We start from the raw sequence: 113,936 nt of genomic DNA, 5'->3' as shown, positions 1-113,936 counted from the left end.
GATCACCGGCCTCGACCCCAACGTGGCCCTGTTCACCGCAGGCATCGGCACCCTGCTGTTCCAGCTGGTCACGGGCCGCCAGGTCCCGGTGTTCCTGGCCTCGAGTTTTGCCTTCATCACCCCGATCATCCTCGCCAAGGGCCAGTTCGGCCTGGCCGAGACCATGGGCGGCGTGATGGCGGCAGGCTTCGTGTACACCTTCATGGGCCTGATGGTGAAGATCAAGGGCACCGGTTTCATCGACCGCATGCTGCCGCCGGTGGTGATCGGCCCGGTGATCATCTCCATCGGCCTGGCCATGGCGCCGATCGCCGCCAACATGGCGATGGGCAAGGCCGGCGACGGCAGCGTACTGCTGCCGTACAAGACCGCCATGATGATCTCCATGCCGGCGCTGTTGACCACCCTGATCGTGGCCGTGTTCGGCAAGGGCATCTTCCGCCTGGTGCCGATCATCGCCGGCGTGCTGGTGGGCTTCGCCCTGTCGTTCGCCTTCGGCGTGGTCGACACCGCCAAGATCGCCGCGGCCCCCTGGCTGGAGCTGCCCAACTTCACCGCGCCGGCCTTCAACTGGCAGGCCATCCTGTTCATCGTGCCAGTGGCCCTGGCCCCAGCGATCGAACACATTGGCGGTGTGATCGCGGTAGGCAGCGTGACCGGCCGCGACTACCTGAAAAAGCCCGGCCTGCACCGCACGCTGCTGGGTGACGGCCTGGCCACCACCGCCGCCGGCCTGTTCGGCGGCCCGCCCAACACCACCTACGCCGAAGTGACCGGCGCGGTGATGCTGACCAAGAACTACAACCCGAAGATCATGACCTGGGCGGCGGTATTCGCTATCACCCTGGCCTTCATCGGCAAGTTCGGCGCGCTGCTGCAGAGCATTCCGGTACCGGTGATGGGCGGCATTCTCTGCCTGCTGTTCGGCTCGATCGCGGCGGTGGGCATGAACACCATGATCCGCCACAAGATCGACCTGGCCGAGGCGCGCAACCTTGTGATCGTTTCGGTGACCCTGGTGTTCGGCATCGGCGGCGTGCTGATCGGCAGCGGCGACGGCCCGGACGATTGGGGCCTGAAGGGCATCGCCTTGTGCGCCGTGGTGGCCATTGCCCTGAACCTGATCCTGCCGGGCAACGATGGCTGGAAGAACAAGAAACTGGATGACCAGTTGCCTTGAGTCTTCATTGAAATCCTGGGGCCGCCTTGCGGCCCCTCGTTTCAAAGCCAGGCGAGTTTCTCAGACCTTCTCGCACATCCCCGCCAACACCCTCACCCACTCCGGGTGATCATTCAGGCACGGCACCAGCACCAGCTCCTTCCCGCCCGCCTCGATGAACTGCTCCTTGCCCCGATCGCCAATCTCCTCCAGCGTCTCGATGCAATCGGCGACGAACGCCGGGCACATAACCAGCAGCTTCTTCACACCCGCCTTGCCCAGCTCATCCAGGCGCGTCTCGGTGTAGGGTTCGATCCACTTTGCCCGGCCCAGGCGCGACTGGAACGACACCGACCACTTGCCGTCCGGGATGCCCATCTTCTGCGCGAACGCCCTGGCCGTGGCCAGGCACTGGCCGCGATAGCACACCGCACGCATCTCGGCGCTGGCGTCCTTGCAGCAGTCGGCGGCCTGGAAGTCGTGGTTGCCGGTGGGATCGAGCTTCTTCAAGTGCCGCTCGGGCAAACCATGGAAGCTCAGCAGCAGGTGATCATAATCCTGTTCCAGATACGGGCGGGCGCTAGCCACCAGGGCATCGATGTAGTCTGGGTGGTCGTAGAACGGCCGCAGAATGCGGGTCTGCAAAGGCAGCTTGCGCTCGGCGATGGTCTGTTTCGCCAACTCCACGACCGTGGTCACGGTGCTGTCGGCGAACTGTGGATAGAGCGGCGCCAGCGTGACCTTGCGCACCCCTCGCGCGGCCAGGCGCTCCAAGACTTCCGGCAGCGCCGGTTGGCCGTAGCGCATGGCGATCTCCACCGGCCCATGGGGCCAATGGGCCATCATCGCCTGCTGCAGACGGCGGGTCAGCACCACCAGCGGCGAGCCCTCGTCCCACCAGATCGAGGCGTAGGCATGGGCCGACTGCTCGGGGCGCTTGATCAGGATCAGCGACACCAGCAATCGCCGCACCGGCCAGGGCAGGTCTATCACGTACGGGTCCATGAGGAACTGGTTGAGGTAACGGCGCACGTCGGCCACCGAGGTGGAGGCCGGCGAACCCAGGTTGACCAGCAGCAGGGCGTGATCAGTCATGCAGCGTCCTATGTCAGAGGCGGCTGGACAGGTTGTCCAGGGCCGATTGCAGATCGTTGAAACGGAACGTGAAGCCCGCCGCCAGCAGCCGCACCGGGCGCGCGCGCTGGCCACCGAGCAGCAGCGTCGACAGCTCGCCGAGCCCGGCCTTGAGCAGCAGCGCCGGCATCGGCATGAACGCCGGGCGATGCAAGGTGCGCCCCAGGCGCTTGGCGAACTCTCGATTGCGCACCGGCTCCGGCGCGCAGGCATTATAGGGACCGCTGGCTTCGTTGTGCTGCAAGAGAAAATCAATCAGGCCGATTTGGTCGTCGATATGCACCCAGGGCATCCACTGCCGACCATCGCCCAGCGGCCCCCCCAGGCCCAGCTTGTAAGGCAGACGCAGGCGCGACAAAAAGCCGCCATCGGCGGCCAGCACCAGGCCGGTACGCACCAGCACCACGCGGATTCCCAGGGCCTCGGCACGCTGGGCGGTTTCCTCCCAGGCGATGCACAGCTGGCTGGCGAAGTCCTCTTTCACTGGCGGCGAAGCCTCGGTCAGCTCACGCTCGCCACCGTCACCGTACCAGCCCACCGCCGAGCCGGAGATCAGCACCTGCGGCCGGCGCTCACGGCGCTCCAGCCAGGCCAGCAACTGCTCGGTGAGGGTCACCCGGCTGGTCCAGAGCAGATTGCGTCGCGCTGCGGTCCAGGGCCGGTCAGCGATCGGCGCACCGGCCAGGTTGACCACCGCGTCGACCTCGTCTTCATCGGCAATGTCCTCCAGCCGGGCGACGCCCCGCACGCCGGTGCCACAGATTTTCGCCACCTGTTCAGGGCGCCGGCTCCAGACCGTCAGGCGATGCCCTTGCTGGCGCCACACCTGGCACAGGTGTTGGCCGATCAGGCCGGTACCGCCGGTCAGCAATATATGCATGGCTGTGTCCTCACACTGGGCGGCCGTGGTCTATTTTTAAGATCAAGGCACTTTTTTGACCGAACGCTCTCGGATAAACATAGGCCAACCTGCCTATCGAGCGGAATAACCTTATACAAACATCGTGCATTGTACAGGTTTACCTGGCAGCGTAGGCTGCGTATAGCTAGGTTCGAAGAGGCCATCATGACAGTACCTATTGCCATCATCGGTGCCGGAATCGCCGGTTTGTCCGCCGCCCAGGCCCTGCAAAAGGCCGGACAGACCGTTCATTTGTTCGACAAGGGCCACGGCAGCGGCGGACGCATGGCCAGCAAGCGCAGCGATGCCGGCGCCCTGGACCTCGGTGCCCAATACTTCACCGCCCGCGACCGGCGCTTTGTCGAACAGGTCCAGCAATGGGTGGCCAATGGCTGGGCTGCGCAGTGGAAACCGCAGCTGTACAACTACCGCGATGGCGAACTGACCCCCTCCCCCGACGAACAAACCCGATGGGTCGGCGTGCCGCGCATGAGCGCCATCACTCGCGGCCTGCTCAAGGATGTCACGGTGAACTTCGGCTGCCGCATCGCCGAGGTGTTCCGCGGCAAGCAATACTGGCACTTGCAGGACACCGAAGGCTGCAGCCATGGGCCGTTCAGCCAGGTGGTGATCGCCGTGCCGGCGCCCCAGGCCACCCCGTTGCTGGCCGCCGCCCCCAAACTCGCGGCGGTTGCCGCCGGGGTGCAAATGGAGCCGACCTGGGCCGTTGCCCTGGGCTTCCAGACACCACTGGAAACCCCTATGCAGGGCTGCTTCGTGCAAGACAGCCCGCTCGACTGGCTGGCGCGCAACCGCAGTAAACCGGGCCGTGACGAGCACCTCGACACCTGGGTGCTGCATGCCACCTCCAACTGGAGCAAACAGCACATCGACCTGCCCAAGGAAGAAGTGATCGAGCAGTTGTGGGGAGAATTTGCCGAATTGGTCGGCTGCGTTGTCCCCGCACCGACCTTTGCGCTTGCCCACCGCTGGTTGTACGCACGCCCTGCCGTCAATCATGAGTGGGGCACGCTGGCCGATGCCGACCTGGGCCTGTATGCCTGTGGCGACTGGTGCCTGTCCGGTCGGGTCGAAGGGGCGTGGCTCAGCGGCCAGGAAGCCGCTCGACGCCTGCTGGAGCATCTGGAATAATCGAAAGCAAAATTATACAAAAAAATATTCTTGTATAAGTTTTCATCTGTGCTGGAATAGACTTGTACAAACTGTGCAGCCTGTACAAGTCATTCCGGAGACCGCGATGAACGCTTTCCCGCCCAGCGGCAAGCCACGTCTGGCCATCAGCGCCTGCCTGACTGGCCTGAACGTACGCTACAACGCCGGCCACAAAGCCTCCAGCCTCTGTCTCGAACTGCTCGACCAGCATTTCGACTGGGTCCCACTGTGCCCCGAGGTCGCCATTGGCCTGGGCACGCCCCGGGAACCCATTCGCCTGGTGGGCGATCCCGAGCACCCGGCTGTCACCGGTACGCGTAACAATGTCACCGATTTCGCCGGCCCGTTGCGTGCCTACGGCGCGCAGATGGCCGACGAACTCGACGATATCTGCGGCTACATCTTCATGCAAAAGTCACCGTCCTGTGGCCTTGAACGGGTCAAGGTCTACCAGGAGGACGGCCGCCCGGCCCACCAGAATGGCCGGGGCGCCTACGCTGCGGCATTCTGCGAGCGGCGCCCGGACCTGCCGGTCGAAGAGGAAGGCCGGCTGCACGATCCGGTGCTGCGGGAAAACTTCATCGCCCGCGTCTACGCCTACGCCGACTGGCGCCAACTGCTGCGCCAGGGCCTGAGTCGCGGCGCGCTGATCCGTTTCCATGCCCGCTACAAGTACCTGCTGATGGCGCACAATCCCCAGGCGTACCGCGGCCTTGGGCGCCTGCTCGGGAGCATGAGCCGCGACGATGATCCAGCGCAGCTCGGTCCGCGCTACTTCAGCCAGCTGATGCAGGCGCTACGCCGCTGCGCAAGCCGCGGCACCCACGGCAACGTGCTTCAGCACCTGAGCGGCTACCTGCGCAACGACCTCGGCCAGGCGGACAAGGCCGAGCTGCAACAGGTCATCGGCCAGTACCAGAAAGGCGTGGTGCCTTTGGTGGTGCCCTTGACCCTGCTCAAGCACCATCTGCGCCGTCATCCCGATCCCTACCTGCTGCAACAGGCCTACCTGCAACCCCATCCGGAAGACCTCGGACTGCGCAATGCCATCTGACCCCTTGCTGCCCATCGGCGAAGTGGCCCGCTTGACCGGCGTCAACCCAGTTACCCTGCGCGCCTGGGAACGCCGCTACGGCTTGATCACGCCGCAGCGCACGCCCAAGGGGCATCGTCTTTATCCCCAGGACCAGGTGCAGCGCGTCCAGGCCGTGCTGCGCTGGCTGGAGCGTGGCGCTGCGGTGAGCCAGGTGCGCGAACTGCTGGACAATGCCACGCACGCCACCGCGCCGATCCAGGGCGAATGGGGCGAGCGTATCGAACAGCTGATCAAGGCCATCGCCCGGCTTGCCCAGCGTCCCCTGGACCAGCTGATCAACCAGATGATCGCCCTCTACCCTGCTGTGACCGTCTGCGAGCGTCTGCTGCTACCGCTGCTTGAAGCCCTCGAACAGCGCTGGCAAACGCATTTCGACGCCCGGCTGGAACAAGTGTTCTTCCAAGGCTGGCTGCGCAGCAAGCTGGGGGCACGGGTCTATCACGACAGTCACTCGCTCGGTGGCCCCTGCGTACTGCTTGCCCGCACCGACGATGCACCTTTCGATCCGCAATTTTGGCTCTGCGCCTGGCTGCTGAGCAGCAACGGCTACGCTCTGGAGATCCTCGAGTGGTCAGTCGAGCCCCGCCAACTGCGCCAGGCCGTGGAGCAGTTGCGGCCGCAAGCGCTGCTGCTGCACCTCGGTCGCCGCCCCGACCTCGCCGTACTGGGCCGTGCGCTGCAGGACATCAACACGATGAAACTCCTGGGTGGCAACACAGTCACTCTCCATAAGGCGCAATTGCAGGCACTGTCGTTGACTGACCTGCACCTGTTCGACAGCCCGCAAACCGCCTTGCGCCGTCTTCAGCAATCCCGACCTTGAGCCTTCCCCCCATGCAACTGATCTGGCTGCGCAGCGACCTGCGCATCGACGACAACACTGCCCTCGCGGCCGCCTGTCAACGTGGCCCGACCGTGGCCCTCTGGATTGCCAGCCCCGGCCAGTGGCAGGCCCACGACGATGCGCCGTGCAAGGTCGATTTCTGGCTGCGCAACCTGCGACTGCTGCAACAGTCGCTGGCGGCACTGAACATTCCACTGCTGATTCGCACCACCGACACCTGGGCAGATGTCCCTGAATGCGTGCTCGGTGTCTGCCGTCAGCACCGCATAGAGGCCGTGCACTGGAACGACGAATACGGCATCAACGAGGCACGGCGGGACCAAGCGACATATGAAGCGCTGCAGCAAGCCGGGATCAGCGCCACCGGCCACCTCGACCAGCTGCTGTTCAGACCCGGCAGCGTGCTGACCCGCACCGGCCAGTACTTCCAGGTATTCAGCCAGTTCAAGCGAGTCTGCCTGGAGCACCTGCACCGCAGCCTCCCGCCGCTGGTTCAATCGGTACAGGCCCAGCAGTCCCTCGGTATTCATGGCGACGCCATCCCGCCGCAGATCGAAGGCTTCGAGCCCCCTTCCGACACCCTGCGCCAGCACTGGCCTGCAGGCGAGGATGAAGGCAGGCGGCGGCTACAGCGCTTCGTCGACGAAACCATCGACGACTACGCCCAACTGCGCGACCTGCCTGCCAAGGCAGGCACCAGCCAGTTGTCCCCCTATCTCGCCGCTGGCGTGCTCTCGCCGCGCCAGTGCCTACACGCGGCACTGGCGAGCAACAGGGGCGAATTCGACAGCGGCAGCGTCGGCGTGCAGACCTGGGTCAACGAGCTGCTGTGGCGCGAGTTCTACAAGCACACCCTGGTGGGCTACCCCCGAGTCTCCCGGCACCGCGCCTTCCGGCCGCAGACAGAAGCATTGCCCTGGCGCGACGCACCCGCCGACCTGCAGGCCTGGAAAGAGGGCCGAACCGGCTTCCCCCTCATCGATGCCGCCATGCGCCAGCTGCTGCACACTGGCTGGATGCACAACCGCTTGCGCATGATCGTCGCCATGTTCCTCAGCAAGAACCTGCTGATCGACTGGCGGCATGGCGAACGGCATTTCATGCGTCACCTGATAGACGGGGACCTGGCCGCCAACAACGGTGGCTGGCAGTGGAGCGCCTCGACGGGGACCGATGCGGTGCCCTATTTCCGAATCTTCAACCCCGTTACCCAATCGCAGCGTTTCGACCCCAAGGGAACCTTCATCCGTCATTGGTTGCCTGAGCTGGAAGAAAAAGATGATCGATCGATCCATCAACCGGTGAAATCTACGGATCTATTTGCTACTAATTATTACCTGAGTCCGATAGTCGATCTCGATAGCAGTCGCCAAAGAGCACTGGAGGCCTTCAAAGGCTTGTCCAACTGGCAGGATCAGAGGCATAACGCATGACACGTCGTTTCTGGGTCACAGGAGCCAGCCACGGAGTTGGGCTGGCGTTGGTGGGACAGTTGCTCGCATCGGGGCATCAGGTTGCCGCCAGTGGCAGGGATAGCCAGGAACTGGACACATTGGGCCAACAGCACGGCGCACGCCTGCTGCGCCTTCCCGCCCCCTTGCCGGAAGCGAGCCAACGGCTTCTGGCGAAATGGGGCGCACTCGACAGCCTGATCATCAACGCCGGCACCTGCGACTACCTGCCAGATGCTGTAGCGGATGGGGAGGTGTTCGAGCAGATCATCAGCAGCAACCTGCTGGCCACGCAGCAGTGCCTGGCCGGCGCCCTGTCACTGCTGGCCAAGGGCGAGAAACCACAGGTCATGGCCATCCTCAGTCGCTACTCGGCGTTGCAGCTGTTCGAGCCGAACCAGCCGCTCAGTGGCGGCAACAGCCTGCCGAAGTGGTTGAGCGAGCAACGCAACACCTTGCACGCGCTGGGCATCGACCTGACCGTGGTGGCGCCTCAATCGCTGAAAAACCCGGTGAGCTCGGTGCAGGCCATTCCGGAGCCCTGGACGGCGCAAAGCGCGGCGCAGGAGTTGCTGGCACGCCTGGATCAGCGCCAACCCGAGCTGGTACTGGAGGTGCTCAACCCAGGCGAACTGTGGCCACTGCCCAAGAGCAGCTGACTGCAGGCTTCAAGGCAGAAAGCGCTGCACGCTGCCGGATTGGTTCCACAACAGCGGCAGGACTTTCTGCAGGTTGCCTGGCTCGCCACTGCTCCAGAACGCCGTCGGCTGCGCCGGCCCGTCGCCGAGCAGCCCGCGAGCATCCAGCAGACGTTGCAGTTGGCGCGCCACGGCAGCGCCGGTGTCGATGATCGCCACATCCGCCGGCACCATCTCGGCCAGCATGGGCCGTAGGAACGGATAGTGGGTGCAACCCAGGATCAGGGTGTCGCAGCCGGCCGCCAGCAACGGTTTCACATAACCCGACAGCAACTGGCGCAGTTGCTCGCTGACCAGGTCCCCCGCCTCAATACGCTCGACCAGCCCAGGGCAAGGTTGGGTGATTACCCGCACGTCATTGGCGAAGCGGTCGAGCAAGGCAGCGAACTTGGCGCTTTGCAGGGTACCGGTGGTGGCCAGCACGCCGACCACGCCGGAACGGGTTGCCGCGGCCGCCGGCTTGACCGCCGGCTCCATCCCCACCAACGGCCAGTCCGGGTAAAGCTCGCGCAGGTCGGCCACCGCCGCCACCGTAGCCGTGTTGCAGGCCAGGACCAGCGCCTTGGCGCCCTGCTCATGGAAAAAACCGGCGATTAGTCGCAGGCGCTGGCGAATGTAGTCCGGCGACTTCTCGCCATAGGGCACATGGCCGCTGTCGGCCAGATAGAGCAACGACTCGTTGGGCAGCAGGCGCTGGATCTCGGCCAGCACCGACAAACCGCCAACGCCGGAGTCCATCACACCCACCGGCGCCGAACGCTCAGCCATGGCGATTGCCACACACGGCACAGGCGGGGTCGCGCTTGACCCGCAATTCGCGCATGCGGGTGCTCAGGGCGTCGATCAGCAGCAGGCGGCCGATCAGCGGCTCGCCGAAACCGGCCAGCAACTTCAGCGCTTCCAGTGCCTGCAGGCTGCCGACCAGCCCCACCAGCGGGCCGATTACCCCGGCCTCGCTGCAGGTCAGCTCGGCCTCGCTGCCATGGCCATACAGGCAGTGATAGCAGGGGCTGGTGTCGCGGCGGGTGTCGAACACCGACAACTGGCCCTCAAGGCGGATCGCCGCGCCGCTGACCAACGGTTTGCCCGCAACCACGCAGGCAGCATTGACCGCCTCGCGGGTGCCGAAGTTGTCGGAGCAGTCGAGCACCACATCGACCGCCGCCACTGCGGCGGCCAGCGAATCCTCATCCAGTGCCCGACGATGGGCGACCAGGCTGATCTCCGGGTTGATCGCCTGCAAACGCCTGATGGCCGAATCGACCTTGCTCATGCCGACGCTGTCGCTGTCGTGGATCACCTGGCGTTGCAGGTTGGTCAGGTCGACGGTGTCGAAATCGGCGAGATGCAGCCCGCCGACACCTGCCGCGGCAAGGTACAGCGCCACCGGCGAGCCCAGCCCGCCGAGGCCGATGACCAGCGCCTTGCCGTGTTTCAGGCGCAACTGCCCATCGATATCCACCTGCGACAGCAGGATCTGCCGGCTGTAGCGCAACAGCTCCTGGTCGCTCAGCATGACAGGCGCCCCAGACTGATACGTTCGTGGCCGCCCAGGTCGACACGGCTGGCGACATCGATGAAGCCCGCCGCTGCCAACAGGTCGCGTACAGCAGGCGCCTGGTCATAGCCGTGCTCGAGCAGCAGCCAACCACCGGGCTGCAGGTGTGCCGGGGCCTGGGCGACGATCACCCGCAGGTCGTCCAGCCCGTCTTCGCCGGCCACCAGGGCACTGCTGGGCTCGAAGCGCACGTCACCAGCCACCAGGTGCGGATCGGCGGCGCGGATATAGGGCGGGTTGCTGAGAATCATGTCGAAACGCTCACCCACAAGGGCGTCGAACCAGTGGCTGGCGCGCACCTGGACATTGCCCAGGCCCAGGCGCTCGCGGTTGCGCTCGGCCAAGGCCACGGCCTCGTCGATGCGGTCCACCGCCGTGACCTGCCACGCCGGGCACTCACTGGCCAGGGCCAGGGCGATGGCCCCGGTGCCGGTGCCCAGGTCGAGGACCCGGGCAGGCGTGGGCGGCACGAGTTCGAGGGCGGTTTCCACCAGCAGCTCGGTGTCCGGACGCGGAATCAACGTGTGTGGCGCGACTTCCAGGTCCAGTTTCCAGAACCCCTGCTGGCCGAGGATATAGGCCACCGGCTCACCGGCGCGACGCCGCTCGAGGTAGTCGGCGAACACCTGCGCCGCCTCGCTGCTGACGATGCGCTCGGGCCAGGTGTGCAGGAAGCTGCGCGACTTGCCCAGGGCCGCGGCCAGGAGCAACTCGGCGTCCAGCCGTTCGGTCGGCGAGTCCGGCAACTGCGCGTTGCGCAGCAGGCTGGCGATGATGGTCATTCAATCCCCCAGGGCGGCCAGCTGATCGGCCTGGTATTCGGCCAGCAACGGCTCGATCACGGCCTCCACGCCACCGGCGAGGATATCGTCCAGGGAGTAGAGCGTAAGGTTGATACGGTGGTCGGTGACCCGGCCCTGTGGATAGTTGTAGGTGCGGATGCGCTCGGAACGGTCACCCGAACCCACCAGCAGCTTGCGCTCGCTGGCGATGGCGTTCTGTGCGGCGCTGGTCTGCATGTCGTTCAGCTTGGCCGACAGCCAGGACATGGCGCGGGCACGGTTCTTGTGCTGCGAACGCTCTTCCTGGCACTCGACCACGATGCCGGTAGGCAAGTGGGTGATGCGGATCGCCGAGTCGGTCTTGTTGACGTGCTGGCCGCCGGCGCCGGAGGCGCGGTAGGTGTCCACGCGCAGGTCAGCCGGGTTGATCTCGATCGCCACCTGCTCATCTGGCTCGGGCAGCACCGCCACGGTGCAGGCGGAGGTGTGGATGCGGCCCTGCGATTCGGTTTCCGGGACTCGCTGCACACGGTGCGCGCCGGACTCGAACTTGAGCTTGCCGTAGACGCTGTCGCCTTCGACCCGGGCGATGATCTCCTTGTAGCCGCCGTGCTCGCCTTCGTTCTCGGAGAGGATCTCCAGGCGCCAGCCGCGTTTCTCGGCGTAGCGCGAGTACATGCGGAACAGGTCGCCGGAGAAGATCGCCGCCTCGTCGCCGCCGGTGCCGGCGCGGATCTCGAGGAACACGTTGCGCCCGTCGTTGGGGTCCTTGGGCAGCAGCATGCGCTGTAGTTGCGACTCCAGGGCCACTAGTTGCTCTTTCGCTTCCCGCACTTCTTCGACCGCCATCTCGCGCAGGTCGGGATCGGCGTCCTTGAGCAGCGCCTGGGCGCCTTCGAGGTCGTCCTGGACCTTGCGCCAGCCTTGATAGCAGGCGATCACCGGCTCGACTTCGGCGTACTCGCGGGAGTAGGCGCGAAAACGCATCTGGTCGGAAATGACTTCGGCGTCACCGAGCAGCGCGGTGAGTTCCTCGAAGCGATCCTGGAGCGTGTCCAGTTTGTTCAGCAGCGACGCTTTCATTGCGGGGATTTGTCCGTCGAGCCCTCGTGGAGGGCGAAGAGTTCCTGGGCCATGGCCAGCGCATCGAGGCGGCCTTCGGCGGAGAGCTTTTTCAGTTGCACGCTGGGGGCGTGCAGGAGCTTGTTGGTCAGGCCCCGGGCCAGCTGCATCAGCACGTCCTCGGGATTGCCGCCATTGGCCAACAGGCGCTGGGCTTTTTGCAGTTCTTCGTCGCGCAGGCGCTCGCTCTGCTGGCGGTAGGCCTTGAGCACATCCACCGCCGCCAGCTCGCGCAGGCGCACCATGAAGTCGTCGGCACCGGCCGAGACCAGCTCTTCGGCGGCCTGGGCCGCGCCCTGGCGGCTCTTGAGGTTTTCCGCGACCACTTCGTGCAGGTCGTCGACGGTATAGAGGTAGACGTCGTCCAACTCGCCCACCTGCGGCTCGATGTCACGCGGCACGGCGATGTCGACCATGAAGATCGGCTTGTGCCGGCGCTGCTTCAGCGCGCTTTCCACCGCACCCTTGCCGAGAATCGGCAACTGGCTGGCGGTGGAACTGATGACGATGTCGCTGTTGGCCAGTTCCTGCGGGATGTCCGATAGCAGCACGGCATGGGCGCCGAACTGCTCGGCGAGAATGCTGGCGCGCTCGAGGGTGCGGTTGGCCACGACGATGCGACGCACGCCCTGCTCGTGCAGGTGACGGGCGACCAGGGTGATGGTCTCACCGGCGCCGATCAGCAGCGCCTGGCTGCGGCCCAGGTCGGAGAAGATCTGCCTGGCCAGACTGACCGCGGCGAACGCCACCGAGACCGGGTTTTCGCCGATGGCGGTGTCGGTGCGCACCTGCTTGGCGGCGCTGAAGGTGGCCTGGAACAGGCGCCCCAGCAGCGGCCCGACGGTGCCGGCCTCGCGGGCCACGGCGTAGGCTGACTTCATCTGGCCGAGGATCTGCGGTTCGCCGAGTACCAGCGAATCGAGGCCGGAGGCCACGCGCATCATGTGCCGGACCGCATCGTGCTCTTCATGGACGTAGGCGCTGGCACGCAGTTCGTCGAGGCTCAGCTGGTGGTAGTCGGCCAGCCATTGCAGCACGGCGTCGGCGGCGAGGTGGTCCTGCTCTATATAGAGTTCGCTGCGGTTGCAGGTGGACAGGATCGCCGCCTCGCGGCTAGCGGTCAGTCGGCAGAGCTGCTGCAGGGCGTCGACCAGCTGCTCGGGCGTAAACGCCACGCGCTCGCGTACGTCTACCGAGGCAGTCTTATGGTTGATACCAAGTGCAAGAAAGGCCATGCAAGGTCGCTGGTTGGGACGTGAAGCCGATAATTGTCCTACTTCGCAGGTTTTAGAACAACCACCGTTCGCTATTGTGGCGATGCGGCGTGCCTATCGCTCCACACCGCCCCCCATCCCTGCCGTTGCCGTTGCCGTTGCCGTTGCCGTTGCCGTTGCCGTTGCCGTTGCCGATCTGGAGTCTAGCGCCATACCCAGCTAGCGACAGCTGCGCCAGTCCAGGCGCCGCCCGTACTTTCGCGACTTCAGGAGGCCGAACGCAGGCCTTGCGAAGGGAGGTGACGGGCATGGATGCCCATCAAGCGCTGCGCAAGAACTCCGCTCGGCCTCCTGAAGTCGCAATTGGCGTTGCCTGAACTACCGCGCGCTCAGAAGCAAAAACAAGGGCAAGGGCAAGGGCAAGGGCAGGATGCCTTGGGCTGGTTGCGAACCACCGCCCCGGCGCATTGTCCCTATACTCCGAAGCACCGCTTCACACCACGACCTTCGCAGGTGGGTTTGCCATCGCGCTTGTGTCATCATGCTCCGACCGCCGGTTTAGCCTCTTTAATAAGCCTCTATGAACAAATCCTACGCATTGCTGCTTGCCCTCGCCCTGCTTCAAGGCTGCCAGAGCCTGGCCCCGAAGACGGACGCCCAGTCGCCCGCCACCGATGCCGGCAAGAGCGCGGAAAAGCCCGTGGTGTATGGATCGTTCAAGCAAGACACCCTGTACAGCCTGCTGGTGGCTGAGCTGGCCGGCCAGCGCAACCGCTTCGACATCGCCCTGGCCAACTACGTCGACCAGGCCGAAAAGACCCAGGACCCGGCCGTCTCCGAGCGTGCCTATCGCATCGCCGAATACCTCGGCGCCGACGAACCGGCCCTGGACTCCGCGCTAATCTGGGCCCGCAACGATCCGCAGAATCTCGACGCCCAGCGCGCCGCGGCCATCCAGCTGGCCCGCGCCGGACGCTACGACGAATCCATGACCTACATGGAAAAGGTACTGCAGGGCCAGGGCGACACCCATTTCGACTTCCTCGCCCTGGCGGCGGCCGAGACCGACCAGAACACCCGTGATGGCCTGATGCAGAGCTTCGACCGCCTGCTGGTGAAATACCCCGACAACGGCCAGCTGGTGTTCGGCAAGGCCCTGCTGCTCAATCAGGACGACAAGCCGCAACAAGCCCTCGACCTGCTCGAAGCCCACCCGCCGCAGAACGGCGAGATCGCCCCGGTGCTGCTGCGCGCCCGCCTGCTGCAGGCCCTGGACCGTGGCCCAGAGGCCCTGCCGCTGCTGCGTGGGGCGATCCGCGACAACCCCGAGGACAAGCGCCTGCGCCTGACCTACGCCCGCACCCTGGTCGAGCAGGACCGCATCGACGACGCCAAGGCCGAGTTCGAGAGCCTGCTGCAGCAGTACCCCGAAGACGACGAGATCCGCTACTCGCTGGCCCTGGTATGCCTGGAGACCAAGCACTGGGACGAAGCCGAGGGTTACCTGCAGGAACTGGTCGAACGTGACGCCAACGTCGACGCCGCCCACCTCAACCTGGGCCGCATCCGCGAAGAACGCAGCCAGCCGGCAGCCGCCCTGCGCGAATACGCCCTGGTCGGCCCCGGCCCGGACTACCTGCCAGCGCAACTGCGCCAGGCCGATATCCTCATCGCCAACGGTCGCAGCGCCGAAGCCTCGCGGATACTCGCCGAAGCCCGCGAAGCCCAGCCGGACTACGCCATCCAGCTGTACCTGATCGAAGCCGAAAGCCTGGGCAACAACGGCAAGGAGGCCCAGGCCGGACAAGTGCTGGAGCAAGCGATCAAGCGCTACCCGGACGACCTCAACCTGCTCTACACCCGCGCCATGCTCGCCGAGAAGCGCAACGACCTGGCGCAGATGGAGAAAGACCTGCGCGCCATCCTGGCCCGCGAGCCGGAAAACGCCATGGCCCTCAACGCCCTGGGCTACACCCTGGCCGACCGCACCACCCGCTACAGCGAGGCCAAGGCGCTGATCGACAAGGCGCACCAGCTCACCCCAGACGACCCCGCGGTGCTCGACAGCCTGGGCTGGGTGGCCTATCGCATGGGCAACCTCGAGGAAGCCGAACGCCAGCTGCGCCTGGCCTTCGAGCGCTTCCCCGACCACGAAGTCGCCGCCCACCTGGGCGAAGTCCTCTGGGCCAACGGCAAGCGCCGCGAAGCCCGCCAAGTCTGGGCCAAGGGCTTCGAAGCCCAGGCCGACAGCCCCATCCTGCGCAAGACCTTGCTGCGCCTGACCGGATCCGAGAGCCTTTAAACCATGTTCCTGCGTCATTGCATCACCTTCACCCTTATCGCCCTGCTCGCCGGTTGCGCCGGCTTCGGCAGCAGGGAAGCCGTACAGGGCCAGGGCAACCCGCAGCTGTGGCGCGAGCACAAACAGCAGCTCGGCAGCCTCGACGGCTGGCAGATCAACGGCAAGGTCGGCATCCGCGCCCCGCGCGACTCCGGCAGCGGCACGCTGTTCTGGCTGCAACGCCAGGACTACTACGACATCCGCCTGGCCGGCCCCCTGGGCCGCGGCGCGGCGCGCCTGACCGGGCGCCCCGGAGGCGTGGTCCTGGAAGTGGCCAACCAGGGCCGCTACGAGGCCGCCAACCCCGAGGCGCTGCTGGAGGAACAACTGGGCTGGCGCCTGCCGGTATCGCACCTGGTCTGGTGGGTGCGAGGCCTGCCCGCCCCGGACAGCAAGAGCCAGCTGACCCTCGACGGCGACAGCCGCCTGGCCAGCCTTCACCAGGATGGCTGGCAGGTCGAGTACCTGAGCTATGTGGAGCAGAACGGCTACTGGTTGCCCGAACGGCTGAAGCTGCACGGCGAGAACATCGACGTGACCCTGGTGGTCAAGGACTGGCAGCCACGCCAGCTGGGGCATTGAACCTATGAACAAGCTGACCCTGCCCGCCCCGGCCAAGCTCAACCTCTGGCTGCACATCACCGGCCGCCGCGCCGACGGCTACCACGAGCTGGAAACCGTGTTCCAGTTCCTCGAGCACGGCGACGAGCTGAGCTTCGCCCTGCGCGAGGACGGCCAGATCCGCCTGCAGACTGAAATTGAAGGCGTGCCCCACGACAGCAACCTGATCGTCCGCGCCGCGCGCCTGCTGCAGGCACAGTCCGGCACGCCGCTCGGCGCTGACATCTGGCTACACAAGGTGTTGCCCATGGGCGGCGGCATCGGTGGCGGCAGCTCGGACGCTGCTACCACCCTGCTGGCGCTCGCGCACCTGTGGCAGCTGGACTGGGACGAAGACCGCCTGGCCAGCCTGGGCCTGTCGCTCGGCGCCGATGTGCCGGTGTTTGTCCGGGGCCATGCGGCCTTCGCCCAGGGTGTTGGCGAGCAACTGACCCCGGTCGACCCCGAGGAACCCTGGTATGTCGTGCTGGTGCCGCAAGTGTCTGTCAGCACAGCGGAAATTTTTTCGCATCCGGAGTTGACACGTGATTCCCTCCCCCTTAAGATGCGCCCCGTTCCCGAGGGAAACAGTCGAAATGACTGCCAACCGGTAGTAGAGCAACGGTATCCTGAAGTTCGCAATGCGCTGATTTCACTGGGTAAATTCACCGAAGCACGAATGACCGGCACTGGAAGTTGTGTGTTTGGGGCCTTCCCAAGCAAAGCCGAAGCTGATAAAGTTCTGGCCCTTCTTTCAGAGACCCAAACAGGGTTTGTGGCGAAAGGAAGCAATGTTTCGATGTTGCATCGCAAGCTGCAAGTTCTGATCAAGAAGTCGAGTTCATAAGAATTCGCAGCAACAGATACAGGGGCGTCGCCAAGCGGTAAGGCAGCAGGTTTTGATCCTGCCATGCGTTGGTTCGAATCCAGCCGCCCCTGCCATTTCTTATACTCATCCAGGTTACCCTCAGCCTTCAGGTACTGCGCGTGTCCAAGATGATGGTCTTCACGGGGAATGCCAACCCCGATCTGGCTCGGCGTGTTGTACGTCAGCTGCATATTCCACTGGGTGATGTTTCTGTCGGTAAATTCTCCGATGGCGAAATCAGTGCTGAAATCAATGAAAATGTCCGCGGTAAAGACGTCTTCATCATTCAGCCCACCTGTGCTCCAACCAACGACAATCTGATGGAACTGGTCGTGATGGCAGATGCCTTCCGCCGCTCCTCAGCGTCGCGAATCACCGCCGTGATTCCCTACTTCGGATACGCCCGCCAGGACCGCCGTCCGCGTTCGGCACGTGTAGCCATCAGCGCCAAAGTCGTCGCTGACATGCTCACTGTCGTGGGTATCGACCGTGTACTCACCGTCGACCTGCACGCTGACCAGATCCAGGGTTTCTTCGATATCCCCGTCGACAACATCTACGGCTCGCCCGTACTGGTCGACGACATCGAAGACCAGCGTTTCGAGAACCTGATGATCGTTTCCCCGGACATCGGTGGTGTGGTGCGTGCTCGCGCCGTCGCCAAGTCCCTGGGTGTCGATCTCGGGATCATCGACAAGCGCCGCGAAAAGGCTAACCACTCCGAGGTGATGCACATCATCGGCGACGTCGAAGGACGCACCTGCATCCTGGTAGACGACATGGTCGACACCGCCGGCACCCTGTGCCATGCGGCCAAGGCCCTGAAAGAACACGGTGCCGCCAAGGTCTACGCCTACTGCACGCACCCTGTCCTGTCGGGCCGCGCGATCGAGAACATCGAGAAGTCGGTACTGGACGAGCTGGTGGTGACCAACACCGTGCCGCTGTCCGCCGCTGCTCAAGCCTGTGACCGTATCCGCCAGCTGGATATCGCACCGGTTGTTGCTGAAGCGGTACGCCGCATCAGCAACGAAGAATCGATCAGCGCGATGTTCCGCTAAGCGGATCACTCGCTGACGAAAAGCGCCCCGCCCCAACACTGGTTGTTGGGGCGGGGCTTTTTTGCCATCCCCGTCTGGCGCTGGTCGCAAACGCCTTTCGGGAGGCTAATTTGGAGAAACAAAATGACTGACTTCATCCTGAACGCCCAAGCGCGTACTGACCTGGGGAAAGGTGCGAGCCGCCGCCTGCGTCACTCCGCCAGCATCCCTGCCGTTGTCTACGGTGGCAATAAAGAAGCCCAATCCCTGACCATCGTGGCCAAGGAAATTGCCAAGCTGTTCGAAAACGAAGCTGCCTTCAGCCACGTGATCGAACTGAACGTCGACGGCGCCAAGCAGAACGTCGTGGTCAAGGCCATGCAGCGTCACCCGGCCAAAGGCTTCATCATGCACGCCGACTTCGTTCGCGTCGTTGCTGGCCAGAAGCTGACCGCCAAGGTTCCAGTTCACTTCGTCGGTGAAGAAGCCCCGATCAAGAAAGGCGGCGAGATCTCGCACGTCGTTTCCGAGATCGAAGTGTCCTGCGAAGCCAAGGATCTGCCTGAGTTCATCGAAGTCGACCTGTCCAAGGCCGAAGTCGGCACCATCATCCACCTGTCGGACCTGAAAGCTCCGAAAGGCGTAGAGTTCGTTGCTCTGGCCCACGGTGATGACAAAGCTGTTGCCAACGTCCACGCCCCGCGCGTTGCCGCTGAAGCTGCTGAAGGCGCTGCCGAGTAATCCACTCGCACGCCGGCGTTGATCGGGTTACAGTGCCGCGCGCACCGTAACCCACCAACTCCAAGGAAGAGCCCCTGACGTGACCGCCATCCAGTTGATCGTCGGCCTGGGTAACCCCGGCCCCGAATACGAACAGACCCGGCATAACGCAGGGGCTCTTTTCGTTGAACGCCTCGCCAGCGCCCAGCGCGTTTCGCTGTCCGCTGACAAAAAGTATTTCGGCCTGACGGCTAAGTTCAGCCATCAGGGCAACGATGTTCGCCTGTTGATCCCCACCACCTACATGAACCGTAGCGGCCAGTCCGTGGCGGCTCTGGCCAATTTCTTCCGCATCAAGCCGGAAGCGATCCTGGTGGCCCACGACGAACTCGACCTGCCTCCCGGCGTCGCCAAGCTCAAGAGAGGCGGCGGCCACGGTGGGCACAACGGCCTGCGCGACATCATCGCGCAGCTCGGCAACCAGAACGACTTCCACCGCCTGCGGCTCGGCATCGGCCACCCGGGCGACGCCAAACTGGTCTCCAACTTCGTCCTGGGCCGGGCGCCACGCGCCGAGCAGGAGAAGCTCGACGCCAGCATCGATTTTGCCCTCGGCGTGATGCCCGACGTGCTGGCCGGCGACTTCGCCAAGGCCATGCGCGAACTGCACAGCCAGAAGGCCTGACACTTTACGAAAGGGGAATTCCCATGGGTTTCAATTGCGGCATCGTCGGCCTGCCCAACGTCGGCAAGTCCACCCTGTTCAACGCCCTGACCAAGTCCGGCATCGCGGCGGAGAACTTCCCCTTCTGCACCATCGAGCCGAACAGCGGCATCGTGCCGATGCCCGACGCGCGCCTCAACGCGCTGGCCGAGATCGTCAAGCCGAACCGCATCCTGCCGACCACCATGGAGTTCGTCGACATCGCCGGCCTGGTCGCCGGTGCCTCCAAGGGTGAAGGCCTGGGCAACAAGTTCCTCGCCAACATCCGCGAGACCGACGCTATCGCCCACGTGGTGCGCTGCTTCGAAGACGAGAACGTGATCCACGTCTCCAACAGCGTCGACCCCAAGCGCGACATCGAGATCATCGACCTCGAACTGATCTTCGCCGACCTCGACAGCTGCGAGAAGCAACTGCAGAAGGTCGCCCGCAACGCCAAGGGCGGCGACAAGGAAGCCCTGGCTCAGAAGGCCATCCTCGAGCAGCTCATCCCCCACTTCACCGAAGGCAAGCCTGCGCGCAGCCTGATGAAGAACATGAGCGCCGAAGACAAGGCGGTGATCCGCGGCTTCCACCTGCTGACCAGCAAGCCGGTCATGTACATCGCCAACGTCGCCGAAGACGGCTTCGACAACAACCCGCACCTGGATGTGGTCAAGGCCATTGCCGAGGAAGAAGGCGCGGTGGTGGTGCCGGTGTGCAACAAGATCGAAGCCGAGATCGCCGAGCTGGACGACGGTGAAGAGAAAGACATGTTCCTCGAGGCCCTGGGCCTGGAAGAGCCTGGCCTGAACCGCGTGATCCGCGCCGGTTACGAGTTGCTCAACCTGCAGACCTACTTCACCGCAGGCGTGCAGGAAGTGCGTGCCTGGACCGTACGCGTGGGCGCTACCGCCCCACAGGCGGCCGGCGTGATCCACACCGACTTCGAGAAAGGCTTCATCCGCGCCGAAGTGGTGGCCTACGACGACTTCATCCAGTTCAAGGGTGAGGGCGGCGCCAAGGAAGCCGGCAAATGGCGCCTTGAAGGCAAGGACTACATCGTCAAGGACGGTGACGTGATGCATTTCCGCTTCAACGTCTGATACCCCGCTCCTGAAAAAACCCGCTGCGGCGGGTTTTTTTTCGCCTGCTGGGCGGAAAAAGTTGAGTGTTCGCACGACTGACTGCCAGCAGACTTGGATTTAACCCACCGCGCAAGCAGCCCAGGCTGGACGCTTTTCCGTGAACAGGCCTACTCCATGACGCAGCAGACCCAACGCCCCAAGGCAGTCCCCACCGTGCAGGTGAATACCGACGAAGTGATCGTCACCGAATGGCGCTTCGCCCCCGGCGCCGAGACCGGCCAGCATCGCCACGGCCTCGATTACGTGGTGGTACCGATGACCGACGGCACCTTGTTGCTGGAAACCCCGGAGGGTGACAAACACGCCCCCCTGGTGGCAGGCCAGAGCTACTTCCGCAAAGCCGGCGTGGAACACAACGTGGTCAATGCCAGCGATCACGAGATCGTGTTCATCGAGACCGAGTTGAAATAACATGGCCTCACGCAGGCCGCTCCTACACCTGCGTGAACCGGGATAACCGAAGCACTGCCTCGAAACCCGATGGACCTGACCACTGCCGGTCAACCGTCGGGACAAATGGGTCCGGACCTTGGCCGGCCCGTTTATCGGAGGCAACACATGAGCCCGCGTATCTGGCTGCTGGCCCTGGCGACATTCGCCACGGGCATGGCGGAAAACATCACGGTCGGCATCCTGCCGGCCCTGGCCGATGGCCTGGACGTTCCGCTCGGCGTGGCCGGGCAACTGACCACCGTCTTCTCCCTGAGCTTCGCCCTCGTCGCGCCCTTCTCTCCCCTGCTCACCACACGCTTGCCGTTGCGTGGCCTGCTGTGCGCCACGTTGGCTTTGTTCGCCCTGTGCAACCTGCTCGCGGCCTGGGCGCCCGGTTACACCGCGCTGTTGATCGCCCGTATCGGCATGGCCACAACCAGCGCGATGACCTGCCTGACGTGCACACTGATGGCCACGCGCATGGCGCCCGAAGCCCTGCGCGGGCGCGCCATCGGGGTAATCTTCATGGGTATCTGCAGCTCGCTGATACTGGGTGTGCCGGCCGGCATGCTGCTGTGCGACGCCCTGGGCTGGCGCGGCGTGTTCCTCGGCCTTAGTGCCTTGACGGTAGCGGTGCTGCTGATGGCCTGGCGCGGGCTGCCGACGCTGCAGAGCACCGAACGCATCGCCCTGGCCAGCTACGTGCGCCACCTGCGCGATAGCCGCCTCACGGCCGCGCAGGGGGTATCGCTGTTGATGATCGCCGGGCACTTCACTGTATTCGCCTACCTCGCGCCTTACGCCCAGCAGGTCGCCCATGTACCGCCGCAATGGCTGGCAGCGGTGTTCGCGGCATTCGGCATTGCCGGTGTCTCGGGCGGCTATGTCGGTGGCTGGATGGCCGATCGGTTGGGTGTGGCCAAGGCCATCCTGCTGGCGCCTCTGTTGTACCTCGCCAGCCTGCTGATGCTACCGCTTAGCGCGGGCACGCCGTGGCTGTTCCTGCCGGCGATGATGCTCTGGGGCGGGCTGAGCTGGACCACCTCGCCAGTGGTGCAGAGCTACCTGGCCAGGCGCGGCGAGGATACCTTCCCGGCGGGCATGAGCCTGAACATGTCGGCCATGCACCTAGGCGTCGGATTGGGCTCGGCCATCGGTGGCGTGGTGATCACAGGCTCGGCACTGGAAGCCACGCCTTGGGCCGGGGCATTATTGACCGCTCTGGCAGCGGGGTTGGCGATCTGGTCCGCGACACCTGCGAATGGCATATTGAAACTGGCGCGGTAATCGCTCACCGCACCAGTGAAAGCGCTACTTGGCCAACTTGCTGTAGCTGGTCATCAGGTTGCGATAATCGGGGATGTGGTTGGAGAACAGCGTGCCCAGCCCCTCGATGTCATTGCGCCAGTCGCGGTGCAGCTCGCATGCCACGCCGAACCAGGTCATCAGTTGCGCGCCCGCGGCCTCCATGCGCCGCCAGGCCGAGTCGCGGGTCAACTCGTTGAAGGTGCCGGAGGCGTCGGTGACGACGAATACATCGAAACCCTCCTCCAGCGCCGACAGCGCCGGGAAGGCCACGCAAACCTCGGTGACCACCCCGGCGATGATCAGTTGCTTCTTGCCGGTGGCCTTCACCGCCTTGACGAAGTCTTCGTTGTCCCAGGCATTGATGTTGCCGGGGCGGGCAATGTAGGGCGCGTCGGGGAATTGCTCCTTGAGCTCGGGCACCAGAGGGCCGTTGGGGCCGGTTTCGAAGCTGGTGGTGAGGATGGTGGGCAGCTTGAAATACCTGGCGAGGTCGGAAAGCGCCAGCACGTTGTTCTTGAAGCGGTCGGGGTCGATATCGCGCACCAGCGACAGCAGGCCGGTCTGGTGGTCGACCAGCAGTACTGCGGCGTTGTTCTTGTCCAGGCGGTTGTAGTGGAAAGCCATGGCTGAACTCCTTGCTTCAAAGGTAGGGAGTTTCAGCGTAGGCAAACATGGCGTGCAGGGCCGACCGTCAGTCGCTTGAACTTCATTGAACCAAACGTGTTCCGTGGAGCTGGCTGTAGGAGCGGCTTCAGCCGCGATCATCCGCGAAACGGATGCCAGGCTCCGTGGTGTCCGCATCGCGGCTGAAGCCGCTCCTACGGAGGGTTCTCGCCAGCCATTGGTTCACGATTTCCTGAACTGATTATTTGCCCACAGCGATTTTTCCCACCGCCCACCGCCACCAGAATCGCTTCACCAACAATCACAATAAACCGTGAGGCCACTCCCGTGGACCAGACACTCCAGGTACGGCAGGCCGCCGCCGACCTCGTCGCCGCCTTCGCCAGCAACGATACCGCCCGCTACTTCGCCTGCTTCAGCGAAGATGCCACCTTTCTCTTCCACACCGTGCCGCAACCGCTGCTGTCACGCCGAGCCTACGAAGAACTCTGGGCCAGCTGGCAGGCGGACGGATTCGTCGTGCTCGGTTGCGAGTCGAGCAACGCGCAGGTGAGCCTGCAGGGCGACGTGGCGGTCTTCATGCACGATGTGGCCACGCGCCTGCGCGTCGCCGGCGAAACCTTAGACCTGAACGAGCGCGAGACCATCGTCTTTCGGCTGCACGGCGAACGCTGGCTGGCCTGTCACGAACACTTGTCGGTCATCTCGCCGGCCTGATTCCCTTTCAAGCGGCCCTGCCGCACTGCCATCGCACCCACAACAAGGCCGCCCGACGGCCGACAACATTCGCGCTGGAGCATCACCATGAGCCACTCGACCGGTATCGAGACCAATGGCGTCGAACAGATCCCCGACGATCAACGCGACGCCACCCCGCTGGACCTGTTCCGCCTGATCTTCGGCGGCGCCAACACCTTCGCCACCTCCGTGCTGGGCAGCTTCCCCGTGCTGTTCGGGCTGTCGTTCCAGGCCGGCGTCTGGGCGATTTTGCTCGGCGTCGGCGTGGGCGCGTTGATCCTTGCGCCGATGGGCCTGTTCGGCGCGCTCAACGGCACCAACAACGCGGTATCGTCCGGCGCCCACTTCGGCGTGCACGGGCGTATCGTCGGCTCGTTCCTGTCGCTGCTGACCGCCGTGGCGTTCTTCTCGCTGTCGGTGTGGAGCTCGGGCGATGCCCTGGTCGGCGGCGCCAAGCGCCTGGTCGGCCTGCCGGAAACCGACCTGACCCTGGGCCTGGCCTACGGCCTGTTCGCGGTGCTGGTGCTGGTGGTGTGCATCTTTGGTTTTCGTTTCATGCTTTGGGTCAACAAGATCGCGGTGTGGGCCTCGAGCCTGCTGTTCCTGCTGGGCATCTTCGCCTTCGCCGGGCCCTTCGACGCGGGCTACGCCGGCAGCGTCAACCTCGGCCAGGCCGGTTTCTGGGCGGCGTTCGTCGGCGCGGCGATCCTGGCCATGAGCAACCCGGTGTCGTTCGGCGCCTTCCTTGGCGACTGGTCGCGCTATATCCCGCGCGAGACCGCCAAGTCGCGCATCATGCTGGCAGTGATCCTCGCCCAGGCCGCCACGCTGATTCCGTTCCTGTTCGGCCTGTGCACCGCCACCCTGGTGGCCAGCCAGGCACCGGACTACATCGCCGCCAACAACTACGTCGGCGGCCTGCTGGCGATCTCGCCGGGCTGGTTCTTCCTGCCGGTGTGCCTGATCGCGGTGATCGGCGGCATGTCCACCGGCACCACGGCGCTGTACGGCACCGGCCTGGACATGTCCAGCGTGTTCCCGCGCCTGCTCAGCCGCGCCGCCGCCACCCTGCTGATCGGCGTGCTGGCCATCGGTTTCATCTTCGTCGGCCGCTTCACCTTCAACCTGGTGCAGAGCGTGTCGACCTTCGCCGTGCTGATCATCACCTGCACAAGCCCCTGGATGGTGATCATGATCCTCGGCCTGATCACCCGCCGCGGCTTCTACCACGCCGATGACCTGCAGGTGTTCACCCGCGGCCAGCAGGGCGGCCACTACTGGTTCGACCATGGCTGGAACTGGCGCGGCATGGGCGCGTGGATCCCCAGCGCTGTGGTCGGCCTGTGCTTCGTCAACCTGCCGGGGCAGTTCGTCGGCCCGCTGGGCGAGCTGGCCGGCGGCATCGACCTGAGCCTGCCGGTGACCCTCGGCATCGCCGCCGTGCTGTACCTGATCCTGCTCAACCTGTTCCCTGAACCCGCTGGCGTGTATGGCCCACAAGGCCCGCGCTGGGTGCGCTGCAAAAGCACACCCGTAAAGCCTGTGACCACCGCCGAAATGGCCTGACCGGAATCCGACCATGACCACACCTCACTACATCGACGGCCGCTGGGTCGAAGGCCTGGGCAGCGACTGCATCGTTGTCCACAACCCGTCCGACGGCCAGCCGTTCAGCGAACTGATGGCCGCCAGCAGCGCCCAGGTCGACCAGGCCGTGGCCGCCGCGCGTCGTGCCCTGGCGTCCTGGAAAACGGTCAGCGCCGCCGAGCGCGCCACCTACCTGCGCGGCTTCGCCGAACAGTTGGGCCAGCGCCGCGACGAGCTGATTGCCCTGCAGATGCGCAACAACGGCAAGCCGCGCCACGAGGCCGAGATCGACCTGGACGACGCCATCGCCACCTTCGCCTACTACGCAGACCTCGCCGAGCAACTGCCGGCGAAGAACCGTGACGTGCCCCTGGCCGCGCCCGGCTTCAGCGCCCGCACCCGCCTGGAGCCGGTGGGCGTGGTCGGCCTGATCGTGCCGTGGAACTTCCCGCTGGTGACCAGCGCCTGGAAGCTCGCCCCGGCCCTGGCGGCCGGCTGCACCGTGGTGCTCAAGCCTTCCGAAGTCACCCCGCTGATCGAGCAGGCCTACGGCCAGATCGCCGAGGTGCTGGGCCTGCCGGCCGGCGTGCTGAACATCGTGGGCGGCAAGGCCGAGACCGGCGCCGCCCTGAGCGGCCACAACGGCCTGGACAAGCTGTCGTTCACCGGCAGCAACGGCGTCGGCAGCCAGGTGATGCGCGCCGCCGCGGCCCAGTGTCGGCCGGTGACGCTGGAGCTGGGCGGCAAGTCGGCCATCGTGGTGTTCGACGATTGTGATGTCGACCAGGCGGTGGAGTGGATCGTCGCCGGCATCACCTGGAACGCCGGGCAGATGTGCTCGGCCACCTCGCGCCTGCTGGTGCAGGACGGCATCGCCGATGCCCTGCTGCCGCGCTTGCAGGCGGCGCTGGAGGCATTGCGCGTGGGCAACCCGCTGGCGGAAGAAGTGGACATGGGGCCGCTGACCAGCCAGGCGCAGTGGCTCAAGGTCGCCGGCTATTTCGCCACCGCCCGCGAAGAGGGCCTGACGTGCCTGGCCGGCGGCAAGGCGCTGGACCGTGACGGCTGGTTCGTCAGCCCGACGCTGTACGTGGACGTACCAGTGAGCAGCCGCCTGTGGAGCGAGGAGATCTTCGGCCCGGTGCTCTGCGCACGACGCTTCGGCACCGAGGCCGAGGCCATCGCCCAGGCCAACGACAGCCGCTTCGGGCTAGTGGCCACTGTCTGCTCCGCCGACCTGGAACGCGCCGAGCGCGTGGCCGATGCGCTGGAGGTCGGGCATGTGTGGATCAACTCGGTGCAGGCGGTGTTCGTCGAGACCTCGTGGGGCGGGACCAAGGGCAGTGGGATTGGGCGAGAGCTTGGGCCTTGGGGGCTTTCGGGGTATCAGTCGGTGAAGCATGTGACGCGGTGTTTGGGGTGAGTAGCTGAGCCCTTTCACAGGGCGCGTGAGGCTGGCAGGTGTTCGACGGCAGCCTTGCAGCGCCTGCGAGATCGAGCGCCGCCCGCGCGACGCAAGGCCGCTCCCACATTTGTTGCAACGTACCGAACCTGTCAGGCCATGGTTGCCCGCCTTGGTGCCTGTCTTGAGACAGGTGAGGCGCCAGTGGTGCCTACACTGAAACCGCGTCGTACCAGCAAGGCGGATCCGGTAATGGCACAGGTTTGACTGGCCCGAAACAGATGCAGGAGCGGCCTTGTGTCGCGAAAGGGCTGCGAAGCGGCCCCAGGGTCTGCGCCACAAGACAGATCGCCGGGGCCGCTTTGCGGCCCTTTCGCGGCACAAGGCCGATCCTACAAGAGCCGAGATAGCCTCACACCGGCTCGTCGGCCGGTCGCCCATTCTCCTGCACCAACACCATGCTCTGCGGCGACGACAGGGCGATGCCCTCGTCACGCAAGCGCCCGAGGATGGTGAACAGCAGGTCGCTGCGCGTGCTCGACACCTGCCGCGGCGAGGCCACGTAACCGCTCACACCGATCACCATGCCACTGCTGGTCAGGTCCTTGAAGGTCACCGACGTGGCCGGCGCATCGAGGATCGACTCATGCTCCTTGTACGCCGCCAGCAACACCTCGCGCACCTTCGCCGGGTCAGTCTCCAGCGGCAGCGTCAAGGTAATGCCAACCACGCCCAAGGCATTGGCCATGGTCACGTTGCGCACGTTCTGCGAGATGAACTGCGAGTTGGGCACGATCACCGTCGAGCGGTCGGACATCTGAATCTCGGTGGCGCGCACGTTGATCCGGCGAATGTCACCCTCGACACCGGCCAGGCTCACCCAGTCACCCACCTTCACCGGGCGCTCGGTAAGCAAAATCAGGCCGGAGATGAAGTTCTGCACGATCTGCTGAAGGCCGAAACCGATACCCACCGACAGCGCGCTGACCACCCAGGTCAGGCTGGTCAGGTTGATGTGCAGGGTGGACATCACCAGCATGGCCAGGAACAGGAAGCCCAGGTAGCCGACCAGGGTCACCAGCGAGGCGCGCATGCCGGCGTCCATGTCAGTCTCCGGCAGCAGGCGCTCGCTCAGCCAGCGCTTGACCACGCGGATGGCGAACCAGCCACCGATGAAGATCGCCACGGCCAGGAAGATGTCCTGGGGCACGATGTTCAGGTTGCCCAGCACCTTGCCGCCGGTGCCGTCCCAGTCCGCCAGGCTCAGCAGTAGCTCGCCTGGGCTCGTGCCCGAAGGCATGAACACCAGCAGCGCGGCGGCGAACAGCAACAGCGTGCGACCGATGCCCGCCAGCACCGTGCTGGCCTGGGCCTGGTGGCGTTGCTGCAGGCCAAGCGCCGAGGCCAGCGCCAGGCCACCGGGCTGACGGGGCGACAGCAGGGTTTCGCACAAGTCGCCGAACACCGTCACCAGCAGGTAGGCACAGACCACCACCACGCTGATCCACAGCAGCTTGGCGGTAAGGAAGTAGGCCAGCGTCAGGTAGCCGGCCAGCAAGGTCAGCAGGATCGCCAGCACCCACACCACGATCACGAACGGGATCAGCCCGGCCAGGCCCTTGGGCCGCTCCAGGTCATGCTGGCGACGGGCGCGGCGGTAGCGCAGCAGGGCCACGACAAACAGCAGTGACACCACCAGCGCGGTCAGGCCGTTGGTGGCCAGGGTCAGCGCCAGGCTGGTGCCGATCACGCTGTTGATGCGCTCCTGGGTGAGCAGCACCATCAGCGCCAGGGCCAGGACCTTTGGGAACCAGCCCAGGGCGCTGGCCACTTCGTCGGGGATCGGCGGCAGGCGCCAGGACGGGCGCTGCAACATCAGCATGGCGCGGCCCAGGCCCGAGATGAAGGCGCTGAAGATCACCAGGGCGAGGATATGGTTGGTCAGGCTGGCGAGGTCCGTGCCCAGCTCCGCGCTGCTCTCCAGGCCCCAGCGCAGCAGCGACACCGAGCCGGAAATGGTGCCCAAGGTCGCCAGGCTGACGCTCAGCGCCAGGGCGCTGCGGCGCAGGCGGCCTTCGGGCAGCCAACGGATCATGGCGTCGGCCAGCAGGCGCTCCAGTACCCGGCGCACCAGGGTCCAGACCAGCACCGCCGCGACCAGCGCGGTAATGAACAGCCAGCGGTGCTCGGCGCTGAAAGCGCTGGCCATGGCGTCCGACACCTCGCCCCGCAGGTCGCGCAGGCGCGCCACGTCGTCGTCGGTGGGGCGGATCAGGCTCGACCAGAACGCCGGGCTCAACGGGCTGGCGGCGCGGCTGGTGATCTGCGAGTTGAACAGGCTGCGGCGCAGGTTGACGATCTGTGTCGACAGGTCACGGGCCGACTGGGTCAGCGTGGTGGCGTCCTTCTGCTCGGCGACCAGCTTGTTCTTTTCGTCGTTAAGCTGCTTGCGCTGGCGGGTCAGGCTCTCGGCCTCCTCCTCCAGCGGCGGGCCAAGCACGTTGAGCTGGTCGTCCAGGCGCTGCACGTCGGCGGTGCGCTGGGTGGCCAGCACATCGGCCTGGCGTTGCACCTGCAGGGCCGACTGGCGCAGTTGCGCGAGCAGGTCGTCATTGGCATTGCTGGTGACGCCCTGGCGGATCTGGTCGAGCCGTTCGCTCAACGCCTCCAGGCTGGCGTTCTCGTCCAGCACCTGCTGTTCGGCCACGGCCAGGCGCGATACCGGCGTGGCCGGCTGGGCCCATGCCGGCATGGCCAGGCACAACAGCAGGGCGAAAATCCCCGCATAGAATCGGTCAAGGCTGACACGCCTCATCGAAGGTTCCTCTACACAACTCGACAGGGCGTGGATTCTACGCGGTCTGGAGGCTCAGGAGAGTGCCGTCTCTCGGTCCAGCAGCTGGCGCTTGCGTTCGATGCCCCAACGGTAGCCGCTGAGGTCGCCGTCGCGGCGTACCACCCGGTGGCAGGGAATGGCCACGGCGATCGCGTTGGCCGCGCAGGCCTGGGCGACGGCCCGCACGGCCTTGGGCGCGCCGATGCGCTCGGCGATGTCGGTGTAGCTGACCGTGGTCCCCGCCGGCACCTCGCGCAGCGCCTGCCAGACCCGCTCCTGGAACGCCGTGCCCTGCACATCCAGGGGCAGCGCCAAGCCCAGGGCCGGCGCCTCGACGAAGCCGATCACCTCGGCCACCAGCCGCTCGAAGGCGTCATCGCCGCCGATCAGCTGGGCCTTGGGAAATTTGTCCTGCAGGTCCTTGAGCAAGGGTTCGGGCTCGTCACCGAGCAGGATCGCGCAGATGCCCCGTTCGCTCTGGGCCACCAGGATCGCCCCAAGTGAGCATTGGGCCAGGGCGAAACGGATGGTCGCGCCCTGGCCGCCGGCACGGTATTCCCTGGGGCGCATGCCCAGGCGCTCGCCGGCGCTTTCGTAGAAGCGGCTGTTGGAGTTGTAGCCGGCGTCGAAGATGGCTTCGGTGACACTGCCGGCGGCGTCCAGATGCTGTCGCAGCCGCTGGGCGCGGAAGGCAGAGGCATAAGCCTTGGGGGTCAGGCCGGTCTCGGCCTTGAACAGGCGGTGCAGGTGGAACGGGCTGACGTTCAGCTCGCTGCCGAGCTGGTCGAGGTTGGGGGCGGTCTGGCTGGCCTCGATCAGGCGGCAGGCGCGGGCCACCAGCTCGGTACGGCGGCTGCCCTGCCCACCCTTGCAGCGCTTGCACGGGCGATAACCGGCGGCCTCGGCCTGGGCAGCGGCGCTGAAAAATTCGACGTTCTCGCGCTTGGCCAGGCGCGACTTGCAGGCGGGCTGGCAATACACGCCGGTGGTGCGCACGGCGTAGACAAAGTGGCCTGTGGCGGCCGTGTCGCGAGCCTGCACGGCGTGCCAGCGTTCGGCGTCGGTGGTGTAGGTGGTCGGGGCGGGCTTCATCAGGGGCCTCTCCTGGGATTCGATACCGTCAGCCTGGCAGGGTGGATGATGCGTGGAACTCCGATTCTTGCGGTGTTTTCACGGGCCCCGCGATAGGGCCATGCAGGAAAGCTTCAAGCCCGCCACAGGTACCAGGCCGCCACGGTGCGATGAGGACTCCACGCACCACCCAGCGCCCGCATCTGCGCAGGCGTCGGCGCCTTGTCCAAGCCTTTCATGCGCCGATACCCCTCGCGCACGCCAAAATCATCCACCGGCAGGATATCCGATCGCTCCAGGCTGTAGATCAGCAGCATCTCCACCGTCCAGCGCCCGACCCCACGCAGCGCCACCAGACGCTCGACCAGCGCGGCGTCCGGCAGGCTCAGCGCCTCTTCCCGGCTGGGCACCACACCCTCCAATCGCGCCTGGGCGATCCCATGAACCGTGGCAATCTTGCTCGCGGAGAACCCACAGGCGCGCATCGCCTCAGGCGTCACCGCCAGCAGCTGTTCGGGCGCGGGAAACGCCCCATCCGGGAACAGCGCCAGCAACCGCCCGAGGATCGCCTCGGCCGCCCGTGCATGCAATTGCTGATAAGCGATGGCCCGCACCAGCGCCTCGTACGGCTCGCGCCCGGGCGTGGCACGGTGCAGGCAAGGCCCCACGGCGGCAATATGCCGCGCCCAGTCCGGGTCCTGCCCGGCCAGCCAGGCAGCGGCATCGTCAAAGGCCTGCGGGGATAGGTCTGCAAGGATCATCAAAGGCGTTCGCACAAGTCACGATCCCCTAGCCTAGCCCAACCGTTCATCGGTGAAACGCTCAATCTTGCTCATCGAGTCGGAGGCCTACCATTGATCCGCCCGCATCGCCCCGCATAGAATTGAGAACTATTAACAATCACATTATCCAGGCAGGCTCTCCAGACGATGCAGATCGAAGACACGCTGAAACCGGCCGAGGTCGATCTGCTCTATCAGGCACACCACCGCTGGCTACGCGGCTGGCTCGGCGCCCGGGTCGGCTGCCGAGAGCACGCCGCGGACCTGGCCCAGGACACCTTCGTGCGCCTGCTCAAGGCGCGCCAGGTTTCACCGCTCAAGGAGCCACGGGCCTACCTGAGCAGCATCGCCCGCGGCCTGATGATCGACCAGTTCCGCCGCCGCGCCCTGGAAAAAGCCTACCTCGAGAGCCTGGCCAACCTGCCCGAGCAAGAAGCCCCCAGCGAGGAACAGCGCCTGCTGATCCTCGACACCCTCGAACGCCTCGACCGCGCCCTGCAACGCCTCAAGCCACGGGTGCGCCAGGCGTTCCTGCTGGCACAGCTCGACGGCCTCACCCTCACCCAGGTCGCGCAGCGCCTGGACGTTTCCCGGGCCACCGTCGAGCGCGACCTGGCCAAGGCCTTGGGTGTCTGCTACCGGATCCGCTACGCCGATGCCTGACCAGAACCCGAGCCAGGCCCAGGTCGACCAAGCCATCGAATGGCTGGTGAAACTGCGCTACGACAGCCCCGGCCCACACACCGAACAGCAGTTCCAGCGCTGGCTGGCCAGCCACCCGCAGCATGCCCAGGCCTGGCAGCGGGTCAGCAGCCTCGGCGACGAACTGGCCAGCCTGCCCGCCGAGCTGAGCCGCCAGACCCTGGCCGGCAGCGAACGCCGCCGCATGAGCCGGCGCGACCACCTCAAGCTACTGTCGCTGCTCGCGCTCGGCGCCAGTGTCGGCTGGGCCGCGCGCGAGCCCCTGAGCCTGCCGGCGCTGATGGCCGACAGCCGCACCGCCACCGGCGAGCGTCGTGAGCTGCTGGGCAGCGACGGCAGCCTTATCCGCCTGAACACCGCCAGCGCCATCGACCTGCGCTACAGCGACGAGCAGCGCCAACTGACCCTGTTGCGCGGCGAGGTCAGCCTGGACGGCAACACCAACGACAACCGCCCGTTCACCATCGACACCCGCGTCGGCGCCCTGAGCACTCAGGGCGGTCAACTGCTGCTGCGGGAGAATGCCCAGGGCCTGCTGCTGGCCGTGCGCCGCGGCGAGGTGACGCTGTTCCCCGCTTCTGCCGCCGCGCATCGGGTCAAGCCCGGCGAAGTGCTGCAGGTGTTCGCCCAGGGCGACTTCCAGCCCGCCACCCTGCACGGTGACCCCTGGGGCTGGACCGATGGCGTACTCAGCGTGCAGCAGATGCCCCTGGGCGAGTTCACCGACGAACTGTCGCGCTACCGCCCCGGCCTGCTGCGTTGCGCGCCGGAAGTTGCCGGGCTCAAGGTTTCCGGCACCTTCCAGCTGGCCGACACCGACCAGATCCTGCTGCTGGTCGCCCGCAGCCTGCCGGTGCGCGTCGACTACCGCACGCGCTTCTGGGTGAGCATCGGCGCCGCCTGAAAACATCAAAAAATAAATGAGGTGGAATCTCATTCTCGTCCGGCCTGAAGGAAACAAGCCCGAACAGTGGTCTGCCAACCTTCAGGAGCGCTTCATGATCCGCCCGTGTTCCCCCCGCAACGCCCCCCTGCGCCATGCCATCCGCGCCGCCGCCCTGGGCCTGGGCGTGGCCTGCGCCGGCCTGCCGCCGACCCTCGCCCTTGCCGCGCCCACCAGCCAGAGCCAGCCGCGCGACTGGAACATCGCGGCCGGCCCGCTGGCCGCCGCGCTGGACCAGCTGGCGCGCCAGGGCGGGCTGAACCTGTCGTTCGACGCCGGCAGCCTGCGGGGCAAGACCACCCAGGGCGTCCAAGGCCGGCATGACAGCGCCCAGGCCCTGCAGATCCTGCTGCGGGGCAGCGATGTGCAGGTCCAGCAGGAAAGCGACAAGAGCTTCCTGCTGCTCCCTGCCCTGGACGTCGGCGACGCCCTGCAACTGGGCGCCACCAGCATCTCCAGCAACCGCCTGGGCGAGACCACCGAGCACAGCGGCTCCTACACCACCGGTGCGGTGACCATCGGCAAGACCCCGCAAAGCATCCGCCACACCCCGCAGTCGGTGACCGTGGTCACCCGCCAGCGGATCGACGACCAGAACATCACCAACCTCACCAACCTGCTCGAACAGACCCCCGGCGTGGTGGTCAACCTCACCGACAGCGAGCGGGTGCAGTACTTCTCGCGCGGCTACCAGATCGATGCCATCCAGTACGACGGCGCCACCGTGGTACAGAGCAGCGGCGGCGGCTCGTTCATCCAGAGCGACTCGGCGATCCTCGACCGCGCCGAGGTCCTGCGCGGCGCCACCGGCATGCTGCGCGGCGCCGGCAACCCCTCGGGCACCGTCAACCTGGTGCGCAAGCGGCCCACCTATGAGTTCCAGGGCGAAGGCAGCGTCACCCTCGGCACCTGGGACGCCCAGCGCTACGTCGCCGACCTCTCCGGGCCGTTGACCGAGACAGGCAACGTGCGTGGCCGGGTGATCGCGGTACACGACGAGAAGGACCACTTCCAGCAATCGCGTCAGGAGCGCAAGGACGTGCTGTACGGGGTGATGGCCTTCGACCTCGACGACAGCACCACCCTCACCACCGGCCTCGAATGGACCCAGCTCGACGCCACCGGTGCCTGGGGCAACCTGCCGGCCGACTACGACGGCTCGCCGCTGCCGTTCGGCCGCAGCACCTACCTGGGCGCCGACTGGAACCGCTGGAACCGCAGCAACCTGCAGACTTTCGCCGAGCTCGAACACCGTTTCGACAACGACTGGACGCTCAAGCTGATGGCCCAGCGCACCCACTTCGAGTTGGACGACAACGGCTTCAAGCAGACCTACTTCAGCCGTGCCACCGGCACCGCCAACCCGACCCGCAACCCTTACCTGATGAGCTACCAGGTGACCGAAGGCGATGGCGGCGAGAGCCTGCAGAACAACCTCAGCGCCACCCTCAATGGCCCGTTCGATTTGCTCGGCCGCACCCACGAGCTGATGCTGGGTGTCGAGCGCATCCGCAACGACTCCTACGCCTCGGCCACCAACAACGTGCAATCGGGCGTGTTCGACATCCGCACCTGGGACCCGAAAACCAGCCTGTCCAACCCGCACATCAACATCACCGCCCACCCGGTGCGCACCCGCACCACCCAGGAAGGCGCCTACGCCACCTGGCGCATCTCCCTGGCCGACCCGCTGACCGCGATCATCGGCGCACGCGCCAACGGGTACGACTACGAGCAGGAGAACAACACCAAGGCCAGCGGCAAGTTCAGCGTCGACAACGAGATCGTGCCGTACGCCGCGCTGATCTACGACCTCAACGAGAACTTCAGCACCTACGCCAGCTACACCGAGATCTTCAACCCGCAGACCAACACCGATGCCGCCGGCTCCGTGCTCGAACCGGTCACCGGCGAAGCCTACGAGACGGGGATCAAGGGCGAGTTCTACGAGGGCCGGCTGAACACCTCGCTGGCGTTCTTCCGCATCTACCAGGTGGGCAACGCGCTGGACGACCTCAGCGGGCCGAACCCGTGCCTGCCCAACTACACCAGCGGCTATTGCAAGGTCGCCGCGGGCAAGAACCGCAGCCAGGGCTTCGAACTGGAGATCTCTGGCGAAGTGCTGCCGGGCTGGAACGTGACCGGTGGCTACACCTACAACACCACCGAATACCTCAAGGACACCACCGGCAACAACGGCAACCCGATCCGCACCACCGACCCCAAGCGCATGCTGCGCCTGTTCACCAGCTATCGCCTGCCGGGCGAGCTGCAGGCCTGGACCGTGGGCGGCGGCGTGCAGGCGCAGAGCGACATCTACAACCGCAGCGGCAGCGCCGAAGCCTCGCAGTCGGGGTATGCGGTGTACAACGCGATGGTGAACTACCGCTTCAACGACAACTACTCGCTGCAGCTGAACGCCAACAACCTGTTCGACAAGCAGTACTACCGCCAGGTGGCGCCGACGCCGACCGGCTACTACTGGGGCGACCCGCGCAACGTGTCGGTGACCTTGCGCGGAACGTTCTGACCTGCCGCGTGATGGCTGGGGGTCAGTCCGCCACCGCCTGAAGCTTGCCCGCCCGGCGATAGGCCTGGCGGGCGAAGCACACGAACAGTCCCGCCATCAGCGCCAGCGCCATGGGCAGGCCATGGGGCGCCACATCCATCGCCGCGCCGCTGACCAGCGGCCCGACCAGGCTGCCGACACCCCACAGCAGGCCAACACTGGCGTTGGCCGTCACCAGGTCCTGCCCCCTGAAGCGCTGCCCGATCAGCACCAGCGCCAGTGTGTAGATGCCGCCCGCCACCGCCCCGAGCACCACCAGCAACGGCCACAGCAGCCAGGTCATCTGCAGCAGCCAGGGCAAGGCAATGCCGATGCTCATCGCCACCAGCCCGCACACCAGGTGCAGCCCGGTGCGCTCGACCCGGTCGGCAAGCCAGCCCAGCGGCAGCTGGAAGATCATGTCGCCGGCGAACACCACGGTCACCATCAGCGCCGCCACGCCCACGGCAAAGCCGTGACTGCTGGCATACACCGGCAGCAGCGACAGCACCACGGCATCGAAGAACGAGAAGAACAGCACCGCCACGCACAGCGCCGGAGCGACGCGGAAGAAGCCGGCCAGGCCGAAGCTCTTCTCGCCTTCGTCGCCATGCTCGACATGGTCATTGGGCACGGTGAACAGGATGCACAGCAGCGCCAGGCCGTAACAGACGGTGACCACGCCGGTCAGCCACGGACTGTCGGCGCCGAGCAGCGCCAGCAACGCCGGGCCGAGCACCTGGAAGCCGGTGAAGCTGGTGGCGTACAGGGCCATGATCTTGCCGCGGTTGTGCTCCGGGCACAGCTCGTTGACCCACGACTCGCCGAGGATGATCGCGATGCCCATGCCGATGCCGAGCCCCAGGCGCAGCAGCGCCAGCCAGAGCATCGAGTCGAAGGCCCATTCCAGCAGGGCGATGCTCAGGGTGCACAGGCTGAAGCTGAGCAGGTAGATGACCCGGCGGGTCAGGTGCCGGCAGCAGGCGTCGACCATGAACGCCGAAAGCATCATGCCCGCCGCCGGGATCGCCGAAATGATGCCGATCTCCAGCGTCCCCGCACCCGCTTCGTGCAGGCGCAACGACACCAGCGGCAGGCTCGCCCCGAGGCTGAAACCGACCACCGACACGGCGAACAACAGGCCCGCCAGCAAACGCATGTTCATGTACCACTCCTTGCAAGCCGGCGCGCAGGGGCTCTGGCCCTGGCCGACTGGAAAATCCGCTGAAAGATGTTCGAACGCAGGCGCCCGCGATCACGCCGCAAAGGCGCGGGATGCAGGGGCGCGGATCAGTTCAGGGCAAGGTGTGGCGAGAAAGTGAAGGCGAACAGCACGCTGCGCCGACGCTTGAGCACCGTGTCGCTTGGCCACGCGCGGCGCGCTGTCGGGGCGACAGGCTGGCGGTGTGGGCGGAGACTACGGGTACGGCGCATTGCATCGACTACGCAGGTGGAGAGGAGGCGGCACTCTAGGCCAAGGAAAGACCGCCGTCAATTCACAGTTGGCCTGGTTTAAATATTTTACAAGCCGCCAATGCCGGGTTTTCCCAGCATAGTTTTTATTTGCCGGCAAATGATCCTGCCTGAACTCCATCACTTGCCGATATAATTAACGTGTGCTGACACGAGTTAAATTTGACATTTTATCTGGTCTCTCAACCTTTTTTCCCGGCTCCGGTCCTGTAAGCCATCTGAGCGCGCGCGGTGTCGGCAGAATCAAAGCATTAAAATCATCGCCATCCGAGGATCGGAGCGAGACCACTGTGTTTCTATACCCCGTTGTTTTCGCGCCAGTGATTTGGGTCCATTGTTTGATAAAGGAAGCACCTCCCCATTCCAAGGGAGCAGCTGAATAGCACGCGATAAAATGTGACTCTTGCCCTTCAACCGAAATATTATTTGATACTAATAAATTCGCGAACGCTTGAGGACTATAACTTCTCTCCTTTCCTTTGATTTCTCCTGGCGCGCCATGTGCAACAACATTCAATAGTTTCTTACCTTGCTGTACTGGGTGCTCAGAGTAGAATATCTTGACCCCATCGATTTTACTTCCTTTCCCATTGTAACTTTCGCCTACCGCCGAAAGTACCTTTGTCCAAGGGGAATGGCCGCCAGGATCAGAGCCATTTACTGGGTCTCCAGTCACGAAAGCATAACTATTAACCCCTCCCAACCCAAACGGGCTTTCACTGTCGGGAGAGCAGAAGCGCATTAGGACTGGGCTATAGAAGCGATATCCATTACCTAAGGGATACCGCTCTGTTACCGCGTCAAGATACTGCCCCTTGAACGCAATGCCTGACATACGCACTTGCCTTGTATATCCATGCGGGGTGTAGCTGACATGATGGTCTGAGTACCCGGCAACAGAGGCTGAGCTATCGATTGCCAATAGGATTGATTTCTGTCCATCTCTGATCGTGGTCATGATCACCGCCCCGCCTGAATACTGCAAAAAAAGTTTCACGAAAATACAGTACTTACTACTGACAAAAATCACAGGTGCACAGTAACAATCCATGTATGGACACGCTGCCCTCAGTCGGAAGACTTTGGCCTCATAGAGGGAATTGGGACTGACTGGACGCAGTACAGTCCCCGCTGAGCCTCAGCGCTTGCCAGTAGCCGGCAAAAACACCGCCAACAACCCAAACAACGGTAGGAACGAGCAAACCCCATACACATACTCGATCCCACGCAGATCCGCCACATACCCCAGCAGCGCCGCGCCAATCCCGCCGAAGCCGAACATCAGCCCGAAGAAGATCCCGGCGATCATCCCGACATTGCCTGGCACCAGTTCCTGGGCATACACCACGATGGCCGAGAACGCCGACGCCAGGACGAAACCGATCACCACGCTGAGCACGGTGGTCCAGAACAGGTCGGCATACGGCAGCGCCAGGGTGAACGGCGCCACCCCGAGGATCGAGAACCAGATCACCGCCTTGCGCCCGATGCGGTCACCGATCGGCCCGCCGAAGAAGGTGCCCGCCGCCACCGCGCCGAGGAACAGGAACAGGTGCAACTGCGAACTGGCTACCGACAGCTGGAACTTCTCGATCAGGTAGAAGGTGAAGTAGCTGGTGAAGCTGGACATATAGAAGTACTTGGAGAACACCAGCAGGCCCAGCACCACCAGCGCCAGGATCACCCGCTGGCGCGAGATGCCGTGGGTGGCCTGCACCGCCTTGCGCGCCTTGGCCTGGTTGAGGTGCTCCTTGTACCAGCGGCGCAGCATCAGGGTCACGGCGAAGAAGAACAGACCGGCCAGGCCGAACCAGGCGACATGGGTCTGGCCGAAGGGAATCACGATCGCCGCCGCCAGCAGCGGGCCGAGCGCGGAGCCGGCGTTGCCGCCGACCTGGAAGCTCGACTGGGCCAGGCCGAAGCGCCCGCCGGAGGCCAGCCGGGCGATGCGCGAGGTCTCGGGGTGGAAGGTCGACGAACCGATGCCCACCAGCGCCGAGGCCAGCAGGATCATCGGGAAGCTGCCGACGAAGGCCAGCATCACGATACCCACCAGGGTGCACAGGGTGCCTAGCGGCAACAGGTTCGGTGTAGGCCGCTTGTCGGTGAAAAAGCCCACCCACGGCTGCAATAACGAGGCAGTGATCTGGAAGGTCAGGGTGATCAGGCCGATCTGGGCGAAGCTCAGGTCGTAGTTGGCCTTGAGCATCGGGTAGATCGCCGGCAGCACCGACTGGATCAGGTCGTTGATCAGGTGCGCCAGGGCGCAGAAACCGATGATGCGCATCACCAGCGGCGAGGCCTGGTTGGCCGGGTTGCCGGCGCTGGAGGTCGTGGTACTGCTGATGGCCATGGGCTGGATGTCCGTCCGCGGATTGGGATCCGATTATCGTGAAACAAATAGATACGAAGCTACCTTTTTATTTCGGCGAGCCTTCCATCCGACACGTACTTGTAAATAATTCTCAATATATTTAGCATCCTTTCTCCTCTTCCCTGTAAATGCGGGGCGAAACCGCCCTCCCCCTGCGAGCAGACCGATCCCATGAGCCCGATGCCCGCCTTGCAGCCAACGCCCGACCCCGAGCGGGAAGCCCTGGACTGGTTCTCGCGCCTGCGCCAGCCCGGCTGCGACGAGCCCCTGCGCCAGGCATTCGCCAGTTGGTGCCAGGACCCGCTCAACGCAAGGGCTTATGCCCAGCTCGAAGCCTACTGGCAGCAATTGCAGGTGCCGGCGGCGCGCCCGCGCCCACGCATCGCCAAAGTCCGCCGCAGCCGGGCCGGGTTGTGCCTGGCGCTGCTGTTTCTGCTGCTGGTGGGCGCACTGGCCTGGCTCTACTGGCCCGTGATGCAGCGCCTGGGCAGCGAACTGCACACCGACAGCGGCGAGCGCCGTAGCGTGCGCCTGGCCGATGGCTCGACCCTGCATCTGGACAGCGCCAGCGCGATGAATGTCGACCTGCGTGGCCGCACCCGCCAGTTGCACCTGGTGCAGGGGCAGGTTTACCTGGAGGTGATGCTCGATGGCCGTGCCCTGGAGGTGCAGGTCGATGACACCCGGATCCAGGTGTTCGGCACCCGCCTGCAGATCGCCCGCCATGCCGACTACGACGAGTTGGTGGTGTTCGCCGGCAAGGCTGCGGTGTTGCAGGGTGGCGACCAGCGCCTGGTCAATGCCGGCGAGCGGGTGACGTTCAGCGCACGCCGCATCAATCCGGTCGAGAAGATCGACGCCAAATTGGCCGATGCCTGGCGCAACGGCCAGTTGAAGGCCAGGAACCTGCCGTTGAGCGAGGTGCTGGAACGCCTGGCCGATTACCAAGGCCAGCGTGTCTTGATGCTGAACGAGCAGGCCACCTACCAGCGGGTCAGCGGCGATTTCGACCTCGACCACCCGGCGCAGAGCCTCGAGCGCCTGGCTGCCGATCAGCAACTGCGCCTGCACAACCTGCTCGGCCACTGGCTGGTCGTGCGTTGAAGCGCCCTGCCCGGCTAAGTTTTTGAAAGGTTGGAAATTTTTTTTGAAAACGTTGTTGACAGGATCGCGATTCGAGCTAATAATGCGCGCCAAGTTGGCTACATAGCTCAGTTGGTTAGAGCATAGCATTCATAATGCTGGGGTCCGGGGTTCAAGTCCCTGTGTAGCCACCACCTTTTAAAAGGGCTTATCGAAAGATAAGCCCTTTTTCTTTGCCTGCGAAAAATCTACTTCACACCCGCCACCACCACGGCCAGCCCCAGCCCGATCAACGCCACGCCGATGACCCGATCGACCACCACCTGTCGCTCGATCATCGCCCGACGCAACAGGTGATTGGAGAAAAACACCGCCACCAGGCTGAACCACACCCAATGGGCGAACGACATGAACGCGCCATAGGCGAAGTCCAGTGCCAGTGGGCTGCCGGGCTGCACCACCTGGGTGTAGGCACTGACCACGAAGAGCATGGTCTTGGGGTTCAGCGCATTGGTCAGAAAGCCCGTGCGTAATGCACTGGCCACACTGGCCTCGCTGTGCGCCAGGCCTTCGAGGCTTATGCGCGTGGTGTTGGTCAGCGACTTGTAGCCCAGGTACACCAGGTAGCCCGCCCCCACCACCTTCATGGCCACAAACAGGGTTGGGCTCTGGCTGATGATCACGGCGAGGCCGAACACGGTGTACAGCACATGCACCTGCACGCCCAGGGCAATGCCTACCGCCGCGGCGAGGCCGGCCTTGCGGCCCTGTGCATAACTGCTGCGGGTGACCATGGCGAAGTCGGCGCCGGGGCTGATGACGGCCAGGAGGGTGAAGAGGGCGACGGCGATGAGTTCGTTCACGAACAGGTATCCTCGATGAAAATTCACGGAAGATGGGATTATCCTGTTGCTTTGAACGAGTAAAAATCGATTTATAGTGAGGCTAATCTGCTAGTTTTCCTGACATATCCTCATCACATCCAACGGTGCCCGCGATAGCGCCGGAACAGGCCAGCACATGAAACTGCCTCCCCTCACCGCCTTTCGCTACTTCGACATCGCTGCCCGAACCGAAAGCTTCGTACGCGCCGCCGAGCACCTGCATGTGACCCACGGCGCCGTCAGCCGCCAGGTGCGCCTGCTCGAGGAAAACCTCGGCGTGGAGCTGTTCGAACGGCGCAACCGGGCGATCTTCCTCACCCGCGCCGGGCGCGACCTGCAGGCCACCACCCAGGCGATCTTCGAGCAGTTGGAAGGCGCCGTGCAGCGCCTGCACCAGCAAGCCCACGATAACGTACTGGTGGTGTCCTGCGAGCCGACCATCGCCATGCGCTGGCTGATCCCTCGCCTGCCGCGCTTCCATGCCCGGCACCCGGACCTGCAACTGCATTTGGTGGCCGCCGGCGGCCCGGTGGACTTCGCCCGCAGCGGCATCGACCTGGCCCTGCGCCGCGATGACTTCCACTGGGACCGCCAACTGCACAGCCTGAAGATCTGCGATGAATGGATCGGCCCGGTCGCCACGCCGGATCCCAAGGGCCAACGCCTGCTGCACAGCGCCACCCGCCCCGATGCCTGGGCCACTTGGCTGCGCCTGAGCGGCCAGGCTATCCGGCACACGGCGCGCAGCGACTTCGAGCACTTCTACCTGTCGATCCAGGCCGCCAGCGCGGGCATGGGGCTGGCCATCGCCTCGGCGCTGATGGTCCGCGACGAACTGGACAATGGCCAGCTACAGGCGCCGTACGGCTTCCTGCGCGACGGCTCCGGCTACTACCTGCTCAGCCCGCAGCCACTGGATGACGGCAGCAAGCGCCAGCGCTTCGCGCAGTGGGTCGGCGACGAGTGCCGGGCCTGCCTGGCTCACCTGGGCTTGCTGCAGAACGACGAGCCGGCCCCACCGTCACCGCCCCAGGTGCGATAGCCGGCCGTATCGATATGGATGCGCCCCGATGGGTAACGGCCAAGGCCCATGCTCCAGGCCTGGCCGTGCTGCTGCCAGAAGCGGCACAGCGGGCTCGGGTCGACCCCGCGCGGTAGCAGCAAGTCGACGGCGAAGGCGCGCATGTGCGCACTGCTCGGCGCGCCGCCGGCACAGGCATTGAGCCGGGGATCGCGGTAGGCCGACACCACTTCGAACTGACGCAGGATGCCCTGGCGGTCCAGGGTCTGGATCAAGGCCAGCGTCGAGCGCACCGCCGGCCAGTGGCTCACCGGTGGCACCGCGAAGGGCGAGGCCTGGCACAGGCGCCAGTCCGAGGCCGAGCGCAGCAACTGATGGATCGGCACCACGCCATATAGCCGGGCCTCCACCAGCATTTCACGAAACTTGCGGTTCTCGTGATCCCCGGCCCATTGGGCGAACATCCACACATCGCGCTCATCGGCCTGGACCGCACCCAGCCCGATCAGCGCGCTAGCCAATAGCCATGTCCTGGCGCTTTTCATTGCCCCACCTCTTCATCCACCATGGGCGCGCCCGCCATCCCGGCGGCCACTGACAAGGAGTTAAGCATGCACAAGATTGCTGTATCGGGCCTGGCCGCCCTCACCTTCAGCGGCCTGGCCATGGCCGACGCGCAGATCGACCTGGGCGATGCCCAACGGGTCACCCGCTTGTTCGCCTACCCCAACAACTGCAACGTGATCTGCTACCGCGACTGGACACTCGAACAGACGGTCGAGCACTACCTCACCCAGAGCGTGCAACGCGATGGCTATGCCAACGCCAAGGTCACGGTGAACCGCGACAACGACAAGCTGCACGCCAGCATCACCGGCGTGCCGGCCAGCTACACCGCCCCCTTGCGCAAGCTGCTCGACAGCGGCGAGCTGGCCTACCAGGGCGCCACCCGCCTCAACCAGAAAGGCGGCTGGGACTACAGCTGGTACCTGTTCCTGCCCCTGGGCATGGCCCTGGAAAACCGCCGCAGCGTCGAGTTGCTGCACTTCCCGCCGGACTACTCGCTGACCCGCTACCAGGACTACCTGAAGTCCAACACCACCGACCGCTGGGCGCAGCTGCTGACCTTCAACGGCGTCGAGGCCACCCAGACCCCGGCCTACCAGACCATCGTCGACATCGCCCCGATCGCCGCGCCGGCCAGCGCGGGCAAGGATCTGGAAGGGGTCTACAGCTACTTCAACGACTACCAGGTGCGGATGGTCAAGGAAGTGGCCCTCACCCACGACGGCAAGGCCGCCTTGCCGATGGTCGCCTTCGGCGCGCCGGTGCGTGCGTGGATCCAGCAGCAGTACGGGCCAAAGGTCAACGTGCTGGGGCTGGTCAGCATCGCACCGGAGCCGGACAGCGCCAAGGTACCGGTGCTCGGCGCCAACCATCCGAGCGCGATCTGGTACGCGGCCGATCCGAAAAGCTACGACGGCGATCAGGACAAGGCCGACGCCGCCGGCTTGAAGATGATGGGCCAGGACCTCTCCGCCGCCTGCTGGCAGGCCGGCATGGGGCGCAACCCGCAGGCCGACGCCCAGCTCACCCTGCAGGCCTGCACCAGCAAGTGGCAGGTGACCCAGAAGAAGCAGACCTGCGAGCTGTTCTACCGCACCATCCGCGACATGACGCCGGAACAGGCGGCGGCCAAGTGCAATACCGGGACGGTGACGCGCAGCTTGCGAGATCTGCGCAAGCCGATCGAAGTGGAACCCCCGCAGATCTGAGCCGACTGCTCACGCGATCCCTGCAGGAGCGGCCCTTTCACGGCACAAGGCTGCTCCCACAGGGGATAGTTCCCTGCGCGACAGCGCATCCTGAAGGGCTGGTTTATCCCCTACAGGGCATAGCGCTCAGTCTTCGAGCAACGTACAGGCCATCACCAGTGCGTCTTCCCGCCCACCCGCCACCGGGTAGTAGTCACGGCGCCGGCCAATCTCGTTGAACCCATAGCGCTCATACAGGCGATAGGCCGACTGGTTGCTGGCGCGCACTTCGAGGAAACACTCGCGGCCATTGAGCTGGTAGGCCCGCGCCATCAGGTGCTCGAGCAGGCGCAAGCCCAGCCCGCAGCCCTGGTTTTCCGGCTTGACGGTGATGTTGAGCAGGTGCGCCTCATCGATGATCACGTTGATCACGCCATGGCCGACCTGCTGCTGGCCAACGAACATCAGCCACACTTCGTAGGACTTCAGCGCATCCTGGAAGATGCCGCGGGTCCAGGGGTGGCTGAAGGCGGCATATTCGATCTTAAGCAGGGCATCCAGATCCGCCTCGGTTGCCGGGCGGAAACTGATCGAGTCACTCATTCAACGCTCTTCCAGCGCGCCATCAGCTGGCGCATGGCTTTCCAGACGTCCGCCTTGCGTTGCGGTTCGTCCATCAACAGTTCAAGGCCGGGCAAGGCCCAGGCGCTGCCGAGCAGGTCGACCTCGAGTTCTTGGTAGTAGGCTTGGGCATCGGCCTGGCCGGCGAAGCGGATGGCCGGCAGGCCGAGCAGCCACAGGCAGGTGCAGGGTGCCTCTTCCAGGCGCGCGGCGATGAAACCCTGGACGAAGTCGCGAGCGGCGTCCGGGCCCTGGTCCATGTTGCCGCGCATCAGCAACGGCCAGCGCACCGGCTCGCCGATGATCTGGGGCGCATCCGGCAGGCCGGCGGCGCGCAGCATGTCCTTGAGCAGCAGGTACGACGGATCGCGGCTCTGGAACGGCTGGCCGGTGGCCAGCTCCACCAGCAGCAGGCAACTGCCGGCGCGCAGCAATTGCAGGGCAAAGCGTGGTGGCGGTACCGGCGCCGGGCGTGGCGCGGGGGCCTCCTGCTCGGCCTCGACCGGCTTGGCGGCCGGTTTCGGCACGCTGCCCGGGCGCGGGATTTCGATCTTCGGCCGCTCGGCGCGCGCCTGGGGAGCCGCCGGGGTGGCGCTCGGCGCAGGCGTGGGGGCGGCTGGACGCACCTCGAAGTCGACGTCCTCAACCGGCGCCACCGGCAACAGCAGCTCCGGCCGCGACGGGGCGGCGAACGGCAGTTCGGCGCGCGGCAGCCAGTGCACCACTTGCATGGCGGACAGGTAGGCGCGGCGGCGGGACTCGATCAGCAAGGCGCGGGTATCCGGTGGACGAAATCAGGCGGGCATTCTAACGCCGTTGCCCAGGATGCGCCGCAACAGATTGTCAGCCAGCGCGGGCCAAGCCCGCTCCGACGGGGTGAATCCCCCTTTGAGCATCAGGGTTATCCCCATAACAGACCAAGGGGTGAAATCCTCCCCCTTGGATGCAGTACAATCGCCCCTTTTATTTGGCAACGAGTCGACCCGCCAATGATCGAACCCAAGCGCGTCCTGCGCGCCCTAGCCGAACACTGGGCCCTGATCGAGCCGCTGTGCGAGCGCTTCGACCAGGGCACCCTGAGCCTGGTCGAGCTGCGCCAGCAGCTGGCCCGCCAGCAGGTGGAAAGCACCCCGCAGGACATCACCCAGCTGCTCGACGTGTGGATCCGCCTGGACATCCTGGTCCCGGTGGCCAAGAGCCCGAACCGATTCGAGCTCAACGCGCAGATCCACGACTTCCTCGCCTACCTGCGCCGCGAACACCGGCTGGGCCTGTGCCTGGAGATCGAGGCCTACCTGCGCCACCTGGAACGCCTGGCCGGGCATATCCAGGACGCCTTCGACAACCGCGACAGCGACGACCTGGCGCGCCAGTTGCGCCTGCTCGACATGCGCGTGCGCGACGTGCTGAAGAAGCTCGACAACGACGAGCAGGCGCTGGTGGCCGTGGCCGAGCGGGCCAAGACCAGCAACCGGCAGATCCCCCTGCGCCAGCGCTACGCCGAAGTACTGGCGACCTGGGACGAGTACGTCGAGCCGATGATCCAGCTGGTCAATGCCGACGGCGCCTTCGAGCAGGGCGTGCGCAAGGTCGAGACCGTGCTGCTGCGCCTTCTGGGCGAGCAGGCGCGCCTCGGCCACCTGGTCGACGACGACATGCTGCTGCGCACCCATGCGCGCATTCTCGAAATGCAGACCAGCGCCCAGCTGACCCTGCGTCACGCCCGCGAACTGCTGCTGCCGCTGCGTGAAGAAGCGCGCCGGCACAATGCCGTGACCCGTGGCGCTGCCCTGGCCTTGTCGGTGATCCGCAAGAAGGGTATCGACGCCGTGCCGCAGGCCGCCATGCCGCTGTTCACCCGTCCGCAGAGCACCTTCCTCGGCAGCGCCAGCCAGGTCGAGGCGTACGTCTACGCCCTGGCCCGCTTCGAGCCCAAGCCTGCGCGCTTCCCCAAGGCGCACAAGACGCAAAAGGGCCCGCTGCCCCGTGCCCCGCGCACGGTCAAAGAGATGCTCGAACGCTGCGAGGACGCCCTGCCGCTGCCGGACCTGATGGTCTGGCTGCTGGAGCAGGAGCCCGAGGGCGCCACCGACGAGTTGCTGTACTGGTTCTCGCGCCTGTCGCGCGAGAAGCGCTTCAGCCGCGAGCGCCTCGATCGCCAGCAATACCTTACCCGCGAACACTTGGTCAGCCTGCGCTCCTTCGCCCTGACCTCCAACCGCGACAACAAGCCGGCGACCCCGACCGAATCCACCGCGAGCCCCGTCCATGCATCTTGATCTTTCCGAACTGTCCCAGCTCGCGCCGATCTTCCGCGAGCTGTTCAAGGGCTTTCATATCAGCCGCCGCGATCCGGAGCTGTACGCCCAGCTGTCGAACTTCCAGGACCAGTACCGCACCCTGTTCAAGGCCCTGGGCTTCGAGCTGGTCTGCGACACCCGCGGCTTCTACTACTTCGTCCCCGAGCAGGCCGCCGCGCAGGTCAACAAGACCGCCCAGCGCCTGTCGCTGTTCACCTTCATCCTGGTCGAGCACCTGGCCGACCAGGGCCGCGACCCGATGGCCGTGCTCGACGGTGGCAGCATCGGCCGCGACGAACTGCCGTCGCTGCTCGACAAATACCGCGACCTGTTCCTGCAGGCCGAAGTGCAGACCGTCGACGAGCTCGAAGAAAAGATCATGCGCCGCATGACCCAATTGGGCTTCGCCTTCGAAGAGGGCGGCATCTACCGCTTCATGCCGCCGATGCACCGTTTCCTCGACGTGTGCCTGTCGGTCCAGCAGGACCGCGACCTGGCCGCCACCCTGCACAGCGACCTGCCGCTGCCGGTGCCCGTGCTGGTGGTGGAAGAAACCCCCGAGGAACTCAACCGCACCGACGACCCGCTCGACCTCACCCCGTTCGATGGCGAGGAAAGCGAAGAGGACGCCCTGGCCCGGGCGATCCGCGAAGAGCAACAGGAGATTGACGCATGAGCCAGGAACGCTACGGCATCCGCCGCTTCGCACTGCTCAACACCGCCGGCTACAGTCTCGGCCTGTTCCCCCTGGAACACCCGCTGTCGGTCTATGGCGCCAACAACCTGGGTAAATCGGCGTCGATCAACGCCCTGCAGTTCCCGATCCTGGCGCGCATGTCCGACATGAGCTTCGGCAAGTACAGCCTGGAACAGTCGCGCCGCTTCTACTTCGCCAGCGACACCAGCTACATCCTCACCGAGCTGAACCTGCCCCACGGCCCGCATGTGATCGGCGTGGTTGGCCGCGGCCCGGGCGGCGGCTTCGGCCACCAGTTCTTCGCCTACCAGGGCGAGCTGGACCTGGCCCACTACCAGAAAGACGACACCTGCCTGCGCCAGAAAGAGCTGTTCACCAACCTCGAGCGCCATGGCCTGAAAGCCTACGAGCTCAAGCCGGATGAACTGCGCCGGCTGCTGGTCGGCGGCCACACCTCGGTGCCGCTGGACCTGACCCTGATCCCGCTGCGCTCGACCAGCGAGCAGAGCCTTAAGACCTTCCGCGCACTGTTCATCAACCTGCTGCACATGCGCGAGATCACCGCCGCCAAGCTCAAGCAGCTGTTCCTCGATGCCTTCGAGCACAGCTTGCGCTCGGGCAGCGTCGACTACATCGCCGCCTGCGAAGAGGCCTTCCGCGACGTGCGCCGCATGGAGGGCGACTACAACGCCCTGGTGGCCGCAGGCCCCCTGGTCGAGGCCCTGGCCGGCGGCGTGGCCCAGCGCGACATCCTGCGCGGCAAGCTGCACCGCATCTCGCCCTTGCTCGACAACCTGCTGGGCACCTGGCAGGAATACGCCATGGCGCGCAAGGAAGAGCTGACCATCCAGGCCGAGCACTACCGTGGCGAACAGGACCGCCTGCAGAACGACCAGCGCGGCGGCACCCAGGAGCTGATGCGCCTGGAACGGGAGATCACCGGTATCCAGCGCTGGCTGGGTGAGCTGTCGGTGCTCAAGCACCGCTTCGCCCTGGTCACCGACGTCAAGGTGCTGGAACAGCAGCTGCTGGCCGCCAAGGACGCCCACGACGAACTGGCCGGTGCCCTGGCCCAGTCGCGTCAGTTCTCCGCCGAAGACCTCGACGAGCGCGTGCGCGACCTGGAAAAACGCGTCAAGGCGGTCAAGCAGCAACTCGACCACGCCGACAACAACAGCTATGCCCGCCTGCGCGAAGAGTTCTCGCAGCAGGACGTCGACCGCCTGATGCGCCTGTTCAACGGCGCGCTGTTCAGCCTGCCGCTGGGCGACCGTGGCATCGAGCTGGACGACAGCGATGTGTGGGTGAAGACCCTCGAAGGCGTGCTCGACCGCTTCAAGGGCGAACGCTTCGAAGTGCCGGGCCTGTCCATCGACATCTCGCACATCGACCCACCCGCGCTGCAGGCCCTGGCCGACCGCGCCGCCCTGCGCGACCAGAAGGAGCGCCTGGAAAAAGAGCTCAAGCAGCTCAAGACCCAGCAGGCCGTGGCCCTCGACCGCGCCGCCAGCAAGGCGCAGACCGAGGCCCTGTACCAGCAGGTGCTGGATGCGCAGAAGGCCCTGGAAGACTTCCGCCGTACCGAGACCCTGGCCGCCGAAGAGCCGGAGAAGATGGAGCAACTGGGCCAGCTGGAAGCCGCCCAGGATGAGCTCAAGCGCTCCAGCGACGCCTTCACCGAGCGCGTCCAGCAGCTGTCGGCCAAGCTGCAGCTGGTGGGTCGGCAGATCGCCGACCTCGAAGCCAAGCAGCGCACCCTCGAAGACGCCCTGCGCCGCCGCCAACTGCTGCCGGCCGACCTGCCGTTCGGCACGCCGTTCATGGAAGCCATAGACGACTCCATGGACAACCTGCTACCGCTGCTCAACGACTACCAGGACAGCTGGCAGGCGCTGCAGCGCGTGGACAACCAGATCGAGGCGCTGTACGCCCAGGTGCGCCTCAAAGGCGTGGCCAAGTTCGACAGCGAGGACGACATGGAGCGCCGCCTGCAGCTGTTGATCAACGCCTACTCGCACCGCACCGAGGAAGCGCTGACCCTGGCCAAGGCCCGCCGCGCCGCGGTCACCGACATCGCCCGGACCCTGCGCAACATCCGCAGCGACTACGACAGCCTCGAGCACCAGCTGGCGCTGTTCAACCGCGAGATCAACAAGCGCCAGGTGTCCAACCTGGAGAGCTTCCGCGTGGTGCTGGCACCGAACAAGGAAGCGCTCCGGCACATCGACCAGATCATCCACAGCGCCGGCCAGTACGAAGAAGGCGAAACGCTGTCGGTGTTCGACCTGACGCAAAGCGCCGAACAGGATCACAAGAACGAAGAGGCCAAGGAGTACCTGGCGCGGCTGGTGGCGGCCAACCACAACCAGCTGGGTCTGAAGGACCTGTTCGAACTGGCCTTCGAGATCACCAAGATCAACAGCCAGCCGGTGATCCACGCCGACATCGACGGCGCCGCGTCCAACGGCACCACCATGACCATCAAGGCGCTGACCAACATGTACCTGTTGCTGCACCTGATGGACCGCGACCTGGCCGGGCGCATTCGCCTGCCGTACTACCTCGACGAGGCGGCGGACATCGACGAACGCAACCAGGCAGCATTGCTGGAGACCAGCCAGCAGCTGGGCTTCGTGCCGATCCTGGCGAGCGTGAAGCCGCAGGTGTCGGCACGGGTGGCGATCGACCTGGAAGGCGGCAGCGGGCCGAATGGCATCTACATCGACGAAGCGGACTGGAAGTACATCAGCCGTCGCGACGAGGTGAAGGCGATCGTGCGTGAGGATGAGGCCGAGGAATTGGCCTGACATCTGTGCACTGGGGCCGCGTTGCGGCCCTTGTGTCGCGAAAGGAGGCCGAAGGCCTCCCTGCTATCTATCGGGTTATTGCTGTGCCCAAGGCACGATCGGAATCGCCGTCACCGCATTTTGCGGGCTGCCTTCGATCAGGCGATCGCTATACACCAGGTACACCAGCGTATTGCGCTTCTTGTCGAGAAAACGCACCACCTGCATGGTCTTGAACACCAGCGAGGTGCGCTCCTTGAACACTTCCTCGCCATCCTTCAAGTCACCCTTGAAGTGGATCGGCCCGACCTGACGGCAGGCGATCGATGCCTCGGCACGGTCCTCGGCCAACCCCAAGCCCCCCTTGATACCCCCAGTCTTGGCCCGCGACAGGTAGCAGGTCACGCCGTCGACCTTCGGATCATCGAACGCCTCGACCACGATACGGTCGTTGGGCCCGACGAACTTGAACACGGTGGACACCTGGCCGATCTCCTCGGCCCCGGCCAGCATCGGCAGCAGCAGCGCCGCCACGGCAAACATCCTTTTCAGCACGGTGATCTCCTTCAGACCAGGACCAGGTTGTCGCGGTGCACCAGCTCAGGCTCGGCGCTGTAGCCCAGCAGGCTCTCGATGGCGTCGGACGGCTGGCCGATGATCTTCTGCGCCTCCAGGGCGCTGTAGTTGGCCAGGCCACGGGCCACTTCCAGGCCGTCGGGACCGACGCAGACCACCATCTCGCCGCGACGGAAGCTGCCCTGCACGGTCTTCACGCCCACCGGCAGCAGGCTCTTGTTCGATTCGCGCAAGGCCTTCACGGCGCCGTCGTCGAGCACCAGTGTGCCACGGGTCTGCAGGTGGCCGGCCAGCCACTGCTTGCGCGCGGCGAGCATGCCGCGCTCGGGCGACAGCAGGGTGCCCAAGCGCTCGCCGGCCTTGAGGCGATCCAGCACGCGCTCGATACGGCCACCGATGATGATCGTATGGGCACCGGAACGGGCGGCCAGGCGCGCGGCGCGCAGCTTGGTCTGCATGCCGCCGCGGCCCAGGGCGCCGCCGGTGCCGCCGGCCACGGCATCCAGCGAGGGGTCGTCGGCACGGGCTTCGTAGATCAGCTGGGCTTCGGGGTTGTTGCGCGGGTCGGCGTCGAACATGCCGTCGCGGTCGGTGAGGATCACCAGCAGGTCGGCTTCCACCAGGTTGGCCACCAGCGCGGCCAGGGTGTCGTTGTCGCCGAAGCGGATCTCGTCGGTGACCACGGTGTCGTTCTCGTTGATCACCGGCACCACGCCCAAGTCGACCAGGGTGCGCAGGGTGCTGCGGGCGTTGAGGTAACGCTTGCGGTCGGAAAGGTCGTCGTGGGTCAGCAAGATCTGCGCGGTGTGCTTGCCGTGCTCGCCGAAGCTCGACTCCCAGGCCTGCACCAGGCGCATCTGGCCGATCGAGGCGGCGGCCTGCAGCTCGTTCATCGCGCTCGGTCGCGAGGTCCAGCCCAGCTGGCTCATGCCGGCGGCCACGGCTCCGGAGGAGACCAGCACCAGTTCCACGCCCGCTTCGCGCAGGGCCACCATCTGCTCGACCCATACCGCCATGGCGCCGCGGTCGAGGCCCTTGCCATCGGCGGTCAGCAGCGCGCTACCGATCTTCACGACCCAGCGCCTGGCGCCAGTCACCTTGCTTCGCATCTTCTCTTCCAACCTATGTCGAATCTGTAGATACCGTGGATACAAAAACGCCGCTCCAGAGAGCGGCGTTTAGTGTACTGCAACCGATCAGTCGCGCACGTAAATGATTTCCGGGCCGTCTTCGTCGTCCTCGAAATCATCCCAGTCGTCATCGTCGCCGATGTCGTGCACGCTCTTGACACCGGTGCGGCGCAGGGTGCGGGCATCGTCCAGGGCCTGCAGCTGGGCGCGGGCCTCGTCCTCAATGCGCTGGTCGAGCTCGGCCAGTTCCTCGGCGTAGGCCGGGTCGTTGGCCAGGCGGTCGGCGCGGTCCTCGAGGTAGCGCATCAGGTCGTGGCTGAGCTTCTCGGTGCCCTGCTTGGCGATGGCCGAGATCACATAGACCGGCCCCTCCCAGTTCAGGCGCTCGACCACTTCCTTGACGCGCTCGTCACGCTCGTCGTCCATGATCATGTCGGCCTTGTTCAGCACCAGCCAGCGCTCACGGTCAACCAGTGCAGGGCTGAACTGCGCCAGCTCGTTGATGATGATCTCGGCGGCATCGGCCGGGCTGCTGCCGTCCAGCGGCGCCAGGTCGACCAGGTGCAGCAGCACGCGGGTACGCGCCAGGTGCTTGAGGAAGCGGATACCCAGGCCGGCGCCTTCGGAGGCGCCTTCGATCAGGCCGGGGATGTCGGCGATGACGAAGCTCTTCCAGCGGTCGACGCTGACCACGCCCAGGTTCGGCACCAGGGTGGTGAACGGGTAGTCGGCGACTTTCGGCTTGGCGGCCGAGACCGAACGGATGAAGGTGCTCTTGCCGGCGTTCGGCAGGCCCAGCAGGCCGACGTCGGCCAGGACCTTCATTTCCATCTTCAGGTCGCGCTGATCGCCGGGCTTGCCCGGGGTGGTCTGGCGCGGCGCACGGTTGGTGCTGGACTTGAAGCGGGTGTTGCCCAGGCCGTGCCAGCCGCCCTGGGCGACCATCAGCTTCTGGCCCGGGGTGACCAGGTCACCGATGACTTCCTGGGTGGCTGCGTCGATCACGGTGGTGCCCACCGGCACGCGCAGGAACAGGTCGTCACCCTTCTTGCCGGTGCAGTCTGTGCTGCCGCCGTTGGAGCCGCGCTGGGCTTCGTGGTGACGGGTGTAGCGGTAGTCGACAAGGGTATTGAGGTTCTCGTCGGCCACCATATACACCGAGCCGCCATCGCCGCCGTCACCGCCGTTGGGACCGCCGTTCTCGATGAATTTCTCGCGGCGGAAGCTCATGCAACCGTTGCCGCCGTCACCGGCCTTAACCCGGATCGATACTTCGTCTACAAACTTCATTCAAAACCGCCTCTCGTCGGATGACGAGTCGAAAACCAGAAAACCATGAGGCTCTTGCGAAGATGAGCGCGGCGGCCCCGTACGAACCAGAAACCAACGCCGGCAGCCCATTCAAACAGCTTTGCAAGAGGCTCACCACAAACGAAAAAGCCCCGTCGCATGACGGGGCTTCTGGAGCGACGTCGCGATTAAGCGGCGACGATGCTCACGTAACGGCGCATGAACTCGCCTTTCTTCTCGAACTTGATCACGCCTTCGATCTTGGCGAACAGGGTGTGATCCTTGCCCATGCCAACGCCGTAGCCAGCGTGGAATTCGGTGCCGCGCTGACGGACGATGATGTTGCCCGGCTTGATCACCTGGCCGCCATACATCTTCACGCCAAGGCGTTTAGATTCTGAGTCGCGACCGTTACGAGTACTACCACCAGCCTTCTTGTGAGCCATGGTTCAATTCTCCAATAAATTCAGGGGATCGGGGCGATTAAGCCTGGATACCGGTGATTTTGATTTCGGTGAACCACTGGCGGTGGCCCATGCGCTTCATGTGGTGCTTACGACGACGGAACTTGATGATGCGAACCTTGTCGTGGCGGCCTTGCGAAACGACTTCGGCCACTACTTTAGCGCCAGCAACAACTGGAGCGCCGATGGTGACTTCTTCACCGTTGGCGACCAGCAGAACGCGATCGAAGGTCACGGATTCGCCAGTGGCGACTTCCAGTTTTTCGATCTTGAGGAATTCACCTTCAGCGACTTTGTACTGCTTGCCGCCGGTAACGATTACTGCGTAAGACATGGTATTTCTCCGATAATCCTGCTCACCCAGCGCTTTATATGATGAGTATTGGCTGGCATGGCTGCACAGGGCTGGAACGGCCCGGTGCAATTGCGTAAGGCAGGTGCTGCCCAGGAAAGTTAGGGTGCGCGATTGTACGCAACCCTATAAATGCTTGCAAGTGCCGGCCCGGGGCCACGGGCAGCGCGCCTTGACACACCGGTACCTGCGACCTAGCATGCCGCGCAACCTCAATGGAGCAGCCGATGCAACCCCAATCCTTCTACCGCGCGGTAGCTGACGATTTCAGCGCCGTCGACGAGATCATCAAGAAGCAGCTGACCTCGCGCGTCCCGCTGGTATCGAAGATCGGTGACTATATCACGTCCGCCGGCGGCAAGCGCCTGCGTCCCCTGCTGGTGCTGCTGTGCGGCAAGGCCCTGGGCCGCGAGGGCGACGACCTGCGTCTGCTGGCGGCGACCATCGAGTTCCTGCACACCGCCACCCTGCTGCACGACGACGTGGTCGACATGTCCGGCATGCGCCGTGGCCGCTCCACCGCCAACGCCCTGTGGGGCAACGCGCCGAGCGTGCTGGTGGGCGACTTCCTCTATTCGCGTTCGTTCGAGATGATGGTCGAGCTGGGCTCGATGCCGGTCATGCAGATCCTGTCCAAGGCCACCCGGGTGATCGCCGAGGGCGAGGTACTGCAGCTGTCGCGGGTGCGCGACGCCAGCACCACCGAAGAGGTGTACATGGACGTCATCCGCGGCAAGACCGCCATGCTGTTCGAGGCCTCGACCCACAGCGCCGCCGCGCTGGCCGGCGCCACCGACGAGCAGCGCGAAGCCCTGCGCACCTTTGGCGACCACTTGGGCGTGGCTTTCCAGCTGGTCGACGACCTGCTGGACTACAAGGGCGACTCCGAGACCCTGGGCAAGAACGTCGGTGACGACCTGGCCGAAGGCAAGCCGACCCTGCCGCTGATCTACACCATGCGCGAAGGCACCCAAGAGCAGGCCGCGCTGGTGCGCCAGGCGATCCAGAAAGGCGGCCTGGAAGACCTGGAGCAGATCCGCATCGCCGTCGAGGCGTCCGGTGCCCTGGACTACACCGCGCAGATGGCCCGCGACTACGTCGCCCGCGCCATCGCCTGCCTGGAAGTGCTGCCGGCCAGCGAGTACCGGGATGCCCTGGTCGAGTTGAGCGAGTTCGCGGTCGCGCGCACCCACTGATTCATCGCAACACCCTCATCGCGGGGCAAGCCCGCTCCCACGCCAGCACACATCATGGCGTGGGAGCGGGCTTGCCCCGCGATGCGTTTGTGCAGGAAATCACTAAACCCTATACAATGTGCGCCTTTACTCGCCTGTACTTGAAAGGAAAAGCCGTGAGCACTCTGCCACCCTGCCCCCAATGCAACTCCGAATACACCTATGAGGATGGCACTCAACTGATCTGCCCCGAATGCGCCCACGAGTGGTCGGCCAGCGGCGAAGCCGAAGCCGCCAGCGACGACGTGGTGAAGAAGGATTCGGTCGGCAACGTCCTGCAGGACGGCGACACTGTCACCGTGATCAAGGACCTCAAGGTCAAGGGGTCGTCCCTGGTGGTCAAGGTCGGCACCAAGGTCAAGAACATCCGCCTGTGCGACGGCGACCACGACATCGACTGCAAGATCGACGGCATCGGCGCGATGAAGCTCAAGTCCGAGTTCGTGCGCAAGGTCTGATCGCCTGCCCCTCGGGGCTGCCCAACGGGCGGCCCTGACAGATCCTGCAACAGGATCGCCTTCACCATTCGGAAGAATTCTTCCAATAGTCACTTGCTATTTTGATAATAAGAATTATTCTCATTGGAAACGCTATCCAAGGAGAATAGCCATGACCTATCTGATCGACGCCTGGCTCGACCGCCCCCACCCCTACCTGCGCATCCTGCATCGCGAGACCGGCGAAGTGTGCGCCGTGCTCGAGGAAGACGCGCTCGACGAACTGCGTGACCAGGGTGACCTGGACCTCACGGGGCTGAATTCGAGTGAACCCGGGGTGCTCAAGGAGCTGGTAAGAAATCTGTTTCTGTTCTGCTATGCGCGGGCGTTGCGCCCGGGGGGAACGGATTGGAACTGAAAGGCATCGCGGGGCAAGCCCGCTCCCACGAGGTAGCAGAGCACCAGTGGGAGCGGGCTTGCCCCGCGATCAGGCATTACAGAACGTCGAGCAGCTCGACGTCGAACACCAGGGTGCTGTGCGGCGGGATGCTGCCGACGCCCTGGGCGCCATAGGCCAGCTCGCTCGGCACGTACAGGCGCCATTTGCTGCCGGCGTTCATCAGTTGCAGGGCCTCGGTCCAGCCGGCGATCACGCCACCGACCGGGAATTCGGCCGGCTGGCCGCGATCGTAGGAGCTGTCGAACACGGTGCCGTCGATCAGGGTGCCGTGGTAGTGGGTGCGCACGTTGTCTTCGCGGGACGGCTTGGCGCCCTCACCTGCGGTCAGCACTTCGTACTGCAGGCCCGAGGCCAGGGTCACGATGCCTTCACGCTTGGCGTTTTCAGCCAGGAATTCCTTGCCGGCGGCAGCGGCGGCTTCGGCCTTGGCAGCGGCTTCGGCCTGCATCACTTCGCGGATGACCTTGAAAGCGGCCGACAGGTCTTGTTCGCTGACGCGGCTGTCGGCGCCGTTGAAGGCGTCGGTCAGGCCGGCAACGATGGCGTTCAGGTTGACGCCTGGTGGCGGGTTGTCACGCAGCTGGCCGCCCAGCTGGCGGCCGATGCCGTAGCTGACGCGGGATTCGTCGGTGGACAGGTTGAGTTCGGACATTGGCTTGCTCCGCTTAAGGGCGCACTGCATCCGCGCCCTAATGAAAAGGGCGAGCAGCCTAGCACACTGGTGCCGCGCGAAGCAGCTACCAGGCCGAACGCTGGGAAATCGGGACCTTGAGGTCTTCTTCCGGGTGCAGGCCCAGGCCACACATCTCATCCTGCACGGACCAGTGCACCAGGTTCATCGACAACAGGGGAATCGATTGCAGGAGCAAGCGGGCGTCCTCGACCGAGTGCACGCGCAAGCGCTTGCCACGCGTATCGTCCAGCGGATGGGCACGGCCCTTGACCCGGGCCTCGAGCAGGTAATCACCGCCTTCGATGGCGATCAGGTTGAGTTCGTCGACATGGCCAGCCCTGGCCTCGGTATTGAGCTGATGCAGGTTCATGGGCGCACCTCGCTGCGGGAACCAGGCATGAGTGCTCATTTTTTGTACGGCAACGGCGAAAGCACAAGCTGCCGCTGGTCAGAAAGATCGCGGGGCAAGCCCGCTCCCACGCAACCTTAAGGCCTGCGTGGGAGCGGGCTTGCCCCGCGATAGCGCCCAAACGAATCAGTGTTTGGTAATGCGATCCAGGTAACCCATGACGAATGCCGAGATGACGAAGGTCATGTGGATGATCACGTACCACATCAGGTAGTCGGTGGAGATGTTCTGCGCATCCATGAACACCCGCAGCAAGTGAATCGAGGAGATGGCGACGATGGACGCGGCGACCTTCATCTTCAGCGACGAGGAATCCATCTTGCCCAGCCAGTTGAGCTTTTCCTTGCTCTCGTCGATATCCAGTTGCGAGACGAAGTTCTCGTAGCCGGAGATCATCACCATCACCAGCAGGCCGCCGACCAGCGACATGTCGATCAGCGACAGGATCACCAGGATCAGGTCGGCCTCGGCGAGGGTGAAGACGTTGGGCAGGACATGGATGATTTCCTGGAAGAACTTCAGGGCCAGTGCCAGCAGGCCCAGCGAGAGGCCGAAGTAGATTGGGGCGAGCAGCCAGCGCGAGGCATACATCGCGTTTTCGAGGATACGTTCCATGGACAGTAGGGGGACTCGTGAAGTGACTGGAAAAGCGATCGCGAGTATAGCCAGCCACCTGTGACAGCAAAAGCCTGCGGCTGGTTGCCGCAGTGCATCGTGCGAGCAGACTTTGTGGAGGCGACTTCGTGGGAGCGGGCTTGCCCCGCGATGGCGCCAGCCGCCCTGTCACAATGGCCAGGCCGGGCCTTTATCGCGGGGCAAGCCCGCTCCCACGGGAACCTGGTTCCACAGGAAAAACGCTCAGGTTTCCGGATGGAACTGATAGTCCCCAAGATTGCGGCACCGCTCACCGTTGATTCGGCGCAACTGCGCCTGCAGGTGCAGGCACCAGATCTGCGGGTCTTCCGCGACCTGATAGCCATGAAGGGTGAGGCTGTCGACGATGGCGTTCATCACCGACTCGGCCACCATCGGCCCGTGGAACGGGCCCTGGGCCTTGATCGCCGAGGGTTGTTCACCGGCCATGCCGGCGGCGAACAGCAAGGTCCACATGCCGTTGTCCCCGGCCAGCGGACGGATGCTGCATTCGATGCGGGTCACCAGGCCCAGGCACTGGCGGGTGAGGCTGAGGTTGCGCATGGCGGCGTCCCCTCTGTAAAGCCCTGTTCAGCCTGAAACCCTCAGGCTGTTTCCATCCTGAACCCTGACAACGTCCTTAAGTTCCACTTTAGCCGACCTGAGGAAAAGGTTGGAAAACCGGCGCTGAACGGTAGCACATGGCCGCCAGCGCCGATTTTTTGACTCAGGCAGGCTTGGCCTGGGCGATAACCTCCTCCATACGCTCCTTCTCGGCCTCCTTGATCTCTTCCTCGCTGATCATCTCGGCGATCACCCGCAGGCGCTCGACCACCCGGGCGTTGACGCTGCCCTCGGCAAACTCGCCCTTGTCGTCGACCGCGCCGGCTTCCTCGCCGACCAGCAGGCTCAGCGCCTCGTCGGCCTGGCTGACGGCGTAGACATGGAAGCGCCCGGCCTCGACCGCCTGCACTACCCGCTCGTCGAGCATCAACGTGGCGACGTTGGCCCGCGGGATGATCACGCCCTGCTCGCCGGTCAGGCCACGGGCCTCGCAGAGGCGGAAGAAGCCTTCGATCTTCTCGTTGACCCCGCCGACCGCCTGCACCTCGCCGAACTGGTTGATCGAGCCGGTGATGGCGAAGCACTGCTTGAGCGGGGTGCGCGACAGCGCCGAGATCAACGTGCAGGCCTCGCCCAGCGAGGCGCTGTCGCCGTCGACGTAGCCGTAGGACTGCTCCAGGGCGATGCTCGCCGAAATCGCCAGGGGGAACTCCTGGGCATAGCGGCTGCCCAGGTAGCCGGTGAGGATCATCACCCCCTTGGAGTGGATCGGCTGCCCGAGGTTGACCTCGCGCTCGATGTCGACGATGCCGCTGCCACCCGGATAGACCGTGGCGGAAATCCGCGCGGGCATGCCGAACGCCGAATCACCGACCTCGAGCACGGTCAGGCCGTTGCACTTGCCGATTGCCGCGCCTTCGGTATCGATCAGGATGATCCCGGCGAGCATGTCGTCGAGCACCCGCTGCGAGACCCGCCCGGTGCGCTGGGCCTTGGCCTTGAGCGCCCGCTCGATATGGCCGGCGTCGGTCATGGCCTCGTTGGCCAGCTGGCGGATGAAGTCCGCCTCGCTGACCAGCTGGAACAGGTCGCCGATCCGCGCCGACAGCCGCGACTGGTTCTCGGCCAGGCGCGCACTGTAGGTGGCCAGGCGCGCCACCGCGTCGCTGGTCAGCGGCGCCATGCCCTCTTCGTTGGTGCGGGTGCGCAACAGCTGGGCAAACTGCTCCAGGTTCTCGTCGACCATTGGCATGTCTTCGTCGAAGTCCACCAGCACCCGGAACATCTCCTGGAAGTCCGGGTCGTGGTCCTGCAGCGCGTAGTACAGCTGGCGCGAGCCGATGATCACCAGCTTGACGCTGAGCGGGATCACCTGCGGCGTCAGGCTGACGGTGGCGACGCGGCCCAGTTCGCCCAGCGGCGACTCCATCTTCAGCTTGCGTGATTGCAGGGCGCGCTTGAGGGCGTCCCAGACGAACGGCTCGCCGAGCATCTTCTCCGCTTCCAGGATCAGGAAACCGCCGTTGGCGCGGTGCAGCGCGCCCGCGCGCAGCTGGCGGTAGGAGGTGTACAGCGCGCCCTGGTCGGTGCTGTATTCGATGCGGCCGAACAGGTTGTCGTAGGTCGGATGCGGCTCGAACACCACCGGCGCCCCGCCCTTGCCGGGATGGCCAACCACCAGGTTGGGCGCGTACTGCTCTTCGAGCATCTTGCGCGCCACGGCGTCGGTCTTGCTGTCGTCGACCAGCTGTTCGACCACGGTGCGCAGCAGGTTCAACTGCATCGATTGCAAGTAGGCGCACACCGCGGCGTTTTCCGCGTATTTCTCCGACAGCGGCGCCAGCAGCGGCTGCAGGGCGAGGGTGATGGTCTCTTCATTGAGCTGGCGCAACTGGTTGCTCGACTCGCGCTTCCACTGCGGCAGGCTGGACAGTTCCTCGTTCAGCCGGTCCTCGAGCGCGGCGATGTCTTCATGGAAGCGCTCGCGCACCTCCTCCGGCAGTTGGGCAAACTCGGCCTCGTCCAGCGCCTTGCCGTCGGCCATGGGGGTGAAGGCGACGTTGCTGCTGTCGCGGTACAGCGCCACGTCCTTTTCCAGCGAAGCCCGCTCGATCACGTCCAGCGCCCGGTCGTAGCGCTGGTTGAAGGCGCGGTCGATGGCGCTCTTCTTCTGCTGGTACGACGGGTGTTCGAACACTGCCGGGAAGGTAGCCAGCAGGTTGTCGATCAGCCCGTTCATGTCGTTGATGAACTCATGGGCGCTGCCGGACGGCAGCTCGAGGGCGCGCGGCTCGCGGGAGTCCTCGAAGTTGTTGACGTACAGCCAGTCGGCCGGGGTGTGCTGGCGCTTGCCTTCGGCCTTGAGGTAACGCTTGACGAACGAGAAGCGGCCCGTGCCGGGCTCGCCCATCACATACACGTTGTAACCGGGGCGCGGCATGGCCACGCCGAACTGCAGGGCCTCGACGGCACGCTCCTGGCCCAGGACGCCACGAAACGGCTCCAGGTCGTCGGTGTTGGAGAAAGCGAACTGTTCAGCGGAGAAACGCCGGGTCAGGGCTTCGGGCGCGAGACGCAGGCGCGAGGCGACAGGATCGGGCATTGGGTTTCCTTACTTCGGCGGGGCGGATGAAAGGCATTCTGGCGCTGCCAGCGCGCAGCGGCAAGGCTCCGTGGGACTTTATGTCACAGCCCAACATGACCGATCACGCAAGCAATTTTTCGCAATAAACAACGCAACCTTTGGATCGTGCCTAAACTCCAAGCTGCGCAGGGGGATGGAAATCCTCCCGCCCTGGCAACCGCGTTGCCAGAACCCTGACCATTGGTATGTCACTTGAGAAAGAGAACAACGCTATGAAACGGATTCTTCTGGGTACTCTGTTCGCCGCTGTCTCGATCAACGCCATGGCCGAAGCGCCGGGCGGCCCGAACTGCGGCTGGGGCAACTTGCTGTTCGAGGGCCAGCGCGGCACACCGGCCCACTTCCTGGCCTCCACCACCAACGGCACGTCCGGCAACGCAACCTTCGGCATGACCTCGGGCACCAACGGCTGCTCGACCAAGGCCGCGCTCACCTATGGCGGCAAATCCTGGTTTGCCATGAACGGCATGATGAACGAGCTCTCCGAAGACATGGCCCAGGGCCAGGGCGAAGCCCTGACCACCTACGCCGTGGTCCTCGGTGTGGCCCCTGAAGACCGCGCGCGCTTCGCCGCCGTCACCCACGAGCACTTCCAGCAGATCTTCAGCAGCGCCGACGTGACTGCCGAAACTGTCCACTCCAACACCCTGGCCGTGCTCAAGAGCGACCCACAACTGGCCAAGTACGCCACCGAGGCTTAAGTACCACGCCTCCCGCCCCGGCAGCGGGGCGGGCTTGGCGCTTCACCTTCCGGCATCATCAGGATGTAGTTGCCCGACATGTTCAAACGCCTCGCTCCCCTGGCGCTGCTCGTCAGCGCACCGATTCATGCCGCGCCACAGCTCGACCCGGCCCGCGTCCAGCAGTTGGCGGCCACGCCCTACTGGATCGCCCTCGGGCACTACGAAACCGCCAAGCTCGGCGGCTGGCGCAGCTATGTGGACGACAAACGCTTTTTCCTCGCCGAGGATGGCGCCCACCATCCCGACCAGGAGCTGCAGGCCACCGTCGCCGCCCTGTACGCCCCAGCCAGCCTGGGCGACAAGCATGCCCAATGCGTGTTCCCCGCGCGTACCCGCTGGCTGCGCGAACAGCTGAACCTCAGTGACCTGCCGAGCCCGGACTGCCAGGAGTTCAAGACCTGGTACACATCCATCGACCCGCACAGCGCGACGCTGATCTTCCCGGCGGCCTATCTCAATAGCCCGTCGTCGATGTTCGGCCACACGCTGCTGCGTATCGACCAGTCCAACACCCGTCGCGACGACACCACGCTGCTGAGCTACGCGATCAACTTCGGCGCCTATATCGAAGGCAGCGACAACAGCATCCTCTACGCCTGGAAAGGCCTGATGGGCGGTTATCCCGGGCTGTTCGCGATGATGCCCTACCAGGAGAAGCTGTCCGAGTACCGCAGCCTGGAAAACCGCGACCTTTGGGAATACCAGTTGGACCTGACGCCCGAGGAGACCGGACGCATGGTCGAGCACGTGTGGGAGCTCAAGCAGATCAAGTTCGACTACTTCTTCTTCGACGAGAACTGCTCCTACCGCCTGCTGGAACTGCTGCAGGTGGCGCGCCCGAGCCTGGACCTGACCTCGCAGTTCCCGCTGACCGCCATTCCCACCGACACGGTCAAGGCGGTCAAGCAATCGGGGTTGGTCTCCGATGTGCGCTACCGTCCCTCCCGCGAGCGCGAACTGCTGGCCCGCGCCGAGCCGCTGGACCATGAGGAAAAACAGCAGGTGCTGGCCATCAGCGCCGATACCGCTCAGTTGCAGAGCCCCGACTTCACCGCCCTGCCCCGCGAACGCCAGGCGCTGGTGCAGGATGCCGCCTATCGCCTGGAGCGCTACCGGGCCAACGGCCAGGAACGCGACCCGGCCCAGGCCGCGCGCAGTTTCGAGCTGCTCAGGGCGATCAACCGCAACCCGCCGCCACCGCTGGTGATCGAGCGCCCAGGCCTGCCCGAGGACGGCCATCAGTCGCGCACCTGGCAACTGGGCGTCGGGACCCGCGAGGACCGCGCTTACGCCGAGTACGGCCTGCGCATGGCTTATCACGACCTCAACGACAACCTGTATGGCTTCCCGCTGGGCGCGCAGATCGAGATCCTTCAGCTCAAATTGCGCCAGTACGAGGGCAACGACTGGCAGGTGCAGCGCCTGGACCTGGCCACCATCCGCTCACTGACCCCGCGCAATGAGTTGCTCAAGCCCTGGTCGTGGCAGGTTGCCGGGGGCCTGGAGCGGGTGCCTGGCAAGCACGACGACGAGGTGCTGGTCAGCCACGTCAACGGCGGCGCCGGCGGAACCTGGCAGTTAAGCGACGACCTGCTTGGCTTCGCCCTGGGCACGGTGCGGGTCGAGCACCACAACGACTTCGCCGAGTTCATCTCGCCGGCAGCCGGGTTCAATGGCGGGCTGCTGTGGCGCAATCCGCTGGGCAACCTGACGCTGGAAGCCAAGGGTGATTACTTCACCAATGGCGAGGTACGCCGCAGCGTGAGCCTGAACCAGCAGTGGGAGATCAGCCGGGACCTTGGGCTGCGGTTGAGCGCCTCCCGGCAGTTCAGCCATCTGGCCACGGCGCAGAACGAGGTGATGCTGGAGCTGAAGTGGTACCAATACTGATCAATGTGGCCTTCCTCGTGGGAGCGCGTCGCGATCCTTCGACAGCGTTTTGACATCGCGCCGACAATTCACCACCTAGACTTTCCACCATTACGCTAAAGGTCTTGTGGATATGTCGCGGTATTGGTTGGGCGTGTGTGTCGTATTGCTGCTGGCCGGTTGTGAAACCACCCACGAACAGATGGTCAACCAGGGCTATCCCCCCGCCTACGCCGACGGCTTCCAGGACGGCTGCAGCAGCGGTCGCCAAGCCGCCGGGCTGATGGCCGGCGACTTTCGCAAGGATGTCCCGCGCTACCTGCACAACCGCCAGTACGAAAGCGGCTGGGACGATGGCTTTCGCCAGTGCCACGCGATGCAGTCCAACGAAGACCTGCGCGAGTACCGCGAGCGCTACTGGGACGAGCGCGACCGCGACTGGCAGCAGGAAAAGGACCAGGGCGCCGCCCGCGCCTATCGCCGCAAATGACGTCGCAATCGGACAATCATTGAAACCCGCGACCTGCCACCATGGTCTCCAGCACAAAGGAGGCCGCCCATGAGCCGAGCATTCGTCAACGAAGACCAGGCCGCCGCCCAGGCCAGCCAGCCGGTGGAGCGACGGGTCAGCGACCAGCCCAACTACGTCACTGCCACCGGCCTCGCCCAGTTGCAGCAGCGGCTGGCCATGCTCACTGCGCTGCGCAGCGAACTGCAGGCCCAGGGCGAGCGCGCCGACCGGCAGCGGCTGGCTGATACCGAGCGCGACCTGCGCTACTTCAGCGCCCGCGTGCAGAGTGCGCAGGTGGTACCGAGCGCCACGTCCACCGAAAAAGTTCAGATCGGCAGCCGAGTGCGGTTCGTCGATGAGGACAACCAGGAGCATCAGGTGCAACTGGTGGGCGAGGACCAGGCCGACGCGGTACACGGGCTGGTCAACTGGGGCTCGCCGCTGGGACGGGCGCTGCTGGGCGCCGGACCTGGGGATGAGGTGCTGTGGCGCAGGCCGGCGGGGGATCAGATGATCGAGGTGGTGGCCATTCTGGGGGAGGTCTGAAACCCTCGATTGGCGTTGCGGCCCTTTCGCCCCAGCAGGATTACTCGCTGACCTGAAACGCCACCCGCGCCGTCTCGCCACTTTCATCCAACGCACTCAACTCGATGCTGCCCGCCTGTTCGAAACGCACCGGCAAGCTGTCCTGCCCCTGGGTTTCGCCCAGCGGCTGACCATTAAGGAACCACCAGCGCCGCCCCGCGCCGCCCAGGGCCGACACCCGCAGTTGCAACGGCTCGTGACTGGTGGCCGGGCGGCGCAGGTTGTCGCCGGCGCGCACGCCGACGATCGACAGCGGCGGCGCGCTGACCACCTGCTGTGGCGGGCAGGCCGGGTCCACCGCGGGCAACCGCGCGGCGCGGCGCTCGGCCCTTGGCAGCCAGGGTTCCAGCGGGGCCGGCCACAAGGCGACGTCGTGGGCCTTGGCCCCGGGGCAAGCGGCATCGACGCGCAGTCCCTGGTCGTTGAGCCACACCGTCTCGCGCAAGCCCAGACCCAGGGGCTGGTCGGCCGCCAGCAAGGTCGGCGGGGTGGTGCCGTCCAGGGTCCAGGCAAAGCGCTGGCGGCGGCAGTTGGTGTCCTGGCGGTTCATCGGCTGGCCCAGGGGCCAACAGATGGCCGCCACGCCTACCGAGGCGGGCACAGGCTCGACCGGCACCTCGATGCCGCGCTGGCTGTCGCGATTGCTCAGCAGGTCGTGCACCTGCAGCATCAGCGGCGCCGCCGAGGCCAGGCCGAACTGGCCCGGCACCGGGGTGCCATCGGGACGGCCGATCCATACGCCGATCAAGTAGCGCGGACCGACCCCCACCGACCAGGCATCGCGAAAGCCGTAGCTGGTGCCAGTCTTCCAGGCCAGTTGCGGACGCTGCACCAGTTCGGCATGAGGGTCGCGGTCCGGCCGGGCCAGGCCGCTGAGGATACGCCGGGTGATCCAGGCCGAGCCCGGCGACAACAGGCGGCGCTCCACCAGCGGGTCCTGGGGCTGCAGGCGAATCTTCGCGCTGTTGCCGCCACGGCCGAGCGCGGCGTAGCCACCGACCAGATCCTCCAGCCGGCTGCCCGCGCCACCCAGAATCAACGACAGGTTCGGCTCGGCCAGCGGTGGCAGCACCAGCGGCATGCCGCCCATGCGCATCTGCGCGGCGAAACGTTTCGGCCCGTAGGCCTCGAGCAGTTGCACCGCCGGCAGGTTGAGCGACAGCGCCAGCGCCGAGCTGGCCGACACCGGGCCGCTGAAGCCCATGGAGAAGTTGCCGGGGCGGTAGTCGCCATAGCGCCGGGGCACATCCTGCAGCAACGATTCGGAATGGATCAGGCCGTCGTCCATGGCCATGGCATAGAGGAATGGCTTGAGGGTCGAGCCGGGCGAGCGCAGGGCGTGGATCATGTCCACATGGCCGAAGCGACGCTCGTCGCCCAGGTCGATGGAACCGAGATAGGCGCGCACCGCCATGCTCTGGGTTTCCACCACCAGCAGCGCCGCCGAGGTGCGCTCGGGCAGGCGCGCGCGCCAGCCCATCAGCAGGTCTTCGAGGCGTCGTTGCAGGGCGGCGTCGATAGTGGTGCGGATCAGCGGCGGGCTGTCCGGCGTGTTCAGCCGCCGGGCCAGCAAGGGCGCCAGTGCCGGTTCCTGGCGCGGCGCCAGCAGCAGCGGCTCTTCGCGGGCCTCATCGATGCGTTGGGCCGGCCACACCTGGTACTCGGCCAGGCGTTGTAGCACCTTGTCCCGGGCGCGCTGGGCACGCTCGGGATGACGGTCCGGACGCAGGCGGCTCGGCGCCTGGGGCAGCACGGCGAGCAGCGCGGCCTCGGCCGGTGTCAGGTGTTTCGGCGACTTGCCCAGGTAGGCCCAGCTGGCCGCGGCCACGCCCTGCAAGGTACCGCCGAACGGCGCCCGATTGAGATAGAGCTGCAGGATCTCGGCCTTGGACAGGTGCCACTCCAGCTGCGCCGTGCGCCACAACTGGCGCAGCTTGCCGGCCAGGGTGCGGTCGTGCGGATCGAGCAGGCGCGCCACCTGCATCGACAGGGTGCTGCCGCCGGACACCACCCGCCCGCCGCGCAGGTTGAGCCAGGCCGCCCGGGCCAGGGCCATGGGGTTGACCCCGGGGTGGTGATAGAACCAGCGGTCCTCGTAGGCGAGCAAGGCTTCAAGGTACAGCGGCGAGACTTCGTCCGGGCTGACCGGGTAGCGCCACACGCCGTCAGCATCGGCGAAGCGCCACAGCGGCGTGCCGTCCTCGGCCAGCACCACCCGCGCCAGGTCGTCGCCCGGCATGGGCAACGGCCAGACGCGGTCGGCCAGCCACAGCAGGGCCATGACCACCAGCACGGAGGCGGCGACACGCCGCAGCAGCTTGAGCAGACCTGGGCGCGCTAAGCTTGGCATCGGGAACCGACCGGGCCAGGTGATGGCCAAAGGCTGGGAATCGCCGATTCGTTGATCAGGAAGCGACTATGCATGTAGAAGGTTTTTTCGAGTGGCTGGGCCAGGTACTGGGTTCGGTGATCCGTTTCATCGTCGACGGCCTGAGCGGGTTGTTCAACCTGCTGGCCAACGCCGGCGGCAATTTCATCGATGGCCTGGCGCGCACGCTGGGCATGGACACCTCGCTGGTCAGCATCCTGGCGCTGATCGTCGGCCTGATGCTGCTGTACTCGGCGATACGCGCGTTCATGCGGGCGTCGATCATCCTCGGGATCATCTGGGCATTGCTGGGGTTGTGGGTGTTGAGTTGGGTCGTTCACTGAACCTCGTGGGAGCGGGCTTGCCCCGCGATGGCGTCCGTACGGTCGGCATTGCTGCCTGACCTGACTCTATCGCGGGGCAAGCCCGCTCCCACGAGTCGCTTCCTGCGTTGCCTAGCGGGCGCGTACCACCATTTCACCCTGGCTGTCGCCGATCGCCTGCAGGTTCGGCCGGTACATCGACTCCACCTGCGGCGGCGGGATGCGGTAGCTGCCCGGGGTCACGGCACGTGCCAGGTACAGCAGGTGGGTGGTGCCGTAGCTGTCGAGCTTGAGCGCAGCCACGTAGCGGTCGTCACGGTACTCCTGGTGCACCACGCTGGCATTCTGCATCGACTCGCGCCACTGCTTCACCGCGCTGCTGGCGTTGTCCAGGCTGGCGGCGCTCTGCGCCAGGTTCTGGTTCTCCAGCTCCAGGCCCGCCGGCAGCAGGTCGACCACCAGGGCATCCGGCACCTGATCCTGCGCCTTGAGCGCCAGGTGCACCAGCACCAGGTCACCGCTGCGCAGGTTGCGTACATCCAGCGCCTGGCCGTTCATGCCCAGGTACTCGCGGCGGATCTCCATGCCGTTGCCGCTGGCGGCCGGGGCCTGGCGCGGGTAGCCGGACAGGGTCAGCTGCTGGTACAGGGTGTCGCCGCCCTGGTTCTGCACGGTCAACGGCGAGGCCAGCAGCGGGCCTTCGAGTTTCATGCCCGAGTCGTTGTTGTCGAACTCGCGCACTTCACCGGCGCTGTCCAGGCGAGCTTTCCAGTTGCCTTCCGGTTTGCCCAGCAGGCCACGGCCGGCGAGGAACAGCGCGTTGCGCTCCTGGGTGGACAGCCAGCGATTGGCGGCCAGCTCGTCGGACAGGCCGAACAGACGCTGGTCGACCTGGTTGCCGGCGAGGTTGTTCTCCTGCAGCAGGGCGAGGATCAGCGCCTGGTCACGCAGGGCACTGCCGTAGTCGGCCATCCAGCCTTTGCTGCGAGTCACGGCCAGGCCTGCCTGCAATGCCTGCTGCGAACGCTGCTTGTCGCCCATCTTGTCCAGCGCCACCGCCAGTTGCACCAGCGGCAGGCCGGAGCGGGCGTCGGCGCGGCGTTCAAACAGGCTGCGCAGGGCGCCCAGCGGCGCCTGTTGGCTCCGCGCCAGCACCAGGCCAGCGTAGGCCTGCACGGCGAACCGGGTGTGGTCGGCGTTCTGGCTGTAGTCGACTTCGATCAGGTTGCGCTCCTGCACATACCGCAGCAGGCGCTCGCTGGCCTTCTTCAGCACTTCGGCGGGTACACCGTAGCCTTGCTCACGGGCGCGCAGCAGGAAGTCGGTGACGTAGGCGGTCAGCCAGTACTCCTCCTCGCTGTCCGAGCTCCATAGGCCGAAGCTGCCGTTGTAGCGCTGCATGCCCAGCAGGTGCTCGATGCCCATCTCGATCTTGCGCTTGCGCACATCGGCCGGCTCGCCCTTGATGCCCAGGCGCTTGAGGCTGTCGGCATCGGCGTACAGCGACGGGTACAAGCCACTGGTGGTCTGCTCCAGGCAGCCGTAGGGGTAAGCTTCCAGGGCGCGGATCTGCTCGCCCAGGTTGAGCGGCGGGCGGCTCGACAGTGCAAGGCTGGCCTCGAGGCCCGCCGGTTCGAACTCGGCCAGGTCGCTCTCCGGCAGGCTCCAGGGCTGGTCCTTGAGGGCCACGCGGTAGTGCTTGAGCATCGCCGGGTAGGCCGGGCGCACACCGAGGGTCCACTCGCGCTCGAAGGTGTTGGCCGGCTCGCCCGGCAGCTGCAGGCCATTGACCTGCACCCGCACCTTGCCCTGCCCCAGGCCGCCCTGGGCCTGCACTGGGATCATCAGGGTGGTGCGCTGGCCTTCGGCCAGGGTGAAATTCTGCTGGGCACCACCGACCAGGCTCAGCTGGCCTTCGGCGATCAGTTGCACGCTCAGTTGCTGGTCGCGGCCGGACAGGTTGGCCAGGTCCAGCGCCAGCCGGGTGCGGTCACCACCGGCGAGGAAACGCGGCGCGGACAGCTCGGCGATCAGCGGCGCGGCGACCACGGTCTTGCCTTCGGCCATGCCGAAGTGTTCCTCGGTCCAGGCCTGGGCCATCAAGCGCAGTTCACCGTTGAAGTCGGGGATATCGACGGTGGCCTGGCCTTCGCCTTTCTCGTCGAGGGTCACTGGCAAGCTTTGCTGGGCAACGATGGTCACTGTGGTGTTCGGCCGCTTGCCGCCCTTGGCCATGGCGGCGTCACCACCGAAGGCGAGGCTGGCCAGGCGGCCCTGGCCGGCCTCGATCAGCTGGCCGTAGATGTCCAGCTGGTCGGCGCCATAGGCCTTGCGGCCGAACAGGCTGGCGAACGGGTCGGGGGTCTTGAAGTCGGTGATGTTGAGGATGCCCACATCCACGGCTGACAGCAGCACATGCACCTGCTTCGGCACGCTGCCGTCGGCGTTGACCGCCTTGAACTTCACGGTCAGCGGTTGCTTGGGTCGCATTTTCTCCGGCGCCTGCAGCGACACGGCCAGCTTGCGCTCGGCGCGGTCCAGCGGCAGGTGCAGCACACCCACGGCGCGTTTCGGCGTGGCATTGGCCTTGCGCTCGCCCGGGCGGATCACCAGGGCGCTGATGTACAGGTCGTGGCGCGCCCACTTCTTGTCCAGCTCGACGTCGAAGGTCTTGCCCTCGGCGGGCACGTCGATTTCCTGCCACCACAGCGGGCCGTCGGCGGATTCGATCATCAGGTAGCCGCTGCCGGCGGCCGGCGGGGTGACGGTGACCTTGGCGGTACCGCCGTCCTTGTAGGCCGGCTTGTCCAGGGCGATCTTGACCTGGTCGGGGCGCACCGCGCCGCCTTCGGCGTTGTCCTGGGCACGGTAGCCGGCCCAGAAGCGCGCGCTGGAGACCAGGCCGGTCTGCGGATCTTCCACCTCGACGCGGTACGGGCCCCACTCCACCTGGAAATTCAGCTTGGCGGTGGAGCCGGCCTTCACGCTGACGGTCTCCTCGGCCTGGGTGAGGAATTTCTCGTTGTAGTTGTAGCTCCAGCCGTCGCTCTGCGAGTAGTTCCAGTAGTAGTCGCGGCGCTCGCGGATCAGGCGCACCTTCAGGTTGTCGGCGGCCAGCTTCTTGCCTTCGCGGTCGGCCACCAGGAACTCGAATTCCACCGGGCCGTCACCGTCGGTCTCTTCGCCGTCGAACAGGCCGCGCAGGCCCGGCAGGCGGTCGGCGGGCCAGATCGGCTGCTCCAGGCGCCGGGTGATCGGCCGGCCGCCGGACTCCTGCAGGCTGGCCTGCACAGTCAGTTGCAGTGGCGAGCGGGCTTCGGCCCAGCGGCTTTCGATATCGATGCGGGCCTTGCCGTTCTGGTCGAGGGTGACTTCGTCCAGCTCCAGGTCCTGGTTCAGGTCGGTCTCGGTGACCGCGCCGAACTGGTAGCCCGGCAGCGCCTTCACCGCTTCGCGCAGCGGGCGCACGTAAGCCTGGCCGCTGAGGCGGTTGCCCGCGGCCGGCGCACCGTAGAGGTAACGGCCATTGACCTGGATGGTGGCAGTCTCATCCGGCGCCAGCGGCGTGCTGCTGCCCTTGAGCTCCAGCGCCAGGCGCTCGGGGAGGAAGTCCTCGACGAGGAATTCGTAGACCTGCTTGCGACCACCGCCCAGGTCCAGCAGCAGTTGCCAGCGGCCGGTCGGGGCCTCGGTGGCCAGTTGCAACTGGTACTGGAACAGGCCGTTCTTGTCGGCCTCCCAGACGAACTTGCGGCTGACCTGTTCGTCCGGACGGCGCACTTCCACATTCACCGGCTGGGCCTTGACCGGCTTGCCGTCCTGGTCACGCAGCAGGCCGTTGAGCAGCACAGTCTCGCCCGGGCGGTAGAGGTCGCGCGGACCGAAGATGAAGAACTGCAGCGGGTTGGCCTGGGGGCCGGTGATGTCGAACTCGGCCAGGTCCAGGGCCGCGGTGTTCAGGCGCAGGAGAGTGGTGTGCACGCCCTGGGTGGCGATCAGGGTGTCGGCCTTGGCGGTGATCGGCAGCTGGGCATGGCCGTCGCCGTCGGTCTTGGCCTGGGCCAGCAGCTTGCCCTTGTCGTCGTGCAGTTCGAGGGTGACGTCCTTGAGCGCCTTGCCACCTTCCAGTGCCTGGGCGAACACGTCCAGGCGGTCGCGGTAGCGGTGCGCGGAGACGCCGATGTCGCTCAGGGTGAACAGGGTCGCCGGCTGCGAATAGTCATAGGTGCCCGAGGCGCGCATCACCGCCAGGTACACGCCCGGCTCCTGCAGCGGCTTGATTCCGGCGATCGGCAGCAGCACGGTCTCGCGGGTGTTGCGCGCGGGGTTGAGGTCGAAGCGGCCGCTGTAGACCAGCTCGGCCATCTCCAGGGTTTCCTTGGACTGGTAGTAGTAGAGGCTGGAATTGCGGCCCCAGTTGACCAGGAAGCTGGAAAGCATGTCCGGCTTGATGCGGAAAAACTCGACATCGACCTTGTCGACGTTCAGGGCGATCACCGGCAGGCCTTCGGCCAGGCGCGTGGGCAGCAGCGAACCACGGCTGGCGAAGCCCACGGTGGGCTGCATGTCGCGGGTCTCGAAACGGCTGACCGATTCGGCTTCAAGCTGGTTGCCGTTGACCGAGAGCAGGCCCTTGTCGATGGTCAGGACCATCTTGCGCTGCGGCTCCAGGTGGCGCAGGCGCAGTTCCATCTGGTTGTCGGAGAGTTCCCAGGCACCGTCGACCTTGCCCTTTACGGTGTCGACCAGGTGCAGCTTGGCGGCAAAGTCCTGGTTGGCGTCCAGCGGCGCGGAAACGCTGACCGACAGGGTGCTGGCACCGTCGAGCTGGACTTCCGAGACGTCCAGCACAGTCAGCTCGCGGCCAGCGTAGCGCTTGGCGAGCAGCGCCGGGTCTTCGCGCTTGGCCGCCTTGGTTTCGGCGGGCGCAACGGCGGTGGCGGCATCGGCGGGGGCCGATGGCTTGTCCGACGTGGAAGAATCACAGGCACTGAGCAGGGCCAGCGCGCAGGCCAGCAACAATCCTTTGTTAAGCATTTGAGAGGGGACTCTTCGGCAGCGTGTACGTGAGGGAGGCAACTATAGCGCAACGCCGCAGGGCTTACCTGGCGATGCGCGGCAAGTGAGACCCTGTTCGCGCCGATTGGTTGCCTGGTCGGTACAATGGCGTATTTGATCTTGCAAGGGGGCGCGAAGCGGCCCTGCAACGAAGGATTCGCATGTCTTCACTGTCCACCGCCTGGCGCGACCGCCCCACCCACCACAAGGTCTGGGCCCTGGCCGCGCCGATGATCCTGTCCAACATCTCGGTGCCGCTGGTGGCGCTGGTCGACAGCACGGTGATCGGCCACCTGCCCCACGCCCACCAGCTGGGCGCGGTGGCCGTGGGCGCCACGCTGTTCACCTTCATGGTCGGCCTGATGGGCTTCCTGCGCATGGGCTCCACCGGCTTCGCCGCCCAGGCCGCCGGCCGCGCCGACGGCGCCGCGCTGCGTCAAGTGCTGGTGCAGGGGCTGCTGCTGGCACTGGCCTTCGCCCTGCTGATCGGCCTGCTCGCCCTGCCCTTCAGCCAGTTGGCGCTGCACGCGATGCAGCCCAGCGAGGCGCTGCATGCCTCCACCGAGGCATTCTTCCATACGCGCCTGCTCGGCCTGCCGGCGGCGCTGGCCAGCTACGCCCTGGTTGGCTGGTTCCTCGGCACGCAGAACGCCCGGGCGCCGCTGGCGATCCTGCTGACCACCAACCTGCTGAACATCGCCCTGAACCTGTGGTTCGTGCTCGGCCTGGACTGGGGCGTGGTCGGCTCGGCACGGGCCTCGGTGATCGCCGAGTGGTGCGCCGCCCTGCTCGGCCTGGCCCTCACCCGCCCGGCGCTGCGCGCCTACCCCGGGCATATCGCCTGGGCCGCGCTGAAGCGCTGGCAGGCCTGGCGGCCCTTGCTGGCGGTGAACCGCGATATCTTCCTGCGCAGCCTGGCGCTGCAGCTGGTTTTCCTGCTGTTGACCGTGCAGGGTGCACGGCTGGGTGAAGCGACGGTGGCGGCCAATGCCTTGCTGCTCAACGGGCTGATGCTCACCGCCTACGCCCTCGATGGCCTGGCCCATGCGGTCGAGGCGCTGTGTGGGCACGCCATCGGCGCCCGTGATCGCGATGCCCTGAAGCGGGCGCTTGCGGTGGCCTGCGGGTGGTCGTTGATCGTCAGCCTGGGGTTTGCGGTGCTGTTCCTGCTGGGCGGCCATCTGTTCATCGACCTGCAGACCGATATCGCCAGTGTGCGCGAGGCGGCGTATCCGTACTTGCCTTATCTGGCGGTGCTGCCGTTGGTGGCGGTGTGGAGTTATCTGCTGGATGGGCTGTTCATCGGCGCCACCCGGGCGCGAGAGATGCGCAATGCGATGCTGGTGTCGGTGGTGATCGCGTTGCCTGTGGCGGTTGTCATGCGTGGGTTCGGCAACCATGGGTTGTGGTTGTCCTTCTTGCTGTTCATGGCGCTGAGGGCGGTGACGCTGGGGTGGGTGGGGTGGCGGTTACAGCAACGGGATCGTTGGGTTCGGTGAAGCAGGGGGCGCTTTGCGCCCCTTTCGCGACACAAGGCCGCTCCCACAGGGATCGCGGTCATCTGTAGGAGCGGCCTTGTGTCGCGAAATGAGGGCGAAGCCCTTACCTGCGGGGTTACAGCCACACACAATCCCAATGTGAATACTCGCCGGCACGCTTGGCCAACCCTGCACGAATGGGATTGGCAACAATGTACCGGGCAACCGCTTTGACATCCTCTTCCCGCCGCAAGGCCCGGTCGTGATAACCGGTCTGCCAGATGTGCCGCCGTTCGACACCCTCGCGGTATAGCGCATTGCTGCTGCGAGATTTGAACGCACACATCAGTGTGCTCAGGTGGATGTGCCCAAGCTCGACAAGCCAATGCACATGGTCAGGCATCAGGACCCAAGCCAAGGTGCGACAAGCATGTTTCTGATCACAAAGGCGCATCTGGTTGACCACGACTCGGGCGAGATTGAAATCAGCGAACAGCGGTTTGCGGTCGCGGGTAGTGGTTGTCAGCAAATAGTGGCGCCCAGGCTCGGAAACTCGTCCTCGACGTAGAAGATGGGAGTGTGGGCTATCCATGTCGTGCTCCTTTGAACATTGCATTCAAAGTTAGCCGTGGTGGCAAGGTGGACAGCTACTGGATCATTTCTCGATGTGACTTCGGTGAGGGCTTCGCCCTCATTTCGCGACACAAGGCCGCTCCCACAGGTACCGGGATTCCATAAGGAATTGCAATACCTGTGGGAGCGGCCTTGTGTCGCGAAAGGCCCGCAACGCGGGCCCCAGCTTACGAAGACAAGTACGAAGACCGGGTCAACCCAAGCCGCAACGCATCAAGGAACTGCGTGCGCTCGCGCGCGGTGATCCGTGCGCTGGCCACCTTGTCGCGGTAGTGGGTCATCAACTCCTCCGGCGACAGGTGCACGTAGCGCAGCATGTCCTCGATGGTGTCGTGGGTCTCGATGCCGGCGTGGTACACGCTACCGTCGGCGTTCTGGTAGATGTTCACCGAGTCGGTGTCACCAAACAGGTTGTGCATGTCGCCGAGGATTTCCTGGTACGCGCCCACCAGGAACACGCCCAGCAGGTAGTCCTCGCCTTCCTTGACCGCGTGCACCGGCATGCTGGTCTCGATGCTCTGCTCGTCGACGTACTGGTTGATCTTGCCGTCGGAGTCGCAGGTCAAATCCTGCAGCACGGCGCGGCGCAGCGGCTCTTCGTCCAGACGGTGCAGCGGGATGATCGGCAGCACCTGGCCGATGGCCCAGGTGTCCGGCAAGCTCTGGAACACCGAGAAATTGCAGATGTACTTGTCGGCCAGCTTGTCGTTCAGCTCGTCCAGCACCTGGCGGTGCGAGCGCTGGCGGGCCTTGAGCGAGTTGTGCAGGCGGCGGCACACGGCGAAGTAGCACTGCTCGGCCAGGGCTTTTTCAGCCAGGGTCAGCTTGCCGTCGGCGTACTGCGCGGCCACGTCGCCCATGTAGTGGGTGGCACGCCAGTAGGTCTCGGTGACCATCTCGATGTCGGTGGGGCCGAGCAGGTCGGCCAGCCACTGCACGGTCTCGGGCAGCGACTCCTTGTTCTCGATGGTCGGCATCTCGTCGTTGTGGCTCTCGACGTCGGTCACCTGGATCACCAGCATGGCGTGGTGCGCGGTCAGCGAGCGGCCGCTCTCGGAGAAGATGTGCGGGTGCGGCAGGCCCTGCGCGTCGCAGAACTCCTTGAGCATCCCGACCACCACGCCGGCGTAGTCGTCCATGTCGTAGTTGATCGAGCTGGCGTTGCGCGAGTGGGTGCCGTCGTAGTCCACGCCCAGGCCGCCGCCAACGTCGATGTGATCGACCGGCAGGCCCAGGGCGCGCAGCTCGCCGTAGTAGCGGATGGCTTCCTTGAAGCCGTGCTGGTAGTCGGCCAGATTGGCGATCTGCGACCCCATGTGGAAGTGCAGCAGGCGGATGCCCTGGTCGAGCCCGGCGTCACGGAAGCGCTGCACCACCGAAATCAGCTGGGCGGCGGACAGGCCGAACTTGGACTTCTCGCCCCCGGTGTCGGCCCACTTGCTCGAGGCCAGCGACGACAGGCGCACGCGCAGGCCGACCTGTGGCTTGACCTTCAGCTCCGCGGCTTCCTCGATCACCAGGGCGACCTCGGATTCCTTCTCGATGACGATGAACACGTTGTGGCCGAGCTTCTGGCCCATCAGCGCCAGGCGGATGAACTCGCGGTCCTTGTAGCCGTTGCAGACGATGGTGCCGCCCTTCGGCGCCAGCGCCAGCACCGCCAGCAGCTCGGGCTTGGAGCCGGCTTCCAGGCCGATGGAGACGTTCTGGGTGGCGATGATGTTCTCGACCACCGCTTCCTGCTGGTTGACCTTGATCGGGTACAGCGCGGTGTACTGGCTCTGGTACTCCAGGCGCGCGATGTTGGCGTCGAAGGCGCCGGTCAGCTGGCGCACGCGGTCCTGCAGGATGTCGGGGAAACGCACCAGCAGCGGCAGCGACAGACCGCTCTGGCGCAGCTCCTGGACCTGCTCGAACAGGTCGATCGGCGCGCTGTCCGGGCCGTTGGGGCGCACTTCGACGCGCCCGGCTTCATTGATGGCGAAATAACCAGCGCCCCAATGGCGGATGCCATAAACACTGCGGCTGTCGGCCACGGTCCACTGGCTACCATCGTCTTTGCGTGTGCGTCGTACGGACATTCAAGTCCCCTGTATGAAAAGTCGATAACACGGCCCCGCTAAGGGCGCAGGCAGTGTAGATACTGAAAATGACGATTCTTCCGTGTCCAGGCATAGACCCTGGCCACCGGAACGAGTTTAGAAAGCACTGGGCAAAAAATCGCGCGGCGGCACTTAGCCGCCGGATTTCTTCGCCTTGAAGCCCTGCTTGATCAGCTCGGCGAGCAACAGCTCGACGTGGTCGCCCTGGATTTCGATGACGCCGTCCTTGAGCGCACCGCCGGTGCCACAGCGACGCTTGAGCGTGCTGGCAAGTTCCTTGAGCGGCTCCAGCGCCAGCGGCACACCGGTGATGGTGGTCACGGTCTTGCCGCCACGGCCTTTGCTTTCACGGCGCACACGGGCAATGCCGTCGCCTTCGGGGATGACCTGCTGCTTGCAGACACAAGCGTCCACCGGCTGGCCACAGTCGGGACAGTGCCGACCGGCATCGGTGGAATATACGAGACCGCCAAGGGCGGCGAGGGAAGAAGCTTTCTTGGCCACTTTTGTTCCTCGGTGCTGAGGACAAAAACTGGTCGGCGGGAGCCGACCGCGAAGCCCCACTCTGGCAGGGGCGGCGCTACTGCCGCAAGGTCATGCGACAGCCCGAAAAGGGCGCGCAGTGTAACGATAAATCTGGCTGTTGCTAAGTACAGGATTGCGCCATTTTACGAAAGTTTTGCGACCTTCCGGCCACTGGGGCCCTTTCGCGACTCCGGGCGCTCCCCAGGGGCAGCGCAGTCCATCAGATCAGGCCAGCCTGGTACCGCTGCAACGCCACCAGCGAGTCCGGGCAATACGGTCGCTGCGCGCTTTCGGCCTGGGCCTGCTCGACGCTGATGAACCGCGCCTCGATGACCTCCTCGGGCTGCAAGCGCAGCGCCCCGTCCCACACCGCCGAATACACCGCGCACCACAGGCGGTTGCCCGGCTGCTCGAAGTAGAACGTCTCGTGAAAACGCAACTCGACGCCGCTCACCCCCAGCTCCTCGGCCAGCTCCCGGGCCGCCGAGTCGGCGTAGGACTCCTGCCCCCCCACCATGCCGCCGGCCGCCACATCCCAGTACCCGGGATACAACGCCTTGCTCAGTGTGCGCCGGTGCACACACAGCTCGCCGGCACCGTTGAACAGCAGGATGAACGTGCAGCGCCCGATCAGGCCGCGCTCACGCAGCTCGGCCCGTGGCAGGGCGCCGAGCAGTTGGTCATGCTCGTCGACCCACGCCACCAGTTCGGCGTCGGAGGCCGCGCGGTGCGCGACCTCGGCAGGATTGACCGGCATATCAGCCCTGGGACAGCAGTTGGCGCAGGTCGATGACCGCGGCGTTGGCCCGGGAGATGTAGTTGGCCATCACCAGCGAGTGGTTGGCCCACACGCCAAAGCCGCTGCCGTTGAGCACCATCGGGCTCCACAGCGCTTCCTGCGAGGCTTCCAGCTCGCGGATGATCTGCCGCACGCTGACCGTGGCGTTCTTCTTCGCCAGCACGTCGGCGAAGTCGACCTCGATGGCGCGCAGCAGGTGCGACAGCGCCCAGGCCTGGCCGCGGGCTTCGTAGAACACGTTGTCGATCTGCAGCCACGGGGTCTCGACCACTTCTTCGTCGACCTGCGGCGCCTGGCCAGGGGCCACGGCCTCGGTCTTCAGGGTGTTGTTCAGCTTGACCCGGCCGACGCTGGCCGACAGGCGCTGGGACAGCGAGCCCAGGCGGGTGGCCACGTCGCCCAGCCAGTTGTTCAGGTTGTCGGCGCGGGTGTAGAAGATCGCGCCCTGGTCACCCTTGGCCAGACGGGTCTGGTAACGGTTCAGCGACTTGATGCCCTCTTCGAACTCCGACTCGCTCGACGGCAGGATCCAGCTCTTGTTGTCGAAGTTGAAACGCGGCTCGGCCTTGGCCAGGTCGGCGTCCTCGGTCGACTGCGACTGGGAGCGGGCGAAGTCCTTGCGCAGGGCACGGGACAGGTCGCGCACCTGGACCAGCACGCCGTACTCCCAGCTCGGCATGTTGTCCATCCACAGCCCCGGCGGGAAGCGGTCGTTGGAAATATAGCCGCCCGGCTTGTCGAGCAAAGTGCCGGCGACGGTCTTGAGAGTCTCGACGGTGGTGTAGCCGATGACCATCTGCTGGCCGTTGCGCTCGGCGGCGGCCTGGGCGTTCTGCTGCACCGGGAACAGCTCGGGCTCCTGGCTCCAGTACCAGCCCAGGCCGATGCACACCAGCAGGTAGAGGCCGATCAGGGTCCCCAGGGCACGGCTCCAGAGGCCGCCAAGGTAGCTATGGGTGGCAGCGCCGCGGGTTTCGACCCGCTCACGGGGCTCGGCCTTGGCCTCGCGGTTTTTCCAATCCAGCATGGCATTGTCCTTAATCAGTCACGAACGGTTCAGGGCTTGGACCACAGGCCTCGGCCAGGGTGCCACGACAAGCCCGCATGCCAGCACTATAAAGCAGACGCCGCCATTCGTATAAGCGACCATCGGGTCGGCAACTGAATGACGGTCCTTGAGCACTTTGTTGACCCCAGGCACTCGCTTGTCGGAAAAGGGGTGCTAGCATAGAGCCATCATTGAACCTGCGCCCTCCCACTCATAAGTAGTCAGGACATGACCCAGCCAGCCGAGCCGAGCCACGAACGCCTCAAGCAGCATTTTGCCCAGCGGGTGATCCACCAGGCCCGGCAGATCCTCGAGATCTGGCAGCGCCTGCAGCGTGGCGAGTGGTCCAGCGGCGACCTGGGCGAGCTGTGCGAGGCCAACCTGCGTCTGCAGCGCTACGCCGAACGCTTCGAGCAGCCCGAGCACGGCAGCCTGTCGACGGCCATCGGCCAGACCCTGCGCGCCATCGAGGCCAACAGCGCGCGGCTCAATTCCGAACTGATCAGCGAACTCAACCGCCTGATGCAGCGCCTGTCGCGCACCGGCCTGCGCAAGGGCGACCAGCTCGACAACGTGCCCCTGCCGCCACTGCGCAAGCCGGTGTACATCGTCCTGCAGGACCATGAACGCGCCGAGCGCCTGGCCCAGCAGCTGGAGTTCTTCGGCCTGAGCGTGCAGGCGCTGTGCAGCGCCGAGGCGTTCCAGGCGTCGATGAGCGAGCGCCTGCCCTCGGCCATCGTCATGGATGTGGACTTCACTGGCGCCGGCGTCGGCCTGCAGCTGGCGGCCCAAGCCCAGCAGGGGCTGGAGCAGCCGGTGCCGCTGCTGTTCTTCTGCTTGCACGAGACCGACACCCCGACCCGCCTGGCCGCCGTGCGCGCCGGCGGCCAGGAGTTCCTCACCGGCACCCTGGACGCCTCCAGCCTGCTGGAGAAGCTCGAGCTGTTGACCAGCGCCACCCAGTACGACCCGTTCCGCGTGCTGGTGATCGACGACTCCCGCGCCCAGGCCCTGCATACCGAGCGCCTGCTCAACAGCGCCGGGATCATCACCCGCACCCTGACCGAGCCGATCCGCACCATGAGCGAGCTGGCCGACTTCCAGCCCGACCTGATCATCCTCGATATGTACATGCCCGAGTGCACCGGCCCTGAGCTGGCCAAGGTGATCCGCCACAATGACCGCTACGTCAGCGTGCCAATCATCTACCTGTCGGCCGAGGACGACCTGGACAAGCAGCTCGACGCCATGAGCGAAGGCGGCGACGACTTCCTCACCAAGCCGATCCGCTCGCGGCACCTGGTGACCACCGTGCGCAACCGTGCCGCCCGCGCTCGCCACCTCAAGGCGCGGATGGTCCGCGACAGCCTCACCGGGCTGTACAACCACACCCATATCCTGCAGCTGCTCGAGGACTGCAGCTTCCGCGCCCGCCGCGAAGCGCAGCCGCTGAGTTTCGCCATGCTCGATATCGACCACTTCAAGAAAATCAACGACCGCCACGGCCACCCCATGGGCGACCGGGTGATCAAGAGCCTGGCGCTGTTCCTCAAGCAGCGCCTGCGCAAGACCGACTTCATCGGCCGCTACGGCGGCGAGGAGTTCGCCATCGTCATGCCCAATACCGGACTGGACGCGGCGCACAAGGTGCTCGACGAAATCCGTCGACGTTTTGCCGAGATCCATTACCCGGCCCAGCCCCACGACCTGCAGTGCACCTTCAGCGCCGGGGTGGTGCAGCTGGACGAGCAGCTCGACGCGCTGACCATGGCCAGCGCCGCGGACGAAGCGCTGTACCGCGCCAAGCATGCCGGACGCAACTGCGTGGTGCGGGTCGAGCCTTAGCCCCCTGTGGGAGCCGGCTTGCCGGACAGAGGCCGGCGCAGGAAAACCACAGCAGAAGCCAATACCGGCACTGTGCCACTTTTTTATGGCGCCAGCCCTCCGTCGTCATCACCCCGTCACAAAATCGCAATAACTTCAGGGCCGACTTCTCCACTCCCCTCCGCAGGAAGTTCGCGGCTATGCGCCTGAAGTGGCTGACCAATTTCAACACCCTGTTGCTGGTGACCGTGTGTATTGCCCTGGGCGCGACCCTGTGGTGGTCGCAACGCGCCCTGGAACGTCCCTATCAACTGATGGAGCGCTACCTGGGCCTGTCACAGCAGTTCCAGAACGATGCCGCGCGCAACATCCAGGCCTACCTGGGCAGCGGCGACGCCCTGCGCCACGCGGCGGCCATGGAGGCCAACACTCAGTTGCAGGCGGCACTGGCCGACTGGCCAGAGCCTTTGTCGGCCAAGCTGCGCCCGAGCCTGGACAGCCTGCAGGGCTTCACCGCCAACGAACTGCTCGCCGCCGGCAAGTTGGCCGGCGATCCCCAGGCCCTGCTGCTGCAAGCCGAGCGGGAGCTGGGGGCGAACCTCGAACAACTGGCCAGCTACGCCCGCGACAGCGCCAGCAGCGACGCCGGCCGCTACCTGACGCCGCTGCTGGAGGCCTCCGTGCACCTGGGCCGGCTGTCCCTGGCCCGGGACAAGCTGGTCAGCAGCGGCCGCGCCGAACTGGCCGCCGAGGTGGAGCGCGAACTGCAACTGATCACCGCCCAGGCCCAGGCCATCGATGACCTGCCGCTGCTGGGGGTGACCCGCGCCGCCGAGTCCAACGCCGACGACTTCGCCGCGATGATGGGCCTGGAATCCCAGGCCAGCAGCCAGCAGGAAGACGTCGCCGTGGGCCTGAAGCGCGAGCTGCACAGCCTGCTCGGCCGCTACCCCGGCGAATTGCAGCGCACCCGCGAACAGATCGAGCGCCGCGCCGCCCTGGCCGCCAGCACCGGCGAGCGCCTGGAAGCGGTGCAGCAGGCCATCGCCGGCCTCGAGCCCGAGGTGCGCGGCCTGCACGCCACCATCGCCGGCGAAGTGCGCCTGATCCAGGGCCTGATGATCGGCCTGATCCTGCTGATCGCCCTGCTGATCGACACCCTGCAGCGCCGCCTGGCACGCACCCTGACCAGCCTGGCCCCGGCATTGTCGCGCTGGGCCGAGGGCGATTTCGCCCAGGCCATCGCCCTGGGCCGCACCAACCGCGAGCTGCACGATATCCAGGAGTCGCTGAACCGCCTGCGCCAGTACCTGGTGGAACTGGTCGGTACCATCCGCCACAACGCCGAGCAGGTGGCCGGCAGCAGCCATGCCCTGGCCGGTATGAGCAGCGCCCTGCACGACGGCGCCGAGCGCCAGGCCGGCGACACGGCGCAGATCCGCGACGCCCTGGGCGAGCTGGAGGCGACCATCCAGCAGGTGGCCGGCGATGCCAGCGCCGCCGCCGAGGCCAGCCGCGATGCTGGCCGGGCCGTGGAGCAGGGCCAGACGGTGATCGGCCAGAGCCTTTCCGGCCTGCGTTCGCTGGTCGACGAGGTGCAGGGCAACGCGCGGATGATCGAGCAACTGGCGGAAGAGTCGGCGACCATCGGTGGCGTGCTCACGGTGATCCGGGCGATTGCCGAACAGACCAACCTGCTGGCCCTCAATGCCGCCATCGAAGCGGCCCGGGCCGGCGAGATGGGCCGTGGCTTCGCCGTGGTCGCGGATGAAGTGCGCTCGCTGGCCCAGCGCACCACCGGCGCCACCGGCGAGATCCAGGCGCTGATCGACCGCCTGCAGCAGGCCGCCCGCAGTTCGGTGGACGGCATGCGCACCCAGCTGGAACACGCCGAGGCCACGGCCAACCAGGCGCAGTCGGCCGATGGCGCGCTGGACGCGATCGTCAGTGCCATCCGCACCATTGCCGACACGGCGGTGCGGATCGCCGATGTGACCGCGCAGCAAACCGGGGCGGTGAGCGAGATCCGCGACCACAGCGAACGGATTCATGAGCTGGGCGAGGACAACCTGCAGCGCATTGGCGAAGGGCGTGAGCAGGGCGAGCAGTTGCTCAAGCTGGGGGGCGAGTTGAATACGGCGGTGCGGGCGTTCAGGCTCTAACCCCTGCTTGATGGCAGAGGGACGCGAACCCTCTAGGAGCGGCCTTGTGTCGCGATGGGCCGCGCAGCGGCCCCAATTTCGGCCAACTCCGCTATCATGCCCGCCACGTTCCACCTCGCGAGTCCGCCATGCGCCGCCTGTTTTTCCTGCTGCTCCTGCTGCTGGCCAGCCCCGTCTTCGCCACGGGCCTGCTCGACAACCGCCCCAGCGCCACCCTCGGCGCCGCCTCCAACAGCGCTGACTTCCTGCCCGTGCACGAAGCCTTCAAGCTCAGCCTGGTCCAGGCCGACGCCCAGACCGTCAAACTGCGCTTCGTCGCCACCGACGGCTACTACCTCTACCGCCACCGCTTCCAGTTCCGCACCGAACCCGCGGACATCCGCCTGGGCGCGCCGAACATCCCCAAGGGCGAGGCCAAGCACGACGAGTTCTTCGGCGATGTCGAGGTGTACCACGGCGTGCTCGACATCGAGCTGCCGCGCAACGACCCGCGCGCCTTCACCCTGCTGGTGGGCTACCAGGGCTGCGCCGACAAGGGCCTGTGCTATCCGCCGGAAACCGCGCGACTGAGCATCGACGGCCAAGGCGCCCCGCTGCCGGCAACCGTCGAGCAGGGCTGGACCTGGAAATCGCTGCTGCTGTTCTTCCTCGCCGGGGTCGGCCTGACCTTCACCCCCTGCGTGCTGCCGATGCTGCCGATCCTCTCCGGCGTGGTCCTGCGCGGCCAGGTCGGCGGCCTGCGTGGGCTGTCGCTGTCGCTGGCCTATGTGCTGCCGATGGCGGCGAGCTTCGCCGTGCTCGGTGCGCTGATGGGCCTGTTCGGCGCCGGCCTGAACCTGCAGGCACGTCTGCAGTCGGCCTGGGTGCTGGTGCCGTTCGCCGCGTTCTTCGTGCTGTTCGCCCTGGCCATGTTCGGCCTGTTCGACATCAAGCTGCCGCAGGCCCTGAGCAGCCGCCTGGACAACCTCGCCCACCGCACCAAGGGCGGCTCGCTGCTCGGCGCGGCTGTGCTCGGCGTGCTGTCCAGCCTGCTGGTCTCGCCCTGCGTGTCGGCGCCGCTGGCCGGCGCCTTGCTGTATATCAGCGCCAGCGGCGACGCCCTGGGCGGCGCGCTGAAACTCTTCGCCCTGGGCCTGGGCATGGGCGCGCCGTTGCTGCTGGTGGCCACCGGCGGCGCAGCCTGGCTGCCGAAGAGCGGGCCGTGGATGAATACGGTGAAGAACGCCATCGGCGTATTGCTGCTGGGCCTGGCCATCGGCCTGCTCAGCCGCGTGCTGCCGGGGCCAGCCACCCTGCTGCTGGTCGGCCTGCTGGCCGCCGGCGTGGCGCTGTTCCTCGGCGCCCTGGAGTTCGTGGTCAAGACCCCGCGCCAGCGCCTGGCGCAACTGCTGGGCCTGGCGCTGCTGGTGTATGCCCTGGCCTGCTGGTATGGCGCCCTGAGTGGCCAGGGCGACCCGCTGCGTCCGCTGCCGCCACCCACCGTGGCCGGCAGCCCCGTAGCGGCCAAGGCCGACGCCTGGCAGACCATCACCAGCCCCGCTGCCCTCGACGCCGCCCTGGCCGAGGCCAAAGCCGCTGGCCAGCCAGTGCTGCTCGACTGGTACGCCGACTGGTGCATCAGCTGCAAGGTGATCGAGCACGAAGTGCTCAACGCGCCGCAGGTCCAGCCGCAACTGGGCGCCTTCCGCCTACTGCGCTTCGACATCACCGAGAGCAACGCGCAACAACGCGCCCTGCTCGACCGCTACCGGTTGTTCGGCCCTCCCGCGCTGATGTTCTTTGCCGCGAACGGCAGCGAAATGACCACCGATCGGGTCATCGGCGAGATAAACGCCGGCGATTTCGCCCAGGTATTGACGCGCGTGCGCGGCCAACTCGGGCTATAACTTCCCGCGTCCAGTGAAAAAACCCCGCAGCAGTGACCAGACTTAATCATCTGGTCACATACTTTGCGCGAATCTCGGACATCGTGCTGGCTATTGCCGGGAACTGGACACTCAGCGCCGCTTGCGGCATAGTCGCCGCGCTATGTCGAATTGCCCTACAAAACCAAGGAATCGCAGATGGCAACGCTACTGGTGCTGCACGGCCCCAACCTGAACCTGCTCGGGACCCGCGAACCGGGCCACTACGGCGCCGCCACCCTGGCCCAGATCAATCAGGACCTGGAGCAACGCGCCCGCGCCGCCGGCCACCATCTGCAATACCTGCAGAGCAATGCCGAATACGAATTGATCGACCGCATCCATGCCGCGCGCAACGAAGGCGTGGACTTCATCCTGATCAATCCGGCCGCTTTCACCCACACAAGCGTCGCATTACGTGACGCATTGCTTGCGGTGAGCATCCCATTCATCGAAGTGCACCTCTCGAACGTGCACAAGCGTGAACCGTTCCGCCACCACTCCTACTTTTCCGATGTTGCCGTAGGGGTGATCTGCGGCCTCGGTGCCACCGGTTACCGGCTGGCCCTGGAGTCCGCGCTGGAACACCTGGCTGCCAACGCACAGCCCTGATGACACAAGGCCTTGGCCCTTCAGGCCGAGGCTCATGAAGAAACGTTTTAGACACGTTTTAAAAATACGTCCCCGACCGAACCTTGGGAGTTGATGATTAATGGATATCCGTAAAGTCAAGAAGCTGATCGAACTGCTGGAAGAGTCTGGCATCGACGAACTGGAGATCAAGGAAGGCGAAGAGTCCGTTCGCATCAGCCGCCACAGCAAGACCCCGGCCGGCGCCCAGTACTTCGCCGCTCCGGCACCGATGGCCGCTCCGGTTGCCGCCGCAGCACCTGTTGCCGCCGCCGCCCCGGCCGCTGAAGCCGCCGCCGCCGCGCCTGCCCTGAAAGGCACCGTTGTTCGTTCGCCAATGGTCGGCACCTTCTATCGCAAGCCTTCGCCAACCTCGGCCAACTTCGCCGAAGTCGGCCAGGCCGTGAAGAAAGGCGACACCCTGTGCATCGTCGAAGCCATGAAAATGATGAACCACATCGAAGCCGAGATCGGCGGTGTGATCGACGCCATCCTGGTGGAAGACGGCCAGCCGGTTGAGTACGACCAGCCGCTGTTCACCATCGTTTGATTCGCGGAGAACCAACGATGTCTGGGAAGCTTGAAAAAGTCCTGATCGCCAACCGTGGGGAAATTGCCCTGCGGATCCTGCGTGCCTGCAAAGAGCTGGGCATCAAGACCGTCGCCGTGCACTCCACGGCCGACCGTGAACTGATGCACCTGGGCCTGGCAGACGAGTCGGTCTGCATCGGCCCTGCATCGTCCAAGGATTCGTACCTGCACATTCCGGCGATCATCGCCGCCGCCGAAGTGACAGGCGCCACCGCCATCCACCCGGGCTACGGCTTCCTCGCGGAAAACGCCGATTTCGCCGAGCAGGTGGAAAAATCCGGCTTCGCCTTCATCGGCCCGAAAGCCGATACCATCCGCCTGATGGGCGACAAGGTGTCGGCCAAGGACGCGATGATCAAGTCGGGCGTACCGACCGTGCCAGGTTCCGACGGCCCGCTGCCGGAGGACGAAGAGGTTGCCCTGGCAATCGCCCGTGACGTCGGCTACCCGGTGATCATCAAGGCCGCCGGTGGCGGCGGTGGTCGCGGCATGCGCGTGGTGCACAAGGAAGAGGACCTGATCGCCTCGGCCAAGCTGACCCGCACCGAAGCCGGTGCCGCGTTCGGCAACCCGATGGTCTACCTGGAGAAGTTCCTGACCAACCCACGTCACGTGGAAGTGCAGGTGCTGTCCGACGGCCAGGGCAACGCCGTGCACCTGGGCGACCGTGACTGCTCGCTGCAGCGCCGTCACCAGAAAGTCCTGGAAGAAGCCCCGGCCCCGGGCATCGACGAGAAGGCCCGTCAGGAAGTCTTCAAGCGTTGCGTCGACGCCTGCATCGAGATCGGCTACCGCGGTGCCGGTACCTTCGAGTTCCTGTACGAGAACGGCCGCTTCTACTTCATCGAGATGAACACCCGCGTCCAGGTCGAGCACCCGGTCTCGGAGATGGTCACCGGCATCGACATCGTCAAGGAGATGCTGAGCATCGCCGCTGGCAACAAGCTGTCGTTCCGCCAGGAAGACGTGGTGATTCGCGGTCACTCGCTGGAGTGCCGGATCAACGCCGAAGACCCGAAGAAGTTCATCCCGAGCCCAGGCAAGGTGAAGCACTTCCACGCCCCGGGCGGCAACGGCGTGCGCGTCGATTCGCACCTGTACAGCGGCTACTCGGTTCCGCCGAACTATGATTCGTTGATCGGCAAGCTGATCACCTACGGCAAGGACCGCGACGAAGCCATGGCGCGCATGCGCAATGCCCTGGACGAGATCGTCGTCGACGGCATCAAGACCAACATCCCGCTGCACCGTGACTTGGTGCGTGATGAAGGTTTCTGCAAAGGCGGCGTCAACATCCACTACCTCGAGCACAAACTGGCCAACCAGGAGTGATCGCGTTAGCGTGATGAAAAAGCCCCGGCCCCGTGCCGGGGTTTTTTATTTCTGCACATCTCAAAACCTTGGGACCGTGGGAGCGGGCTTGCCCCGCGATTCAACGGCACCAAACCCAATGGAACCCCGCCCAAACCCACGCAGTCCACCGATCAGGCCCACCTTCCCGAGGCCTCACAAGGAGACTCCCATGAAAGGCACTGCGCTATCCGCCCTGTTCGCGGCCGCCACCCTGCTGGCCTCGCCTGTGTTCGCCGCCGACGACCTGTGCGCCATGAACCTGCAGAAGATCGACGACAGCATGGCCACCGCTGGCGCCACTTCCGAAGGCCTGGACAAGGCCATCACCGAGCATGTAGACCAAGCCAAGGCCGCCCAGGCCAAAGGCGACACCAAGGAATGCATCGCCATCACCAGCAAGGTGCTCGAGCGCCTGGACAAGACCGAGAAAGGCAGCGGCTCGGCCGGTGGCAGCGGTACCTAGACCCTGCGCGCACGTGGGCGGCCGAACCTTCTGTCGACGCCGCCCGCGTAAGCGCGTATACTCGGCCTTGCGTGCTGAAAGGCACGTTCAGCTAGAGCTGAGTGTGGGGCCGATTAGGATTCGACGCCGGTAGCGAAACTCTAGGTGCATGCCGAGTTGGTAACAGAACTCGTAAATCCACTGTTGCAACTTTCTATAGTTGCCAATGACAGCCAATACGAGGACTACGCTATCGCTGCGTAAGCAGCCTAGCCCGTTCTCCTGGTAGCTTCGGCTCCAGCAATCATCAGGGGATGCCTGTAAACCCGAAATGATTGTCATACAGAACAGGATCGTCGTGCAGCACGTTGGGGGCGAAGCGACTAAAACTTACCCAACTCATCCAAAGCACCCTGCCCGTCGGGCGGCTGCGGATTAAATCAGTAGACACGGCTAAGCATGTAGTACCGACAGCGGAGTACTGGCGGACGGGGGTTCAAATCCCCCCGGCTCCACCACATTAACATCTAAAGACGTCCACGGACGTCTTTTTTTGTGCCTGAATGCCAGAGAATACGTGGCTTTCAAGGCCATCGGCGTCCACGAACGTCCATGAGCAGCTACGCCTTTTGGCATTCCAAATGGCATTCCAAACTCGTAGGTGCTAATTTTTGGAATGCCAAAATCAAGTCTGGAATGCCAATGTGCGCACAAGCTACCCGTCTCTCTGAACTCAAAGTCAAATCTGCCAAGCCTGCTGAAAAGGACTACGTCCTATTTGATGGCGGCGGACTTCAAATGCGAGTGAGAAGCAATGGCTCTAAGCTATGGAACTTCAATTACCGACACCCTGTGACGAAGAAGCGGATCAACATGGGACTGGGAACCTTCCCCGAAGTGTCGTTGGCGCAAGCACGTAAGAGTTCCGTTGAAGCGAGGGAAGCACTTGCCCACGGCATCGACCCTAAAGAGAAACGGGATGCTGTGCTGCAAGCTAAACAAGCTGCAACTGAGCACACACTCCAGAATGTGGCGACGTCCTGGTATGAACTGAAGAAGGATGCTGTGACGCCGGCCTACGCTGAGGACATCTGGCGCTCGCTAACATTGCACATATTCCCGGACTTGGGCTCCACACCGATCTCAGCCATCCGCGCACCGCAAGTCATCAATCTGCTCCGACCACTCGAAACCAAGGGTAGCCTTGAAACCGTGAAGCGACTGACGCAGCGGCTCAACGAGATCATGACCTACGGGGTCAACTCGGGACTGATTCACGCGAACCCGCTCAGCGGTATCCGCTCCGTCTTCAAGAAACCGAAAAAGAAAAACATGGCGGCTCTACCCCCCGATGAGCTGAAAGAGCTCATGGTGGCAATCGCCAATGCCAGCATAAAAAGAACAACCCGCTGCCTGATCGAGTGGCAGCTCCACACCATGACCCGGCCAGTCGAGGCAGCAACCACTCGCTGGGCAGATATCGACATTGAGAAGAAGATCTGGACGATCCCTGCGGAGCGCATGAAGAAACGCCGAACGCACATTGTCCCGCTCACGGAGCAGTCTCTCGCGCTCCTGGAAGCGATCAAGGCCTACAGTGGACATCGGGAGTATGTGTTCCCCGCAGACCGAAACCCTCGTACCCACTGCAACAGCCAAACCGCCAATATGGCACTGAAACGCATGGGTTTCGAAGGGCGCCTGGTAAGCCATGGGATGCGCTCTATGGCGAGCACCATCCTCAACGAGCACGGCTGGGATCCTGAATTGATCGAGGTTGCGCTTGCCCACGTCGATAAAGACGAGGTACGTAGCGCGTACAATCGAGCAGATTACATAGAACGCAGACGCCCCATGATGGCGTGGTGGAGCGACCACATCCAGGAAGCTGCTACAGGCAACCTGTCGGTGTCAGCCATAAGAGAAAATCAAGATAAAAAAGTCATCTCGATACGTTGACCCAACGTCAGTGCCTGCGAAATTGCGCTTCGCTTGACCACCCGTTTGCATTCGACCCGACCAACGATTTCATCGGGTTTGACTGTTGACCCTAATTGAAAGTTGACCCACCGGGGCGGGCCAGTTTTCGGTCAGCGTCAACAGGTTTGACCAACAAGCGTTGTAACCATGATCGACAGAGAACGACCAAAAGCGGACTGTTCCGCACTGGCTTAGAAGGCGTTCATTGAGGGTGAAGGTATCTACGAAACTAGAGGCGATTCAGTCACACGTTACGAGGCTGGGAGCCTCTTATCAGCAGCCCGCAGGTCGAGAAGGGGCCACTCATCAAAATGAGGTCGCTCGGGACAAGAATCAACCAAATGCATGGAGTTGAATTGCCCCTGGCGGGTTTCGTAAATACCTAGCCCTGGATGCGCCAAGCAGTTACGACGAATCAAAAATCAGATCCAAAGATATTTCAGACCTATATCACCTCTGTGAATGCCCCACTGTATCGACTGCTACTGGGGATTTAGCGTGCCAGCTTCTACCTCGGCACGCTCATCACTTGAGAGGATCTGAGCATGTATATCCCTTGCCCAAGCTGTAACTCGGGACGCGTCATCACTAAAAATATCGGTAAACAAGCAGGTGGTTTGATTGGTGCAGCAGGTGGTGCCGCCAGTGGCGCCGCTGGTGCCCTATCAGGCGCTGAAGCCGGCGCGGTACTGGGGGTAGTTGGCGGGCCGGTAGGTATTGCTATCGGCAGCATCGCTGGGGCGATTTTGGGTGGTCTGTTTGGCGGAGTGGCAGGCGGGATAGCCGGTGCCACGCTGGGTGAGCAGATCGATGACAAGGTGCTTCACAACTACCAGTGCCAGGAGTGCGGTTACAGCTTCAGCGTCAACCACTAAGCCGTCGTTAACACGCGCCGGCGGTTGATGAATCGACGCTCATTCCAACTCATTCGCAAGGAATCGTTCCTATGGCTCATCTCATTGAAACCATGGCCTACGCCGGCACTACTCCCTGGCACGGTCTGGGCAATCAACTCCCCCGTAAACAGTCTATCGAGATCTGGCAACGTGAAGCCGGCATGGACTGGCAGATTTTGGAAAGCCCAGTGCACTTCAAGTCGGACGCGGTCGGCCACCTAGGCGCCATCCACTCCTTCCCTGAGCAGAAGGTGCTCTACCGCTCGGACACCAAGGCTCCTCTGTCGGTGGTCTCGCAGCGCTATCACACCGTGCAGCCGCGAGAGGTGCTGGAGTTCTACCGCGATCTCACCGAAGTCTCCGGCTACGAGTTGGAAACAGCTGGCGTGCTCAAGGGCGGGCGCAAGTTCTGGGCACTGGCGCGTACCGGGCAAAGTGCAGAGATGAAGGGCAACGACCAGGTCCACGGTTATCTACTGCTCGCCACCTCCTGTGACGGCACCCTGGCCACCACAGCAACGCCAACCACCGTGCGCGTAGTGTGCAACAACACCCTGACCATCGCCTTGGATGGCAGCAGCCTCGCCATAAAAGTGCCGCATAACACTCGCTTTGACCCGCAGACGGTGAAGAGGCAATTGGGCATCGCCGTCTCTGGCTGGGACGAGTTTATGTACCGCATGAGGGTGTTGGCTGAACGTAAGGTGCAGTGGCACGAGGCCCTGGGCTTCTTCATGAACGTGCTGTGCGAAACCAATCCAACCGCCAAATTACCGGAAGTACTGCCCAACGAACGTGCGCTACGCAAAGTCCAGGAGTTATACGAGGGCCGTGGTCGCGGCAGCCAGCTGGACTCGGCACGCGGCACCGCCTGGGGCCTGCTGAATGCTGTGACCGAGTATGTCGACCACGAGCGCCGTGCCCGTAGTAACGAGCACCGCCTGGACTCGGCATGGTTCGGTCAGGGGGCGCAGATCAAGCAACGCGCCCTGGATGCCGCCCTGCAACTCGCGGCCTAACCCTCACTCACAGCAATCCTCGCGCCCGGTCAGCCTTGTGCTGATCGGGCGTTTTTTATGCCAGCAGGGGAATACGATGAAGGCAACCTCATTGAATAGTAGCACCCGTAAGAAACGCCCTGCCCTGCGCCTGGTCAGCACCAAGGAGCTGCCGCGCGAGGACTGGTTACAGATCCGCAAGCAAGGCATCGGCAGTGCGGACGCCGCCGCTGCGGTGGGTCTGAATCCCTACAAGTCGCAGTTGGAGCTGTGGCTAGAAAAGACCGGTCGAGATGCTGGGCTACCGAAGGCCGATCCTCACGATGAGGAAAGCCCGCTGTACTGGGGCAATGTGCTGGAGCCCATCGTGGCCTGGCACTACAGCAAGCGCAACCAGCACAAGGTTCGGCGGATCAACGCGGTGCTGCAGCATCCCGATCCGGCCCTGCCCTGGATGCTCGCCAATATCGACCGCGAGGTGATCGGCGCGCCAGAGGTACAGATCCTCGAATGCAAAACGGCCGGCATAAACGGGACACGCCTCTGGAAAGAGGGCGTGCCCGAATATGTGCAATTACAAGTTATGCACCAGCTCGCCGTCACCGGCAAGCAGGCCGCTGATGTGGCGGTCCTGCTCGGTGGCCAGCACCTGGAAATCCATCGCATCGAACGCGACGAGGCGCTGATTGCTCGGCTGATTGACCTGGAACGGCTGTTCTGGGATTACGTCGTCAGTGATACCCCACCACCGGCCGATGGCACAGCGTCTGCGGAAGCGGCACTGCGCTGCCTCTACCCCGAGGATAACGGACAGACCCTGGACTTCAGCCAGCACACGGAACTTACCAGCACCTTCCTGGAACTCAAGTCTGTTCGTCAGAGCATTGCCCAGCAGGAAACACGTGAGGCACAGCTCAAGCAGGTTCTGCAGCAGGCCATGGGGGAAGCCACCCGTGCAGAGTTTGCCGAGGGCTACATCAGCTGGAAGAAGTCCAAGGACAGCATTGCTCTGGATGTCGAACAGATGCTTAAAGACAAGCCTTACCTGCAGGCTCGCTACCCCAAGGCCAAAGCAGGTACCCGTCGCTTCCTGATCGCCTGAAACAACCTGCTCGCCCTAGCCACCCGGACCGCTCACGTCCCGGTGGCTTTTTTATTTTCAGATCAAGGATAACCGCCATGCTCAAAGGTTTAGCCATTACCCCGCCGGTACTCGGGCGCATTTCCATTGGCAAGGTAGTCGAGAAAAACGGCAAGCGTCTGCCGGAGAAGGACGATCAGTTCACCATCACGTCGCAAGTCCAGAGCCGTGAAGGTTGGCTGCTGCATCCACTCAACGAAGAACTGCGCAGCGGCCAGGATGGCAAGCTGCGCAAAATTCCAATCCGCCTGTTGTTCAACGAACCAGATCTCAACTTTCGCGCGGACTACAGCCTGTTCGACCCTACTACCGGCAGGCCGTTGTGCGTCGGCAACGGTGAAACATGCAAGCGTTTGACCAAGGATGGCATCCAATCGCTGCTCTGCCCTTCACCCGATGGCTGCCCTCTGGCCCAAGGCAATGCCTGCAAGCCTTACGGTCGGCTGAACGTGGTGATTGGTGATGACGACCCACTGGGCAGTTTTGTCTTCCGCACCACTGGATTCAATAGCATCCGCACCCTGGCTGCGCGCCTGCATTACCTGCAAGCCATCTCTTGCAATCGCCTGGCCTGCCTGCCATTGGAGCTGCGTTTGCGTGGCAAATCCACCCGTCAGAGCCACGGCACGCCGATCTTCTACGTCGATATCACGGTGCGCAGTGGACTGAGTTTAGAAGATGCCCTATTGGCCGCCAAGCAACTGGAAGAAACCCGGCAAGCCTCGGGCTTTGACCAGAGCGCCTTGGATCACGCAGCCCGGCAGTGTTTTAACAATGGCGCTTTTGAAGACGGCGAGGAGGACAGCGGCGCCATTGTCGCGGAGTTCTTTCCCGCTGCTGAAAACTCATCCAGCGACTCAGAGCCCCAATCGGCAGCGCCTTTAAAGCCCTCACTGGCACAGAAGCTGGAGGCTCAAGCTATTGAGCAAAGCACTAGGACTTCTGTTCAGTAACGCTTTTCTTAACCTCCCCAGCCTGCCCTATTCTTACAGGAGTACCGTCATGAAATATCACAAGCTCAAAGCCGGTGAAGCGAGGGGCACTTACGTCATGGAATCACCAGTCACCGAAGCCGACATCCTGCAGATGGCGCAGCAACTGGCCATGAGTCGTCTGTCTAAAGGCCGGGCAGTGACTGAGCCGAAGCTGGTCTTCAGTCACCTGCAAACACTACTGCAGTACCACGAGTATGAAGTCTTTGCCCTACTGCTGCTCGATTCCAAACATCGGGTCATAGGCTTTAGAGAACTTTTCAGAGGTACTCTGGATGGGGCTAGCGTGTACCCACGAGAAGTGGTCAAGATCGCCTTGGAGCACAACGCTGCGGCCATTATTATTGTGCACAATCACCCCTCCGGCGACCCAGAACCCAGCCAAGCCGATCGCACCCTGACCATCACTCTCAAGAACGCTCTGGACATGGTCGGCACCCGCATATTGGACCATGTGGTGGTGGGCCATGAAGGTTGCGTATCCTTGGCCGAACGAGGTTTTTTGTAAACAGATGGCTCACGACCTCCGCGATGACCTTTGATTGTACTCAAAGGTCATCGCGGGATGACTGCTGACTGGGTAATTTGTTTTTTCGTTTTATCCGGAAAACTTACGGAGGACACCAGCGGGCTGGATCATGGTCGTGGCCGGTGGTGATACGGGCCATCTGATGTTTGCAGTGAAATCGGGAGTTCTGAAAGACAACCCAACGGCTCACCCACTGCCAAAGACCTCGATTACAGATTGAAACGCTGGGACGCTCAAACTGGTTGTTTGCCGGATCCCTGCGCAGTGGTAAGCGGGCTGCGGCGATCACGAGCCTGATCCAATCGGCGCGCACGAACGGGCATGATCCGTATTATCTCAAGGATGTCCTGACGCGACTGCCGACGCAGCGGGAGAGTGAAATCGGGCAACTGCTACCACATCAGTGGATGCCGGCCTGACTTACGCAAGGTGAGTTGGGCGGACACTTACGAATGGGTCACCTGCCGCGCTGATGAAATTCAGGCATTCAATACGCAGGTCAGTGTAGGTGAACAATTTCCCTACGAGCAGTGCCTGCGGAAACCGCAGGCACTGCACTCGGACACTAGATGTCTCCCATCTGCCGATCAAATGACTGGCGGATCAAACCCATCACATAGGGCAGTTCATCGTGGCTAGTGAACACGACTTCGACGTCACCATTCCCCCAACGTCCGAGGTTCGTGACATCTCGACACAGCCCCTTGGGATCATCAATTTCATGGAATGGCATGTTGAGCGACAGTCGCAGTCGCTTGGCCTGCGGCACCATATCGACAAAATTGGTTTCTGCCTTGTATGCGATATACAGCTTAAGCACGTCCTCCTTGACGCATGGGTCAAGCTCCAAAACTGCAGCACGAAGACTTTCGAAAAGATCACGCACGGGACCGGATGACAAATACGGGTGATCATCAATGCTGTACTGGTTGCCAGTCGATTGGCTCGCTGGGCGATATGCATCGAGAATGTCCGCAGCCAGCCGTGGAGAATCCCAGACCTTCTCAGCTTCCTTGGCCAGACGCTCTGCCCGGTGCTTGATTGCCGCCTCATCCCATTTTTTCACATTGCCAAGCCCCTGATTCAGTCTGAGAGGACTGTGTGCGAACCCTATGGGGTGTCCATCCTTGTCGGTAACCTGGTCGCGCTTGAACCCAAACGGATGATCGCGATACTCGCTGTTGTAACCCGTCAAGGTCAGGTTGCCGAGCGTATGCAGCCATGTCTCCTGGACAACCTTCCAGTCCTCGCCAAGTTCAGCCTTCCAGTTCGGAGAAAGCTCGGGATTCTGCGGAAGAATGTGCTCGATGGTGTAGTCCTCAACGGCGACACGCTCTTTTCTTCCATGATTTTCAAGACGACGCAACCAGTAACTGCGGCTACGGAAGTTGTAGAGGTCTCGCTGTTTGAGCTCGCGCTGAAACTCTTCATCACTAGGGAAGCGGCGGTACGAAGGCAGCAGCATGAAGCTGGCCTGCACACTTTCCAGATAGCGGTCTTTCTTCAGGGTGCGCGAGAGACCTGCGAATGTCTTGTTCAGAGAGTTTGTCGGGATGGCACAGACTGCTCGGCGAAATACATAGCCTTCCACCAAACGTATGACCTGGCACAACTCGTCGGCACTCAGGGTGTTTGTCTTGTAGTCATGATAAGCATCCAGCAGGAACGGGTATGAAACATCGACCTTCAGTTCACGAAGATCATGGAGTGCCTGCTTGAGCTGAGGGTGGCTTTCCGCACCAAGCGCAATGGCGCAGTAATATGTTGCATAGGCATGAATATCAGCAACCAGCGAAGAAACATTGTTTTTCAGGTTGCGGGCATAGTTCTTGAATGCGACGTAGACTTCGCGGACATTCGGAATATCGCCCATCTTGGTCGTCAGGTAATGCCGTATGAAGGCATCAAAGTGCTGGGTATAAGCCGCTTGGCCGAAGGCTTTTTCCATGGGGCGCCAATAGCTTTTATACAGCTCCGTCTGCAACGCAGGCTCCAGCCCCATGAGAATGTAGTTGCGGATCAGATCCGCCTGACTGAGTTCCAGGCCGGTGGAGTTCATGCTTTCGAAAATCAGCTGCGGATTATCCTGGCCACGATCAAGGGAGACGTCGACGATTACCAGCTTCGCGAGCCCTTCACAGATCGCAACCAGTTCGGAACTATTCTGGCTCAGCAGGGACTGGAAAAGCTGAAAGTTCTCCTGGATACGTGTACTGCGCTCAGCAGGCATTGGCGCCTGCTTGAGGATTGCCAGCAGCGATTCCTTGTCGGTTTCCGAAAGAATCAGCTTGAAGTGACGGTCACCGTCCTCATCCGGGTTGAGCAGATAGTAATTGCGCAGCTTCCTGGCCGAGAACGTCACCAGCAACTCATCAAGCGCCGCCAACTGATCAGCAGGAAGACTTTCGATATGACCGGATAACGCAGCGATCAGCAAAGTACAGGTTGTCAGGCGCTGCTGCCCATCGATGACCAACAATGCTTCCGGACTGGTGACCGACGACAGGGCGCGCTCGATATACACAATGGAGCCGATAAAATGAGCATTGACGGACTTCTCACGTCCGGCACGCTGGATGTCCGACCAAAGCTGACGGCACTGTTCTTCTGTCCAGGAGTAATTGCGCTGGTAAATCGGGATGACAAACTGCGGTGACTTGCGTAGAAACTTGAGCAGATTGGCTTCGGTCGCTTTCACTTCGTTCCCTCGGATATGCCGTTGCGACCGGCTTTCATCGTCAAAGTCCGCGCCGCGTAAAGAAAACCCCATACTCCAGGCGCAGAAAGCACCTGAAGCACTGAGTCATTTGGGCCTGATGCTCAGCCCTCCGTCTTTCAGCTCACCAACGATACCGCAACCGTCACCTCAAACCGCAGATAGTCCATCAGCCGCTTCGCCTCGGTCACTTCGCTGTGCGGGATCAGCAGGTACTTCCAAGGCTTGCCGCCAACACTCTGCGCGTAGTCGGAGGCGTGCTTAGTCCACTGCGCAGCAGCAGCGGCCTTGGCCTGAACTTCCTGGGTTTCCAGGTCGTTGGCAGCCTTGGTTTCGGCGAGGAGAATGCATCTGTCCATCTCCACCACAAAGTCCGGCACATACTCCGGCTGCTCGGCACCGAGCTTGTAGAAGATCTGAAACTGTCCCTTGGCTGGCTTGAGCCACTTCAGCGCATCGCGTTCGAGGATCACGGCAAAGCGTCGCTCAGTGTCCGAATCGAACTTCTGCAGCGGATACAGGCAACGCGTGAAACCGCCAAACAGCATCTGCTTAATCCGACTAGTCTCGGTGACAGTCTCTCGCACGCTGTGTACCGGTTGATTGGCGGCGACCGTGTAGTTGCAGGGTTTGAGCTCAGTAAAGCCGCGACTGACTTTGACCTCATAGTCGCTGGCCTCTTCCCAGAAATGCTTGAGCATTTCCGCATGAATCAGGCGGGCCAGATCTGCTCCGTGGGTATCGAGGATCTCATGCAGCTCACTTTCGGAGTAGTTCTGCTTCTTGTAATGAGCCAATGCTTGCCCTGCCAGGTCGTACAGCAGCTCGGCTTGGGTGAAGTAGTCCACGTCATCGAAGTCGATCAGCTTCTTGACGATGTAGTCCTCCAGACGCTTCTCGCGGATGCCGCTCTGCCCGCTCAGGGTGAACTGCTGATTGGTCCTCAGCGTCTGACCAACGATCTCACGCTGACCCGGCTGGTAGTTGGGCAGGCTGCCCAGGGTGAACTGACGATAGCCGGTGGTCACCTCACCAGTCGGCACCACCGTGATGCGCGGAATATCGATGGTCTGCTGCACCACAACTTCCGTCGTCTTGGCCACAACATCGGCTAGATCGAGCTCCGGCACGTTGACGTCCTGACCTTCCAGCAGCGAGCCTTGCTGAGGTTTGAGGCGCTCGGCGACTTCGGCCTTGATCTGCGCCTGTACTTCCTTCTTCAGCAGATCCTTGCTGCTCGATACCAAGTCACGCCGGGCTTCGTACTGACCGATGATCTCTATCACCACACGGGCAGCCTGCTTTTCGGCATCGGAGGCAAAAATCGGCGCAGGCGCCTGCGTATCGGTGTCCGCACCGGCGTTGCCTATCTCGTCTGGCTTGGCCTCATGCCCGACAGCCGGCAACCCTGCGCTTTCGCTCAGACCGAGTAACACACTCACGCCGGACTGCACCTGCACACTGGTCTTATTGTCATCCGCCTTGGGTGCATCGAGGATCACCTGTTTAAGGCGGATCGGCGAGTCTACTCGGTTGGCCTCGTCGATAATTTCCTGAAACTTGTCGTGGGCAACGATGTTCAAGCGGTCCACGATCTCCACCCCAGTGCGCTTGCCATAGGGCAGACGAAGGCCACGGCCGATGGACTGTTCGATCAGGGTGCGTGCCTTGGCAGCTCGAAGCGGGACGATGGTGTAGAGGTTGGTGACATCCCAGCCTTCCTTGAGCATATTGACGTGGATGACGATCTCGGTCGGCTCGTCCACGCTTTCTACCGCCAGCAGACGAGTGATCATTTCTTCTTCGTCCTTGCCACTCTTGCTGGAGTCGACCTGGATGACCTTGCCGCGATAACGCCCCTCGAAGAAGACATCCGACTCCAGTAACGCCAGCAGTTGCCCTGCGTGCGTAGTGTCGCGGGCGATCACCAGCATGAAGGGCTTTACCACCCTAGCGTCGTTTTCCCGAGCATAGGTCAACAGCTCAGCCTTGGTCGCCTCATGTAGACGCACGCCGTCTTCCAACTTGACCAGCTCTACTTTCTCCGGTGCATGCTGTTTGACATCAAAATTGCGCTGGGTGACGACGGCCGGTTCCTTGACTAAGCCGTCTTCGATAGCACGGGCCAGCGGATAGTCCATCACCACGTTCTTGAACGGTACTGGCCCTTTGCTCGACTCCGTGAAGGGCGTGGCCGTCACTTCCAGGCCGAACAACGGCTTGAGCTCGTTGATCGCCCGCATCCCAGCCTGAGCACGATAGCGGTGCGATTCGTCCATCAGCAGCACTAGATCGTCTAGGCCGGCCAGATGGTTGAAGTAGCTATCGCCCAGCACTTCGCGCATCCGCTTGATACGCGGTTCCTTACCGCCGCGCACCTCGGAACTGATCTTAGCGATGTTGAAGATGTTGATACGAATCTCGCCGAAAAGCTCGCCACCAGTGATGTTCTGTTGGTCGTAGTTGTCGCCGGTAATGACTCGCGGTGCGTTGATCGAGAACTCACCGATGCCCTTGAACACGTACTTGGGCGTGTTTGGGGTGAAATCCCCAATCAGTTTGTTGTAGATCGTCAGGTTCGGCGCGAGCACAAAGAAGTTGTTGATCTGATGCCTCAGATGCAGATAGGCAATGAAGGCGCCCATCAATCGAGTCTTGCCCACGCCGGTGGCCAACGCAAAGCACATCGACGGGAAATCGCGCTCGAAGTCCTCCAAGGTCGGGAACTGCGCCTTGAGGGTATCGAGGATGGCAGATACATTCTGCTGATGTTCCAGCATTTCCGGCGCTGCGCCCAGCGCTTCTGCCAGCCTGGCTAGCGAGTCGGCCTGCGGCGCGCGCAGCGAGAGGCGCCCGGCTACGTGATGTTGAATACGCGAACTGCTCATACTGTCTTCCTTAATTCCTTGTAGCCTGCAGGCTTTCCGCGACTTTCTGGCATCACGCCTCATTTTCACCAAACAGCGCTGCTTGTGCTGGTTCAGCAGCCTTGCTCTTCCTGCCATTTTTCACTGGCTCGGGCGCGGCAACAGGCTGCTCGGCCAGCGGCAGATTAGCGATGTTCAGGCTGTAGTCATCGTGCCCCCACTCGCAGCGCGACAGTACCATCTTAGGGATCTTCTTCAGCGTTAGGTTCGGCCAGCGCGCTTCGGCCTGTGCGGCAGTTACGCCATGGAAGGCCGCACAGCAGACCAGCAAGCTCTGCTCGGGACCAATCTCATCAGCCAGCACTTGCAGTTGATCAGTAGAAAGATTCTGGGTGGTAACGTAGATGAAATCACGCTCACTGGAATGACCGTGTTGCCACCAGTGCGCTTCAGAGGGCTCATAGGTGAAACCTTCAAGTTTGGCCAGTGCCTCGGCCAGCATGGCGGCGTTGTACTCCGGATTAATCACCGGGTTGCCCCAACGATCGTCGACAATCAGCGAGGGAGCAAGCTTGTAATATCGGAACCCCCCCCCGCCCTGCCAGTTGGTAGCCTTGCTTATACCACCCAAATCAGTCCCATCGATAACCTTCTGCAGGCGTGGAATGATGTGAGTGTGGCAATGCTTCCCCAGCTCGATCATGATCCAGCGGCGCCGCATTTTGTGGGCCACAGCGCCCGTAGTTCCCGAACCGGCAAAAGAATCTAGCACAAGGTCGCCAGGCTGGGTTGCTAGAGCAAGGACGCGCTCGAGCAGTCTCTCCGGTTTTGGCGTATCAAATAAGTTCTCACCAAATAGCGAGCGCATTTCCTTCTTGGATTCGTCATTATGCCCAACTTCGTCGTATGTCCAAATCGTTGTGCTTGGGATGGTATCAGTAACCTCTGATAGGAACCGCTTATATGCAGGACGGGCATCGCCATCTACCCCAAACCAAATACGGTTATCGGCGATCAACTCCGCAAACTTTTCCTTCGTGTAACGCCAGCTTGTTCCAGACGGCGGATAAACCTCACGACCAGATGGTAACTTAACCGGGAAAATTGCATAGTCTCTGGCCTCGTTGCGCAAAACGTCGCTCGCCTTCCAAGGACCTCTTGGATCGCCGTCACGATTTGTATATCTACCAGTTTGCTTCTCAGTTTTCGAAAGACGACCCAGCCTAAATTTTGCTAAGTCCTTTGCAAACACCAAAACAAAATCATGAGAAGCCGAGAAATATTTCGAGTCAGACTTTGGAGCGTATTTTTTTTGCCAAATAACTGTGGAAACAAAATTACTGCGACCAAAAACCTCATCACAAAGAATTTTTAAGTAGTGGCCTTCATTGTCATCAATGGTAATCCAAAGCGACCCATCATCCGAGAGCAGCTTCTTGATAAGCTCAAGCCGATCACGCATTAAGCCCAACCAAATCGAATGCTCCAACCCGTCTTCATAATGAGTGAACGCACTACCTGTGTTATATGGCGGATCGATAAACACACACTTAACTTGCCCCGAGAACTCTTGCTCTAGAGATTTTAGCGCGAGAAGGTTATCCCCAAAAATCAGGCGATTATCAAAAACGTCAGCATCGCTAAAACGCTCCGCCGCATGATACGACATGCTTTGATCTTCAAGGAGAATCCGGGGCTCAAGCTTTGGCCTCCGCTCTTTTCCAACCCATGTAAGTTCGAGTTTTTTGCTCATCTACACACCTAATCTCTAACGACCTAGGACTGCTTTCAACATTCTGATGCAATCACTGGCCTGGCAAACTGGCGATATCGCTCTATATGACGCACCGTCCTGGTCTTTCCTGTCAACCCCTTTAGCTTCAAGGAGCTGTCGGCTTGCTCCACCAACAACATAGGCTGTAACAGCGCCAGCCTCTACCTGCTCTTCGAAAACATTGAGAGCCAGATCGTTGTTGGTTGATACGTCCTTGGGCCGAAGGTAATAAACAACCTGAAAATACCAATCCCTTGGAGGCTCAACCGGCTTATTTGCTGAAGTATACCACCCGTAAACCGATAACTTCTCAATTATTTTTTCAACAGGAGCAAGCTTATAGCAAAAGGAAGATCTAACCTCGATGGTTTCCACTTCCCCCGTCTTCAGATTTACAAGCTCTAAATCATAAGGATCAGGATTCTTAAAACCATCGACTCTATTTTTATCATACTCACGAACAGAGAGTAATTCAGCAAGCCCCCAATGATTTATGCACTCTTCAATCATAGTTAGCACCGCCGAATCAGCGAGCTTTCCGGCAATTATTCTATTCCTGATAACCTCTGGGGACCTACGAATACCACCAGGATTGTGTGCATTAATAAACTGAACCTTCGCATCAGCAATGGCAAGCGCAGAGTCGATATCCTTGTCACTGAAGCTAGCCTCTACCACAGAATGATTACCAATTCCATGGCACGGCCACTTTGTCGATTTAATTATCATATCGGCCCTTATAGCTGCGATGCGCTACGACAAATATTCGATAAAGTACTTGCAGGGATACGCATCAGTCCCTACTCCGTCACAAAGCATACGGACGCATGCATAAAAAAATAAAAAATCATCACATAAGCATCCATTCAACGGTATACAACTCTTTCTCATTTACGCGCTGCTGTAGCTGCAATTCCAGCTGATCAATCAGGGCACTGCGTTCCTCCTCGATCACATCCTGGCGGGCATAAAGCTCACGGCGCAGCTTGCTGCGCTTTACTTCCAACTCGCGCTGTTGCTTTTGGTAAGCGAGCTTTTCTGCCAGCGCCGAAGCAGTTACAGCAACTCGACGTAACTCCTTGATTTCACCATCAATCGTCTTGATTTCCTGCTCCAGCCCTAGCTTGAGATCGTCGGCCCAGGCATCGAGCTTGGCGACTTCCTGTTCGAAGTAACCCATGTTGCGCTGGTTGATCTCGCCCAGCAGCTGCTTCTCGCGCTGCTCTAGATCCCCCTGCAGGGCCGCCCCGGCTGCGATCAACTCACCTGGCTCAAGGCGTGCCGGCAGGCGCAGCAGCTTTTCCGGATCATCCTCGGGCAGCGCCTGCCCGTCAGCCATGACGGCGGAAACCACCAGATGCTGCTCCAAATTGCCCAGCGCCTCGACGGAAAACAGTTTCAGCGTCAGCCAGCCACGCTGACCACGCAATGGCTCCAGAGTACTAATTCGTGTGCCATAGGCGGCATAGTCGAATACCAGCCTGACTGCGGGCTGTTGATCGAGCGGACGACTCTTAGCCTGGTCGATCACCCAGGCAGCTAGCGGGTGACCGAGAAGGTACAGATGCGACTCACCGGCACGACGCGGCAATTCATAACGCCCCAAGGAAATGCTGGAACCACTGCCGGCCGGCAGCCTGTGGAGCACGAAGCTGTCACCTTCAAAGTGGGCGTAGTCGTCAAGTTCGGCGCGAGTGAGGTCGAGCAGCAGGCGTTCGAAACGGTTGCGAGTGGAGTTGCTATCTTCGGCACGGATGCGCAGCTTGTCCTGTACCTCTTCGTCGAAGTTTTCCAGCAGCACCTGACGGGTCTTGAGCATCGCTTCGCTGATTTCCCCAGAAAGTTGCAACTGTAACTGCTCGAAGCTGCGGCGGATTTCCTCTGGGTCTCGGCAGTGCTGATAAATGTCAGCAATCCGGCGTTCGAAGTCGACACCGGAACCGATGGAGCCAAGCACCTCGTCGCTTGCGCCGAAAACGCCCTCGAACAGCTGAAATTTTTCGGCCAGCAGTTCGTAGACCCGTGCATCCGCCTCGTTGCTGCGGTCGACGAAGTTCACCACCACCACGTCATGCTTCTGGCCGTACCGGTGGCTGCGTCCGATACGCTGCTCTATGCGCTGTGGGTTCCAGGGCAGATCGTAGTTGATCACCAACGAGCAAAACTGCAGGTTGATGCCTTCAGCCCCCGCCTCGGTGGCAATCATGATGGTGCCGCGCTCCTTGAAGTGCTCGACAAGTGCGGCACGAGTATCGGCAGTCTTGGAGCCGGTGATTCGATCACTGCCAGCATGGCGCTGCAGCCAGTCCTTATAAATGCGCTGAGCCGTGACATCCGTATTGGTGCCATTAAACAGCACGATGCTATCGCCATAAGCTGAATCGGCCAGCAGCGACAGAAGGTAGTCCTGGGTGCGCCGCGACTCGGTGAAGACGATAGCCTTGCGAGCAGCTCCAAGGCGGTCGAGTTCGGCAAAGGCACGCTCTAGTGCGACCAGCAGCGCCTTGCCCTTAGAGTTCTCGCGGATGCTGGTGGCAAGACTCTTGAAATGCTGCAGCTCAGCGATTTCAGCCGCGATGGCATCCCGCTCACTAGCCGAAAGGGCCACTGCCTGATCGTTATCCAGCTCTTTTTCGCTCTCGTCGGCCAGCTCATCGAGGCCTTCGTAGTCTTCGTCCAGCGTGTGCGTAAGGTCGATGACTTCAGCCGCTTTGTCGAGATTACCTTGCAGACGCCTGGCCATGGTATCCAGCGCACCGGCGATCGCGTGAGTCGAAGACGCCAACAGCTTCCAGAGCACCAGAGAAATCAGTTGCCGCTGACCTTCGGGTAGGGCGTTGAGGTTCGGGCGGCGCAGGTAATCGGCCACCAAACCAGATAGCTCGCGTTCCTCCTCACTGGGGGCGAACTCCTGAACAATCGCCCGCCTTGCTGTGTAGGGAACGTACTGCTGCACTTGACGACGTAGAGTACGCTTGCAGACGCTGCCCAGGCGCTGCCGTAAACCGCCAAAGGCCTGCGCCCTGTCGGTATTGACGAACTGGGCGCGAAAGCTGTCAACATCACCGAAAACCCGGTCATCGATCATACTCACCAGCCCGTACAGTTCAAGCAACGAGTTCTGCAGTGGAGTTGCAGTCAGTAGCACCTTGGAATGCACATGGGCTAATGCATCCTTCAGTGTCTTCCCAATTACATTGTTGCTCTTGTAGACGTTACGCAGACGGTGCGCTTCATCCAGCACCACCAGATCCCAGGCAATGGCCTTGACGTCCTTCGCCTTGGCTTTGGCGAACTGATAAGAGCAGAGCACTGGGCCGTTGGCGAACACAAAAGGGTTTCCGACGCCTTGCTTGCGAAGCGCGTTGTAGTTCTTGGCTTCCAGAATCAGACCCTGCAGATTGAACTTGTCCTGCAACTCTTGGTGCCACTGCTTGCGCAGGTTGGCAGGAGCGATGATCAGGATGCGCCGACGGCGCTCGGCCCAGCGCTGAGAGATGACCAGCCCAGCCTCGATCGTCTTACCCAGGCCCACCTCGTCAGCCAGGATTACCCCACGTGAGAGGGGATTGCGACAAGCAAAAAGCGCAGCATCGACCTGATGGGGATTGAGATCTATCTGCGAATCGACCAGCGTCGAAGCAAGCGACTCGACCGAATCGCCAGCCGCTCGTCGGGTGAGAAGCCATGCATAGTACTGACATTGATGCTCAGTAAGACGGACTGAAGCCATGTTATTCCTTCAAACAGAACTCAAATGACGCGGATCATCTCACGAATTCCTGATCATATCTTCGTTGGCGAGCTTGGCTTCGAACCGGACACTGGGCATGAAGCGCTGGCAAGAACTCACTAGACGCTCGGCGATCTGCAGCGAACTCAGCCGACCGAAGTCGCGCATCAGCGCAGCCATGTCCGCCTGTGGGTTGCTACCCTGAACTTGAACACGCGCAAGTGGGAACGATTGGCCTAGGAACATGGGGGTCAGCTCGACGCTTATGCCCAAGCAATTGAAACGGCATCAGGTCGCCCAATGATAGCGGCATGGCTCTTTCTGCCGGTGGCGGCCGGAGCGATTCAGGTTTTTTGCCGTCTGTGTGACTCCACATCCGAGTTCACGACTAATCACGGCGGTCGAGATAAGCCCGACCGCTGACATTCGGGACGAGCCGAGCAATCGCTTCAGATGACCTAGAAACCATGCGCTATGGCGATCCAAGGCCCGCCAGCTTGTTCATCCATAACCGGCTGGCTGTCCTCACATCACACAATGCGCACACTAACAATGGGCATCCGCTTTCATTGGCTCAGGGACCATGGCCGTGAGAAGAACAAACAACACCGGATCGAACGCCAGCATTGTGATGGCCAGCTTAGTCAGGGCTGGCCAGTACCCGACAGCCAATACCTCATATGAAGGGGAGGCCAACAGATCGCTACCATAGCTTACCCCCGGCTGCATCCGAAGCCATGAGCGCCCTCCCCATAACGCTTTGTCGCAGCTTTGCAAAGGTAGCTGGCTCGATGAAACAGCTCAGGTAACTGATCCACGTTACCCGGCCGCACTTCCCGATCTACTCGGTATTCTGCATTAGACGGGATATGTACCAAGCCCCTCACTTGCTCAACCTCGCACCTCAACGCACTCGCCCAAGCCTCCTGCATGCGGCTAATCATATTAGGCCTATGTGGCTGCAACCGCCCGACCGTGTAGTAGGCATCCCTGTTGAGCAGGATCAGCAGGTGATAATGCTGTCGTCCTCCCTCGCTCCTCTCTCTCGCCCAGACGTAACGCACTCTGCAGTCATGGGCGTACTTGTTTTGCTCACGCGCCTTATCACGGTTGTGCTCAATTTTGGCTTTGAACGACTCGATGAACCTACTGATCACACGATTTGACAAAATATCATCCGGAAAACCCATCCGACGCGAAAGACGCAGGTCCACCCTGAATGCGATCACCCTAGGGTACTGATCAAATGTGAGGTTGATGGTACGCCATAGTGTTTGTAGGTACTCATGTATGAATGGTCCTTTTTCCACCATTACCGGAAGCCCTTGAAAAGTATCCGCTGTATGCAGATGAAGGTTACGATTCTCTGAGAAACGAAGCATGATTACCATCTACTTTACTGATCACATATCCTCAGCCAGCTCAATAGTAATTTACAGATTTAAGATAGCTAATTTTGCTAAGCCTCAACCACTCACACACATCAACACCATAGACGCTCACCCATATCAAACTACAACTTACTAAGACGCTAATCAGACAACCAGCATAGGTAGCCCTTTAAGGGGGAACCTAGGCTTTTTGCCTAGCGGCTAGTTACCAATCTAATACTACACAAATAATAGATAAAGATTAAACAAGCCAACAACACAAACATTAAAGCATACTACCCACACCGAAAAAACCAGCAATAGAAACTCAAGATAAAGATGAAGCATTACTGCTCAATTCCAAGGAAGCCAAGACAATCAAAGGTCCGACAGAAAAAGCATTATGTCCGGGGGCGGACCGGACATAATGCTTTCACTTTAGGAAAATTAGCAAACAATAAGCAGGCCAGATGCCAAAGACAAGGCCATCAAGACCTACTGATTGCGCTCATCAATACGATCCAGGATCCATTCCCTAACCTCACTTTCCAGCCACCCAACACTCCGCCCTCCCAAGGGTATCGGCTTCGGAAACCAGTTATCGGAAACATATTTGTAAACCGTCGAGCGTCCAAGGCCTGTCATTTCCATTACCTGCTGCAGTCGAATCACTTTCATGATGAGCTCCTAATTTTACTCATCAGATCTGGCTTCCAGGTAATCCTTTACTTGGCTATCAGTCCATCAAAGAAAGCAGAGGGCAACCCTCAACCTGTACTCTACAACCTCGACCATGCACTCACACAGCAGAAATACCCAATTAACACTTCACCTAAGCTAAGGGAGTTATGTACCCGAAGAATGACGGAGCACTCGAGCCTCACGCGCCTCTTTTGCAGTTCCGCCCTTCCACCGCTCCTCCTTCACCCCGCCCCCACAGCCCATGCCATTTGCATAAAGGCGGCATCGACAGCCTTGCATTACCTTCAGAGACAGAAACACCTCTTACACCGAGCTTTACCTCATGAAAGCCCCATGTATACTGAAGCCTGAGCCGCTTTCATCCTCTAGGAAAGCTCTCGGATTACGCTAGAAAACAGCTGTAGATCCACTATTTTTCATCTAAGGATCCACTAGAGATCTAAAGTGAGCCGTCCACCAGCCACCAGGAAGAACCACTGACATGTCAGTCCGCCGCAACGACAAACTTCAGAAAACATTTAACAATTTTAATGTCGACAGCCGATTCGCAACCTGGCTATGGCTTCTTATGAAGCACAACTACCCAGCTATAGCTCTAGGTGAATTTCGAGGTCCAGACATGCGCAATCTGATGGCGGACATCATCACTAACCAACCAGGACTAAAACAAATAATCGAAAACAAAAATAGAACCGACTTCTTACCCGAGCAGAGCCTTCAGTGGATAACAAACAGCAAAAGACAGAATCATTTCCTGTTCAAAAAGCTTATCGAAAAAAACGGGACCCACTACACAGACGCCCCCGACTACCTAACCGGCAGAGATCTAACCATTGCAGCAATTGACACATGGCAAACAGACATAACAAAAAAATCAGAAACCATCAATCAAATAAGATCCGAATGGAAAGCCCATACAGAATCAGACCACTTATTTAAATGGTTCGACGACGCAGACCTGAAGGAAAAACTGAATACGGCATGGGAAATAACCAAAGACAAATACTCATTCCTGGTCTTCCATCAAGAAAAACCTCAAGAAAAAGATGACTTTATCATTCTACTTGACTCTATACTTACAACCACGCCAGAAAAAATATTGCTCATGAGCTCCATCAAGAAACGATGGAGCCAGAATAAATATCGCGCTAAAAATACGGGCAAAAAGCAGTACAACTTTATCCTATCCGACAAGACCATCAAGCGCCTTGACAAGCTAGCCGACAAACATGACTTAAAGCGAACTCAAGTCCTGGATATTCTTTTAAAAATGGAGGAAGAGAAAGGAATTTACATCCAAGAAAGACTGAAACAACTGATCGACAGCTAAACACTGCAGAGGCAGCATGACCTATTCATGCCCCATCCAAAATACCCTGCCGAAGCGTTCTAATTTCTAGCAAGGCTGTCAGAAACTCACTGAACAGCCTCACGAGAGCAATAGAATCACAAACTCTATCGATTAACCCAGAATAGATCCAGCACTTTCATTCACCATAACTTTCGCATCAATTTCATCACCCCATGCCTGCGTCATCTAACGTCGTTCTTCCATATATTCAGCTCGATTACAACTTGCACGAACTTTGTTTCTCTCAGCATGCGTCAACTGACGCTTGATTACGTCTGCGCGATTTCCCATTTCGCTCTACATGATCGTGGCTGTCGCACAAAAGCCATTAGCTGGAACACCTATGCTGTCTTTACCATTGAAGCCCATGGGCTCAAGCTCAGGCTCAGCGTTGTGGCGATCATGCATTCGTTCGACTTGCGATGGCATCGGAAAAAGCAGTCAACGCCCCCTGTGTGGGTGCTCAGTTCACGCCACAACTCGGCCAGCGGCCTGAACTGGGGGACGATGTGCGGCTCTCGCATCTCATACGCTCAGCCGGAACTCGTCATTCCGCCCGCTCCAAATCGAATTCGCGCCGCTCCAGCTTGCTGAGCTCTACGTTGCGAACAAAGGTTAGCAGTATCAGAAGCAGCTCGATCACCACAATCCTGTAGCCAGCCGCTCGGTCTGTCTGTTGTGTGACGGATGGACACCGTGGAGAATCAGTGGCCTGGTCTTTTCCCGCTCATTACGCGCATCAGCCAGTCCGATCTCCAGGTATGTGGTAATGGAACTGTATAGCAATAGCACCCCGTCAGGACGCCCCCAAGGTACCAAGCAAACCCTATCGGCATTCCAAATGGCATTCCAGCAGAAAAAATAAACCGATATAGTATTTTAAAATCAACAACTTGCGCCACCAGTTCAGATTACCCCGGCCCACCAAATCCTAAAAAGAAGACGCCCAATGGGCGCTTTTTGTACCTGCAATTCGGCGCCTCAATGGCCAGTTCCTACAGCGACCGCCAGCGCTTGCGCGCATGAACATAAGCCGCCAGGTCACTGTAGCCAAGCTGTGCAGCAATCTGCGCTCGGCTATCCCCCTGCATCTCCAGGTACTGCTCAAGCTCCGCACGGACCCGATCGAGCAGCACACGAAAACTGGTCCCCTCATCCTCCAGCCGCCGACGCAAGGTACGTGCACTCTGGTGAAGGTCCTGTGCCTGCGCCTCCAGGGTAAGTGATTGGCCCGTGATGAGGCCCTGGCGAATACCCTGGGCTACCCGGGCCGACCAGCCACTAAGCTGGGACTGCTGCGCCAACCGGCGCTCCAGCTCCTGGCTCACCACCTCCATCATCCCGGCATGCTGGGTCAGCAATGGCATCTCCAGCTGGACTCGATTGAAGTACAAGCGGTTGTACCCGCAGTCGAACTGGATATCTTCACCAAACCACTCTCGGTACTCCGGGTAGTACGCCGGCCGACGGTGAGCGAAGCACGCCCGCTGCGGCACGACCACCGCGCCCATCCCCACGCCCATCACGCTGAGGGACATCACGCTGTAGTGCTCAACCATATAGCGCACCAGGGTGGCTGGCGCATCGATACGCAACTCCACCCCGAGGCAATCACCCTCCTCGACCAGCGCCAGGGTATCCATGTCCGATGCCAGCCGTGCATAGCGCGCCCAGAAGCGGATGGCCTCAGCCAGCGTGGCGCTGTACAGGCAGCCCTGGGCCAGCACATGCCAATCCTGGCGACTGAAGTGCGAGAACAGGTGCAAGCCGATTGCCGGATCATGGTTGGCCGCCCTGGCCCAAAGCTGCTCCAGCGCAAGCATGCTGTAGTTGCTGCGCGCCTTCAGCGAATGCGTCTGAAGGTAGCGCTCCAGCACTCGCCCGAGCGGGCCGCGGTGGAATCGCTCGGGCGATGGGTTGGCCCGTTCTCGGGTGATTCTGTCCGTTTCGCGCATATCGTCTGACGGCTTCGTGAATTCTTATGGGTGGGCACCGCCTTGATCGGCACCCACCGGAGAATGCCATGAGCACAACAATAACAAACAGCCCGATACCAATTATTCTCGCCATTCTGATCGGCTTCATCCTCCTCGAAATCACCTGCGCCTGCTTCCTTCAGCCTCGCGGCAAACGTCGGGACGCGATCATCGAGATCGTCGGCAGCGCCCTGCTGATGGCGGTCACCCTGCCGTTGGTCACGTTCCTCAGCAACAGCCTGCTGGAACACTTCACGCCGCAACTGAAGGGCAGCCTCGCCGGCCTGCACTGGGTGCTTGGGCTCGTCCTGTTCCTGGTGCTGGACGACATGACCCAGTACTGGTGGCATCGCCTCAGCCACAAGGTGCCCCTGCTCTACTCGCTGCACCGCGCACACCATTCAGCGCCCTACATGAGCATCCGCATCGTCTATCGCAACAACAGCTTCTATTACCTGCTGATGCCCGGCCTGTGGTTCAGCGGGGCCCTGATCTACCTGGGGTTGGCGCCTGTGTACTTCGGCTACCTGATCGTCAAGATGCTGGTCATCTTCGGCGCCCACAGCAGCGTGCCCTGGGATGACAAGCTTTACCGCATACGTGCACTGCGGCCGGTGATGTGGCTGCTGGAACGGACCATTTCCACCCCCGCGACCCACTCGGCGCATCACGGCCTGAGCGCCGATGACGGGGTGACGCATTACAAGGGCAACTTCGGCAACCTGCTGTTCTTCTGGGACGTGCTGTTTGGCACGGCAAAGATCACCCGCCGCCGCCCGCAGCATTACGGTATCGAAGGCATGCGCCCGGTCAGCTGGCAGGAGGAGCTGTTCTGGCCGCTGATGCGTGGCAAATCGACCAGCATGGCGACGGAATCGGACCAGGAGTTGGCCAAATGAGCCTGAATATCGTACTCGTGGCCGGCTCCAGCCAGCCGGACAGCCAGTCGGCGAAGGTGGGCGCCTTTCTCGCCCAACGCCTACAGGCATTGCAACTCAGCGAGCGGCCGAGGGTGATCGATCTAGGGCTTGCGCCGCTGCCGTTGTGGCCTGCCAAGGATGAACATGGGATCTGGGCGGAGTATGCAGCCCTGCTGCGTGAAGCCGATGCCCTGGTGGTGCTGACCCCGGAATGGCACGGCATGGCCAGCCCGGCGCTGAAGAACCTGTTCGTCTACGCCGGCTACCGCGAGTTGGGGCACAAGCCGGCGCTGCTGGTCGGGGTGTCCTCTGGCCAGGGCGGGAGCTACCCGCTGTCTGAACTGCGTGCATCCAGCTACAAGAACTGCCGCATCTGCTATCTGCCCGAGCAGTTGATCGTGCGCCAGGTGGATGACGTGATGAATGGCCCGCAAAGCGCAAGCACGCAAGACCTGCGCATCCGTCGCCGGGCCGACTGGGCGCTTCAGGTGCTGGGCGAATATGCCAGGGCGCTCAGGGGGATGAATGCGCGGGTCGAAATGGAGGATCCGGAATTCGCCAACGGGATGTGAGGGGTGATGGCCGCTATCGATCGATAGCGGCTGCCTCGGCCTGCCCCCGCTTAACGCCTCGCCTCAATGAGATGACGGGTCGAATGCGCGATAAAAGGCTCGCCATGGCGCATCTGGCTATCCAGGGCCAGCAGCTCAGCGCGGTACTTGTGTACAGAGAAGTCCGGCACCCACCATACACATTTGCGAAGGATCCATACGACTGCGCCTACATCATGGAACAGCATGCGGCAGCGGGCTGTGCGCAGGTCGGTCACCGTCAGCCCGGCTGCCTGTGCTGCTGCCACTTCGTCCTGCGGATCGCGCATTTTCCGTTCCTGGGGCAATGGCCCCAGGAAATGTTCGATCAGCTCGAAAGCTGAGGCTGGGCCTACGTGCTGGGCGAAGTAATGCCCGCCTGGTCGGAGGACGCGATGGATCTCGGACCAGTCCGGTTGCACAGGGTGGCGTGAGGTGACTAGCTCGAACGAGGCGTCGGCAAATGGGAGCGTGGTTCCGGGGGCCACCTGCACGACTTCAACGCCGCGCGGCCCCAGGCGCTCGTGTGCCTTGCGGGCGTTGGGTGGCCAGGCTTCTGTCGCGCACATGAGAGGCGGGAAGCGCGGCGTCTCATCCAGTACCTCACCGCCGCCAGTGTCGAGATCCAGCGCCGTGCAGACCCTACCCAGACGCTGTGCAAGGAGCTGGGCATAGCCCCAAGGCGGACGCTGCTCAGAGGCGCGTCCTGCCAGCCAGTCGAAGCCCCAGCCAGTCACATCCGCTGCGTTGGCTTCGGCTACCAGGTCGTCAAAGGGTTTCATTCGATGGTCCAGGTTAATGCTTGTGGTCGGGCCAGTATAAGTCGTGTAGGAGCGGCCTTGTGTCGCGAAAGGGGCGCGCAGCGGCCCCAGGGTCTTGAGTATGTCTCAGGACTGTCGGGGCTGCTGCGCAGCCCTTTCGCGACGCAAGACCGCTCCCACAGGGGCGCCGGTATGGCGTTGATGTTGGAACGCGGAAAAGACAAAACCCCTACCTGCTCGCGCAGATAGGGGTTTTGCGAAATGAATCTTGACGATGACCTACTCTCACATGGGGAAGCCCCACACT

Annotated in this window: 97 protein-coding genes, 2 tRNA genes, 1 other RNA gene and 1 pseudogene (1 of these 101 running past the window's edge); 56 read left to right on the top strand and 45 right to left on the bottom strand. The window is 63.2% G+C overall.

Annotated elements, in window-relative coordinates:
• On the top strand, positions 1-1,180 hold the 3' portion of the coding sequence (locus AC25MA_RS14545; RefSeq protein WP_062364640.1) for a uracil-xanthine permease family protein. 95 nt of this gene lie to the left of the window's left edge; the window shows 1,180 of its 1,275 coding nt (coding positions 96-1,275); its start codon lies beyond the left edge, outside the window; its stop codon occupies positions 1,178-1,180.
• Between the two features lie 60 nt (positions 1,181-1,240).
• Here the strand turns inward: AC25MA_RS14545 and hemH are convergent, their stop codons facing one another.
• Positions 1,241-2,254: a ferrochelatase gene (gene hemH, locus AC25MA_RS14540; protein ID WP_486972139.1), complete on the bottom strand. Its 1,014-nt coding sequence runs from the start codon at positions 2,252-2,254 to the stop codon at positions 1,241-1,243.
• Between the two features lie 13 nt (positions 2,255-2,267).
• Positions 2,268-3,173, bottom strand: a complete 906-nt coding sequence (locus AC25MA_RS14535) for a TIGR01777 family oxidoreductase (RefSeq protein WP_028691135.1) — start codon at positions 3,171-3,173, stop codon at positions 2,268-2,270.
• A 186-nt stretch (positions 3,174-3,359) separates the two neighbouring features.
• On the opposite strand from AC25MA_RS14535, the gene AC25MA_RS14530 reads away from it, so the two are divergent.
• The 5 genes from AC25MA_RS14530 to AC25MA_RS14510 all read left to right on the top strand — a co-directional run bounded on the left by AC25MA_RS14530 (position 3,360) and on the right by AC25MA_RS14510 (position 8,417).
• On the top strand, positions 3,360-4,346 hold the full coding sequence (locus AC25MA_RS14530; RefSeq protein WP_028691136.1) for an NAD(P)/FAD-dependent oxidoreductase: 987 nt from the start codon (positions 3,360-3,362) through the stop codon (positions 4,344-4,346).
• Between the two features lie 106 nt (positions 4,347-4,452).
• Positions 4,453-5,421, top strand: a complete 969-nt coding sequence (locus AC25MA_RS14525) for a DUF523 and DUF1722 domain-containing protein (protein WP_028691137.1) — start codon at positions 4,453-4,455, stop codon at positions 5,419-5,421.
• Positions 5,411-6,286, top strand: a complete 876-nt coding sequence (locus AC25MA_RS14520; RefSeq protein WP_486972138.1) for a MerR family transcriptional regulator — start codon at positions 5,411-5,413, stop codon at positions 6,284-6,286. Before AC25MA_RS14525 ends, AC25MA_RS14520 begins: the two co-directional genes overlap by 11 nt.
• 11 nt (positions 6,287-6,297) lie before the next feature.
• The gene (gene phrB / locus AC25MA_RS14515) at positions 6,298-7,740 is read left to right on the top strand and encodes a deoxyribodipyrimidine photo-lyase (RefSeq protein WP_062364642.1); all 1,443 of its coding nucleotides are present in this window, start codon (positions 6,298-6,300) and stop codon (positions 7,738-7,740) included.
• On the top strand, positions 7,737-8,417 hold the full coding sequence (locus AC25MA_RS14510; RefSeq protein WP_062364644.1) for an SDR family NAD(P)-dependent oxidoreductase: 681 nt from the start codon (positions 7,737-7,739) through the stop codon (positions 8,415-8,417). Before phrB ends, AC25MA_RS14510 begins: the two co-directional genes overlap by 4 nt.
• Before the next feature lie 9 nt (positions 8,418-8,426).
• On the opposite strand, the gene murI is transcribed toward AC25MA_RS14510, so the two are convergent.
• From murI to hemA, 5 genes are read right to left on the bottom strand one after another with little or no spacing between them, the layout of a single operon-like run.
• Positions 8,427-9,224, bottom strand: coding sequence for a glutamate racemase (gene murI / locus AC25MA_RS14505; RefSeq protein ID WP_028691141.1), 798 nt, complete (start codon positions 9,222-9,224; stop codon positions 8,427-8,429).
• Positions 9,217-9,972 (bottom strand): molybdopterin-synthase adenylyltransferase MoeB, encoded by a 756-nt coding sequence (locus tag AC25MA_RS14500; protein WP_028691142.1) that lies wholly within the window; start codon positions 9,970-9,972, stop codon positions 9,217-9,219. The genes murI and AC25MA_RS14500 overlap by 8 nt, the downstream gene beginning before the upstream one ends.
• The gene (gene prmC / locus AC25MA_RS14495) at positions 9,966-10,796 is read right to left on the bottom strand and encodes a peptide chain release factor N(5)-glutamine methyltransferase (protein ID WP_028691143.1); all 831 of its coding nucleotides are present in this window, start codon (positions 10,794-10,796) and stop codon (positions 9,966-9,968) included. Before prmC ends, AC25MA_RS14500 begins: the two co-directional genes overlap by 7 nt.
• Positions 10,797-11,879 carry a peptide chain release factor 1 gene (gene prfA, locus AC25MA_RS14490; protein ID WP_486972137.1) on the bottom strand — a complete coding sequence of 361 codons (1,083 nt, stop codon included), beginning with the start codon at positions 11,877-11,879 and terminating at the stop codon, positions 10,797-10,799.
• The gene (gene hemA / locus AC25MA_RS14485) at positions 11,876-13,153 is read right to left on the bottom strand and encodes a glutamyl-tRNA reductase (RefSeq protein ID WP_062364645.1); all 1,278 of its coding nucleotides are present in this window, start codon (positions 13,151-13,153) and stop codon (positions 11,876-11,878) included. Before hemA ends, prfA begins: the two co-directional genes overlap by 4 nt.
• A gap of 559 nt (positions 13,154-13,712) precedes the next feature.
• Here hemA and AC25MA_RS14480 point away from each other — a divergent pair.
• The 10 genes from AC25MA_RS14480 to AC25MA_RS14435 all read left to right on the top strand — a co-directional run bounded on the left by AC25MA_RS14480 (position 13,713) and on the right by AC25MA_RS14435 (position 22,271).
• Complete coding sequence (locus AC25MA_RS14480) at positions 13,713-15,434, top strand: tetratricopeptide repeat protein (protein WP_062364647.1); 1,722 nt, start codon at positions 13,713-13,715, stop codon at positions 15,432-15,434.
• Positions 15,435-15,437: 3 nt separating this feature from the next.
• Positions 15,438-16,055 (top strand): lipoprotein insertase outer membrane protein LolB, encoded by a 618-nt coding sequence (lolB, locus tag AC25MA_RS14475; RefSeq protein WP_486972136.1) that lies wholly within the window; start codon positions 15,438-15,440, stop codon positions 16,053-16,055.
• A 4-nt stretch (positions 16,056-16,059) separates the two neighbouring features.
• Positions 16,060-16,920, top strand: coding sequence for a 4-(cytidine 5'-diphospho)-2-C-methyl-D-erythritol kinase (gene ispE / locus AC25MA_RS14470; RefSeq protein ID WP_186596436.1), 861 nt, complete (start codon positions 16,060-16,062; stop codon positions 16,918-16,920).
• A 20-nt stretch (positions 16,921-16,940) separates the two neighbouring features.
• Positions 16,941-17,015, top strand: a tRNA-Gln gene (locus AC25MA_RS14465).
• Between the two features lie 45 nt (positions 17,016-17,060).
• Positions 17,061-18,002 (top strand): ribose-phosphate pyrophosphokinase, encoded by a 942-nt coding sequence (locus AC25MA_RS14460; protein ID WP_016391678.1) that lies wholly within the window; start codon positions 17,061-17,063, stop codon positions 18,000-18,002.
• Between the two features lie 123 nt (positions 18,003-18,125).
• A complete protein-coding gene (locus AC25MA_RS14455) occupies positions 18,126-18,722 on the top strand; it encodes a 50S ribosomal protein L25/general stress protein Ctc (protein WP_028691149.1) in 597 nt (198 codons plus the stop codon).
• Positions 18,723-18,801: 79 nt separating this feature from the next.
• A complete protein-coding gene (gene pth / locus AC25MA_RS14450; RefSeq protein WP_023629555.1) occupies positions 18,802-19,386 on the top strand; it encodes an aminoacyl-tRNA hydrolase in 585 nt (194 codons plus the stop codon).
• 23 nt (positions 19,387-19,409) lie between these two features.
• Complete coding sequence (gene ychF, locus AC25MA_RS14445) at positions 19,410-20,510, top strand: redox-regulated ATPase YchF (protein WP_028691150.1); 1,101 nt, start codon at positions 19,410-19,412, stop codon at positions 20,508-20,510.
• A gap of 156 nt (positions 20,511-20,666) precedes the next feature.
• Positions 20,667-20,963, top strand: a complete 297-nt coding sequence (locus AC25MA_RS14440) for a cupin domain-containing protein (RefSeq protein WP_028691151.1) — start codon at positions 20,667-20,669, stop codon at positions 20,961-20,963.
• 147 nt (positions 20,964-21,110) lie between these two features.
• Positions 21,111-22,271, top strand: coding sequence for an MFS transporter (locus AC25MA_RS14435; protein WP_186596448.1), 1,161 nt, complete (start codon positions 21,111-21,113; stop codon positions 22,269-22,271).
• Positions 22,272-22,295: 24 nt separating this feature from the next.
• Here the strand turns inward: AC25MA_RS14435 and ycaC are convergent, their stop codons facing one another.
• Positions 22,296-22,916: an isochorismate family cysteine hydrolase YcaC gene (gene ycaC, locus AC25MA_RS14430; RefSeq protein ID WP_028691153.1), complete on the bottom strand. Its 621-nt coding sequence runs from the start codon at positions 22,914-22,916 to the stop codon at positions 22,296-22,298.
• A 327-nt stretch (positions 22,917-23,243) separates the two neighbouring features.
• On the opposite strand from ycaC, the gene AC25MA_RS14425 reads away from it, so the two are divergent.
• The 3 genes from AC25MA_RS14425 to AC25MA_RS14415 all read left to right on the top strand — a co-directional run bounded on the left by AC25MA_RS14425 (position 23,244) and on the right by AC25MA_RS14415 (position 26,664).
• On the top strand, positions 23,244-23,633 hold the full coding sequence (locus AC25MA_RS14425; RefSeq protein ID WP_062364680.1) for a YybH family protein: 390 nt from the start codon (positions 23,244-23,246) through the stop codon (positions 23,631-23,633).
• An 87-nt stretch (positions 23,634-23,720) separates the two neighbouring features.
• Positions 23,721-25,220, top strand: a complete 1,500-nt coding sequence (locus AC25MA_RS14420) for a purine-cytosine permease family protein (RefSeq protein WP_486972135.1) — start codon at positions 23,721-23,723, stop codon at positions 25,218-25,220.
• A gap of 13 nt (positions 25,221-25,233) precedes the next feature.
• Positions 25,234-26,664, top strand: a complete 1,431-nt coding sequence (locus AC25MA_RS14415) for an aldehyde dehydrogenase family protein (protein WP_197866444.1) — start codon at positions 25,234-25,236, stop codon at positions 26,662-26,664.
• A 391-nt stretch (positions 26,665-27,055) separates the two neighbouring features.
• Here AC25MA_RS14415 and AC25MA_RS14410 read toward each other — a convergent pair whose 3' ends face one another.
• The 3 genes from AC25MA_RS14410 to AC25MA_RS14400 form a co-directional block, all read right to left on the bottom strand.
• Positions 27,056-29,458: a DUF3772 domain-containing protein gene (locus tag AC25MA_RS14410; RefSeq protein WP_486972134.1), complete on the bottom strand. Its 2,403-nt coding sequence runs from the start codon at positions 29,456-29,458 to the stop codon at positions 27,056-27,058.
• A gap of 54 nt (positions 29,459-29,512) precedes the next feature.
• Entirely contained in the window at positions 29,513-30,571 is a 1,059-nt protein-coding gene (ada, locus tag AC25MA_RS14405) for a bifunctional DNA-binding transcriptional regulator/O6-methylguanine-DNA methyltransferase Ada (protein WP_069017853.1), read from the bottom strand.
• Between the two features lie 113 nt (positions 30,572-30,684).
• A complete protein-coding gene (locus tag AC25MA_RS14400; RefSeq protein WP_028691159.1) occupies positions 30,685-31,311 on the bottom strand; it encodes a DNA-3-methyladenine glycosylase family protein in 627 nt (208 codons plus the stop codon).
• Between the two features lie 168 nt (positions 31,312-31,479).
• Here AC25MA_RS14400 and AC25MA_RS14395 point away from each other — a divergent pair, with 168 nt between their 5' ends.
• From AC25MA_RS14395 to AC25MA_RS14385, 3 genes are all read left to right on the top strand, one after another.
• The gene (locus tag AC25MA_RS14395; RefSeq protein ID WP_028691160.1) at positions 31,480-31,995 is read left to right on the top strand and encodes a sigma-70 family RNA polymerase sigma factor; all 516 of its coding nucleotides are present in this window, start codon (positions 31,480-31,482) and stop codon (positions 31,993-31,995) included.
• On the top strand, positions 31,988-32,938 hold the full coding sequence (locus AC25MA_RS14390) for a FecR domain-containing protein (RefSeq protein WP_062364688.1): 951 nt from the start codon (positions 31,988-31,990) through the stop codon (positions 32,936-32,938). Before AC25MA_RS14395 ends, AC25MA_RS14390 begins: the two co-directional genes overlap by 8 nt.
• A gap of 94 nt (positions 32,939-33,032) precedes the next feature.
• Complete coding sequence (locus AC25MA_RS14385; RefSeq protein WP_186596459.1) at positions 33,033-35,507, top strand: TonB-dependent siderophore receptor; 2,475 nt, start codon at positions 33,033-33,035, stop codon at positions 35,505-35,507.
• Positions 35,508-35,529: 22 nt separating this feature from the next.
• Here the strand turns inward: AC25MA_RS14385 and AC25MA_RS14380 are convergent, their stop codons facing one another.
• The 3 genes from AC25MA_RS14380 to AC25MA_RS14370 form a co-directional block, all read right to left on the bottom strand.
• Positions 35,530-36,690: an MFS transporter gene (locus AC25MA_RS14380; protein WP_028691163.1), complete on the bottom strand. Its 1,161-nt coding sequence runs from the start codon at positions 36,688-36,690 to the stop codon at positions 35,530-35,532.
• Positions 36,691-37,134: 444 nt separating this feature from the next.
• A complete protein-coding gene (locus tag AC25MA_RS14375; protein ID WP_486972133.1) occupies positions 37,135-37,956 on the bottom strand; it encodes an RHS repeat-associated core domain-containing protein in 822 nt (273 codons plus the stop codon).
• Positions 37,957-38,136: 180 nt separating this feature from the next.
• Positions 38,137-39,351, bottom strand: a complete 1,215-nt coding sequence (locus AC25MA_RS14370) for an MFS transporter (protein ID WP_486972132.1) — start codon at positions 39,349-39,351, stop codon at positions 38,137-38,139.
• 201 nt (positions 39,352-39,552) lie between these two features.
• On the opposite strand from AC25MA_RS14370, the gene AC25MA_RS14365 reads away from it, so the two are divergent.
• Positions 39,553-40,476 (top strand): FecR family protein, encoded by a 924-nt coding sequence (locus tag AC25MA_RS14365; protein WP_288521672.1) that lies wholly within the window; start codon positions 39,553-39,555, stop codon positions 40,474-40,476.
• A gap of 96 nt (positions 40,477-40,572) precedes the next feature.
• A tRNA-Met gene (locus AC25MA_RS14360) sits at positions 40,573-40,649 on the top strand.
• Positions 40,650-40,703: 54 nt separating this feature from the next.
• On the opposite strand, the gene AC25MA_RS14355 is transcribed toward AC25MA_RS14360, so the two are convergent.
• A complete protein-coding gene (locus tag AC25MA_RS14355; protein WP_062364697.1) occupies positions 40,704-41,318 on the bottom strand; it encodes a LysE family translocator in 615 nt (204 codons plus the stop codon).
• Positions 41,319-41,475: 157 nt separating this feature from the next.
• Here AC25MA_RS14355 and AC25MA_RS14350 point away from each other — a divergent pair, with 157 nt between their 5' ends.
• A complete protein-coding gene (locus AC25MA_RS14350; protein WP_207851200.1) occupies positions 41,476-42,381 on the top strand; it encodes a LysR substrate-binding domain-containing protein in 906 nt (301 codons plus the stop codon).
• On the opposite strand, the gene AC25MA_RS14345 is transcribed toward AC25MA_RS14350, so the two are convergent.
• Entirely contained in the window at positions 42,321-42,905 is a 585-nt protein-coding gene (locus tag AC25MA_RS14345) for a YcbK family protein (protein WP_288521501.1), read from the bottom strand. The two genes, AC25MA_RS14350 and AC25MA_RS14345, sit on opposite strands and share 61 nt — an antisense overlap.
• A 66-nt stretch (positions 42,906-42,971) precedes the next feature.
• Here AC25MA_RS14345 and AC25MA_RS14340 point away from each other — a divergent pair, with 66 nt between their 5' ends.
• The gene (locus AC25MA_RS14340; RefSeq protein ID WP_062364701.1) at positions 42,972-44,135 is read left to right on the top strand and encodes a hypothetical protein; all 1,164 of its coding nucleotides are present in this window, start codon (positions 42,972-42,974) and stop codon (positions 44,133-44,135) included.
• 126 nt (positions 44,136-44,261) lie between these two features.
• On the opposite strand, the gene rimI is transcribed toward AC25MA_RS14340, so the two are convergent.
• Positions 44,262-44,717, bottom strand: a complete 456-nt coding sequence (gene rimI, locus AC25MA_RS14335) for a ribosomal protein S18-alanine N-acetyltransferase (protein ID WP_028691170.1) — start codon at positions 44,715-44,717, stop codon at positions 44,262-44,264.
• Positions 44,714-45,505, bottom strand: a complete 792-nt coding sequence (locus AC25MA_RS14330) for an energy transducer TonB (protein WP_069017847.1) — start codon at positions 45,503-45,505, stop codon at positions 44,714-44,716. Before AC25MA_RS14330 ends, rimI begins: the two co-directional genes overlap by 4 nt.
• Before the next feature lie 219 nt (positions 45,506-45,724).
• On the opposite strand from AC25MA_RS14330, the gene mksB reads away from it, so the two are divergent.
• From mksB to mksF, 3 genes are read left to right on the top strand one after another with little or no spacing between them, the layout of a single operon-like run.
• The gene (mksB, locus tag AC25MA_RS14325) at positions 45,725-47,014 is read left to right on the top strand and encodes an Mks condensin complex protein MksB (RefSeq protein WP_028691172.1); all 1,290 of its coding nucleotides are present in this window, start codon (positions 45,725-45,727) and stop codon (positions 47,012-47,014) included.
• Positions 47,004-47,711 carry an Mks condensin complex protein MksE gene (mksE, locus tag AC25MA_RS14320; RefSeq protein ID WP_011532174.1) on the top strand — a complete coding sequence of 236 codons (708 nt, stop codon included), beginning with the start codon at positions 47,004-47,006 and terminating at the stop codon, positions 47,709-47,711. The genes mksB and mksE overlap by 11 nt, the downstream gene beginning before the upstream one ends.
• Positions 47,708-50,539: an Mks condensin complex protein MksF gene (mksF, locus tag AC25MA_RS14315; protein ID WP_028691173.1), complete on the top strand. Its 2,832-nt coding sequence runs from the start codon at positions 47,708-47,710 to the stop codon at positions 50,537-50,539. The genes mksE and mksF overlap by 4 nt, the downstream gene beginning before the upstream one ends.
• A gap of 75 nt (positions 50,540-50,614) precedes the next feature.
• Here mksF and AC25MA_RS14310 read toward each other — a convergent pair whose 3' ends face one another.
• The 5 genes from AC25MA_RS14310 to rplU all read right to left on the bottom strand — a co-directional run bounded on the left by AC25MA_RS14310 (position 50,615) and on the right by rplU (position 54,312).
• Positions 50,615-51,061, bottom strand: a complete 447-nt coding sequence (locus AC25MA_RS14310) for a CreA family protein (RefSeq protein ID WP_139121132.1) — start codon at positions 51,059-51,061, stop codon at positions 50,615-50,617.
• 23 nt (positions 51,062-51,084) lie between these two features.
• Entirely contained in the window at positions 51,085-52,203 is a 1,119-nt protein-coding gene (proB, locus tag AC25MA_RS14305; protein WP_028691175.1) for a glutamate 5-kinase, read from the bottom strand.
• 87 nt (positions 52,204-52,290) lie between these two features.
• Complete coding sequence (gene cgtA / locus AC25MA_RS14300; protein WP_028691176.1) at positions 52,291-53,514, bottom strand: Obg family GTPase CgtA; 1,224 nt, start codon at positions 53,512-53,514, stop codon at positions 52,291-52,293.
• Between the two features lie 188 nt (positions 53,515-53,702).
• Positions 53,703-53,960 (bottom strand): 50S ribosomal protein L27, encoded by a 258-nt coding sequence (gene rpmA, locus AC25MA_RS14295; protein ID WP_003247464.1) that lies wholly within the window; start codon positions 53,958-53,960, stop codon positions 53,703-53,705.
• A 37-nt stretch (positions 53,961-53,997) separates the two neighbouring features.
• Positions 53,998-54,312, bottom strand: coding sequence for a 50S ribosomal protein L21 (rplU, locus tag AC25MA_RS14290; protein ID WP_003247466.1), 315 nt, complete (start codon positions 54,310-54,312; stop codon positions 53,998-54,000).
• 245 nt (positions 54,313-54,557) lie between these two features.
• On the opposite strand from rplU, the gene AC25MA_RS14285 reads away from it, so the two are divergent.
• The 3 genes from AC25MA_RS14285 (at position 54,558) to AC25MA_RS14275 (ending at position 56,420) form a co-directional block, all read left to right on the top strand.
• Positions 54,558-55,526: a polyprenyl synthetase family protein gene (locus AC25MA_RS14285; protein ID WP_028691177.1), complete on the top strand. Its 969-nt coding sequence runs from the start codon at positions 54,558-54,560 to the stop codon at positions 55,524-55,526.
• Between the two features lie 155 nt (positions 55,527-55,681).
• Positions 55,682-56,023 carry a zinc ribbon domain-containing protein YjdM gene (locus tag AC25MA_RS14280; protein ID WP_028691178.1) on the top strand — a complete coding sequence of 114 codons (342 nt, stop codon included), beginning with the start codon at positions 55,682-55,684 and terminating at the stop codon, positions 56,021-56,023.
• A gap of 151 nt (positions 56,024-56,174) precedes the next feature.
• Entirely contained in the window at positions 56,175-56,420 is a 246-nt protein-coding gene (locus AC25MA_RS14275; RefSeq protein WP_028691179.1) for a PA4570 family protein, read from the top strand.
• A gap of 76 nt (positions 56,421-56,496) precedes the next feature.
• On the opposite strand, the gene bamJ is transcribed toward AC25MA_RS14275, so the two are convergent.
• From bamJ to AC25MA_RS14250, 5 genes are all read right to left on the bottom strand, one after another.
• A complete protein-coding gene (bamJ, locus tag AC25MA_RS14270) occupies positions 56,497-57,114 on the bottom strand; it encodes a BamJ family beta-barrel-assembly machinery protein (protein WP_028691180.1) in 618 nt (205 codons plus the stop codon).
• Positions 57,115-57,199: 85 nt separating this feature from the next.
• Positions 57,200-57,505: a DUF6482 family protein gene (locus AC25MA_RS14265; RefSeq protein ID WP_028691181.1), complete on the bottom strand. Its 306-nt coding sequence runs from the start codon at positions 57,503-57,505 to the stop codon at positions 57,200-57,202.
• 165 nt (positions 57,506-57,670) lie between these two features.
• Positions 57,671-58,159, bottom strand: a complete 489-nt coding sequence (locus AC25MA_RS14260; RefSeq protein WP_023631146.1) for a TIGR00645 family protein — start codon at positions 58,157-58,159, stop codon at positions 57,671-57,673.
• Between the two features lie 243 nt (positions 58,160-58,402).
• Complete coding sequence (locus AC25MA_RS14255) at positions 58,403-58,741, bottom strand: PA4575 family protein (protein WP_023631147.1); 339 nt, start codon at positions 58,739-58,741, stop codon at positions 58,403-58,405.
• Positions 58,742-58,904: 163 nt separating this feature from the next.
• Positions 58,905-61,343 (bottom strand): Lon protease family protein, encoded by a 2,439-nt coding sequence (locus AC25MA_RS14250; protein WP_028691182.1) that lies wholly within the window; start codon positions 61,341-61,343, stop codon positions 58,905-58,907.
• Positions 61,344-61,597: 254 nt separating this feature from the next.
• Between AC25MA_RS14250 and AC25MA_RS14245 the strand changes: the two genes are divergently transcribed.
• The 4 genes from AC25MA_RS14245 to AC25MA_RS14230 all read left to right on the top strand — a co-directional run bounded on the left by AC25MA_RS14245 (position 61,598) and on the right by AC25MA_RS14230 (position 65,054).
• Complete coding sequence (locus tag AC25MA_RS14245; protein WP_028691183.1) at positions 61,598-62,086, top strand: DUF3015 domain-containing protein; 489 nt, start codon at positions 61,598-61,600, stop codon at positions 62,084-62,086.
• A gap of 78 nt (positions 62,087-62,164) precedes the next feature.
• Positions 62,165-64,018 carry an Lnb N-terminal periplasmic domain-containing protein gene (locus AC25MA_RS14240; protein ID WP_028691184.1) on the top strand — a complete coding sequence of 618 codons (1,854 nt, stop codon included), beginning with the start codon at positions 62,165-62,167 and terminating at the stop codon, positions 64,016-64,018.
• Positions 64,019-64,130: 112 nt separating this feature from the next.
• Entirely contained in the window at positions 64,131-64,487 is a 357-nt protein-coding gene (locus AC25MA_RS14235; RefSeq protein WP_028691185.1) for a hypothetical protein, read from the top strand.
• A gap of 69 nt (positions 64,488-64,556) precedes the next feature.
• Positions 64,557-65,054: a GreA/GreB family elongation factor gene (locus tag AC25MA_RS14230; protein WP_207851204.1), complete on the top strand. Its 498-nt coding sequence runs from the start codon at positions 64,557-64,559 to the stop codon at positions 65,052-65,054.
• Positions 65,055-65,094: 40 nt separating this feature from the next.
• Here AC25MA_RS14230 and pbpC read toward each other — a convergent pair whose 3' ends face one another.
• Positions 65,095-67,443 carry a peptidoglycan glycosyltransferase PbpC gene (pbpC, locus tag AC25MA_RS14225; protein ID WP_486972131.1) on the bottom strand — a complete coding sequence of 783 codons (2,349 nt, stop codon included), beginning with the start codon at positions 67,441-67,443 and terminating at the stop codon, positions 65,095-65,097.
• Positions 67,444-67,511: 68 nt separating this feature from the next.
• Between pbpC and AC25MA_RS14220 the strand changes: the two genes are divergently transcribed.
• The gene (locus AC25MA_RS14220) at positions 67,512-67,805 is read left to right on the top strand and encodes a hypothetical protein (protein WP_028691188.1); all 294 of its coding nucleotides are present in this window, start codon (positions 67,512-67,514) and stop codon (positions 67,803-67,805) included.
• Between the two features lie 111 nt (positions 67,806-67,916).
• On the opposite strand, the gene AC25MA_RS14215 is transcribed toward AC25MA_RS14220, so the two are convergent.
• The gene (locus AC25MA_RS14215) at positions 67,917-72,821 is read right to left on the bottom strand and encodes an alpha-2-macroglobulin family protein (protein ID WP_486972130.1); all 4,905 of its coding nucleotides are present in this window, start codon (positions 72,819-72,821) and stop codon (positions 67,917-67,919) included.
• A gap of 182 nt (positions 72,822-73,003) precedes the next feature.
• Between AC25MA_RS14215 and AC25MA_RS14210 the strand changes: the two genes are divergently transcribed.
• The gene (locus AC25MA_RS14210) at positions 73,004-74,341 is read left to right on the top strand and encodes an MATE family efflux transporter (RefSeq protein ID WP_088852537.1); all 1,338 of its coding nucleotides are present in this window, start codon (positions 73,004-73,006) and stop codon (positions 74,339-74,341) included.
• 115 nt (positions 74,342-74,456) lie between these two features.
• Here AC25MA_RS14210 and AC25MA_RS14205 read toward each other — a convergent pair whose 3' ends face one another.
• The 5 genes from AC25MA_RS14205 to AC25MA_RS14185 form a co-directional block, all read right to left on the bottom strand.
• Positions 74,457-74,912 (bottom strand): REP-associated tyrosine transposase, encoded by a 456-nt coding sequence (locus tag AC25MA_RS14205; protein ID WP_236179087.1) that lies wholly within the window; start codon positions 74,910-74,912, stop codon positions 74,457-74,459.
• Positions 74,913-75,120: 208 nt separating this feature from the next.
• A complete protein-coding gene (gene speA, locus AC25MA_RS14200) occupies positions 75,121-77,034 on the bottom strand; it encodes an arginine decarboxylase (RefSeq protein WP_028691191.1) in 1,914 nt (637 codons plus the stop codon).
• 153 nt (positions 77,035-77,187) lie between these two features.
• On the bottom strand, positions 77,188-77,559 hold the full coding sequence (locus AC25MA_RS14195; RefSeq protein WP_062572770.1) for a translation initiation factor Sui1: 372 nt from the start codon (positions 77,557-77,559) through the stop codon (positions 77,188-77,190).
• A 241-nt stretch (positions 77,560-77,800) separates the two neighbouring features.
• Positions 77,801-78,337 carry an NUDIX hydrolase gene (locus AC25MA_RS14190; protein WP_028691193.1) on the bottom strand — a complete coding sequence of 179 codons (537 nt, stop codon included), beginning with the start codon at positions 78,335-78,337 and terminating at the stop codon, positions 77,801-77,803.
• 1 nt (position 78,338) lies between these two features.
• On the bottom strand, positions 78,339-79,406 hold the full coding sequence (locus tag AC25MA_RS14185; RefSeq protein WP_486972129.1) for a DUF2333 family protein: 1,068 nt from the start codon (positions 79,404-79,406) through the stop codon (positions 78,339-78,341).
• 249 nt (positions 79,407-79,655) lie between these two features.
• Here AC25MA_RS14185 and AC25MA_RS14180 point away from each other — a divergent pair, with 249 nt between their 5' ends.
• The 15 genes and pseudogenes from AC25MA_RS14180 to AC25MA_RS14110 form a co-directional block, all read left to right on the top strand.
• Complete coding sequence (locus tag AC25MA_RS14180; protein WP_028691195.1) at positions 79,656-81,272, top strand: diguanylate cyclase; 1,617 nt, start codon at positions 79,656-79,658, stop codon at positions 81,270-81,272.
• A gap of 179 nt (positions 81,273-81,451) precedes the next feature.
• Positions 81,452-83,413, top strand: coding sequence for a methyl-accepting chemotaxis protein (locus AC25MA_RS14175; RefSeq protein WP_182322400.1), 1,962 nt, complete (start codon positions 81,452-81,454; stop codon positions 83,411-83,413).
• A 128-nt stretch (positions 83,414-83,541) separates the two neighbouring features.
• A complete protein-coding gene (locus AC25MA_RS14170; protein ID WP_486972128.1) occupies positions 83,542-85,299 on the top strand; it encodes a protein-disulfide reductase DsbD in 1,758 nt (585 codons plus the stop codon).
• Positions 85,300-85,476: 177 nt separating this feature from the next.
• The gene (gene aroQ / locus AC25MA_RS14165) at positions 85,477-85,929 is read left to right on the top strand and encodes a type II 3-dehydroquinate dehydratase (RefSeq protein WP_011535870.1); all 453 of its coding nucleotides are present in this window, start codon (positions 85,477-85,479) and stop codon (positions 85,927-85,929) included.
• A gap of 100 nt (positions 85,930-86,029) precedes the next feature.
• Positions 86,030-86,497 (top strand): acetyl-CoA carboxylase biotin carboxyl carrier protein, encoded by a 468-nt coding sequence (gene accB / locus AC25MA_RS14160; protein WP_028691198.1) that lies wholly within the window; start codon positions 86,030-86,032, stop codon positions 86,495-86,497.
• A 17-nt stretch (positions 86,498-86,514) separates the two neighbouring features.
• Positions 86,515-87,870: an acetyl-CoA carboxylase biotin carboxylase subunit gene (gene accC, locus AC25MA_RS14155; protein WP_028691199.1), complete on the top strand. Its 1,356-nt coding sequence runs from the start codon at positions 86,515-86,517 to the stop codon at positions 87,868-87,870.
• A gap of 190 nt (positions 87,871-88,060) precedes the next feature.
• Positions 88,061-88,354 (top strand): hypothetical protein, encoded by a 294-nt coding sequence (locus AC25MA_RS14150; protein WP_028691200.1) that lies wholly within the window; start codon positions 88,061-88,063, stop codon positions 88,352-88,354.
• Between the two features lie 105 nt (positions 88,355-88,459).
• Positions 88,460-88,851: a transfer-messenger RNA gene (gene ssrA / locus AC25MA_RS14145) on the top strand.
• Positions 88,852-89,035: 184 nt separating this feature from the next.
• A complete protein-coding gene (locus tag AC25MA_RS14140) occupies positions 89,036-90,292 on the top strand; it encodes an integrase domain-containing protein (RefSeq protein ID WP_486972152.1) in 1,257 nt (418 codons plus the stop codon).
• 566 nt (positions 90,293-90,858) lie between these two features.
• Entirely contained in the window at positions 90,859-91,188 is a 330-nt protein-coding gene (locus tag AC25MA_RS14135) for a hypothetical protein (protein ID WP_486972127.1), read from the top strand.
• A gap of 71 nt (positions 91,189-91,259) precedes the next feature.
• Positions 91,260-92,228, top strand: a complete 969-nt coding sequence (locus tag AC25MA_RS14130) for a DUF932 domain-containing protein (RefSeq protein ID WP_486972126.1) — start codon at positions 91,260-91,262, stop codon at positions 92,226-92,228.
• Between the two features lie 76 nt (positions 92,229-92,304).
• Positions 92,305-93,309, top strand: coding sequence for a YqaJ viral recombinase family nuclease (locus tag AC25MA_RS14125; RefSeq protein ID WP_486972125.1), 1,005 nt, complete (start codon positions 92,305-92,307; stop codon positions 93,307-93,309).
• 77 nt (positions 93,310-93,386) lie between these two features.
• Complete coding sequence (locus tag AC25MA_RS14120) at positions 93,387-94,301, top strand: recombination directionality factor (protein ID WP_486972124.1); 915 nt, start codon at positions 93,387-93,389, stop codon at positions 94,299-94,301.
• A 49-nt stretch (positions 94,302-94,350) separates the two neighbouring features.
• A complete protein-coding gene (gene radC, locus AC25MA_RS14115; protein WP_486972123.1) occupies positions 94,351-94,848 on the top strand; it encodes a RadC family protein in 498 nt (165 codons plus the stop codon).
• A gap of 245 nt (positions 94,849-95,093) precedes the next feature.
• Positions 95,094-95,288: pseudogene (locus tag AC25MA_RS14110) on the top strand (transposase domain-containing protein); the annotation flags it as partial.
• Between the two features lie 146 nt (positions 95,289-95,434).
• Here AC25MA_RS14110 and AC25MA_RS14105 read toward each other — a convergent pair.
• The 8 genes from AC25MA_RS14105 to AC25MA_RS14070 form a co-directional block, all read right to left on the bottom strand.
• Positions 95,435-97,567 (bottom strand): GmrSD restriction endonuclease domain-containing protein, encoded by a 2,133-nt coding sequence (locus tag AC25MA_RS14105; RefSeq protein ID WP_486972122.1) that lies wholly within the window; start codon positions 97,565-97,567, stop codon positions 95,435-95,437.
• Between the two features lie 137 nt (positions 97,568-97,704).
• On the bottom strand, positions 97,705-100,473 hold the full coding sequence (locus AC25MA_RS14100; RefSeq protein ID WP_486972121.1) for a DEAD/DEAH box helicase: 2,769 nt from the start codon (positions 100,471-100,473) through the stop codon (positions 97,705-97,707).
• Positions 100,474-100,525: 52 nt separating this feature from the next.
• Positions 100,526-102,205 (bottom strand): site-specific DNA-methyltransferase, encoded by a 1,680-nt coding sequence (locus AC25MA_RS14095; RefSeq protein WP_486972120.1) that lies wholly within the window; start codon positions 102,203-102,205, stop codon positions 100,526-100,528.
• Positions 102,206-102,220: 15 nt separating this feature from the next.
• On the bottom strand, positions 102,221-102,955 hold the full coding sequence (locus AC25MA_RS14090; RefSeq protein ID WP_486972119.1) for a hypothetical protein: 735 nt from the start codon (positions 102,953-102,955) through the stop codon (positions 102,221-102,223).
• Positions 102,956-103,076: 121 nt separating this feature from the next.
• Positions 103,077-105,959, bottom strand: coding sequence for an SNF2-related protein (locus tag AC25MA_RS14085; RefSeq protein ID WP_486972118.1), 2,883 nt, complete (start codon positions 105,957-105,959; stop codon positions 103,077-103,079).
• Positions 105,960-105,998: 39 nt separating this feature from the next.
• Positions 105,999-106,139, bottom strand: a complete 141-nt coding sequence (locus AC25MA_RS14080) for a hypothetical protein (RefSeq protein WP_486972117.1) — start codon at positions 106,137-106,139, stop codon at positions 105,999-106,001.
• A 533-nt stretch (positions 106,140-106,672) separates the two neighbouring features.
• The gene (locus AC25MA_RS14075) at positions 106,673-107,341 is read right to left on the bottom strand and encodes an inovirus Gp2 family protein (protein WP_486972116.1); all 669 of its coding nucleotides are present in this window, start codon (positions 107,339-107,341) and stop codon (positions 106,673-106,675) included.
• A gap of 483 nt (positions 107,342-107,824) precedes the next feature.
• On the bottom strand, positions 107,825-108,007 hold the full coding sequence (locus AC25MA_RS14070; protein WP_486972115.1) for an AlpA family transcriptional regulator: 183 nt from the start codon (positions 108,005-108,007) through the stop codon (positions 107,825-107,827).
• Positions 108,008-108,512: 505 nt separating this feature from the next.
• On the opposite strand from AC25MA_RS14070, the gene AC25MA_RS14065 reads away from it, so the two are divergent.
• Positions 108,513-109,361 (top strand): hypothetical protein, encoded by an 849-nt coding sequence (locus AC25MA_RS14065; protein ID WP_486972114.1) that lies wholly within the window; start codon positions 108,513-108,515, stop codon positions 109,359-109,361.
• 1,016 nt (positions 109,362-110,377) lie between these two features.
• Here AC25MA_RS14065 and AC25MA_RS14060 read toward each other — a convergent pair.
• A complete protein-coding gene (locus tag AC25MA_RS14060) occupies positions 110,378-111,337 on the bottom strand; it encodes an AraC family transcriptional regulator ligand-binding domain-containing protein (RefSeq protein WP_486972113.1) in 960 nt (319 codons plus the stop codon).
• 68 nt (positions 111,338-111,405) lie between these two features.
• Here AC25MA_RS14060 and AC25MA_RS14055 point away from each other — a divergent pair, with 68 nt between their 5' ends.
• Positions 111,406-112,257: a sterol desaturase family protein gene (locus tag AC25MA_RS14055; RefSeq protein ID WP_486972112.1), complete on the top strand. Its 852-nt coding sequence runs from the start codon at positions 111,406-111,408 to the stop codon at positions 112,255-112,257.
• On the top strand, positions 112,254-112,850 hold the full coding sequence (locus AC25MA_RS14050) for an NADPH-dependent FMN reductase (RefSeq protein WP_213884184.1): 597 nt from the start codon (positions 112,254-112,256) through the stop codon (positions 112,848-112,850). Before AC25MA_RS14055 ends, AC25MA_RS14050 begins: the two co-directional genes overlap by 4 nt.
• 50 nt (positions 112,851-112,900) lie before the next feature.
• On the opposite strand, the gene AC25MA_RS14045 is transcribed toward AC25MA_RS14050, so the two are convergent.
• The gene (locus AC25MA_RS14045) at positions 112,901-113,650 is read right to left on the bottom strand and encodes a class I SAM-dependent methyltransferase (RefSeq protein ID WP_062363805.1); all 750 of its coding nucleotides are present in this window, start codon (positions 113,648-113,650) and stop codon (positions 112,901-112,903) included.
• Positions 113,651-113,936: the final 286 nt, after the last annotated feature.

The organism is Pseudomonas sp. P65(2024) (genome assembly GCF_057480955.1).
This window is presented reverse-complemented; position numbering and strand designations above follow the sequence as displayed.

What these genes read in the sequence shown, in the direction of transcription:
- AC25MA_RS14390 (WP_062364688.1), top strand. Translation starts at nt 31,988, where the DNA reads ATGCCTGACCAGAACCCGAGCCAGGCCCAGGTCGACCAAGCCATCGAA.
- AC25MA_RS14530 (WP_028691136.1), top strand. Translation starts at nt 3,360, where the DNA reads ATGACAGTACCTATTGCCATCATCGGTGCCGGAATCGCCGGTTTGTCC.
- mksB (WP_028691172.1), top strand. Translation starts at nt 45,725, where the DNA reads ATGATCGAACCCAAGCGCGTCCTGCGCGCCCTAGCCGAACACTGGGCC.
- AC25MA_RS14120 (WP_486972124.1), top strand. Translation starts at nt 93,387, where the DNA reads ATGCTCAAAGGTTTAGCCATTACCCCGCCGGTACTCGGGCGCATTTCC.
- AC25MA_RS14385 (WP_186596459.1), top strand. Translation starts at nt 33,033, where the DNA reads ATGATCCGCCCGTGTTCCCCCCGCAACGCCCCCCTGCGCCATGCCATC.
- ychF (WP_028691150.1), top strand. Translation starts at nt 19,410, where the DNA reads ATGGGTTTCAATTGCGGCATCGTCGGCCTGCCCAACGTCGGCAAGTCC.
- AC25MA_RS14255 (WP_023631147.1), bottom strand. Translation starts at nt 58,741, where the DNA reads ATGCGCAACCTCAGCCTCACCCGCCAGTGCCTGGGCCTGGTGACCCGC.
- accC (WP_028691199.1), top strand. Translation starts at nt 86,515, where the DNA reads ATGTCTGGGAAGCTTGAAAAAGTCCTGATCGCCAACCGTGGGGAAATT.
- AC25MA_RS14170 (WP_486972128.1), top strand. Translation starts at nt 83,542, where the DNA reads ATGCGCCGCCTGTTTTTCCTGCTGCTCCTGCTGCTGGCCAGCCCCGTC.
- AC25MA_RS14500 (WP_028691142.1), bottom strand. Translation starts at nt 9,972, where the DNA reads ATGCTGAGCGACCAGGAGCTGTTGCGCTACAGCCGGCAGATCCTGCTG.
- lolB (WP_486972136.1), top strand. Translation starts at nt 15,438, where the DNA reads ATGTTCCTGCGTCATTGCATCACCTTCACCCTTATCGCCCTGCTCGCC.
- AC25MA_RS14205 (WP_236179087.1), bottom strand. Translation starts at nt 74,912, where the DNA reads ATGGATAGCCCACACTCCCATCTTCTACGTCGAGGACGAGTTTCCGAG.
- rpmA (WP_003247464.1), bottom strand. Translation starts at nt 53,960, where the DNA reads ATGGCTCACAAGAAGGCTGGTGGTAGTACTCGTAACGGTCGCGACTCA.
- AC25MA_RS14085 (WP_486972118.1), bottom strand. Translation starts at nt 105,959, where the DNA reads ATGGCTTCAGTCCGTCTTACTGAGCATCAATGTCAGTACTATGCATGG.
- AC25MA_RS14410 (WP_486972134.1), bottom strand. Translation starts at nt 29,458, where the DNA reads ATGAGGCGTGTCAGCCTTGACCGATTCTATGCGGGGATTTTCGCCCTG.
- AC25MA_RS14525 (WP_028691137.1), top strand. Translation starts at nt 4,453, where the DNA reads ATGAACGCTTTCCCGCCCAGCGGCAAGCCACGTCTGGCCATCAGCGCC.
- AC25MA_RS14060 (WP_486972113.1), bottom strand. Translation starts at nt 111,337, where the DNA reads ATGCGCGAAACGGACAGAATCACCCGAGAACGGGCCAACCCATCGCCC.
- AC25MA_RS14045 (WP_062363805.1), bottom strand. Translation starts at nt 113,650, where the DNA reads ATGAAACCCTTTGACGACCTGGTAGCCGAAGCCAACGCAGCGGATGTG.
- AC25MA_RS14135 (WP_486972127.1), top strand. Translation starts at nt 90,859, where the DNA reads ATGTATATCCCTTGCCCAAGCTGTAACTCGGGACGCGTCATCACTAAA.
- AC25MA_RS14250 (WP_028691182.1), bottom strand. Translation starts at nt 61,343, where the DNA reads ATGCCCGATCCTGTCGCCTCGCGCCTGCGTCTCGCGCCCGAAGCCCTG.
- speA (WP_028691191.1), bottom strand. Translation starts at nt 77,034, where the DNA reads ATGTCCGTACGACGCACACGCAAAGACGATGGTAGCCAGTGGACCGTG.
- AC25MA_RS14350 (WP_207851200.1), top strand. Translation starts at nt 41,476, where the DNA reads ATGAAACTGCCTCCCCTCACCGCCTTTCGCTACTTCGACATCGCTGCC.
- AC25MA_RS14455 (WP_028691149.1), top strand. Translation starts at nt 18,126, where the DNA reads ATGACTGACTTCATCCTGAACGCCCAAGCGCGTACTGACCTGGGGAAA.
- mksF (WP_028691173.1), top strand. Translation starts at nt 47,708, where the DNA reads ATGAGCCAGGAACGCTACGGCATCCGCCGCTTCGCACTGCTCAACACC.
- murI (WP_028691141.1), bottom strand. Translation starts at nt 9,224, where the DNA reads ATGGCTGAGCGTTCGGCGCCGGTGGGTGTGATGGACTCCGGCGTTGGC.
- accB (WP_028691198.1), top strand. Translation starts at nt 86,030, where the DNA reads ATGGATATCCGTAAAGTCAAGAAGCTGATCGAACTGCTGGAAGAGTCT.
- aroQ (WP_011535870.1), top strand. Translation starts at nt 85,477, where the DNA reads ATGGCAACGCTACTGGTGCTGCACGGCCCCAACCTGAACCTGCTCGGG.
- AC25MA_RS14050 (WP_213884184.1), top strand. Translation starts at nt 112,254, where the DNA reads ATGAGCCTGAATATCGTACTCGTGGCCGGCTCCAGCCAGCCGGACAGC.
- bamJ (WP_028691180.1), bottom strand. Translation starts at nt 57,114, where the DNA reads ATGTCCGAACTCAACCTGTCCACCGACGAATCCCGCGTCAGCTACGGC.
- AC25MA_RS14090 (WP_486972119.1), bottom strand. Translation starts at nt 102,955, where the DNA reads ATGATAATTAAATCGACAAAGTGGCCGTGCCATGGAATTGGTAATCAT.
- AC25MA_RS14215 (WP_486972130.1), bottom strand. Translation starts at nt 72,821, where the DNA reads ATGCTTAACAAAGGATTGTTGCTGGCCTGCGCGCTGGCCCTGCTCAGT.
- AC25MA_RS14340 (WP_062364701.1), top strand. Translation starts at nt 42,972, where the DNA reads ATGCACAAGATTGCTGTATCGGGCCTGGCCGCCCTCACCTTCAGCGGC.
- ycaC (WP_028691153.1), bottom strand. Translation starts at nt 22,916, where the DNA reads ATGGCTTTCCACTACAACCGCCTGGACAAGAACAACGCCGCAGTACTG.
- AC25MA_RS14125 (WP_486972125.1), top strand. Translation starts at nt 92,305, where the DNA reads ATGAAGGCAACCTCATTGAATAGTAGCACCCGTAAGAAACGCCCTGCC.
- AC25MA_RS14380 (WP_028691163.1), bottom strand. Translation starts at nt 36,690, where the DNA reads ATGAACATGCGTTTGCTGGCGGGCCTGTTGTTCGCCGTGTCGGTGGTC.
- cgtA (WP_028691176.1), bottom strand. Translation starts at nt 53,514, where the DNA reads ATGAAGTTTGTAGACGAAGTATCGATCCGGGTTAAGGCCGGTGACGGC.
- prfA (WP_486972137.1), bottom strand. Translation starts at nt 11,879, where the DNA reads ATGAAAGCGTCGCTGCTGAACAAACTGGACACGCTCCAGGATCGCTTC.
- AC25MA_RS14245 (WP_028691183.1), top strand. Translation starts at nt 61,598, where the DNA reads ATGAAACGGATTCTTCTGGGTACTCTGTTCGCCGCTGTCTCGATCAAC.
- AC25MA_RS14140 (WP_486972152.1), top strand. Translation starts at nt 89,036, where the DNA reads ATGTGCGCACAAGCTACCCGTCTCTCTGAACTCAAAGTCAAATCTGCC.
- AC25MA_RS14275 (WP_028691179.1), top strand. Translation starts at nt 56,175, where the DNA reads ATGACCTATCTGATCGACGCCTGGCTCGACCGCCCCCACCCCTACCTG.
- rimI (WP_028691170.1), bottom strand. Translation starts at nt 44,717, where the DNA reads ATGAGTGACTCGATCAGTTTCCGCCCGGCAACCGAGGCGGATCTGGAT.
- AC25MA_RS14080 (WP_486972117.1), bottom strand. Translation starts at nt 106,139, where the DNA reads ATGGCTGCGCTGATGCGCGACTTCGGTCGGCTGAGTTCGCTGCAGATC.
- AC25MA_RS14370 (WP_486972132.1), bottom strand. Translation starts at nt 39,351, where the DNA reads ATGGCCATCAGCAGTACCACGACCTCCAGCGCCGGCAACCCGGCCAAC.
- pbpC (WP_486972131.1), bottom strand. Translation starts at nt 67,443, where the DNA reads ATGCCAAGCTTAGCGCGCCCAGGTCTGCTCAAGCTGCTGCGGCGTGTC.
- AC25MA_RS14310 (WP_139121132.1), bottom strand. Translation starts at nt 51,061, where the DNA reads ATGTTTGCCGTGGCGGCGCTGCTGCTGCCGATGCTGGCCGGGGCCGAG.
- AC25MA_RS14480 (WP_062364647.1), top strand. Translation starts at nt 13,713, where the DNA reads ATGAACAAATCCTACGCATTGCTGCTTGCCCTCGCCCTGCTTCAAGGC.
- ispE (WP_186596436.1), top strand. Translation starts at nt 16,060, where the DNA reads ATGAACAAGCTGACCCTGCCCGCCCCGGCCAAGCTCAACCTCTGGCTG.
- AC25MA_RS14180 (WP_028691195.1), top strand. Translation starts at nt 79,656, where the DNA reads ATGACCCAGCCAGCCGAGCCGAGCCACGAACGCCTCAAGCAGCATTTT.
- radC (WP_486972123.1), top strand. Translation starts at nt 94,351, where the DNA reads ATGAAATATCACAAGCTCAAAGCCGGTGAAGCGAGGGGCACTTACGTC.
- ada (WP_069017853.1), bottom strand. Translation starts at nt 30,571, where the DNA reads ATGAAGCCCGCCCCGACCACCTACACCACCGACGCCGAACGCTGGCAC.
- hemH (WP_486972139.1), bottom strand. Translation starts at nt 2,254, where the DNA reads ATGACTGATCACGCCCTGCTGCTGGTCAACCTGGGTTCGCCGGCCTCC.
- AC25MA_RS14070 (WP_486972115.1), bottom strand. Translation starts at nt 108,007, where the DNA reads ATGAAAGTGATTCGACTGCAGCAGGTAATGGAAATGACAGGCCTTGGA.
- proB (WP_028691175.1), bottom strand. Translation starts at nt 52,203, where the DNA reads ATGCGAAGCAAGGTGACTGGCGCCAGGCGCTGGGTCGTGAAGATCGGT.
- AC25MA_RS14130 (WP_486972126.1), top strand. Translation starts at nt 91,260, where the DNA reads ATGGCTCATCTCATTGAAACCATGGCCTACGCCGGCACTACTCCCTGG.
- mksE (WP_011532174.1), top strand. Translation starts at nt 47,004, where the DNA reads ATGCATCTTGATCTTTCCGAACTGTCCCAGCTCGCGCCGATCTTCCGC.
- AC25MA_RS14185 (WP_486972129.1), bottom strand. Translation starts at nt 79,406, where the DNA reads ATGCTGGATTGGAAAAACCGCGAGGCCAAGGCCGAGCCCCGTGAGCGG.
- AC25MA_RS14440 (WP_028691151.1), top strand. Translation starts at nt 20,667, where the DNA reads ATGACGCAGCAGACCCAACGCCCCAAGGCAGTCCCCACCGTGCAGGTG.
- AC25MA_RS14435 (WP_186596448.1), top strand. Translation starts at nt 21,111, where the DNA reads ATGAGCCCGCGTATCTGGCTGCTGGCCCTGGCGACATTCGCCACGGGC.
- AC25MA_RS14095 (WP_486972120.1), bottom strand. Translation starts at nt 102,205, where the DNA reads ATGAGCAAAAAACTCGAACTTACATGGGTTGGAAAAGAGCGGAGGCCA.
- AC25MA_RS14375 (WP_486972133.1), bottom strand. Translation starts at nt 37,956, where the DNA reads ATGACCACGATCAGAGATGGACAGAAATCAATCCTATTGGCAATCGAT.
- AC25MA_RS14240 (WP_028691184.1), top strand. Translation starts at nt 62,165, where the DNA reads ATGTTCAAACGCCTCGCTCCCCTGGCGCTGCTCGTCAGCGCACCGATT.
- AC25MA_RS14265 (WP_028691181.1), bottom strand. Translation starts at nt 57,505, where the DNA reads ATGAACCTGCATCAGCTCAATACCGAGGCCAGGGCTGGCCATGTCGAC.
- AC25MA_RS14365 (WP_288521672.1), top strand. Translation starts at nt 39,553, where the DNA reads ATGCCCGCCTTGCAGCCAACGCCCGACCCCGAGCGGGAAGCCCTGGAC.
- AC25MA_RS14235 (WP_028691185.1), top strand. Translation starts at nt 64,131, where the DNA reads ATGTCGCGGTATTGGTTGGGCGTGTGTGTCGTATTGCTGCTGGCCGGT.
- AC25MA_RS14065 (WP_486972114.1), top strand. Translation starts at nt 108,513, where the DNA reads ATGTCAGTCCGCCGCAACGACAAACTTCAGAAAACATTTAACAATTTT.
- AC25MA_RS14345 (WP_288521501.1), bottom strand. Translation starts at nt 42,905, where the DNA reads ATGAAAAGCGCCAGGACATGGCTATTGGCTAGCGCGCTGATCGGGCTG.
- AC25MA_RS14520 (WP_486972138.1), top strand. Translation starts at nt 5,411, where the DNA reads ATGCCATCTGACCCCTTGCTGCCCATCGGCGAAGTGGCCCGCTTGACC.
- AC25MA_RS14220 (WP_028691188.1), top strand. Translation starts at nt 67,512, where the DNA reads ATGCATGTAGAAGGTTTTTTCGAGTGGCTGGGCCAGGTACTGGGTTCG.
- AC25MA_RS14285 (WP_028691177.1), top strand. Translation starts at nt 54,558, where the DNA reads ATGCAACCCCAATCCTTCTACCGCGCGGTAGCTGACGATTTCAGCGCC.
- phrB (WP_062364642.1), top strand. Translation starts at nt 6,298, where the DNA reads ATGCAACTGATCTGGCTGCGCAGCGACCTGCGCATCGACGACAACACT.
- AC25MA_RS14420 (WP_486972135.1), top strand. Translation starts at nt 23,721, where the DNA reads ATGAGCCACTCGACCGGTATCGAGACCAATGGCGTCGAACAGATCCCC.
- rplU (WP_003247466.1), bottom strand. Translation starts at nt 54,312, where the DNA reads ATGTCTTACGCAGTAATCGTTACCGGCGGCAAGCAGTACAAAGTCGCT.
- AC25MA_RS14395 (WP_028691160.1), top strand. Translation starts at nt 31,480, where the DNA reads ATGCAGATCGAAGACACGCTGAAACCGGCCGAGGTCGATCTGCTCTAT.
- AC25MA_RS14190 (WP_028691193.1), bottom strand. Translation starts at nt 78,337, where the DNA reads ATGCCGGTCAATCCTGCCGAGGTCGCGCACCGCGCGGCCTCCGACGCC.
- AC25MA_RS14175 (WP_182322400.1), top strand. Translation starts at nt 81,452, where the DNA reads ATGCGCCTGAAGTGGCTGACCAATTTCAACACCCTGTTGCTGGTGACC.
- AC25MA_RS14055 (WP_486972112.1), top strand. Translation starts at nt 111,406, where the DNA reads ATGAGCACAACAATAACAAACAGCCCGATACCAATTATTCTCGCCATT.
- AC25MA_RS14100 (WP_486972121.1), bottom strand. Translation starts at nt 100,473, where the DNA reads ATGAGCAGTTCGCGTATTCAACATCACGTAGCCGGGCGCCTCTCGCTG.
- prmC (WP_028691143.1), bottom strand. Translation starts at nt 10,796, where the DNA reads ATGACCATCATCGCCAGCCTGCTGCGCAACGCGCAGTTGCCGGACTCG.
- AC25MA_RS14075 (WP_486972116.1), bottom strand. Translation starts at nt 107,341, where the DNA reads ATGCTTCGTTTCTCAGAGAATCGTAACCTTCATCTGCATACAGCGGAT.
- AC25MA_RS14535 (WP_028691135.1), bottom strand. Translation starts at nt 3,173, where the DNA reads ATGCATATATTGCTGACCGGCGGTACCGGCCTGATCGGCCAACACCTG.
- AC25MA_RS14230 (WP_207851204.1), top strand. Translation starts at nt 64,557, where the DNA reads ATGAGCCGAGCATTCGTCAACGAAGACCAGGCCGCCGCCCAGGCCAGC.
- AC25MA_RS14260 (WP_023631146.1), bottom strand. Translation starts at nt 58,159, where the DNA reads ATGGAACGTATCCTCGAAAACGCGATGTATGCCTCGCGCTGGCTGCTC.
- AC25MA_RS14150 (WP_028691200.1), top strand. Translation starts at nt 88,061, where the DNA reads ATGAAAGGCACTGCGCTATCCGCCCTGTTCGCGGCCGCCACCCTGCTG.
- AC25MA_RS14415 (WP_197866444.1), top strand. Translation starts at nt 25,234, where the DNA reads ATGACCACACCTCACTACATCGACGGCCGCTGGGTCGAAGGCCTGGGC.
- AC25MA_RS14400 (WP_028691159.1), bottom strand. Translation starts at nt 31,311, where the DNA reads ATGATCCTTGCAGACCTATCCCCGCAGGCCTTTGACGATGCCGCTGCC.
- AC25MA_RS14210 (WP_088852537.1), top strand. Translation starts at nt 73,004, where the DNA reads ATGTCTTCACTGTCCACCGCCTGGCGCGACCGCCCCACCCACCACAAG.
- hemA (WP_062364645.1), bottom strand. Translation starts at nt 13,153, where the DNA reads ATGGCCTTTCTTGCACTTGGTATCAACCATAAGACTGCCTCGGTAGAC.
- AC25MA_RS14510 (WP_062364644.1), top strand. Translation starts at nt 7,737, where the DNA reads ATGACACGTCGTTTCTGGGTCACAGGAGCCAGCCACGGAGTTGGGCTG.